Below are 110,485 nucleotides of genomic sequence, written 5' to 3'. Positions count from 1 at the left end.
TGAGGCGGAAGGAGTCCAGGACGAGAGGCATCACCACCAGCAGCAGCGCGCCGAGCAGCAGCAGGTTGACCAGATCGCGGCGGCCGCCGGCGAATTGGAAGAGTCGTTCCAGCATGTCACTTCCTCACTTTCAGGCTGAGGAGTCCTTCCGGGCGGAAGAACAGGATCACCACGATGCCGAGCAGGGTGAGGACCTTGGCCATGGAGCCGCTGAGGAAGAACTCCATGGTCGACTGGGCCTCGGCGATGGTGAAGGCGGATACGATGGTGCCGATGAGGCTCTGCACGCCGCCGAACACCACCACCATGAAGGTATCCACGATGTAGAGCTGGCCGGTGCCGGGCCCGGTGGATCCGAGCAGGGTGAAGGCCGCGCCGGCGATGCCGGCCACCCCGGAGCCGATGGAGAAGGTGACGCGGTCCACCCGCTTGGTGTCGATGCCCACCGCGCCGCTCATCACCCGGTTCTGGGTCACGGCGCGGATGCGCAGGCCCCAGCGGCTGCGGAAGATGAACACGAACACCGCCAGGGTCACCAGCAGCGACAGGGCCATGACGAACAGGCCGTTGAGGGGGATCTCGATGGCGTCGGTGACTTGCCAGGCGCCCAGCAGCCAGTCGGGCATGGGCACCCCCACCTCGGGCGCGCCGAAGATGGTGCGGAAGCCCTGCTGCAGGATGAGGCTCAGACCCCAGGTGGCGAGCAGGGTGTCCAGCGGCCGCCGGTAGAGGTGCTGGATCATGAACCGTTCCATCAGGTTGCCGAAGGCGAAGGTCACCAGGAAGGCGAACACGATGGCGAAGATCAGGTAGGCCCCCATGAGGCCCGGGAGGTACTTCTCGAACACCACCGAGGTCAGGTAGGTGGTGTAGGCGCCCATGGCCATCAACTCGCCATGGGCCATGTTGATGACTCCCATGAGGCCGAAGATGATGGCCAGACCCAGGGCCATGAGCAGCAGCACCGAGAAGAGGCTCAGCCCGCTGAAGGCCTGCATGATGAGGATGTCACCCATGGTGAGACTCCCTCCGGAATGAATGTTCCTGAATGACGGTGGGGTGGCCGGCGCCCCGCCCGGGCGGGGCGCCGGTCAGGTTTTACAGCTCGGGGTAGGGGTTCGGCTCGATGAGGCCGGTCTCGTGGACGATGTCCATCAGGCCGTCGGCGCGGATCTGCCCGATGCGGGTGTACTTGTAGAGGTGGTGGTTGCTGTCGTGCAGCTTCACCATCCCCTCGGGCGCGTCGAGTTCCAGGCCCGCGGAGGCGGCGGCCACCTTCTCCACGTCGAAGCTGCCGGCCTTCTCCACGGCGGCCTTCCACAGGTAGGGGGCGATGTAGCCGGCCTCCATGGTGTCGCCGATGACGCGGTCCTCGCCGTACCGGGCCTTGAAGGCGGCCACGAATTTCCTGTTCGCCTCGTTGTCGACGGTCTGGAAGTAGCCCATGGGCACGTAGACGCCGGTGACGTTCTCGGCGCCGATGCCGCGCACCTCCTCCTCGGTGATGGCGAAGGCCATCAGCGTCTTGTTGCCGCCGTCGAGGCCGGCGGCCTTGAGCTGCTTGTAGAGGGCCACGTTGCTGCCGCCCACGATGGTGCTCAGGACCACGTCGGGCTTGCGCAGCTTGATCTTGTTGATGATGGAGCCGAACTGGGTGTGGCCCAGCGGGGCGTACTCCTCGGCCACCACCTTGCCGCCCAGGCGCTCGATCACCTTCTTGGCGATCTTGTTGGTGGTGCGCGGCCAGATGTAGTCGGAGCCGAGCAGGTAGAAGGTCTTGGCGCCCTTCTCCTTGATCAGCCACTCCACCGCGGCGATGTTCTGCTGGGTGGCCTCCTGGCCGGTGTAGATGATGTTGGGCGACTGCTCCAGCCCCTCGTAGTAGGTGGGGTAGTAGAGCAGCCCCTTGCCGCGCTCGAACACCGGCAGCACCGCCTTGCGCGAGGCGGAGGTGTAGCAGCCGAACACGGCGGCGGCCTTGTCGCTGCCGAGCAGCTTGTTGGCCTTCTCGGCGAAGGTGGGCCAGTCGCTGGCTCCGTCCTCCACCACCACCTTGATCTGGCGGCCGAGCACGCCGCCGGCGGCGTTGATCTCGTCGATGGCCAGCTTCTCGGCGTCCACCACCGAGGACTCGGTGATGGCGATGGTGCCGCTCAGGGAGTGGAGGATGCCGACGGTGACGCTGGCGTCGTCCACGGCCAGGCCGGTGGTGTTCACCGCGGCGGTGGCCGGCGCGGCCTGGGCGCCCTGGGCAAGGGAGAGGGCCATCGCCGCGGCGAGGCCGGTTTTCGCGATGCGTGACAGGAATCGTCGGGTGGGTGTGTGCATTGTCGCCTCCAGTGGGGTTTCGAAGTGCCGCTCCGGTGTGTCACCGATGGCGGCGTTCCCGGCTCGAAGTGCAAGCGGTGTGCCAGCCCCGCTCGGGTGCCGGGCACGGGGCGCCAGGGGAATTTCCCGTCTTCGGCGAGCGTCCGGGAAGGGATTCAATGGCTTAGTGACGCGAGGGGTGGGGGTTGCGAATGTCTGGAAACGGGGTGACAACCGCCAACAGGAGGGGGGAGAAGATGTTTCGGTTCGGATTGAAAGCGGGAACAAGCGGTAATCCGCACCGGTTTGGGGAGGCGTGCACGGCAGGCCGTTTGTCAATCGGCCGGGCGCTGGCGTGGGTATCAGGATGGCGAATGTCAGGGTGGCATGGTCGACTACAGGCGGTCGGGCCCGGCCGGTACCGGCCGCCGTTCGTAAGAACGGGCCGCGGGACGGGCCGCCCCATCGTGGTGCGGGGTCCGGACATTGGCTCCGATGGGGTAACCGACCGGCGAACCGGGTTATGATCCCGTGGCCCAGGAACCCCGAAGGACCGCCATGCGACCCACGACCCGCTTCTCCGCCCTCCTCTACCGCCTCAGCGGCTGGCTGCGCTGCCGGATCATCAACGGCCACCACGGCGAGCCCTACCTGGAGCGCTACCATCTGCTGCGCCTGCCCGGCGGCGGCGGGGTCTATCTCCACCGCTTCGTGGCCAGCGATCCCGACCGCGGCCTGCACGACCACCCCTGGCCGTGGGCGCTGAGCTGGGTGCTGGCGGGCGGCTACCGCGAGCTGCTGCTGGCCCCGGCGGAGGCGGGCGAGCGGGTGGTGGAGCGGCCGGTGCGGCCGGGGCGCTTCAACCGCATCGGCGGCGGCGACTTCCACCGGGTGGTACTGCCCGAGGGGGGCGAGGCCTGGACCCTGTTCATGCATGGCGGCAAGTGCAGGGACTGGGGCTTCCTGCGACTCGACGGGGAGGGCCGGCGCCGCTACCGGCCCCACGAGTCGGTCTCCGCCGAGGGTAGCCACTACCACTGGTGGAAGCGCGCCCCGCGCGGGCGGGCGCTGCGCCGGTCCACGGCCGCGGCCCGCGCCTGATTCCCGCCGCCGACACCCATCCTCCCTGTGAACAGCCATGGCCGATGACTGCATCCGGGTGGTGGGCGCCCGGCAGAACAACCTCAAGGACCTGACCCTCGAGCTGCCCCTCAACGAGTTCATCGTGGTGACCGGGCCGAGCGGATCGGGCAAGTCCTCGCTCGCCTTCGACACCGTCTACGCCGAGGGCCAGCGCCGCTACGTGGAGACCTTCTCCCCCTACGCGCGGCAGTTCCTCGACCGCATGGACAAGCCCGGCGTGGACCGCATCGACGGCATTCCCCCGGCCATCGCCATCGACCAGACCAACCCGGTGCGCACCTCCCGCTCCACCGTGGGCACCATGACCGAGCTCAACGATCACCTGAAGCTGCTCTTCGCCCGGGCGGCGCGGCTCTACTGCGGCGGCTGCGGGCGCCCGGTGGTGCGCGACGATCCCGACAGCGTCTACCGCCAGCTCATGGAGGGGGCGGAGGCGGACGCCGGGGGCCGCGGCCCGGCGGTGGCGGTCACCTTCCCCCTCACCGTGCCGGAGAACTTCACCACGGAGGAGGTGGAGCGGCTGCTGGCGGCCCAGGGCTACACCCGCATCCAGCGCTGCGAGGGCAGCCGGCTCACGGTGGTGCAGGACCGGGTGCGGCTGGAGCCGGGGCGCCGGGACCGCATCGTCGAGGCCCTGGAGCAGGCCTTCGCCCACGGCCACGGCCGCCTGGCGGTGGAGTCCATCGGGGCGGAGGGGGACGGCGTCCGGCGCTTCTCCACCGATCTCCACTGCCCCGACTGCGACCGCCACTACCACGATCCCCTCCCCAGCCACTTCTCCTTCAACTCGCCGGTGGGCGCCTGCGAGACCTGCCGCGGCTTCGGCCGCACCATGGGCATCGACTACGCCCTGGTGGTGCCGGACGGGGAGAAGAGCCTGGCCGGGGGGGCGGTGAAGCCCTGGCAGACCGACAGCTACTACGAGTGCCAGGCGGACCTGGAGCGCTTCGCGCGCCGGTGCGGCGTCCCCCTGGACGTGCCCTGGCGGGCGCTGGAGGAGGCCCAGCGGCAGTGGGTGCTGGAGGGCGAGGGGGACTGGGACGACGGCGTCTGGTACGGGGTGCGGCGCTTCTTCGACTGGCTCGAGACCAAGAGCTACCGGATGCACATCCGCGTGCTGCTGTCCAAGTACCGCAGCTACGACACCTGCCCCGCCTGCCACGGCGCGCGGCTCAAGCCCGACGCCCTGCTCTGGCGGCTGGGCAGCCGCGCCGAGGCCGACGCGGTGCTCGACCCCGGCCGGCGCTTCCGCCCGGCCGGCCTGCCGCTGCCGGCGGCGACGCTGGAGCGGCTGCCGGGGCTCAACCTCCACGACGTGATGGGGCTGCCCCTGGAGCGTTGCCTGGCCCTGTTCGAGGGGCTGCGGCTGCCGGCGCCGCTGGACCAGGCCGCCGAGCAGCTGCTGGGCGAGATCCGCGCCCGGCTGCGCTACCTGGCAGAGGTGGGGCTCGGCTACCTGACCCTGGACCGCCAGTCGCGCACCCTCTCCGGCGGCGAGGTGCAGCGCATCAACCTCACCACCGCGCTCGGCACCTCCCTGGTGAACACCCTGTTCGTCCTCGACGAGCCCTCCATCGGCCTGCATCCCCGGGACGTGCACCGGGTGGTGGAGGTGATGCGGCGCCTGCGCGACGCCGGCAACACCCTGCTGGTGGTGGAGCACGATCCCCAGGTGATGCTGGCCGCCGACCGCATCCTCGACCTCGGCCCCGGCCCCGGCGAGCGCGGCGGCGAGGCGGTCTACTACGGTCCCGCCGCCGGGCTGCCCGCGGCCCGCGGCTCGCTCACCGCCGACTACCTGGCCGGCCGCCGCAGCGTCTCGACGCCGGGCGCGGCCCGGCCGCCGGGGCCGGAGACGCCTCGCCTGGAGGTGCTCGGGGCCGCCGAGCACAACCTGCGCGGCATCGACGTGTCGATCCCCCTCGGCCGGCTGGTGTGCGTCACCGGCGTCTCCGGCTCGGGCAAGTCGACCCTGGTGCAGGACGTGCTCTACCAGGCGCTGACCAAGCTCAAGGGCCACCCGAAGGAAGTCCCGGGCCGCCACCGCGGACTGCGCGGCCACGAGGGGGTGGACGGGGTCGTGCTGGTGGACCAGTCGCCCATCGGCAAGACCACCCGCTCCAACCCGGCCAGCTACGTGGGCGCGCTGGACGCCATCCGCAAGCTTTTCGCCGCCGTGCCGGAGGCGCGCGAGCGCGGCTACACCGCCGGCACCTTCAGCTTCAACTCCGGCACCGGGCGCTGTCCCGCCTGTGGCGGCAACGGCTTCGAGCACGTGGAGATGCAGTTCCTCTCCGACGTCTACCTGCGCTGCCCCGACTGCAACGGCCGCCGCTTCCGCGACGAGGTGCTGGAGGTGCGCCTGCGGCCGCCGGGCAGCGATCGCGCCCTGTCCATCGCCGGGGTGCTGGAGCTCACCGTCACCGAGGCGGTGGCGGCCTTCGCGGCGGTGCCGGCGGTGCTCGCCGCCCTGGAGCCGCTGGCGGCGGTGGGGCTTGGCTACCTGCGCCTGGGCCAGCCGGTACCCACCCTGTCCGGGGGCGAGGCCCAGCGGCTGAAGCTGGCGGGGCACCTGGCCAGGGCGGGCAAGTCCGCCGGCACCACCCTGTTCCTGTTCGATGAGCCCACCACCGGGCTGCACTTCGACGACATCGCCCGGCTGCTGGGCGCCTTCCGCCGCCTGCTCGCGGAGGGCCACTCGCTGCTGGTGATCGAGCACAACCTGGATGTCATCCGCGCCGCGGACTGGATCATCGACCTCGGCCCGGAGGGGGGCGAGGGCGGCGGCGCGCTGGTCTGCACCGGCACCCCGGCCCAGGTGGCGGCCCACCCCGGCAGCCATACCGGGGCGGCTCTGCGCGACTACGAGGCCGCGCTGGCGCGGGGCGCCGCGGCGGCGACTGCCCTGGCCGAGCCGGCGGCCCCGGCGCCGCCCGCCAGGGAGGCGGAGCCGAGCATCCGCATCGTCAACGCCCGCGAGCACAACCTGCGCGGGGTGGATCTCGACATCCCCCGCGGGCGCTTCACCGTCATCACCGGCATCTCCGGCTCGGGCAAGAGCACGGTGGCCTTCGACATCCTCTTCAACGAGGGCCAGCGCCGCTACCTGGAGTCGTTGAACGCCTACGCCCGCCAGTTCGTGCAGCCGGCGGGGCGGCCCGACGTGGACGCCATCACCGGCATCCCGCCCACCGTGGCCATCGAGCAGCGCACCAGCCGCGGCGGGCGCAAGAGCACCGTCTCCACGCTGACCGAGGTGCACCACTTCCTGCGCCTGCTGTTCGTGAAGCTGGGCACCCAGTACTGCCCCGACTGCGACCTGCCCATCGAGCCCCAGGCGCCCGAGGCGATCCTGGCCCGCATCCAGCGCCAGTGGCGCGGCCGGACCGTGGCGCTGCTGGCGCCGCTGGTGAGCGCCCGCAAGGGCTACTACACCGATCTCGCCAAGTGGGCCGTCGGGCGCGGCCACGGCCACCTGCGGGTGGACGGCGAGCTGGTTCCCACCGCGCCGTGGCCGCGGCTGGACCGCTACCGGGAGCACGACATCGACCTGCCGCTGGGCGAGCTGACGGTGGCGCCCGGCGCCGGGGCGGCGCTGCGCGCGCTGCTGGAGCAGGCCCTGGAGCACGGCAAGGGGCTGGTGCGGGTGCGCGTCGGTCCCCGCGGCGCGAAGCGGGCGCTCACGGCGGCCCGCGCCGAGGAGGTGCTCATCTCCACCCGCCGCGCCTGTCCCGGCTGCGGCCGCAGCTTCCCGGAGCTGGATCCGCGGCTGTTCTCCTACAACTCCCGCCACGGCTGGTGCGGCCACTGCTACGGCACCGGGGTAGAGCTGCCGGGCTTCGACGCCGACCAGAGCGGCGAGGAGGCGGCCTGGACCGAGGCGTTCGCGGGCGAGGCGCACGCCTGCCCCGCCTGCCGGGGCGGGCGGCTGCGCCCCGAGGCGCTGGCGGTGCGTTTCCGCGGCCAGTCCATCGCCGGGTACTCCGCCCTCCCGGCGAGCGAGGCGGAGCGGGCGCTGGGGAAGCTGCGGCTGCAGGGGCGCGAGGCGGCCATCGCCCGCGACCTGCTGGCGGAGATCGGGGCCCGGCTCGGCTTCCTGCGCGAGGTGGGGCTGGGCTACCTGTCCCTGGACCGCGCCGCGCCCACCCTGTCCGGGGGCGAGGCGCAGCGCATCCGCCTTGCCGCCCAGCTCGGCTCCAACCTGCGCGGGGTCTGCTACATCCTCGACGAGCCCACCATCGGCCTGCACCCGCGGGACAACCGCATGCTGCTCGACACCCTCGGCCGGCTGGAGGGCAAGGGCAACACCGTGGTGGTGGTGGAGCACGACGAGGAGACCATCCGCCGGGCCGAACATGTCATCGATCTCGGCCCCGGCGCCGGCGTGCGCGGCGGCCGGGTGGTGGCCCAGGGCAGCGTGGCGGAGCTGATGGCGAGCCCCGAGTCGCTGACCGGGCGCTTCCTGGCCCGGCCGCTCGCCCACCCGCTGCTGCCGCGCCGACCGGCGGGCCGCGACTCCGGTCCCGCGCTCATTCTGCGCGGCGCCCGCCTGCACAACCTGCGCGGCATCGACCTGTCCCTGCCGCTGGAGCGGCTGGTGTGCGTCACCGGGGTCTCCGGCAGCGGCAAGAGCACCCTGGTGCGCGAGGTGCTGCAGCCGAGCCTGCAGGGGCTGCTGGCGCGCCGGGGCCGGCGCGGGCGCAGGGACGGCGCGCTGCACGGCTGCGCCGCCCTGGAGGGCTGGGAGAGCCTGGGGCGGGTGCTGGAGGTGGACCAGACCCCCATCGGCAAGACGCCGCGCTCCTGCCCGGCCACCTACGTGGGCTTCTGGGACCCCATCCGCCGGCTCTTCGCCGGGCTGCCCGAGGCGCGCCTGCGCGGCTACGGCCCCTCGCGCTTCTCCTTCAACGTGGCCGGCGGCCGCTGCCCCGCCTGCGAGGGCCAGGGCGTGCAGACCGTGGAGATGAGCTTCCTGCCTGACGTGAAGGTGCCCTGCGAGGCCTGCGCCGGCGCGCGCTTCAACCCGGAGACCCTGGACGTGCGCTACAAGGGGCGCAGCATCGGCGAGGTGCTGGCCATGAGCGTGGACGAGGCGGTGGAGTTCTTCGCCGCCCACCCCGCCGTCCACCACGCCCTGACCCTGCTGCAGGACGTGGGGCTCGGCTACCTGAGCCTGGGCCAGCCGAGCCCGACCCTCTCCGGCGGCGAGGCCCAGCGCATCAAGCTGGTCACCGAGCTGGCCCGCGCCCGGCCCGCGCCGGCGGCGTCCGGCGGCCGCCGCACCCGGGGCGCCGCGCCGCCCCACACCCTCTACCTTCTCGACGAGCCCACCATCGGGCTGCACATGGCCGACGTGGAGCGCCTCATCCGGGTGCTGCACCGGCTGGTGGACGCCGGCCACTCGGTGGTGGTGATCGAGCACAACCTCGACGTCATCGCCGAGGCCGACTGGATCCTGGACCTCGGCCCCGAGGGCGGCGACGGGGGCGGCCGCATCGTGGCCCGCGGCACCCCCGAGACCGTGGCCCGGCGCCGCTCCCACACCGCCCGCGCCCTGGCGGAGTTCATGCACAGAAAGTGACCCGTCTCCAGTAAGCCGTTTCCATCAACTGGCAACTGATCACTGGCATCTGCCCCCTTTACATAACTTTACCTTCCGCACAAACGGCGGAAACGGCCCGCCGCTAGTCTGGGCACCGTGGGCGACGCGGTGCCACTCCCTATCCAGGTCAAGTGCCGCCGGGAGCCTGTCGGACCCGGGTGATCGCGGCGGGCTTCACTCTCCCTCCGGCGCGATGGTGCAGCCCGGGTCCGACAGGCTCCCGACCCACACCACCGAGCGGATTGATCGAGCCGTGTTTCCGAGCAGAGCACTGGAGCGAGCCATGACCAACGAGACTTCCAACGGCGGCAACAGCCGCGACGCACCGACCCGCCGGCCCCGCCGCTGGCGCGGCCCCATCATCGCCGGCGTGGTGGGCGCCCTGCTGGGCGGCACCGCGGTCGGCACCCTGAGCCACGCCGGCCCCGGCTGGTGCGGCCACGGCCCCTGGACACATGCCCGCCAGGGCATGCAGGATCCCACCCGGGTGCACGAGCGGGCCGAGTTCGGGGCCGAGTGGGTGCTGAGCCGGATCGATGCCGACGAGACCCAGAAGGCGCAGGTGAAGGCGGTCGTACGGGCCGCCATCGACGACCTGCGGCCCCTGCGCGAACGCCACGAGGCCAACCGTGCCGCCTGGCTGGAGCTGCTGACCGCGCCCGCCGTGGATCGCGGCGCCGTGGAGGCGCTGCGGGCCGAGGAGCTGGAACTGGCGGAGCAGGCCTCGACGCGCCTGACCCGGGCCCTGGCCGACGTGGCCGATGTGTTGACCCCGGAGCAGCGCGCGGCGCTGGCCGAACGCATCCGGCGCTTCCGCGGCTGAGCCGCCGCGGGTAGTCTGAAGACAGTGATGGAGAGCCGGGCGGCCGCCCTGACGGCCGCCCGGCGTCTGGCGTGGGAGCGGGAATGGGCGAACGGATCCTGATGATCGAGGACGACGAGCGGCTGGCCGGAATGGTGGCCGAGTACCTCGGCGCCGCCGGCTTCCGGGTCACCCACCGTCCCGAGGCCCTGCCCGGCCTCGACCTGCTCCGGCGCGAACCCTTCGCCGCCCTCATTCTCGACGTGATGCTGCCGGACCTGGACGGGTTCGAGGTGTGCCGGCGGGTGCGCGCCGGGTCGGACATGCCCATCCTCATGCTCACCGCCCGCGGTGACGCCATGGACCGGGTGGTGGGGCTGGAACTGGGCGCCGACGACTACCTGCCCAAGCCCTTCGAGCCGCGGGAGCTGCTGGCCCGGCTGCGGGCGGTGCTGCGCCGGCGCGCGCCCGGCGGCCGCGGCGACCCGCTGCTGCGCTTCGGACGCCTGGAGATCGACCCCGGCGCCCGCGAGGCGCGCCTGGACGGCGAGCCGCGCCCGCTCACCGGCTACCAGTTCGAGCTGCTCCTGGCGCTGGCCCGCAATGCCGGGCGGGTGCTGAGCCGCGAGGCGCTGATGGAACTGGTGAAGGGCGAGGCCCTGGAGGCGTTCGACCGCAGCATCGACGTGCACGTCTCCCGCATCCGCGCCGCCATCGAGGACGACCCGAAGCATCCGCGCCGCATCATCACCGTGCGCGGCGCCGGCTACGTCTTCGCCCGGGCGCAGGACGGGGAGTGATGCGCCGGCTCTATCTGCACGTCTACCTCACCGTGGTGGGCAGCCTGCTGCTGTTCAGCCTGCTGGCGGGCAGCGCCTGGCTGCTGGTGGCCGACACGGTGCAGGACCGCCGGGTGCTGGACGGTGTGGGCGCGGTGGCGGCCGAGCTGCTGCCGCCCCCGGCGGCATCCGCCGCCGACCAGCAGGCGGCCCTGGAACGGCTGGGGGCGCGGTTCCCGGCGGAGCTGACCCTCTACGGCGCCGATGGCGTACGCCTCGCCGTGGTGGGCGCGGCGCTGCCGCCCCCGGCGCCGGGGCGCAGCGCGCCCGGCTGGGTCCGCAACCGCGGCACCGGCCCCACCTGGGCGGTGGCCCTGCCCGACGGGCGCTGGCTGATGGTGCACTACCTGCGCGGGACGCAGGGGCGGGCCTTCGGCGCGCTGCTGATGCTGGCCCTGCTGGCCCTGGCGGTGGCGGTGGCGGCCTATCCCGTGGTCCGCCGCATCACCCGGCGGCTGGAGCGGCTGCAGCGGCGGGTGGACGCGCTCGGCGCCGGCGATCTCGGCGCGCGGGTGAAGGTGGAGGGGCGCGACGAGGTGGCCGCGCTGGCGCGCAGCTTCAACCGCGCCGCGGAGCGCATCGAGCGGCTGGTGGGCGCCCACAAGGGCCTGCTGGCCAACGCCTCCCACGAGTTGCGCTCGCCCCTGGCGCGCATCCGCATGGCGCTGGAGCTGCCGGGCGGCGGCGATCCGGCCGCCCTGCGGGCGCGGGTGGCGGGCGATATCGCCGAGCTCGACACCCTTATCGACGAGATCCTCCTGGCCAGCCGGCTCGATGCGCCCGACCGGCAGCGGCACGACGAGGCGGTGGACCTGCTGGGGCTGCTGGCGGAGGAGTGCGCCCGGGTGGACGCGGGCCTGGAGGGCGAGCCGGTCACCGTCACGGGCGACGGGCGGCTGCTGCGGCGGCTGGTCCGCAACCTGCTGGAGAATGCCCGCCGCCACGGCGGCGGCACGCCGGTGGAGGCGTTCCTGGCCCGGGTGGAGGCGGGCGGTGCCGACCTGCGGATCTGCGATCGCGGCCCCGGCGTGCCCGAGACGGAGCGGGAGCGCATCTTCGAGCCCTTCTACCGGCCAGCCGGGCGGCGCGAGGGGCAGGGCGGCGGCGCGGGGCTCGGCCTGGCCCTGGTGCGCCAGATCGCCCGCCGCCATGGCGGCGACGTGACCTGCCTCCCCCGCCAAGGCGGCGGCACCTGCTTCCGCGCGACCCTCGCCGCCGAGCCGGAGTGAGCAAGCCCGCGGTCGGTCCGGATTCACCACGGAGGCGCGGAGCAAGGCGGGAGATTATGATTGCGGACCGCGCCGCCCGGAGCGATGAGCCGGGTGCGGTTCCCGACAGAAAGCCCCGCCTCTGTGGCCTCCGTGTCTCCGTGGCGGTTGAAAGGAAAAAAACCGGCCGGGGATTACGCCTCGCCGCGGGCGGGGTAGTCGTTCTTCTTCACGAAATCCAGGGCGGCGAGCATTTCGCGGAAGTGGGGGCGGGCGAAGGGCATGGTCTGCACCGCGGCCCAGTAGAGCGTGCCGTCGGGCCGCACCAGGAACACCCCGGGCTCGCTGAACCGTTCCGGCTCCTCGATGCCGAGCGAGGTCTTCCCGCGGCTGCCGGAGACGTACAGGCCCCACTCGCGGGCCTGGTCCAGCCCGAGGCCGTAGCCGATCTCCAGCTTCTCCAGCCCCCACTCCTCCCGGGTCCGGCGCGCGCGCCCGGCCGTGTCGCTGCTGACGGCGATGACCGTCACGCCGCGCTCGCGGAAATCGTCAACCAGCCGGTCCAGCTCGCCGATGTAGCCCTTGCAGATGGGGCAGTGGAGGCCGCGGTAGAAGACCACCAGGGTGAAGCTGGCGGGCTGCGAGCCGGCGAGCTCCCAGCGCGTTCCGGACAGGGTGTCGACAGCCAGTTCCGGGACCGGCTGGCGGGGCATCAGCTTGCTCATGGGTAATCCTCCATTGTGGAATGTACGTTCTGTTATAAGACAAAAAAATTACCGCAGCGGCTGCAGGGCGCTCTCCACGGCGTCCATGAGCAGTTGTCGCCCGGCGCCGACGCGGGCCATGACCCGGAGCCCCTGGATCAGCACCACCAGCTGGCGGGCATAGGCGGCGGGCTCCACGCCGGCGGCCAGCTGTCCGTCCTGCCGGGCCTCCGTGAGCCGCTCGGCCAGGACCCGTTCCATCCGCGTGAAGGCGCGGCGCACGAGCCTGGAGATTTCCGGGTCGCCGTTGCCGAACTCCACCGCGGAGTTGGTGAGCAGGCAGCCCTTGCCGGCGCGCCGCGGCGGAGCGCCGGCCAGATCGAGGAAAAACCCGCGCACGGCCTCCGCCGCGGGCTGCACGCTGCGGAGCCGTTCCACGTTCTCCCGGCTCACCTGCTCCAGGTAGTGCTGCACCGAGGCCAGGAACAGCGCGCGCTTGTCGGGATAGGCGGCATAGAGGCTGGCGCGGTTCACGCCCGTCTCGGCCACCAGCTCGCTGATGGAGGTCTGCTCGAAGCCGCGGGACCAGAACATCTGCATCGCGGTGTCCAGCAGGGTGGTTTCGTCGTAGCTGCGGGGTCTCGGCATCATTCTGCTCCCTGGTTCCCGATCAAACTAGAACGCACGTTCCGAATAGTCAAGGGCGCGCCGGCCGGACGCGGAGTCCGGCCCGCTTGAAAAGGGCTGGCGGGGCCGGAACGGCGGCACTATAGTATTCCCCTCCTTGCAGCTCCGGGTCATTGTCGAGCCATGGCCGTGCCTTCACTTGTACCAGTCCTCCTGGCCGCCGCGCTGCTGCTGGGCGCCTGCGGCGGTGCGCCGAGCGTCTACCGCGGCGAGCGGTTCGATCTCGACTCCTACTTCAGCAAGCGCTACGAGGCGGGCGAGGAGCTCGCCTGCGAGTCGGTGCGGCGGGCGCTGCTCGGCGCCGGCTACACCCTGCGCGAGCCCGATCACGGCGAGGAGGTGCGGGCGATCAAGGAGTACCAGCCCGACGACGAGAACAATGTGGTGCTGGAGCTGCGCGCCAGCTGCATCGCCAACCCCGACGGCAGCGCGACGGTCTATGCCAGCGCCCAGCAGACGGTGAACGAGCTGCAGACCCAGCGCCAGACCTCGAACCTGGGCATCCCGAGCGTCGGTTCGCTGGGCATTCCCATCGGTTCCACCCGCAGCCCGGTGAAGGTGAAGTCGGAGACCGTGCAGGACCGGGCCTTCTACCGCCGCTTCTTCGACGCCGTGGGGAACCAGATCGTGCTCCACCTGCGCGACAGCCTGCGGCAGGGCGATGGCGCTCCGGCGCCCGCCCCGGCACCCTTCGCGGACCCGCCGCTGGACCTGTACTAGGAACCTGCCGGATCCGAGGCCGATCTACTGCGCCCGGCTCGCCACGATCGCTCGAGTCCGGCAGGCTACCGGCGCGGCCGGCGGGTGACGGCGACGGGGTTCCCCTCGCGATCCAGCGGCCGGACCGTGTTGGGCAGGTTGGCGAGTATGGCCTCCATGACCACCTCCAGCGCCGCCGCCCGCGGGAAGGTGCGGCGCCAGACCAGCGATACGCGCCGGTAGGCGTCGGGCAGGTCCAGCTTCCGCACCACCACCCCGGCGTCGGTCATCCAGGTGCCGCGCATCGCCAGGGCCGGCACCAGGGTGCAGCCGAACCCGGCTCCCACCAGCTGCAGCAGCGTCTCCAGGCTGGCCGCGCGCAGGTCGGCCATGGCGCCTTCGGACTTGCGCTCCGCGAGCCGGCACACCTCCCGCACCTGGTCGGCCAGGCAGTGGCCGCCGGCCAGCATCAGCACGTCCAGCGACTCCAGGTCCGCCCGGGTGATGCTCTCCTTCGTGTAGAGAGGATGGTTGCTGGGGTGGGCGAGCCAGAAGGGCTCGTCGAACAGGGGGCGCGCCACCAGGTCCGGGTCGTCCACGGGCGTGGCGATGAGGGCGGCATCGAGCTCGTGCTTGTCCAGCCGCTCCAGGAGCTGTTGGGTCAGCTCCTCGGAGAGCACCAGTCGCAGTTGCGGGTGGCGTTCGCGCAGGGGCCTCAGGATGAGGGGCATCAGGTAGGGACTGATGGTGGGCAGGGCCCCGAGGCGCAGGGGATCGGCGAGGGGATCGCGGTGGGTACGCGCGGCCTCCGTGAGGGCGTCGGCCTCCTCCAGGGTGCGGCGGGCGTGGGCGAGGAGAGAGGTGCCGATGGGGGTGATGGTCACCGACTTGCTGGTGCGCTCGAACAGCGTGACGCCGAGCGACTCCTCCAGCTTGCGGAGCTGGCCGGAGAGGGTCGGCTGGCTCACGAAGCAGCGCTCGGCCGCCTTGCCGAAGTGGAGCGTTTCGGCAATGGCCACGAAATAGCGGAGATCACGCAGATTCATGGCGGGAATAGGTGGTGACGATTATCAAATGTATAACCGTCGATTTTCCCTATGTCCAGTTCTCGCCATCGAGCTCGAAGCGCCGGCCCACGGCCAGCTGGAAGAAACGCGACTTCATGGGCATATCCGGGCCTGGCGAAGGGGCGGGCCGGTTCCGCCCCCGCCGCTGCGGCTGTCGTCGTCCGCCTCAGTGCTGGCGGACGCGGTAGCCCTGCCGCTGCAGCCGCGCCACGATCCCGTCGCTGCCCACCAGGTGTCCGGCGCCCACCACCACGAAATAGCTGCCGCCCCGGCGCAGGAGCTCGGCCACCCGGCCGGCCATGGCGGCGTTGCGTTCCGTGAACAGGCGTTCCTGCAGCGCCTTCCCGCCGGGCTCGCGCGCCATCTGCTCCAGGGTCAGCAGCCGCAGGGCCTCCGCGTCGCCGCGGGTCCAGGCATCGGCCAGGGCGGTGAAGTAGGGCTGCACCGCGTCGAGGTCGGCTAGGGTCTGCTCCAGCATCCGCTCCTGGTCGGCTTCGGTGAGCGCCTGCAGCAGCCGGATCTGCCCGCGCACCGACTCCAGCTCGAGTATCGGCTTGGTGCTGCCGGCGCGATCGAGGAAGTGGCGGTCGATGCCCAGGCTCTCGTCCAGGCCGGAGCGTTTCAGCGCCAGGGCGGTCACGGTCAGGGACGCCAGCCAGGGCCGCTGGTGGAGGATGATCTCCGGCGGCAGGCCGAGCTCGCCGATGACCGCCTCCAGGCGGGTCCAGGTCTCCGGGGCGAGGTGGTCGCGCAGGGTGGAGCCGTCGTTGTAGACCCCCTGCTCGCTGAGCAGGGTCAGCATCTCGGCCGGATCGGCATCGCGCACGTTGGCCTCGACCACCAGCGCGCCGGAGGTGTCGAACGCCTCCTCCATGACCGGGGGCAGGGGGTAGAGATCGGGGTGGCCGTAGTGCAGGGAGCCCAGCAGCCAGGCCTGGCCGCCGTCGCCCTCCACCCGCCACAGGAAATGCCGCGGCTGGCGGCTGTCCGCCGTGGGCGCGGCGGCCGCCGCCGGCGCGGGCGCTGCGGGGGGCGCGCCGGCGCAGGGACGATCCTGGAACAGGGGGCGTCCCCCGGTGTCGAGGCAGCGGTAGATCTCGGCCTGCACGGGGGCGACCGCCCAGGCGAGGGTCACCAGCACGAACAGTCGGGTGAGCAGGCGAAGCATGGCGGCGCTCCGGTTGCGGGCCAGGGTTCGACCTTACGGCGGCCGGCGGGACGGGGCAAGGACGCCGGTCACGTCCCGCAGGCCGCCGCCACCTCCGCGCTCCAGCCCAGGGCGTCGGTCACGGCGCGGAAATCGGCCCCGGGTCCGGCGGCCAGATCCATGCGCATGCCGGTGTGGGGGTGGTCGAATGCCAGCCGGGTGGCCGCGAGCAGCAGGCGGGCGCAGCCGAGGCGGGCGCGGAAGAACCGGTTGTGGCGTCCGTCGCCGTAGGTGGTGTCGCCGATGATGGGGTGGAAAATGTGCTTCAGGTGACGCCGCAGCTGGTGCTTGCGGCCGGTCAGCGGGGTGAGCTCCAGCAGGGCGTAGCGGGCGGTGGCGTAGCGACCCACCGGCTCGGGCAGCTCCACGGCGGCCAGCCGGCGGTAGTCGGTGACCGCCGGCTGGGGCGGCCGATCCGGGCTGACCAGCCGATCGCCGAAGCGGTCGAGCACCTCGGCCAGGGGATAGTCGATGCGTCCGCCCCCGTCCGGGTGGCCGCGGACCACGGCCAGGTAGCGCTTCTCCACCGCGCGGGCGGTGAAGGCGGCGGTGAGCCGGCGGGCCGTCTCCACGTCCAGCGCCAGCAGCAGGAGGCCGGAGGTGGGGCGGTCCAGGCGGTGCACGGGCCAGACCCGCCGGCCGAGCTGATCGCGGACCAGCTGCAGGGCGAAACGGGTTTCGCGGCGATCGATCTCGCTGCGGTGGACCAGCAGCCCGGCGGGCTTCTCCACCGCCACCAGGTGCTCGTCGCGGTAGACGATGGGGAGGGTGTCGCCGCCCGCCACCGTCAGTGCTGCTCCACCACGTAGCCGCGCCGGCGCAGGCGCTCCACCACCCCGTCCGCGCCCACCAGGTGGGCCGCGCCCACCACCATGAAGGCCTCTCCGGGTTGCTCCAGCAGCGCCACCACCCCATCGGCCATGGCCGCGTTGCGCTGGGCGAACAGCGCCGCGTAGAGGGTCTCGCCGCCCTCGTCCCGCCGCAGCGAACCCAGGCTGAGGCGCTCGATGGCGGCGCTGTCGCCGCCGCGCCACGCCCGCACCAGCTCCGGGTAGAGGGTTTCGGCCTGCTCCACGCTGTCCAGCGCCTGCTCCAGCAGCCGCAGCTGGGCCGGCTCCGGCAGTCCCGCCAGCATCTCCACCTGCCAGCGCAGCGACTCCAGCTGCACCAGCTCCCGGGAGCCGCGCCGGTTGAGGAAGTAGCGGTCCACCCCCGCCTCTTCCCGGAACCCCTCCCGCCGGGCCGCGGCCGTTTCCAGCACCATGGCGGCCAGCCACGGCCGCTGCCGTTCGATGAGCCCGCGGTAGACGCCGACCTTGTCCACCGCCGCGTCGAGGCGCTCCCGGGTGGCGGGGGAGAGGTGATCCTGCAGCCGCTCGCCGGGCGGGTAGCGGCCGCGCGTATCCAGCAGCTCCCGCAACCCGCCGATGTCCGCGTTGGTGATGTCCGCTTCCACCGCCAGGGTCGTGGCGGCGGCGAAGGCGCGGCGCATGGCGGCCGGGAGGGGGTACATGGCCGCCGAGCCGTAGTGGATGGACCCGACCAGCCAGACCGTGGCCCCCTCCGCGCGCACCGCCCAGAGGAAGTGCCGCTGCTCCCGGTCGGCGGCCGGCGCGTCGACGGACTCCTCGCGGAAGTCGTCGCAGGGGTAGGCCTGGACCCGGCTGCTGCCGCGGCCGTCCTCGCAGACCCAGGCGGCCGCCACCGCCTGGGCGGGCTGGATGGCGAGCAGGAGGAGTATCAACAGTCGTGCGGCTCGGAAGATTCGCTTCATTGCGGTAAGGCTCCCTGTGGCTTGCGGCGCATAGTGTACTGCTTCACTCCTGGAGGCACATTCAGCGAGTCGCCGGCCGGTCAGATGCAAGGCGCGCTTGCGCAGGAAGGGCAGGCCCCCATTCAAGCGAGCGCAACGCCGCAGATGGCCGGCCGGCGGCGCGCCCGCAGGGAGCCCCCCGAAAGCGCCATGACCGCGTTGCAGCGCTGGACAAGGGAACAACCATTGCCTGCGCGCTGCGCCTTGTCCTGACGCTTTCGGGGCGACTCTGAAAGTACCTCCAGGAGTGAAGCAGTACACCAGGTACTGCCTCGCCCTCCCCGGAGGCAGTGCGCGGACCGTGCCCGTTTCCCGTGCAGGGCACGAAAATATCGAAAAATCAGTCATTTCTAATTCATGCGCTGCACCACGTCATCTTTTGACAAGGGAAAAAGCTCATGCCTATTGTGGAATTGAACGGGCCGCCGGCCCGGCACGAGACTGAGAGTGGGGAGACACCCCATCCGGATGGAGGACAGCCACATGAACGCGGTTGATGAACTGCACCACGGCCAGGAGCGGATCTGCGAACTGATCCGGGTTCTCTCGACGCTGAGCCGGGAGGAGTCGCTGATCGGCACACGAACCTATTTCGAACTGCTCAAGCGCCTCGCCAGCGAGGTGGAGCACCAGTTCACCCTGGAGGAGATGAACATCTACAGCCGGATGCTGGTGCACGAGGACGCCCGGGTGAAGGCGACCGCCAGCCGCTTCCTCAGTGGCGAGCGGGAGATCAAGCGCCTGTTCGGCGACTACGCGGCCAAGTGGTGCCAGCAGCACGCGGCCCGGCAGGACACGGCGGCCTTCGTGCGCGATACGGAGTCCATGTTCCGCCTGCTGCTGGACCGCATGAAGAACGCCGACCGGGATCTCTACCCCGTCGCCGCACAGGCGGCGCACTCCCCCGGAATGGCGGCCGGCTACTGACACGGCGTCCCCGCGGCAGGCCGCGGGGAGCGCCAGGCAGGTTTGTTCGCGCTATGCGATCCGCGGTGCCGGGCCGACTTTCGGGTCGCCCGGTTTTTTTTGCCTGCATCCGCCGTGGCTTGGCGCGGTTTTCCCTCTCTTCCTGTCCAGTGGGCCGGCTTCATGTCCGGGCGCCCGGCCGGAACCGGTTGCCGGCTCGCCGCGTATGCGCCCCGTTCCCGCGCCCGCAAGGAACCCGTGCCGGCCTGATGGGGGCAGTCCGCCGCCATGCCTTCACTCCGCGGTTCCCCCATGGCTGGACAGGTGCGCGGCGCGGGGGTAAGTTCGGCGGCCTGATCGATTGCCATCGGGAGTTCCGACCATGTCCAGCTGTCCCTGCGGTTCCGGCGAGCCCTTCGAGGCCTGCTGCGGGCCGATCATCGCCGGCGAGCGGCCCGCGCCCACGGCCGAGGCGCTGATGCGCTCCCGCTACAGCGCCTACGCCACCGGCGCCATCGACTACCTGCACGAGAGCCTGCATCCGGACCATCGTCACGATCACGATCTGGAGGCCACCCGCCGCTGGGCGGCGGATTCGGAGTGGCTGGGCCTGGAGGTGGTGAAGGTGGAGGGAGGCGGCGAAGGCGACACGGAGGGGCGGGTGGAGTTCCGGGCCGCCTACCGCGAGCATGATGCGCGCCGGGTCCACCAGGAGGTGGGGCTGTTCCGGCGCCATGAAGGCCGCTGGTTCTACGTGGACGGACGCCTGGTGGCGCCGGAGACGGTGCGCCGGGATGCGCCGAAGGTGGGCCGCAACGATCCCTGCCCCTGCGGCAGCGGGAAAAAGTACAAGAAGTGCTGCGGCGCCTGAGCCTCGGCCGGGCGGGAAAATCCCGGGCATAAAAAAAGAGACCCCGCCGGTGGCGGGGTCTCCCTGGTTCTGCAGGTGAAGCGCGGGTTACGCGGCGTTCACGTTGCTCGCCTGCAGGCCCTTCGCGCCCTGCTGGACGTCGAAGGTCACCCGCTGGCCTTCGGCCAGACTGCGGAAGCCGTTACCCTGGATCGCGCTGAAATGCACGAACACGTCGGCGCCGCCGTCGTCCTGGGTAAGAAAGCCGAAGCCCTTGGAATCATTGAACCACTTCACGGTACCAGTTGCCATTTCATTTACCTATGTAACATTGAATCAGGATTGTGGCGCAGGCAGGTTGAGAAAAGGGATGTACAGGGGGGACCGGAAGGGTGCTACCAGGACAACCAAGACTGCAAGTCTGCTGCGTGAGGTTGAATATACGGGATTCACGATTCCGACGCCAGTAAAATTTTCATCCCGAAATCAGCAACCTCCGGCCGGGCAGCGGCGGCAGGCATGATTTTTCGCGCAGCCGTCGCGCCGTAGCGGTTAGGCACCGCGACAACCGCTGTGGTAGTCTGATGCAACTTGTTTTCGCGGCGCCCCCGTGGCGCCCGGTCCGACACCCCGTGCCCGGCTGCGCCGCATGGGGGCGTTCTCAAGAGCCGTCGCGGCGTGCCCTCCCCGAGGTCATACCCCGTAGCGATGATCCCGAACACCGGCATGGTTGCGCCGCCGCAACCCAGCGTGCCCGGTGCTCCCTTCCCTGACCTCCAGGAGGTACAAAGATGAAGACCCTGTTCGTGGGCAACCTCGCACCGGAAACCACGGAAAACGACCTGCAGGAGATCTTCTCCCGCTACGGTACGGTGCGCGGTATCAAGCTGCCCATCGACGTGTTCACCCGCAAGTGCCGCGGTTTCGGGCTGGTGGACATGGAGGGTCACGAGGCCCGCGCGGCCATGGCTGCCCTGAACGGCTTCCTGCTCAAGGGGCGCAACATCCGCGTCGGTGAAGAGCAGGTGAAGGGCAAGCGCCGGGGCGGTGGCCGCGGACGCCGCTGATCCCGCTCCCGCCCACGCAACATGCCTCGACGGTCGCTGCAATTGCGCTATCATCGCCTCCCGGGCCCTGACACGGAGTCTCCTGGCGGCAGATGAAGTACGACAACATCCTCCAGACCATCGGCGGCACGCCGGTGGTCCGCCTCAACAAGTTCACCGATCTCCTGGCCGCCGAACTGTGGGTGAAGCTCGAGAGCTTCAACCCCGGCGGTTCGGTGAAGGATCGCCCGGCGCTCAACATGATCGAGGAGGCCGAGCGGCGCGGGCTCATCCGTCCCGGCGACACGCTGGTGGAGCCCACCTCGGGCAATACCGGCATCGGCCTGGCGATGGTGGCGGCGGTGAAGGGGTACCGGGCGGTGCTGGTGATGGCCGCCGACATGAGCGAGGAGCGCAAGGCGCTGATGCGCGCCTTCGGCGCGGAGCTGATCCTGACCCCGGCCCCCCTGGGCACCAAGGGGGCGCTGGAGGAGGCGCGGCGGCTGGAGCGGGAACGGGGCTGGTTCTTCGTGGGCCAGCACTTCAATCCCGCCAATCCGGCCGCCCACCGGAGCACGGCGGAGGAGATCTGGACCGATTTCGGCGCCGACCTGCACGGGCTGGTCTGCACCACCGGGACCGGCGGCACCATCTCCGGTCTCGGCCGCTTCCTCAAGGAGCGCAATCCCGCCCTGCGGGTCATCGCCACCGAGCCCGCCGACTCGCCCATCCTCTCCCAGGGCATCGCCCGCAAGCACAAGATCATGGGCACCGCGCCGGGCTTCATCCCGGAAACCCTGGATACCTCCATCTACGACGAGATCGTGCCCGTCACCACCGACGAGGCCTACGGCACGGCGCGCCGGCTGGCGCGGGAGGAGGGCATCCTGGTCGGGATCTCCTCGGGCGCGGCCGTGGCCGGGATGCTCAAACTGGCGCGGCGGGAGGCATGGCGCGGCAAGGTGCTGCTGGCTGTCCTGCCCGACAGCGGCGAGCGCTACCTCAGCACCGACCTCTGGACACAGCCGGACTGAGCGCCCCGGGCGTCCGCCGCCGGGCGCGTGGCCGGGTCACTCTCCCAGCAGCGCGACGAGTCGCGCCAGGGCGGGCGCGTCCAGCGCCGCCTCCACCGCCGGGAACAGAACCCCCTCCTCGTAGCGCACGTGGGCGCGCAGTCCCTCGCCCAGGGCGCGCAGGGTCTCCAGCGCCGGCGCGGTTCCAGCGGCCCGGGCCGCGGCGACGGCATCGGCCAGCCCGCGCAGCTCCACGTGCTGGCACAGGGTCTCGATGATTTCGGGATGGCGGGCGCCGGCGTGGCGCCCGAACACGGGCAGCAGGCACTCCTCCTCGGCGGCGAAATGGGGCCCCACCTCGGCGCGCCAGCGCTCCAGGACGTGCGCGCCCGCCGCCTCCAGCGTCTCCGCGTCGGCGTCAGCGGGCAGCTCCAGCAACCGCTTGGCGAGCACCAGCGCGTGGTGGTGGTCGCGGGAGAGTCGCTGCAGGCTCGGATGGCGTTTCATGGTCACTCCCGGTTTCCGGTGTCCGGCCGATGGTAGCCCGGGGGGCGGCGGACTGCAGCATCCGATCCGCCGGCCGCACCCGTCACGCGTGAATGCGTGAATGTCGATCCACCGCGCGTCGCGCCCCGGCGGGCATCACCCGTACAGGCACAGGTAGGCGGAGTCCACCGCCACCCGGATGCCGAAGCGGCTCTCACCGGGGACGGTGAAGCTCTCCCCCGCGCCCACGTCGACCCACTCGCTCCCGCCCGGCAGCAGCACCGACACCCGGCCGCTGACGATGCGCATGACTTCCCGCTCCGCGGTGCCGAACTCATATTCGCCCGCGGCCAGCACCCCGATGGTGGCCGGGCCGGCGTCGGCCTGGAACGCGATGGACTTGACCTTGCCGTCGAAATACTCGTTGACCTTGAACACGTGACACGTTCCTCTGCGGGTTGAAAGAGGCGCATCGTACTCCCGTGCGCGCCGGGACGCATCATTGCCGGTTGCCGGCCCCGTCATTGTCCCATCCCACTGATTCGCCTATAAGTGGGGCATGGACGATCCCGACACGCCGAGCGTCACGCTGCGCTTCTACGAGGAGCTCAACGACTTTCTGCCGGCCCACAAGCGCAAGCGCTCCTACCGGCGGCCCCTGTTCCTCTCGCCCACGGTGAAGGACGTCATCGAGGCGGAGGGCGTGCCTCATGGCGAGGTGGACCTGATCCTGGTGAACGGGGCGTCGGTGGCGTTCGGCCATCGCCTGCGGGATGGCGACCGGGTCGCGGTCTACCCGATGTTCGAGGCGCTGGACATCAGCCCGCTGCTCAGGCTGCGGCCCCGGCCCCTGCGGGTCCCGCGCTTCATCCTCGACGTGCACCTCGGCAAGCTCGCCCGGCGTCTGCGCATGCTCGGTTTCGACACCCTCTACCGCAACGATTTCGGCGATCACGAGATTGTCGAAATCGCCGCCCGCGAGCACCGCATCATCCTCACCCGCGACATCGGCCTGCTCAAGCACGGGGCGGTCACCCACGGCTACTGGCTGCGTTCCACCCGTGCCGCCCGGCAGGTCGAGGAGGTGCTGGAGCGTTTCGATCTCCACCGCCTGGTGGACCCCTTCGCCCGCTGCACCGTCTGCAACGGGGAGGTGCGGGGCGTGGAGAAGGACACGATCCTCCACCACCTGCACCCGGGCACCGCCCGGACCTTCGACGTTTTCTACCAGTGCAACGACTGCGGGAAGGTCTACTGGGAGGGAGCCCACTACGACGACATGTGCGCCAGCCTCAGCCGCTGGCTGGAGGCGCCGGTGAAGGGGGAGTGAGGCGGCGGGCGGCCGGGCCGGGCGAAAAAAAACCCCGCCGGAGGCGGGGTTCTTTTTTGCAGCGGCGTGTCGGTTCCGTAATTACTGGGGAACGACGTTGCTCGCCTGCGCGCCCTTCGGGCCCTGGGTCACGTCGAAAGTGACGCGCTGGCCTTCGGTCAGGGTCTTGAAGCCGCTGCCCTGAATGGCGCTGAAGTGCACGAACACGTCGTCGCCGCCGTCATCCTGGGAAATGAAGCCGAAGCCCTTGGACTCGTTGAACCACTTCACGGAACCTGTTGCCATGTCTGTTCTACCTCTGAATCAATAATTTGTACCGGGTGTGCTTGCAGGCCATGAAATGGATTTGTTCGGGAGGTGTCGCAGATGGGACCAACCAAAGCTACCACTGCACAATCTGCAGGTAACTCAAACTATACGCGACTTTTCCGGAAGTGCCAGTTTTTATTTGTGTCGGTTTTGATGCGGTCCCGGGCGGGCGCGCCGCGGTTTCCCGTTTCCGCCGGCAAGCGCGGGCGGACGTCGGGGACGGGGCGGCGCGCCCCGGGCGCCTATGCCGGGGCGGTGGCCGCCGCCAGCTCCTTCACCAGGGCCTGCCGCGCGGCGGTGGCGGCGCCGGTGAGGGCGAAGCCGGCCAGCACGCCATCGCCGCGGAACTCCGCCCGCACGCCGTCGGGCCCGGCCTCCACCGACCAGGTTCCGGCGACACCCGGTGCCGGCGGCACCACCACCACCGGATGGGCGGGCGTCTTCACCACCACCGGCATCACCGGGTAGGCGAGGCGCTGCGGTCCCCCGTTGAGCACCGCCGCGAGCACCTTCGCCTGCTCCATCAGCGGCAGCACGTAGGGCAGTACCTGTCCGTCCACCTCGGCGCAGTCCCCCAGGGCATGGACATGGGGATCGCTGGTCCGCAGCGCGGCGTCCACCCGGATGCCCCGCTCCACGGCCAGGCCGGCGGCCCGCGCCAGGCCCGTCTCCGGCTGCAGGCCCACGGCGGAGAGCACGCGGTCGGCGGTGATCGTGCCGCCGTCGGCCAGGCTCACCCGGTAGCCGGCGTCTTCGCGCTCGACCCGTTCGGCCACGGTGCCGAGGCGCCACTCCACGCCCGCCGAGCCCAGGGCCGTCTGCAGGGCCTCGCCCGCCGCCGGCGGCAGCAGGCGGCCGAGCGGCCGGGGATCGGGGCCGATGACGGTCACCCGGCGGCCGCTGGCGAGCAGGTCGTTGGCGAACTCGCAGCCGATGAGGCCGGGGCCGATGATCGCCACGTGCGCGGCTCCCTGCAGCACGGCGTGGAAGCGGGCGTAGTCATCGAGGCTGTTCACCGCGAGCACCTCCCCGGCGCCGTCGCCGGCCAGGGGCGGGCGGATGGGCCGGGCGCCCAGCGCCAGCACCAGCCGGGAGTAGGCGACCTCGCCCCGCGCCGTGCGCAGCCGGCGGGCGGCGGTGTCGATGGCCTCCACCGGCGTGCGGGCCATGAGGGTGGCGCCGAGCTCGGCGGCCATCAGCTCGCCGGGCGTGGTCACCAGCTCCGCCGGCGCCTTGCCCCGCGCCAGGGCGTTGGAGAGCATGGGCTTGGAATAGAAGTGTCCGTCGTCCGCCGTGACCAGCACCAGGGGGGTGGTGCGGTCGAGCTTGCGGAACGCGCGGGCCAGGGTGTAACCGGCAAGGCCGGTGCCGACGATGACGAGCGGCTCCATGGTCTGCTCCTCGGTCAGGAATGGCGGCGGCCCCGGCCGGGGCCGCCGTCTGGTTTCAGATCTCGACCATCTCGAAGTCGGCCTTGGCCACGCCGCAGTCGGGACAGGCCCAGTCCTCCGGGATGTCCTCCCAGCGGGTGCCCGCGCTGATGCCTTCCTCGGGCATGCCCTCGGCCTCGTTGTAGATGAATCCGCACACGATGCACTGCCAGCTTTTCATGGTTGTCTCCCTGGTATCCGAATCGTTGTCTCTGAATGGTTGTGGGGCCGGGCTCAGCCGGTGACCCGGGCCAGCGCCGCGCGGTAGTGGTTGGCGTGGCGCTCCTCCACCTTGGCCAGGGCGGCGAAACGCTTGGCCGCCTTCTCCAGCACCGCCCTGAACTGTTGCGCGTGCTCGATGGACTCGGCGATCTGCTCGTCGAACTCGCGCACGGCGTCGGCCTGCTGCTCCTGCACGGCCGTGTGGCGGAAGGCGGGGTACATCTCGGTGTACTCGTGGGTTTCGCCCTCGATGGCCAGCTCCAGGCACTTCGCCGGGTCCAGGGTCTCCTTCGGGAACAGCAGGTCCATGTGGCCGAGGGCGTGCTGCACTTCCTGGGCGGCGGTGGCCTCGAAGGCCTGCGCCGTCTCCTCGTCGCCCCGGGCGCGGCAGATGCGGGCGAAGTAGAGGTACTTGATGTGGGCCATGGACTCGCCGGCGAAGGCGGCCTCGAGGTTCTGGATGGTCTTCAGTTCGTGGGGGTTGCTGCTGGCCATGGGTCTGTCCTCCGTCGGTTTCACTGGGCCGCTGTGGCGCGGTACGGGGACAGAATAGGGGGGCGGGAAAAATCTGTCTAAATGATTGTTATGATTATATCGATAGGTAAAGACAATAGTAAGAAGTGTAAAAAGCCGGGCCGGCGGAACACCGGCCCGGCGCAGTCAGTGCTCCCGCGCCTCCGCGCAGCGGATGCAGAGCTCCGCGGCGGGGTCGGCCTCCAAGCGGGCCGGTGCGATGGGTTCCCCGCAGTCGACGCAGAAGCCGTAGTCACCGCTGTCGCAGCGGGCCAGGGCCGTGGCGATGCGGCGCAGCTCCTGGTCGGCGCGGCGCTCCTGTTCCTGGGCCATGGCCTGGCCCAGGAGGGCGTCCATGCGCGACAGGCGCCCGGTGCGGCTCTGGTCGAGCTCGACGGTGGCCGCCTCCTCGTGCTGGGTGGCCTTGGTTTCCGACAGTTGCTCGCGTTCGGCCAGCAGCCGCCGGCGGTAGTGTTCGATGTCCAGTTCGCTCATGGTCTCGCTGCCGAGTCGGGTGGATACGGTGCTGTCCCGGTCATCACGGGACCAGTCTGGCATCCGGGACCGGGTGACGTCGAGGCCCCGGTGTCGGGAGGTCAGGCGGAGGGGTGCTGTCGGGCGGGCAGATGGAACACCATGAACACCGCGCCGGCGATGACGGCCATGCCCGCCAGGGCCTGCGGACCGAGGCGCTCGTCGAACAGCCACCACGCCTCGAGCGCGGTCACCGGCGGGACCAGGTAGAAGAGACTGGCGACCCGGGAGGCCGCGCCGTGGCGGATGAGCAGCAGCAGGAGTCCGATGGCGGCGATGGAGAGCACCAGGATCAGCCAGGCCAGCGCCAGCAGCAGCGGCAGGCCCCAGTCGGCGCGCAGCGACTCCAGCCACACCGCCAGCACGCCGAGAGCCGCGCCGCTGGCGGCGTACTGGATCACCGCCCCGCTCACCAGGTCCATGCCGGCGCAGAAGCGTTTCTGGTAGAGCGTTCCCCCGGTGATGGCGAACAGGGCCAGGAGGGCGAAGAGCAGGGCGTCGCCGCCGAAGCCAGCGAGGGTCTGCGCCGCCGTCCCCGGTGCCAGCCGGCCGGCCACCACCAGCGCCACCCCGCCGAAACCCGCCGCCAGCCCCAGCCACTGCAGCGGGCGCACCTGCTCCCCCAGCAGCGGCCCGGCGGCCGCGGCCGTCACCAGCGGCTGCAGTCCGACGATGAGCGCCACCATCCCGGCGGGCATGCCCGCGGCGATGGCGGCGAAGACCCCGCCCAGGTAGCCGGCGTGCAGGAGCAGGCCGGCCACGGCGATGTGTCCCGCCAGGGCCGGCCGCTGCGGCCACCGCGACCCGAGCATGCGGGCCAGCGGCAGCAGCAGCGCCACGGCCAGGACGAAGCGGTAGAAGAGCAGGGTGAAGGGGCCCGCGTGGGCCACCCCCGCCTTGGCGGCGATGAAGCCCGTGCTCCACAGGAGCACGAAGGCCACGGGGGCGAGGCGGATCCAGCGGGAGGTGGTGGTGCTGTCGGCTGTCACGGAGCGGCCCGGCGGAGGAACGGATGAAGTCTGGTCCGTGGAGCCGGCGTGTCAAGGCGATCAGGCCGCCCTGCTCTCAACGGCCGACGGTGCGAGGCGTCGGGCCAGGACCGAGACGCCGAAGTAGATGGCGGCGCTGAGCGTCCCGACGAGGGGAAATCCCCCCTCGCCGAGCAGCCGTGCCGCCAGGCCGCTGGCGAGGCTCATGCCGAGGTACATGGCCGTGCTGTTCAGGGCCAGCACGGTGGCGCGCTCGGTGCTCCGCAGGCCGGTCACCAGCGCCATCAGCGGTGCCGAGCCCAGGCCCACCAGGAAGGCCCAGACCGTATGCCCGAGGGCTGCCTGCAGCAGCCGTTCGTCCAGGTGGGCGAGGAGCAGTACGGCACCCCCGGCGCAGAGGGCGGCTAGTCCCAGGATCGGCCAGGGATTGAACTGGTCGGCAAGACGGCCGCCGAGGAGGTTGCCCACCACGCTGGCGCTGCCCGCCACCAGGATAACGAGGCCGATCCGGGTGGTGTCCAGCCCGAAGCGCAGGCTGTAGAGGACGCCCACGTTGGCGAACATTCCGTAGAGGGCGGCATACCACAGCAGGGTGGTGAGCAGGGCCCACCGTACCCTGCGGTCCGACAGCGTGACGGTCACGGTGTCGGTGAAGTGCCCGGAGGCGTCGGCGGCCGGAACTGCCGGCTCCAGGCGACCCGCCCGGCGTCCAACCAGAAACAGGGCCGTCAGTCCGGCCACGGCCACGCCGGCGAAGGTCCAGGGCCAGCGGGCCATGTCGGCCACCAGGCTGCCCACGGGCACGCCGAGGACCGTGGCGCTGATCATCGCACCGTAGACCACTCCGGTGGCACGCCCACGCCGCTCGGGCGGGACACTGTCACCGAGCAGTGCGAAAAGGGTCGGCGTGATGGCCGCCGCGCCGAGGCCGGCGAATCCGCGCAGCAGCAAGGCGGAGACGGCGTCGGGGGCGAATGCGAGGGCGGCGGTGGCGAGAGTGAACAGCACCAGCCCCGCCTGGAGGATCGGCACACGGCCGTGGCGATCGGAGAGGGGGCCGAAGAGGGGGGCGCCAAGGGCATAGGCGAGGCTGTAGGCGGTGACCAGCCAGCCGGCGTGGACGGGGAGCAGGCCGAGGTCGCCGGCCATGGCCGGCGCGAGCGGCACCACCACCAGGGCGTCGAGGCCGACGAGGAAGGCGCAGAGGGCGAAAAGAGGCAGCGGGTTCATGGCATTCTCCGGACTGATGAAATCCGGGAGCGATGCTGCATTTGTCTGTTGCGCATAAAAATAGGATGATCTGCAGTTCACCTTTGTTAATGTCGCAAAGATCATGGATCTCCTTTACGCCATGGGCTGTTTTGTCGCCACAGTGGACAGCGGCAGCTTCTCAGCCGCCGCACGGCGGCTCGACATGGCGCCATCCTCGGTGGCGCGGCAGGTGGATCAGCTCGAGTCGCGCCTGGGGGTGCGCCTGCTGGTGCGCAGCACCCGTCGCCTGCGGCTGACGGAGGCGGGGGAGCGTTACGTGGAGCGCGCGCGGCGCATCCTGGGGGAGGTGGATGAGGCGGGACAACTGGTGTCCGGACTCCAGGATGAGCCACGTGGAACGCTGCGCCTGGACGTGGTCTCCCCTTTCGGCCGCCGTTACGTCGCCCCGATGCTGGCGGCGTACCACCGCCGCTGCCCGGGCGTGCGGGTGGTGCTCAGTCTCAGCGATCGTCTCGTCGACCTGCACGCCGAACAGGTGGACCTGGCCATCCGGGTGGGGGTGCTGGAGGACTCCCGCCTGGTGGCGCGGCGAATCGCACCGAGCCGCCTGTGGGCGTGTGCCAGTCCCGCCTACCTCCAGGAGCGCGGCAGGCCGCGGTCGCCGGCGGAATTGGCGGGGCATGACTGTCTGGGATACGGGGATCTTCCCGGGCCTGTGAACTGGCGGGTGGGCGGGGAGCGGCTGGTGCTGGACGGGCCGCTGCTGAGCAACGACGTGGAGAGTCTTCTCGGTGCCGCCCGTGGCGGCCTGGGGCTGGTGAACCTGCCCGACTGGGTGGTGGCCGAGGATGTGCAGGCGGGGCGCCTGGAGGTGCTGTTCGAGGGAGAGGAAGAGGGGGCGGCGCTTTATGCACTCTATCCCGAGCGCCGCTTCCTGCCCGCCAAGGTGCGCAGCTTCATCGACTTCCTGGTCGAGCTTATCGGCGACCCGCCGGTGTGGCGCCGGGCTACTCCACCCTCACCGTCACCCGGCGCGGACGCCCGTTCGCCAGCAGCAGTCCGGCGGCGATGAGGCCGGTGGCGGCGAATACCGGGGCCGGGTAGCGCTCGCCGAGCAGCAGGGCACCGAGCAGCAGGGTGGCGGCGGTGATGACGTAGCCGAGCTGGCTGAGGTAGACCGGCCCGCCGATCCGCTGCAGGGTGAAGGTGCCGAGGATGGTGAGGGCGGACAGCAGCGCGATGCCGGGCAGGGCCCAGGCGGTCGCGGCGTGCTCCGCGGCGGGCCAGGCGATGGCGCCGGCGAGCAGGCCGGCCGCGCCCACCCCCAGCGCCTGGACCAGCAGGGTGCCCGCCGCCAGCGACAGCGCCGAGCTGCCCGCCGGCCAGGCCCGGGTGCGGTAGATGTTCGCCAGCGCCAGGGAGAGGGGGACCAGCAGCGCCAGCACCGCCCAGCCGAGGGCCCCCGCCCCGGGCAGCGCCAGGCGCGGCAGCAGGATGGCGGCCACGCCGGCCAGCCCCAGCAGCAACCCCGCCACCCGGGCCGGGCGCAGGGGCTCCATCCCCAGCAGCCGGGCCAGGACGAGGGTGAACAGCGTGGACAATGCCGTGAGCAGCGCCAGCAGTCCCGCCTGCAGGTGCAGCAGCACCCAGTAGGTCAGGGCGTAGGGGAGGGTCACCCCCAGCAGGCCGCTGAGCGCGTAGTAGCGCAGGTGGCGGCGGTCCGTCCGCGGGATGTCGCCGCGCAGGGCCGCCAGGGCGAGGATCAGCGCACCGCCGCCCGCCACCTGCCACAGCAGCGGCGTCAGGGGCGGCAGCCCCGCGGCGGCCGCCGCCTTGCCCAGCAGGAGCACGGCGGAGATCAGGATGCCGGTAACCAGCAGCAGGGAGAGGCGCTCCATGGCGATCACCCCCCGCCCAGCGCGTCGCGTCCGTGGGGCGCGCCGAAATCGGGGTCCGGGCCGACGGGCATCGCCCCGCCGGGGTTGAGCTCCGGGTGGCCCAGGTAGTAGTGCCGCTTCACCTGCGCCAGGTCCAGGGTGGCGGCGATGCCCGGCTGCTGGTAGAGCTCCCGGGTGTAGGCCCACAGCGCCGGGTAGTCGGTGAGCCGCCGCAGGTCGCAGCGGAAGAGCCCGTGGTAGACGGTGTCGAAGCGCGCCAGGGTGGTGAACAGGCGCCAGTCCGCCTCCGTGGGCCGTTCGCCCACCAGCCAGCGCTGCCGCGACAGCCGCTCCTCCAGCGCATCGAGGGCGCCGAACAGTCGCCGCACCGCCTCGTCACGGGCACCGCGGCTGCGGGCGAAGCCCGCCTGGTAGACGCCGTTGTTGATGTGCGCGTAGACGAAGCCGTTGACCGCGTCGATTTCACGGCGCAGGGGCGCGGGGTAGAGATCCGTGCCGGGCCGGGCCCAGGCCTCGAAGGCGCCGTTCAGCTGGCGCAGGATCTCGGCCGACTCGTTGTTGACCGGCCGCCCCGCCACCGTGTCCCAGAGCAGGGGCACGCTCACCACGCCGTCGTAGCCCGGTGCGGCGCGCTCGTAGAGATCGCGCAGGTGGCGCGCTCCGGTGACGGGATCGCCCGCGCCGGGAAAGCGCCAGCCGCGCGTGCCGGGGATCGGATCGGTCACCCCGACGCTCACTACCCGCTCCAGCCCCTTGATCACCCTGGCGATGAGGGTGCGGTGGGCCCAGGGGCAGGCCATCGAGACGTAGAGCCGGTAGCGGCCGGGTACCGCCGGAAAGCCGCTTGCGCCGTCGGCGCTCACCGCGTTGCGGAAGGCGCTCTCGGGGCGCACGAAGCGGCCGCTGTCGATGCTGGATGCCGTGTTGTCCATGGGTCTCTCCCGGTTTCAGGCCGCGGTGGCCAGCGGGTCCCTGGCGAGTCGCGCGGTGATCTCCGCCAGCCGCGCACCCAGCGCCTCCGCCTCCGCCTGCCGGCGGCCGTCCCGCAGCCGCCCGGTCGCGTCGAAGGCTTCGTGGGCGGCGGGCAGGGCCAGCTGCTCCGGCAGCACCAGCAGCCCCAGGTTGCCGAGGATGGCGCGGGCGTGGACCAGGCCCCGCAGCCCGCCGAGCCCGCCGGGGGAGGCGCTCAGCAGGGCGGCGGACTTGCCCCGGAACAGGCTCAGCGGGGCGGCGCCGCCGTGGCCCCGGGAGAGCCAGTCGAGGGTGTTCTTCAGCACCGCGGTCACCGAGCCGTTGTACTCGGGCGAGGCCAGCAGCAGCCCGTCGTGGGCCGCGAACAGCGCCCGCAGCCGGCGGCCGGGCTCGGGCAGCCCGCCGGCCGCTTCCAGGTCCTCGTCGAACAGCGGCAGGGGATAGTCCCGCAGCCGCACGACGGTCACCTCGGCGCCGGCCTGGCGCGCGCCGGCGGCGGCGTTCTCGAGCAGCAGGTGGTTCCAGGAACCGGCGCGGGTGCTGCCGGCGAGGGCGAGGATACGGGTCCGGGTTTTCATGCTGTCACCTCCGATGCGTGGTGTGTTCATCGACCTGGGTGACAGCGTAGTAGCAGCCGCGAATTAAATAATCTGGGATCTATCGAATAGACTGTTCATGAATGTTAACCAATAGACGGGGCGGTCCATGGACAAGCTGAACGATGTGGCGGTCTTCGTGCAGGTGGTCGGGTCCGGCAGCTTCACCGCCGCCGCCGAGGCGCTGGGGCTCTCCAAGGCGGTGGTGAGCAAGTACGTCTCCCGGCTGGAGGACCGGCTCGGGGCGCGGCTGCTCCACCGCACCACCCGGCGGCTGTCCCTCACGGAGGTGGGCGTGGCGTTCCACGACCGGGCCCGGCAGGCCCTGGAGGCCATCGACGAGGCGGAGCAGGAGGTGTCGCGGCTGCAGGGCGAACCGCGCGGCACCCTGCGTCTCAACGCGCCCATGTCCTTCGGCATCCTGCACATCGCCCCGGCACTGCCGGGATTGCTGGCGCGGCATCCCGGGCTGGAGGTGGAACTGAACCTGGACGACCGGCAGGTGGACCTGGTGGCGGGGGGGTATGACCTGGCGGTGCGCATCGCCGAGCTGCCCGACTCGACGCTGGTGGCGCGGCGCCTGGCGCCCTGCCGGCACGTGGTCTGCGCCGCGCCCGCCTACCTCGCGCGTCACGGCACGCCCGCCGTCCCGGAGGATCTGGCCGGTCACAACTGCCTGGCCTACCGCTACCAGGACAGCCCGCGGGAGTGGCGCTTCCGCACCCCCGACGGCCGCTACCTGGCGGTGCCGGTGCGGGGCGACCTGAACGCCAACAGCGGCCTGGCGCTGCGCGAGGCGGCCCTGGCGGGGCTGGGCGTCATCCTCACCCCCACTTTCACCGTGGGCGACGCACTGCGCGAGGGACGCCTGCGGGCGCTGCTGCCGGGCCATGCCACCCTGGAGACGGCCGTCTACGCCGTCTACCCGGAGCGGCGCCACCTCTCGCCCAAGGTGCACGCCTTCGTGGCCTACTTCGCCGAGCGGTTCGGGGCGGTCCCGCCCTGGGACCGCCCCGCCTGACGCGGGGCCGGGTGGCCCGGCCCTGATTCCCCGGTGCGGACTCCGGCCTCCTCCGCCACGTTCCGGGGGCCTTGCGGTGGCCTGGCCGCGACGGCCGCGCTTGCCGTCGCGGCCGCCTCGCTCGTTCCCGCCCCGGGATTCAGGCCGCGGCGAGCAGTCGTTCCAGCGCCGCCTGGTCCGGGCCGGCGAAGGCGGGCGCCGCGCGGGCGGCGTCGAGGTTTTCCAGCAGGGTCTCCGTCATGCCCTCCGCCGGCGGCAGGTGGCTGCCGAGGATCCGCGCCGGCTCCAGTGCCCGGACCGCCGCCAGGGTGCGTCCGAAGGCGCCGGCCTCGACCCGGTCCAGCCACGGCGCGTCCACCCGCGCCCAGCTCGCCATCCCGGTCCGCAGCGCCTGCGGCTCGATGGCGGCGGCGTTCTCCGCCGGGGCCTCCAGCAGCGCCCCGAAGCAGTCGGCGCTGAACAGGGTGCGGTTGCGGGTTTCGAGCAGCCCGGTGGTCTCCGGGGCGTCGAAGCAGGGGGGGCTGACCGCCTGCAGCATCCGATCCCCGATGTCCAGGGACTGGCCCGGGTTGAGCAGGTAGACCCGGTCCACAGGCAGGCCGGCCAGGTTCATCTTCGCCATGCCCAGGTAGGTGGTGACGATCCGGGCCGCGGGCGCCAGCTCGAGCACCGCCGCGAGGTTGCCGATGTGGTCCAGGTCGGTGTGGGTGATCCAGATCCAGCGCAGTGCGGCGGGGTCGATGCGCGCGCGCAGGTGCTCCAGGAACTCCGTGCGCTGGCTGGCCAGGCCGGTATCCACCAGCACCGGCTGCGGGGCATGGATGAGGAAGGCGTTGATCGCCAGCAGGCCGAAGCCGGGTATCGGCAGCCAGGTGCCGAGGCCGTCGATGTCGGGGGCCACGGCGCGTGGCGCGGTCATGCGGGGAGCGTTCATGGGGTGGTTCCTCTCTGGCGGTGGGTCCCGTTTTCACGGCGGTTATATGAGTGAACATGTGTGTTCATCGAAAAGGCTAGACGGGCGCCGGCCCGCTTGTCAAGAATTCGGTGAACATATATGCTCACCGAAATGAAGAGGCGCAAATACACCCTCCGCCAGCGGGCGGCGAAGCAGGACGAGACCCGGGCCCGGATCGTGGCGGCCGCCATGGCCCTGCACGAGGAGCTCGGCCCCGGCGCCACCACGGTGAGCGCCGTCGCCGGGCGGGCCGGCGTGCAGCGGCTGACCGTCTACCGCCACTTCCCCGACGATGCGAGCCTGTTCGAGGCCTGCACCAGCCACTGGCTGTCGCTCCATCCGCCGCCGGTCCCGGCGCAGTGGGAAGGCATTGCGGATGCGGATGCCCGTTGCCGGGCCGCGCTGGCGGACTTCTACTCCTATTACCGCCGTACCGCCGGCATGTGGCGGGCCGCCTACCGCGACCTGGCGCAGGTGCCGGCGCTGGCCGGACCCATGGACCGGGTCGAGGCCCACCTGGCCGGCGTGCGCGACGACCTGGTGGCGGCCTGGAAGCCGGCGCCCGCTGATCGGCAGGCGCTGGAGGCCACCACGGCGCTCGCCCTGCGCTTCACCACCTGGGACGAACTGCAGCGGCTGGGGCTGGACACCGACGCCATGGCGGCGCTCGCCGCCCGCTGGATGGCCTGCATCGGCGGCGGCTGATGCCGGACCGGCGAGGCATGGCGTGTTCCGGCCGCGACCCCCCGATCCCGGGGCGGGATTGATTTCCATCGGCGAACTTGGGCGCCGGTTGGCCTATGCTTCGTGCTGGGCATTCTCTGTGCAAGGAAAGAACCGGAATGAATTCCGACTCCAGTTCGGCGCGCGCGCTCTCCGTGGCCATCACCGGCTCCGGCGGCAGCGGCGCTGTCACCGCCGGCCTCATCCTCCTGGAGGCGGCGGCCCGGGCGGGCTGCTACGGACTCCTGACCCGCTCCTCCGGTCCCCAGATTCGCGGCGGCGAGTCGGCCGCCATGGTCCGCTTCGGCGGGCAGCCGCTGGGCTGCATGGGGGACCGGTTCGACCTCCTGGTGGGGCTCGACTGGCTCAACGTGAACCGTTTCGCCGACGAAATCCCCCTCGACGGGGAGGGCGTGATCCTCTTCGATCCCGGGGTGGGCGCGGTGCCCCCGGCGCTTGCCGGGAGCGGCGCGCGGCAGGTCCCGCTGCCGCTCAAGGAGCAGGCCGCGGCGATTGACGGCGGGCGGCTCAACATGGTCGCCCTCGGCGCGGTGGGCGCCATCTGCGGCCTGCCGCGGGAGGCGCTGGCGGCGGGGGTGGAGCGGGTGCTGGCCGACAAGGGCGGCAGCGTGCTGGAGGCCTCGCTGGCCTGTGTGGCGGCGGGCTACGCCCTGGCGCCGGAGCCGTTCGTGGCCCTGCCGGCGCCGGGCGGCGGCACGGAGGGGCGCTGGAACATCGGCGGCAACGAGGCCTGCGGGGTGGGCGCCCTGCGCGGCGGGGTGCGGTTCGTGGCCGCCTATCCCATCACCCCGGCCAGCGAGATGCTGGAGTGGCTGGCCCCGCGCCTGGAGCAGGTGGGCGGCTCGCTGCTGCAGGCGGAGGACGAGCTGGCCTCCGTCAACATGATCATCGGCGCCTCCTTCGGCGGGGTGCCGTCGCTGACCGCCACCTCGGGCCCCGGCCTCAGCCTGATGCTGGAGGGCCTGGGGCTGGCGGTGGCGAGCGAGATTCCGGCGGTGGTGGTGAACGTGATGCGCGGCGGTCCCTCCACCGGCATCCCCACCAAGTCCGAGCAGTCGGATCTCAACATCGCCCTCCACGGCATGCACGGCGATGCCCCGCACCTGGTGCTGGCGCCGCTGTCCATCCGCGACTGCGTCTTCACCACCCAGTGGGCGGTGGAGCTGGCCGAGCACCTGCAGACCGTGGCGCTGGTGCTCTCGGACCAGTCCCTGGGACAGTCGCGGGTGATTACCGAGGCGCCCGTGCGCACCCCCGCGCCCCTGGCGCGGCGGGTGGAGGAGGAGCCGGAGGAGGACTACCGGCGCTATGCCCTGACCGCCGACGGCGTCTCGCCCATGACCCTGCCGGGGGTGCCGGGCGGGATCTATACCGCCGACGGGCTGGAGCACAACGAGCGCGGCACCCCCTCGAGCCAGGCGGCCGATCACCAGGCGCAGCTGGACAAGCGCCTGCGCAAGCTGGAGGGATTCGACTACGGCCCGGCCTGGGCCGAGCTGCACGGCGCCGGTCCGCTGGCCATCGTCACCTGGGGCTCGACCGCCGGGGCCGTGCTGGAGGCCGCCGGGCGGCTGGAGGCCGGCGGAACGCCGGTGCGGATCATCGCCCTGCGCCTGCTGGCCCCGCTGCGAAGGGCGGCGCTGGCGGAGGCGCTGGCGGGCGCGGAAAGGGTGTGGGTGGTGGAGCAGAACCACGGCGCGCAGCTGTTCCGCTACCTGCACGCCGAGCAGGCGCTGCCGGCCGGCGCCCGTTCCCTCGCCCGCCCCGGACCGCTGCCCCTGCGGCCGGGCGAGATCGTCGCCGCCGTCACCGCCACGGCCTGAGGAGGAGAACATGATGACCGTTGCCGCCCTCAGGGCGAAGGACTACAAGTCGGACATCAAGCCGGTCTGGTGCCCGGGCTGCGGCGATTTCGCCGTGCTCTCGGCCCTGACCAAGGCGCTGGCCCACCTGGGGCTGCCCAAGGAGCGCGCCGCCCTCATCTCCGGCATCGGCTGCTCCTCGCGCCTGCCCGCCTACATCAATGCCTACGGGTTCCACGGCGTCCACGGCCGCGCCCTGGCCGCCGCCTCCGGGCTGAAGGCGGCCCGCCCCGACCTGGCCGTGCTGGCGGTGGGAGGCGACGGCGACGGCTTCTCCATCGGCGGCAACCACTTCCTCCACGCCTGCCGCCGCAACATGGACATGACCTACATCGTGATGGACAACGAGGTCTACGGCATGACCAAGGGCCAGGCCTCGCCCACCACCGGGCCCGACTGGATGGACAGCAAGATGACGCCCCACGGCCCCGGGGTGCGCCGCTTCCAGCCGGCCGCCATCGCCCTGGCCGCGGGGGCGGGCTTCATCGCCCGCGGCTTCTCCGGCGACCCCAGCGGCCTGACCCGCATCCTGGCGGCGGCCATCGAGTACCCGGGCTTCGCCTTCGTCCAGGTCCTGAGCCCGTGCCCCACCTTCCGTCCCGATCACCGCGACTGGAAGGAACAGGTGCACGGGCTCGAGGCGGAGCCCACCGGCAACGCCGTGGAGGCGGCCCGCATCCTCCAGGCCGACGATGGCATGACCACCGGCATTCTCTATGCCGAGGAGCTGCCCGTGTGGCAGCCGCGCAACCAAGCCAGCGCCTCGATCGCGGAGATCGAGGAGGAGTTCCGCCTATGAACGCAGAAACGGACCAGACCATCGCCACGGTGGGCGAACTGCTGGCCCACGCCCTGGAGCTGGAGCTGGAGTCGGCGGAGCGCTACCGCGAACTGGCCGACACCATGCAGGTGCACAACAACCCCGACGTGGCCAGCCTGTTCCACCGGCTGGCCAGCTACGGCGACGCCCATGCCCGCGAGGTGAAGCAGCGGGCGGCGGGGCTGGAGCTGCCCACCATCGCCCCGTGGGACTTCAAGTGGACCTGTCCCGACGCACCCGAATCGGCCTGCGCGGAGGACACCCACTACCTGATGAACCGCTGCCAGGCCCTGCAGCTGGCGCTGCACAACGAGACCCGCGGCCAGCTTTTCTACGCTGGGGTCGCCGAGAGCGCCCCGGATCCCGACGTGCGCTTCATCGCCGCCGAGATGGCCGCGGAGGAGGAGCAGCACGTGGCCATGCTGCAGGAGTGGCTGGCGCGGGAGCAGTGCCGGGCGGAGGAGCCGCCGGAGGATCTGGACCCGCCCAACGTGTCGGAGTAGGGGCGGGCGATGGCGGGCATCGGACAGGTCGAGCACGTGGTGGCCGTCGCCAGCGGCAAGGGCGGAGTGGGCAAGACCACCGTCGCCATCAACCTGGCCCTGGGTCTCGCGGCGCGGGGTTTCAGCGTCGGCCTGCTCGACGCCGACGTCTACGGCCCCAGCATCCCCCTTATGCTCGGCATCAGCACCGAGCCGGTGCGGGAGGGGGACGCCCTCGTTCCCGTCGAGAAGTTCGGCCTGCTGATCATGTCCATCGGGTTCCTGGTGGACGAGGCGCAGCCGGTCATCTGGCGCGGCCCCATGGTGTCACGGGCGGTGAAGGAGTTCCTGGACCAGGTGGCGTGGGGGCGGCTCGACTGCCTGGTGGTGGACCTGCCCCCGGGTACTGGGGATCCCTCCATCACCATCGCCAGGTCCATTCCCGCCGCGGAGGTGGTGATGGTGACCACGCCGCAGGCGGTGGCGGTGGCGGATGTGCGGCGCGCCATCCACCTGTTCCAGCGCCTGGGCAACCCGGTGACGGGCATCGTGGAGAACATGGCCGGCTTCCGCGCCGCCCCCGGGGCGGCGCCCATCGACATCTTCGGCGCCGGCGGCGGCGAGGCCCTGAGCCGGGAAACGGGTATCCCGCTGCTCGGCTCCATCCCCATCGAGCCCGAACTGCGGGCGGCGGGTGACGCGGGCGCGCCGATCCTGATCCGATCCCCGGACAATCCCGCCAGCCTCGCGTTCGGGCGCATCGCCGAGCAGGTGAAGCGCGGCTGGCATATCCGCCTCCAGTAGGGCGCGGACGTACGGCGCGAAGCCCCGGCCGGCCCGGTGGAAAATTGATAAATATCTGTCAGCCCAGGATATTTTGTTGAATAAACTTGTCCGGGCTCAATGATCCCTCCGGACTGTCGACCTTATCCTTTCCTACCGGCGGGCTGGCCATTGCCCCGGTTCGGCCCTGGGTTCTCCTCACCGGGTAGTGAACGTGAGACATTCCTGGTTACCTCTGCTGGCGCTGTGGTCCCTGCTCTTTGCCGGTCCCGCCCGTGCGCTGCCGCCGCTGCAGATCTACGTGGCGATCACGCCCCCGGGCGGCGTGCTGCGGCTCGATCCCGGAACCTATGGCGGGCCGGCGGTGATCGACAAGCCCATCACCATCGACGGCGGCGGCGAGGTTACCCTCGACGGCCAGGGCGAAGGCACGGTCCTCACCATCCGCTCCGACGGCGTCACCGTGAAGGGGATGCGCATCACCCACTCCGGCAACGGCTACGATGCGGTGGATGGCGGGGTGTGGGTGGAGGATTCCGACGGCGTGGTGCTCGAGGATCTCGTCATCGACGATGTGCTGCACGGCATCAGCCTGCAGCAGTCCGACAACGCGACGGTGCGCGGCAACCGCATCACCTCCAGGGACGTCGGCCTGAGCCTGCGGGGCGACGGCATCCGCCTCTGGAACAGCCACGACAACCTCATCGAGAACAACGAGGTGGTCCGGGTCCGTGACATCGTGCTGACCAACTCCTCCGGCAACCGCCTGATCGGCAACACCATCCGCGACGGGCGCATCGCCATCGAGTTCATCTATTCCCCGGAGAACAGCGCCGAGCACAACCTCATCAGCGGCAACATCACCGGCATCTTCTCGCTCTACTCCGACGATCTCTCCATCCGCGGCAACCGCATCCAGAATGTGCGCAAGGTGCCCGGCATCGCCCTGGCCTTCAAGGAGAGCTCCCAGGTGGTGGTGGAGGAAAACGAGATCCTGCACTGCGCCGTGGGCCTGGAGGCGAATTCGCCGGTGTATCCGGAGAATCTGCTCTACATCCGCCACAACCACTTCGCCTACAACGACATCGCCATGTACTTCTACGGCGAGAAGGGTGGCCATCTCATCCACGACAACCGTTTCGAGGAGAACTTTCTTCCCGTGGCGGTCACCGTCTTCAGCACGGTGCTCGACAACGATTGGCGCGGCAACTACTGGGACGACTACGAGGGGTTCGACCGGGATGATGACGGGATCGGCGACAAGCCCTACGAGGTCTATCTCTATGCCGACCGCATCTGGCTCGATCGGCCCATGATCCGCTTCTTCCGCCGCTCCCCGGTGCTGGAACTGGTCGACTTCATGGAACGGCTGGCGCCCTTTTCCGACCCGCCCATGATCCTGCGTGATCCGGCCCCGCGGGTCCGGTGATTTCCCCGCGGTCCGGACTCCCCCGCCGCCCGACCCGCGGGGTTCGTGGCCACCGGGTGCCCATGGATTCCCGCCGTTTAAGAAATATTTAGGGTTTTGTTAGCCATCATTTAGCAGTGCCCCGCCCCGTTTCCCCCTAAGCTCAAAGACTGCACATGGACGGTATCTGCCGGCTGCGGGAGCCTCACCGCCGGCCCAACGGTTGCATCCATAACAATATGCGGAGAGGAAGGATTGCCATGAGGATTCGGAATGTTGCCTGGGGCGGCCTGGTCACGGCCGCCCTGCTTTCGGGTGGGTGGGCGCAGGCCGCCGGAGACTCCGCCGCCGCGGTGGAGCGGGGCCGCTACGTGGTGTCCACCAGCGGCTGCAACGACTGTCACACCCGGGGTTACCCGGAATCGGGCGGCAAGGTGCCGCTGGAGGAGTGGCTCCGGGGCAATCCGGTGGGCTTCAGCGGCCCCTGGGGCACCACCTATCCGGCCAACCTGCGCCTCGTCGCCCAGTCCCTGGACGAGGCTCAGTGGCTGCAGGCGGCGCGGCGGGAGATGCGCCCCCCCATGCCCTGGTTCAGCCTGCGGGACATGAGCGATGAGGACCTGCGCGCCGTGTACGCCTTCATCCGCTCCCTGGGCGAGCCGGGCGAGGCCGCGCCGGAGTATGTCCCGCCGGGCGTGGCGGTCAACACCCCCTACATCGACTTCGTGCCCCGGAACCTGCCGAACCGGCAGGCGGCGCGCTGAGACCGGGGGCGGCCGGCAGGGAAAGCCAACCCCGCCGGAGCGGGGTTGGCCTGGTGACGCGGACGGGGTTCAGAGGGGGATGGTGGCGCCGATGTAGGCCGACTTGCTGGTCGTGCCCTCGCTGCCGTGGGCGAGACCGAAGCCCAGCAGCAGGCTGTAGGCCCGGCTGCGCTGCAGTTCCAGGCGGGCGCTGAGGCCCGCGCCCCGCTCGTCGAAGTCCAGCACGGAGGCGCTGGAGGGGTTCGATGAAGCGTCCAGGTAGTCCAGGTCGTCGTTGCCGCCGGTCAGGCGCTTGCTGAAGGTCGCATCCAGCGACGGCCTGAGCACCCAGCCGCCGCTGGCGTGGCTGCCGAAGTCGAGCCGGACGCCGAACAGGCCGTAGGCGGCCTCGCTGTCATGGTCGTCGTAGGTGTAGCCCCCGGCGCCGCGCTCGCGGTAGCCGTCGATGCCGTTCCAGGTGTAGCGCAACCCGGCGTAGGGCGAGGCCGTCACCCCGAACTCCAGGTCGCGGTGGGTGCCCACCCGCAGCTCGGCGAAGAGCTGATCGCTGTTGGTGCCGCCCCGGTGGCCGTCGCGGTTGGTGTCGAAGTCGCCGTAGGCGTAGCCGAGCGCCCCGTCGGCATACCAGCCCCCGGGGGCGTAGCGGCCGTAGACGGAGAGGCTGTAGATGTCCCCCTCGGCGCTGTTGCCGGCGAGGAGGGAGTCGCCCTGGAGGTTGTCGTAACCCAGGGCCACCCCGGCCATGAGGCTGTCCCCGAGGTGCTGGTCGTAGCCGGCGGTGAACTGCCAGCCGGAGCCGTCCAGGCCGTTGCCGTCGCCATCGGCGGAGCGCTGGAAATCGGCGTAGCGGGACTCCAGGAAGAAACCGGTGCCGGCCGGCGCCATGGTGCCGGCCGTGTCGCCGGCGTCGGTCCGGGTGCCGGTGTCCGCCGCCGCCAGCCGGATGGGTCCGTCCGCCAGGGCCAGGCGATCCGTCCCGCCGCCGGTGCTCTCGCGGCGCTGGTAGAGGGTGTCGAGCCGGTTGCGGGCACTGCCCTCCAGCAGCAGCGGCATGAAGGTCATGGGCATCCCGCCGCGGATGATGAGGAAGGCGTAGTTGATGAAGGCGTCGGTGCACACCGCGTTCGGATCGCTGTAGCGATCCATGCAGCTGTGGTCGAGCACATAGGCGGAGTAGGCGGTGCCGCTGCCGCCGGGATCGTCGTAGCCCGGGTTGCCGACGTCGAGCTTCCAGTCCTGGGGCTGGGGATTGTAGAGGTACTGGCTGTCGCCCCAGCCGTCGAGGTAGGCCAGGTAGTTGATGTCGGCGGGATCGGCGGAGACGGTGGAGATGGCGTAGTCCTCCGGGTTGCCGCCGTAGAGGAGGGCGGCGGCCTCCTGGGCCGAGTAGACCGGGGGATTGGTGCTCCATTGCGGGCCCTCGCCCACGTTCCAGGAACCCACGTACTCGTAGGAGGCCGCGTGGGCGTTCTGCAGCGCCCCGAAGGCCAGGGCGGCCGCGGATGCGGCGAAAGTCAGCTTGTTCATGTTGTTCCCTATTATTGTTGGCACACGGACGCAGGCGGGTGGCGCCGGCCCCGGCTCGTCATCCTTTTGCGGCACCCTCCTGGACGGTCGCCCTCCGGATTTGCCGCAACAACCGTGATTTTATTCCGGTCGGGTTCCGATTGACAGCAGGTCGGGACGGAAAGATGCCCGGCGAGGGTCCCGTCTGGGTGAAGCCGTCGCCGTGGCGGCTCAGCCGCTCTCCTCCAGCCGGATGGGCCGGTCCACCCGCAGCCGGAAGCGGCCGCGGCCGGTCTTTTCGATGCGCAGGAAGTCGCAGTGCTCCCGCAGGCGCTTCTGCAGCAGCACCAGCCGCGCCTCCAGGTTGTCGCTGATGTCGGGCAGGCCGATGGCGGGATCGAGGCGCAGCTCGCGGTTGCTGAACTCGGTGCGGTGCTCGCCGGTGAAATGGGTCAGCAGGCGCCAGAAGATGGCGCCGGCCACCCCCTTGATGAGGTAGTCGGCGTCGATGAAGACGCTGTGGTTGGCCGGGTAGTGGCGGATGACCACCGCCTGCCCCCGTCGGTCGGCCCCGGCGGGGGCGGCGGGGCCGGGCGCAGCGGGCTCCTCGGTGGTCTCCTGCAGCAGCCGCAAGGCCAGCGCCAGGTGATCGGCCAGGGTGGCCAGGGCATCCTCGTCCTCGTAGCTGAAGCGCCGCTCCCGCCCGCTCTCCACGTAGAGCACGCCGAGCACCGCCCCGCCCAGCAGGATGGGCACCGCCAGCTGGCTCTGGGGCGCGGGCAGGCCCGGGAAGGGTATCTCCGTTTCGAAGTCGGCTTCCGGCTCCTGCTGCAGCAGGGTCTCCCGCAGCGCCCGGCTGTAGGTGTAGGGGCCGGCGGGGTACATGATGCGGATGGGTGTGCGCTCCCGCGCCGCCACCCCGATGATGCCCGCGCCCAGGGGGATCTCCGAGCCGATGCCGGAGGCCGGGTAGCCCCGGCTGGCCACGGTGTAGAGCCGCCCGCGGACCGGGTCGGCCATGAGCACCATGGCGTGGCGGATCTCGAACTCGCGCTCCAGCCCGGCGAGCAGCGCCTCCAGCAGTCCGTCCAGGTCGGTGCAGGCGGCCAGCTCCCGTGAACAGGTGCGCAGCGACGGCAGGCGGCTGCGTACCGGCTGCGCGCAGGACGGCTGTCCCCCACCCACCGCCTCGATGGATTCGACCCGGTAGATGTCCGCCCCCAGCAGCCGGAACACCTTGCCCATGCCCGTGTGGGAGGCGATGCCGGCGAGCTTCGCCTTCATGTGCTCGAACAGCGGTCCGGCCGTCTCCGTGCGCAGGTAGTGCAGGGTGAGGCGGTAGTGCGCGGCAGTGTCCGGATCCACCACCTGCACCACGGCCCGGGGATTGGCGAGGATGTTCTCGCGGGTCTTGCTGAAGAACTGGAACGAAAGCGCCACGTGGCCGCCGTCCACGTAGTGAACCTGGGAGAGATAGGCGACATTCGGCTCGCCGCCGGGTGCGCTGGTGGCGATGACGGCGGGTATCACCCCCTCCAGGCAGCCGCGGATGGCGTCCAGGGTCAGGCTCATTCCCGGCGCTCCATCCGCCGGCCGGCATGGGGCCCGGGGGTCTGGTCGTAGAGGGTCTCGGGTGCGAAGCCGACCGCCACCCACTCCGTGTCCGCCGGCGGCACCATCGCCCGGGCGAACCCGGGCGGGTAGCCGAGGGAGGCCAGCTCCTCGATGAACGAGATCCGGTAGGCGTCCACCACCGCCCGGTCCGCGGCGGAAGCAGGCGCCGACCCCGTGCAGCGACCCTTGAGCTGGATGGTCACATGGGTGCTGGGCCGGCTGAAGACCACCGCCAGCGTCCCGGTTTCAGCCAGGCAGGCGAGCAGGGCCGGGCAGTGCCCGGCCGGGAACAGCAGGGTCAGTTCGCGCCGATCCGGCGCCACGCGGCAACCGTAGGCGCGCGCCACCGTGGGCCGGTTGTCCCGGTCCCGGGCGGCCGCGTTCATGGAGACGTGGTGCTGGATGAAGTCCGCCAGCCCGGCGTCCAGCACCGGTCCGGGCGCGGCGTCAGCGGACATGACCGCCCCCCGGGAGTGCCGGACCGGTGGCGCCGTTGCGCTGGAGCGGGGAGTGCCTGGTTTCCATCACTGTCCGTGTTGCCGTGTTGCCGGGATTCCGGGCGGTTGCGCCGGGTGTCATGGTACTAGCCTAGTGTACTGCTGCACCCTTGGAGGTACTTTCAGAGCCGCCCCGGAAGCGCCAGGATGCCGCGTCCCGGCTTGCCCGCATGGGCTACCCCCGTCATGCTTGACTAATATGGTAGGGAACAATGGACGTCCGGGGAACTCCGATAGGGATGAGGCTACGCAAGGGCCGGCCTGCCGCCGGCGCCCACCGATCCGACAGCCAGAGGAGGGGGCCGTGATGAATGACGACCCGAACACGACCATCCGCATCACCCTCGCCGCCATCGCCCTGGGCCTCGCGCTGGCGTTCGCCGGCGCCCTGGTCTCGGTGGCGGGCGACTACTACCGGCTCGACGTCCCGGTACTGCTGGCGGGGGTGCTGCCCTACGCCGTGCTGGGCATGCTGGCCGGGCTCATGGCCGGGCGCGCCCTGGGCGCCGTCGCCGCCGGGGTGTTTTTCATCCACCTGGCCGCCGTACTCATGACGGACCCCGGGACCGGCGCCCGTGCCGCCGTCCCCCTGCTGCTGGTGCTGGTTCCCCTCGTTCTCCTTCCCGGCGTCATTCAGAGCATCCGCGCCGGCGCGTCCCCGTCCGCCGGAGGTGAGTCATGAGCGCCGAGACCCTGAACGCGCGCAAACCGCTCTCCGGAGGGAACGCCGACCAGCCCCGGGTGGACCTGAGCGAGCCGCTGGACTGGCTGACCGCGGGCTTCGGCACCTTCCGGGCCGCCCCCGGCGCGAGCCTGTTCTACGGAGTCCTGTTCTCCCTGGCCTGCCTGGCGGTGCTCGGACTGGCGCGGGAACTGCCAGGTTTCGCGGTCGCCTTCCTCAGCGGGCTGCTCCTGGTGGGGCAGTTCCTGGCGGCCGGCCTCTACACCGCCGCCCGGCAGCTGGAGCGGGGGAATACGGTATCCATCGCCGCGGGGGTGGGCCTGCTGCTGCGGCGCCGGGTTCACCTGGGGCTGTTCGCGGTGGTGCTGGCCCTGATCATGCTGGCCTGGCTGCGCCTCTCGGCGCTGCTGTACGACTTGCAGACCGGCGCGGCGCCGCCCTCCATGGAGAGCTACCTGGGCCTGTTCCACGGCGGCGGCGATCCCTGGGTGGTGCTCTACTTCACCGGTATCGGCTTCCTGCTGGCGGTGACCGTATTCTGCATCAGCGCGGTGGCCATCCCCCTGATCGTCGACCGCGACGCGAGCCCCCTGGCCGCCGTGCGCGCCAGTGCCCGCGTGGTGGCCCGGAACCTGCCCGCCATGACCATCTGGGCGGCCTTCATCGTCGCCCTCACGGGTATCGGCATCCTCACCTTCTTCGTCGCCATGGTGGTGCTGTTCCCCGTGCTCGGCTACGCCACCTGGCACAGCTACCGCGGCCTGGTGGAGCGGGAGTGACGCCTGACCCCGCGCCCGCTCCGCGGACTGGCCCATATGCCGGCGGCGCTCCACCTATACTCAGGGTGTACGGTCTGAAAAGCGGCGCCGGTGGCTGAAACGCCGGAACCCGTCGAGGGTGCCCGGATCAGCCGGGGGAGTCCGTTACCAGCATCGCATCTGACCTGCCCATCCTGCGGGCCCTCACGTTGCCCCGGGTTCGCGCGCCGGGCAGGAAGGCGGGAGGGAAGTGTCCGAGCACAATTGCCCGTTCAGGGTGGTCTGTCCGCTGCGCCGGCCGTGCGCCCATTTCCCGCACCTGTGCCCGTTGCTGCTCTATCTCGCCCTGGCATTGGCCGTCGCCATCCCCGGCTGGATGATCTGGAAGATCTGGCCGGTGGTGTTCCGATGACGGGGCAGAGGCGGCCGCCTGCTCCCGGCGGGGCAAAGACCCCGCTTGCGCGGGGTCCGTGATCGGCCTGTCCCGTACCGGTTATCCGGGCGGTGTCCCGTGCTTGAACTCCCGGCGGATCTGTTCCCGGAACTCGGTGTTGTCGGCATGGCCGTGGACCTGGATTGCGTGCTGGACGGCGGCTTCGAGGAGCTCCTCCTCGGAATCGGCGCTCAGGGCCACGGTGCAGTGGATATCGGGGCTCGGATAGTCCCGGCAGTCGATGTAGTAACGGGCCACGACAGACTCCTTATCGGTCGAACCGATGGTTGGGGTCGACGTCCTGTCAGCCGCGTACTGTCAACCGCCCCATGGGGTTGCGGGGATCGGGGCGGGAGATAAAGTATAGTTCATTAGTCTGGAATTGAGGCCGGCGGACGGGGCCCGGGGGCGATGGCCCGGACATGCGCTCCCGCGCGGGATTGAACCGGGGATGCCGGGCCGGAAGCTGCCGCTCCCGGCCCGGCAGGGTGGGGATCAGTTGCCGGCGGTCGGGCCGACGGCCGGGGCGTCGGTCACCACCTTGCCGTCCTTCACCGGCAGGGTTTCGCCGGGGTGGTGATCCATGCGCACCGTGGCGACCTGCTCGCCCAGGCGGTACTCCACGTCGTAGCCGACGAGTTCCTCGTGGGAATCGGTGACCGTGTCGCATTCACGCTGCGTCTCGGTGTAGGTATCCCGCTGCTGCAGGTTCTTCTGCACCTGGTTGCCGGCGTAGCCACCGGCCGCCGCGCCGGCGATGGTGGCGAGCGTCTTGCCGCTGCCGCCGCCGATCTTGCTGCCCACCACGCCGCCCACGACCGCGCCGATGGCCGTGCCGGCAATGCGCTTCTCGTCCTGCACCGGGCGCTGGCGGGTGACGGCCACGTCCCGGCACTCCTCCCGCGGCGTGCTGACGGTCCGGGTCACTTCCTGCACCGATAGCACCTGGGCCTCGGTCGGCCCTTTCCTGAGCAGGTTGTAGCCGGCGATGGTGCCGCCGGCGGTGGCGACCGCAACACCGACGACCACCCCGACGATCATGGATCTGTCCATGGAACCCTCCTTGATGGAACAATCTTCATTCTGGTTATGGCCGCGATTGCCAAGCATGTTTCATGCCTGCAGGCGGCGTGGCGGACATCGTGCCGGGAAATCCCCCGCATCCGTTGTCGCAGTCGAAAAAAACATTCCCCCCGCGTTCCCAAGTCTGGCAGGTCCGGGTGGAGATTCCGTGAACTGACGTAACTTATTGGACCGCGCAGAGTTGCGGATGTCACCGAAGGGAGGTGGGTGATTCATCGCCGGGCGGGCGGGTGCTGTCCGCGAGCGGTTCCGCCCCGGCCTCCGCCAGGCCGCTGCAGTGGCTGAGCACCAGTTGCGGCGGTTCGACCGGGAAGATGAAGGGGGCGGCCCGGTTCAGGGCGCTGAGACCGAGGATCTGGCGGATGCGGCCGGGGAATACCGCCGCTTCCACGTCGTGCAGGGTGCACTTGCCGCCGATGCGCAGCTCCCGGATGGCGTACACGGACACCACCAGGCGGTTGCCGTCGGCGAGGATGCAGGCCAGCAGCAGGCAGTGTCTCCCCGTGCGCTTCACTCCGGCGTATCCCTGGCGTGGGTGTCGTCGTATCGCGACACCCTGGTTCGTGTACTTTCAGGCGCTTGCGGCATGCCGCGCCAGGGCCTGTCGCCGTCCGGCGACGGTTGCGGGTGCCCGGCGCCCGGCCCCGGCCGGTCCTCTCCCGCCTGCCGCTCCCTATCCCGTTAATCCGGCGAGGAAAAAGCCGGATTGGCACGAGGGTTGCCATGGGTCCTGGCGAGGATTCCCGCAACCCGGGGTCAAGGAACAACGCGATATCTCACTCGCAGCCACTATCGGACCCAGCCAAGGAGAAAGCCATGACCAACATCAAGTTCGCATCCGCCGCCCTGATCCTCGCCCTCGCCACTGGCGCCGCGTTCGCCGCCGGCATGGAGGAGAAGGCCCAGGCTCCGGCCACGGGCTTCGAGCAGATGGATACCAACCATGATGGCCTGATCAGCAAGGAAGAGGGTGCGCTGCGCGAGGATGTCGCCACCCTGTGGGAGGCGGCCGACGCCAACAAGGACGGCAGCCTGGATGCCGCCGAGTTCAGCGCCTTCGAGACCACCGAGCCCGCGCAGCAGTAAGGGCCGGAGTCGGGCCGCGGACTCGCCACCCTCCAGCCCGGGTCCGGTCGGCAGTCATGGGGAGCCCCCCGTGCCCGCCGGTGCCCGACTCTCGGGGGGGTGAAGGCCGGGCCGGGGTTCTCCGTGCCCGCTGAAACAGAGGAGCCACCCGGGGGCTGGCGCAGTGCGACGTGACTTCGCGGGCGTACCCCCTCCCAATCGTCGGCGGGTCGCTGCCCGCCGCCCCGGCGGCTCCCGATGCCGGCCACAGTGACGTTGCCGCGAGAGCGACAGGGATGTCCCCACAGGGATGTTCAGGGAAATGCGGACAGGCCGGCCACAGGGAGGGTCGGAGCACACGGCGGGCCGCAGCGAGAGATGGACCGGAAGGGGGCCGGCAATGCCGGCCCCCTTCTTTTTTCATGACTCCCGTGAACCGGTTCCGGTGCGGCATCAGCCGCCCGGCCCGGTGTCCCGGGTGGGCATCAGGACATGCCGCCGTAGAGCAGGTCGGTGTCGATCTGCTGGCGGTCCACCACGTGCGGGCCGGGCGCCTGCCAGGCGTTCGGGCGGGTCAGCGCCGCCGGTCCGCCGTAGAGCATGCTGGTGTCAATCTGCCCACGGTCCACCCGGTGGGGTCCGGGGGCCTGGTAGGGGGCCTCCTGCAGGTGGGCGAGGCCGCCGCCGTAGATCAGGTCGGTGCTGATGCTGCCGCGCTGGCCGGCGAAGGCCGCGCCGCTGGTCAGTGCGAGAAGAAAAATCGCCAGGGTCATGGTTTTCATGCTGTCTGCTCCTCTGTGGGCATGGGTTCGGGTGTCGTTCCGGCAGCGCTAACGCTGTTGCACCTACTTCAGCAGAGAGCGTGCCAAGTGGGGCGCAACGGTTTTATCTCTTGTGAAACAACGGGATGTGACTCATGGAGGCGGCCTCCATGGAGCGCCGGCCGGCGCCCATGGTGGTGGCGGGGGTGGATATGCACCGGGACATGGTCGCCGGACCGCCGCTCACCGCCCGGTGCGGGATGCTGCCGCCGTGCCGAATCGTGCCCCTGCCGGGGGTTCCGGCAGGCGTAGCGGACGCCTCCCGCTCTCCTCCACCCCGGCGGGCCGGAAACCCGCGCGATCGACCGGTGTGCCAGATGACGACATCGGCGCGTTTCGTTGTGCGAAATAACGCACGTCGCTCCAGTCCTGGAGTGCTTGTCCCTACAACTATCAGTGGCTTGCGAACTGGCGTGGTCCTTGCTGAACCACCGTGTTGAGGCGGTCGGCCGCAGCAGCGGTGCCGCCGCCCGGTTCATTGACCCCTGGAGTCATCGCCCATGCCCGGATTCCGCGGCGCCCTGCTGCTGGTGCCCCTGCTGCTGATGCCCGCCCTCGCGGCGGCCACCGAACCGCTCTGGTTCTCCGATCTCCCGCCCACCGCCGAATGGGCCGGGAAGACCCGCAGGGCCCATGGCGGGCTGGTGGAGCGGGGCCGGGGCGGTGTCACCGCCAAGCGGCTGTGGCTGCGTGCCGGTGACGATCCGGCCCGCGCGGCCTACGTGCCCGTGCCGGCCGGCGCGGTGGTGGCGGAGGGCCCGGGGCCGGACCCGGTGACGCCGAAGCCCTTCGGCGCGGACGCCGGCGGCGGCATCCGCTTCGAGATGCCGGAGGAGGGCTTCTACAACGCCTATCTCCTGAGCCGCGAGGTCCGCGATGGAACCCTGGAGGCCCGGGTGGTGAAGGCGGAAGTGCTCATGCACAGCTGCGCCAACGGCCATGACCGGCGCTTCACCGAGGCGCGGATGCCGCCCCGGATCACCGCCGGGGTGCCCTTCGAGCTGATCCGCGAGCGCAGGCCGGACGAGGATTTCCACAGCCGCGCCGTCTCGGGCGAAGCCATCGCCTTCCTGGCCCTGCGCCAGGGCGAGCCGGTGGCCGGGGCCGAGGTGCGGCTGGTTTCCAACACCGGCTGGAGCAAGACCGTGACCACGGGGGCGGACGGACGCGCCGAGTTCCGGATGGTCCGCGACTACTACACCGACTGGTCGGAGTTCGACAAGCGCCGGCGCCAGGACTACCTGGTCCTGGCCGAGTACCGCCAGCCCCAGGCGGGCGAGCTCGACGGCCGCGCCTATACGCAGGTGCACTACAGCGCCTCGCTCGCCGGCACCTACTACCCCGCCGGGCGGGAGTACCAGTCCTATCTCTACGGGCTCGGGGTGATGCTCTTCGCCGCCTCCCTCTCCGTGGGCGGGGTCTACCACTACCGCCTGCGGCAGCGGCGCCCGGAGCGGCGGGAGGCGTTCGATGAAAAGGCTTAGGGCGTTCGTGAACGGCGCGGACATCCAGCGCTTCCGGACCTGGTTCCAGCTCTTCGCCTTCGTGCTGCTGGTCTACGGCGGCTACCTCTACATCGATCTGGGCAATTCGCTGCCGGTGTTCGCCTGCGGCTTCAACGACGCCGGCCGGGGCGGGGTCTGCTTCCTGCTGCCGCTGCAGCACCAGACCCACATCCCCTGGGAGAGCCTGTTCAGCTGGCGGGTGCTGGGGCTGGTGTTCGGCTTCCTCACCTTCTTCGCCTGGCTGCTGGTGCTGAACAAGGCCTGGTGCGGCTATGTCTGTCCCCTGGGCACCATCCAGGACTGGATGACCGCCCTGCGCCGGCGGCTGCGGCTGCGCTACTCGGTCTACAGCCTGGAGAGCTTCACCCGGCTGAAGAAGGTGAAGTACGTCCTGCTGGTGCTGCTGATCCTGATCCCCTTCGCCATCGGCAACCCGGTGGAGGGGCTGCCCCACGTCCCCGAGGACATGGCCACCCCCTTCTGCACCATCTGCCCGGCGCGCATGGTCATCCCCGCCTTCACCGGCGACTTCTCCCAGTGGACGCTCGACTTCTCCACCCGGACCGCCCTGGTCATGACCAGCCTGGGCATGGCGATCCTGGGCATCTTCTTCGTCGGGGCGTTCGTCAACAAGCGCTTCTTCTGCTTCTTCTGCCCCATGAGCGCCCTGCAGGCGCTGTTCTCCAACATCGCCCTGCTGAAGCTGCGCAAGGACGGGGACAAGTGCACCCGCTGCGGCGACTGCTACCGGGTCTGCGACATGCAGATCAAGGCCATCGCCGACGACGTGGAACGGAAAACCCTGATCGAGGACGACTGCATGATGTGCCTGAAGTGTGTCGCCGCCTGTCCGGAGGAGGGCTGTCTCAAGGCCACCTTCATGGGCATCCCCGTCTACGAGGCCACCGAGGCGGGCTTCTTCCGGCGGCTGCAGCAGCGGGGTGGCCAATGAGCGCGGCGCCCCAGGGCGGGCGGCGCGCCGCCGTCCTCGCCCAGCAGATCCGCGAGTCCGCCCAGGCGCTGGCCACCCTGGAGCGGGAGTTTCCCGACAACCCGGCGGCGATGGACTACTTCTACAAGCTGTTCCACCGGGTCTACTGCGAGGGCGGGCGGGCCCAGCCGGAGGGGACGCTCGTCGGCACCACCTGCGTGCAGGTGCCCGACGAGATCGTGCGCGCGGCGGGCGGCGTCCCGGTGCGGCTGTGCAGCGGCTCCCACGCCTTCGACCTGGCCGGCGCCGACTTCATGCCGGCCAAGTCCTGCTCGCTGGTGAAGGCGACCCTCGGCCTGCTGCAGGACGAGCGGCCGGCCTGGCTCGACAGCCTGGACCGGGTGGTCAACCTCACCACCTGCGACCAGAAGAAGAAGGCCGGCCAGATGATGGAGGAGCTCGGCTGCCAGGTGCACCACCTGGAGTTCCCGCCCTCCAAGGACAGCGAGCACGCCCGCGCCTTCTGGCGCGCCTCGGTGCGCGATTTCGTGCGCGCCGCCGAGCGCATGACCGGCGGCCGGGTGACCCGCGCCTCCCTGCGCGAGTCGATTCTCGCCGTCAGCCGCGCCCAGGCCGCCTATCGCCGGCTCCAGCGCCTGCGCGCCGAGTCGCCGGCACTGCTCCTGGGCAAGGACGCGTTCCTGGTGACCAACGCCTATTTCTTCGACGACCTGGAGCGCTGGACCGGGGCGGTCGACGCCCTCGTGGCGGAGCTCGAGGCCCGCCGCGAGGCGGGCATCTCCGCCGCCCTGCGACGGGCGCCGCGAATCCTGTTCACCGGCTCGCCGCCCGTGTTCCCCAACCTCAAGATCCCGGTGCTCGTGGAGCAGGCGGGCGGGGTCATCGTGGCCGACGAGACCTGCTCGGCCAACCGCATGCTCAACGACGCGGTCAGCGTGGACGAGTGGAACCTCTACGACATGGTGGACGCGGTGGCGGACCGCTACCTCAAGCCCTGCACCTGCCCCATCTTCACCAGCAACGGGGATCGCCTGCGCCGGCTGCTGGACCTGGCCCGCACCCACGCCGTGGACGGCGTCGTCTACCAGGCCTTCGCCGGCTGCCAGGTCTACGAGATGGAGCACCACTCCGTCAGCCGCGCCCTGGCCGAGGCCGGCCTGCCCTGCCTCTACGTGGAGACCGACTACAGTCCCGACGACGTGGGCCAGCTCTCCACCCGGGTGGAGGCGTTCATCGAGTCGCTGCGCTCGCGGAGGAGGCGGCGCCAATGAACCATTTCGCCGGCATCGACATCGGCTCCACCGCCATCAAGATCGCCCTCGTCGACAGGGACGAGAAGCTGGTGGCCTCCACCACCTGTCCCAGCGGCGGGCAGTTCCACCGCAACGCCCAGGAGGCCTTCCAGCGGCTGCTGCAGGAGAGCGGCATGGAGCGCGGGCAGATCGCCTTCGTGACCGCCACCGGCTACGGCCGCAAGCTCTACCGCGACGCCGACGAGGCCATCAGCGAGATCACCGCCAACGCCGTGGGCGCCCTCAGGGCCGGCGCCCCCTACGGCACGGTGCGCACCATCATCAACATCGGCGGCCAGGACTCCAAGGCCATCCGCATCGACGGCGACGGCAACGTGGTGCAGTTCGCCATGAACGACAAGTGCGCCGCGGGCACCGGCCGCTTCCTGGAGATGGTGGCCCGCAACCTGGAGATCGATCTCGAGGAGCTGGGTGAGTACCACGTCCGCCTGGACGGCGCGCCGCCCACCATCAACAGCACCTGCGCGGTGTTCGCCGAATCGGAGATCATCGGCCTGCTGGCCCGCGGCTACAGCAAGGAGGAGGTGGTGGCGGGGGTGCACTACTCCATCGCCCGCCGCACCGTCCGCCTGGCCCGGCGCGTCGGCATCGAGGAGCAGGTCTACTTCGACGGGGGGCCGGCCCTCAACCATGGCCTGGCGACCGCGATGCGGGAGGAGCTGATGCGGGATCTGATCATTCCCGACATCGCCCAGATCACCACCGCCTACGGCGCGGCCATCCTCTCCCGCGAGGTCTGGGCCGCGGAGTCGGAGGGGGCCTGAGGGGGAGGAGTGGGGGCGCGGGGACGCTGCAATCGCCGCCCCAGGGTCTATAGTTCAGTAGTCAGTACCTATCCGTGCCAGTCACGGGGGAGGTGAACATGGCCATCTCCGCACGACTCCGGGACTATCTCGAGCTCAAGGGCATCCCCTACGAGGTAATCCCCCACCCCCACACCGAGGACAGCCGCGCCACCGCGGCGGCCTCCCGCGTACCTGCCGGGCAGCTCGCCAAGGCGGTGCTGCTGGAGGACGACGAGGGCTACCTGCTGGCGGCGGTGCCCGCCAGCGAGCGGCTGCACCTCTCTCGCATCCACAACCTGCTGCGGCGCCCCCTGGGGCTCGCCACCGAGGCGGAAATCGCACGCATGTTTCCCGATTGCGCTGTCGGCGCCGTGCCGCCGGTGGCCGCTGCCTTCGATCTGCCGGCGGTGGTGGACGAACGGCTCCTCGCCGCCCCCGAAATCTGGTTCGAGGCCGGTGACCACGAGGATCTCGTCCACCTCGACGGCGAGGCTTTCCGGCGCCTGATGGGGGACGCCCCCCACGGCGACATCGGTACCCACTGAAGCGGTAGGTCATGACCGCCCCGCACCGCCTTCCCGGCGCCGCGACGGGAGGGCGGTGCGGACCATGTCCGGGCGCCGTTCCGGGGATGTCGCCCGCCACGGCCCGGCAGCGGTCGGACAGCCCCCCCCACACCCATCAAGTCATGGAGCCCACCCGATGAAACCTCTCCTCCACAGCGCCCTTGCCCTGTTGCTCTGCGCCGGCATCACCCCGCTGCACGCCGCCGATCCCGCCCCGCTTCCGGCCAGCGGCCCGATACCCTTCGCGGCCTATGACCTCGACGGGGACGGCAGTGTCACCGAGCAGGAGTTCAGCAGTGTCCGCGACCGGCGCCTGGCGGAGCGGGCCCAGGCGGGCCGCCCCATGGGCGGCATGGCCGGCAGCCCCGAATTCAGTGACTTCGACGCCGACGGCGACGGCCGGTTGACGCCCGCGGAGCTGGAGCTGGGCCGGCAGCAGCGCCAGCAGGGAATGGGACAGGGCATGGGGCAGGGCATGGGGCAGGGCATGGGGCCGGGCATGGGACAGGGCATGGGACAGGGCATGGGACAGGGCATGGGACAGGGCATGGGACAGGGCGCCAACATGCCCAGCTTCGCCGAGTTCGATGCCGACGGGGACGGAAGGATCTCGGAACAGGAGTACGTGGACGGCCGCAACCGGCGCATCGCCGAGCGTGCGGCGGCCGGGTATCCCATGCGCGGCCTGGGCCAGGCGGTGGATTTCAGCGCCGCGGACACCGACGGCGACGGTTCCCTGACTCCGGAGGAGTTCGCCGCCCTCCAGGCCGGACACGTGCCCGGCCGATGATTTGTCGGTGCCGGAAGGAGCCGTTCCGTGCGCGGTAATCCGCCGAGTGCATTGGGCTTTTCAGGCGCCGATTGCGAATTCGCATTCATGCGTGGACGGGTTTGTTGTTTCATATAGGTACATGTGGGCTTTGGCCAGGCAGGCTCCGGCCGGTCCCGATAATAGTTTCCGGGCGCATGCCGATCCGGGAAGCGTGAGAGAGATCAATATGTTCCACTGGCTGAACCTTACCCGAGGGCCCGTCGGGATTGCCCTCGCGGCGCTGTTGGCGCTGAGCGCCGGCCCCGTCGGCGCGGAGACGCAATCCTCGTCCGCCGGCACGGCTGCCGGGCACCCCGATGTCGACATGCACTTCCGGCTCAATCCGACCACGGTGCCCACCGAAAGCCGCGGCCCCTCCACCGCCGATCACAGCCGCTTCGAGGAGCTCCAGGGCCCCTTCACCGGCGGCCCCGACGTGACCCGCGCCTGCCTCTCCTGCCACAACGAGGCCGGCCACCAGGTCATGAAGACCATCCACTGGACCTGGGAGTACACCAACCCGGAGACCGGCCAGAAGCTGGGCAAGAAGACGCTGGTCAACAACTTCTGCACCAACGCCCGGGGCAACGAGGGCATGTGCGCCCAGTGCCACGCCGGCTACGGCTGGAAGGACGAGAGCTTCGATTTCGGCAACGCGGACAACATCGACTGCCTGGTCTGCCATGACCGCACCGGCACCTACTACCGCATGCCCAACTCCCGCGGCAACGACGCCTGCGCCGTCATGTTCGAGGACAAGGGCCCCATCGACTGGCCGGCGGTGGCCCAGAGCGTCGGCCTGCCCGGGCGCGAGAACTGCGGCAGCTGCCACTTCTACGGCGGCGGCGGCGACGGGGTGAAGCACGGCGATCTCGACTCCTCCCTCATTCACGCCGACCGCTCGCTCGATGTGCACATGGACGACAAGGGCGCCGATTTCGCCTGTACCGTCTGTCACGTCAGCAGCGAGCACCAGCTGGCCGGCAGCCGCTACCAGATGCATGCCCGCGACACCGGCGGCACCGGCCGTCCCGGGCTGCGCCGCGGCGTGGCCACCTGCGAGTCCTGCCACGGCGACGCGCCCCACCCCATGGACAGCCTGCGGGGCATGAAGCTCAACGGCCACGTGGACCGGGTGGCCTGCCAGACCTGCCACATCCCCGCCATCGCCCGCGGCGGCGTGGCCACCATCGTGGGCTGGGACTGGCGCACCGCCGGGCGGCTGCGCAACGGCGAGGGCTACAAGGAGCACGACTACATCCAGGGTAACGGCGAGGAGCGCGCCACCTACAAGTCCATCAAGGGCGACTTCACCTACACCGAGAACAGCGCGCCGGAATACGCCTGGTTCGACGGCCGGATGCGCTACACCACCATCGACACCCACTTCGATCCGGCCGCCCAGCCCATCCCCATCAACAGCTTCTCCGGCGCCTCCGACGACCCCGCCGCGCGCATCTGGCCGTTCAAGCGCGTGCATACCTTCCAGCCCTACGACAAGGGCAACAACACCCTGGTCTACATGCACCTGTGGGGTGACGACGAGGACGCCTACTGGGGCAACTACGACTTCGGGCGGGCCATCGCCACCGGCATGGAGAGCAACGGCAAGCCCTACAGCGGCAAGTACGGCTTCATCGAGACCGAATCCTGGTGGCCCATCACCCACATGGTGGCGCCCGCCGAAAACGCGCTGGGCTGCGGCGAGTGCCATGCCCGCGAGGGGCGGCTGGCGTCGCTGGCCGGTTTCTACATGCCCGGCCGGGGCGATACGCCCACGCTCGATCGCATCGGCCTGCTGGCCCTGGCGCTCGCCGCGCTCGGCATGGCCGGCCACGTACTGCTGCGGCTGCTGGCGGCGCGGCGGAGGAGATGATCATGATTACGCGCGCGGTCCGCATCTTCAGCCGCTTCGAGCGGTTCTGGCACTGGTCCCAGATGGCGCTCATCGCCACCCTGGCCTTCACCGGCTTCGCCATCCACGGGCTGCACGGCCTGGTGGCCTTCGACACCGCGGTCTATCTCCACACCGGCGCGGCGCTCGGGCTGGTGGTGCTGTGGCTGTTCGCCATCTTCTGGCACCTCACCACCGGCACCTGGCGCCACTACCTGCCCACCACGAAGGGAATCTGGCGCATCGCCCGCTACTACGCCTGGGGCAATCTCCGGGGCGAGCCCCACCCCTACCGCAAGGCCTGGCGGCGCAAGCACAACCCGCTTCAGGCGCTCGCCTACCTGGCGCTGAAGCTGTTCCTGTTCCCGCTCATCTGGGTGACCGGCATCGCCTACCTCACCTATGACCTCTGGGCCGCAACGGGCGGCGGCAACGGGGCGCTGACGCTGGTGGCGGTGCTGCACACCGCCGCGGCCTTCGCCATCGTTCTGTTCGTCATGCTCCACGTCTACCTGCTCACCGTCGGCGGCCACTTCCTGGGGCATGTCGCCCCCATGGTGACCGGCTTCGAGGAGGTGGAGCTGACCCCCGTCGAGGCGGCCTACCTCGAGGAGAGCGAAGGCGGGGCCATCCGCCGCGAGGGCGGCTGACGCCGCGCCAATCCGCGCGGCGCGGACTACTCTTTGGTTGAGCATCGCCGAAACGGCGATGCCGCGGGCACGCGTCCGCCACAGAACCGGAAGAGGAGTCTGCATGATGGCCGAACCGAACGTCAGTCTGCTGAAATCCGTCACCCTGGCCGGGCTCATCGTGGCGGGGATCCTGGTCCTGCTGTCGCTGCTGCTGTTGACCCGGTCCGCCGCGCTCGGAATCATCGCGCTGGCCATCAATGGCGCCATCGCGGCGTTCGTCTACTTCGCGCGCGACGCGCTGGTGAAGGGGGACGCCGCCAAGGCCAGGCAGCCGGCCTTCCTGGCCGCCATCATCGCGGGTGTCGCCGCGGTGATCTCCCTGGGGTTCGGCGACGTGATCGGCCTGCTGCTCGACGGCGCCGTCGCGGGCGCGCTGGGCTACACCTGGTACCAGTTGAAGTAGTGGCGGCCCCCTCGCGTCGACAACGGGGTGTTGTTCGACAATACTGGGGAGGATTCGCTGCGGTCCACGGTACCTTCACGGCCACGGAACGGGTCCGCTGGCCGGGGTGGGCGAATCCATGGGCCCGGGGGCCCCGGGCACGTCTTGATGGAAGCCGGGCCTTGCCGGTTTCGAGGGGGGGATTCATGCACAAGAAATGGCCTGTGATGGCGTCGGCGGTCGTACTGGCCTCCGCATCGCTGATGGTGGCGGACGCCATGTCCACCGAAACCGTTCCCATGCTGTCGGTGAACATCCCGCTCGACGGCGTCACCGCGGCCCAGCGGGCGCCGGTCTTCTCCGCCTCGATCCTGCGGATGGGGGAGGGTGCCGACGGGCAGCGGACCAGCCTGCTTGACACCTCGCGTCCGCCCATCCTCGACCTGAACTTCAAGCAGGGCGGGGTCGAGTCGCTCAATCTCCAGGGGGTGACCCTGCTCAAGCGGGTGATCACCTACAACGCCGACGGCTCCACCTCCGAGGGCATGGCCATGCCCGAGCTCACCCCGGTCCAGTGGGCCATGATCGGCCTTGGCGTCGCGGGCGTCCTGTGCGTGACCGAAGTCATCTGCGACGATGACGACGGCGGCAGGAAGCCGCCGGCGGATGATGTCATCGCCGACGACGTGCTGGTCGAATAATTCCCGTCACAGCCGGCGGCGCCTCCCGGCGCCCGCCTCCGGGCCGGGCCCCGCCCGCCGCTTCCCGTGGCATCCCGTGGCATCCCGTCACGGGGCGCGGGTGAGGTTCGCGTAGGCCAGCATCGCCCCCAGCGCGTGCTGGACGTAGTCGATGCGAATCTCCGTGGCGTAGCGGTTGAAGGCGCGGTTCGCGCCGCCCTCCCCGTCATCGGGCAGGGGCCGGATGGCGAACGGGATGCCGCCGTCGAAGGGGCCCGAGCGGATCTGGGCGCGGAGCAGAAAGTCGATCCCGTCCGCCGCGAAGTCCATGATCCCTTTCCGCAGCCCGCGCTCGCTCTCCGGCAGGAACTCCATGGCCGCCAGCAGCCCCTCGAGGGTGGTCGCGGTGGAAGTGGTGGCGCCGTCCGCCCGGATGCTCCCGCGCAGGACCGGGTCCTCCGGCTCGCGGTAGCGCGCCAGCAGGGCCCGGGCGATTGCCATGGAATGCCGGACCAGGCGCTCGCGCGGCAGCGGCGGTTCACCGGCCGGCTCCGCGGCCAGCAGCCGGGCCGTGGCGATCAGGGTCCAGTGGTCGGGGGGCCAGCCCTCCGACTCCACCGGCTGCTCCGCCAGCCACGCGGTGGCCCGGGCGGCCGCGGCGTACCAGCGGGGATCCGGGTCCAGGCGGTGCAGCGCCAGCAGCCCCAGGATGGCCTCTCCCGGGTAGTAGAGCGCGTGGCGGGTATCCCGCCGCCCCCCCTGGTCGGGGGTGAACTTGGCGTAGAAGCTCCCGTCCTCCTTCTGCATGAACAGGAGGAACTCCCCCAGCCGGCGCAGCCCCGCGACCGAGACCGCCCCGGGCCGGAGCCGCTCCAGCTCCGCCAGCCCCACCAGCGCCAGTCCCGTGCCGCCCAGGTTCGCCTCCAGGGGCGCCCGGGTGCGATCCAGCTCCGGCTGGGACCAGACGGCCAGCAGGTCCGGGCGCTCCGGCGGCGTGGCGATGCAGCAGTCGCTGAGGAAGCGGCCCGCCCGCTGCAGCGCCGCCAGGGCCGATGCGTCATCGGCCCGCCGCAGGTAGAGTCCCAGCACGTACAGGGCCGCGGCGTGGCGGACGGCGTTGTACTGCAGCGGCGAGGGATGGCGGGGATCGCTGTTGGCCAGGTAGATGAACTCGCCGTTCGGCAGGTTGGCGCGGGTGAGGTAGCCCAGGCTCCTGTGGATGGCCTCGTCCAGCGCCGGCGCCTCGACGACGGCGCCCGCGGGGGCCGTCGGGGCCTGGGTCTGCGCCTGGAGTGGAAGCCAGCAGCCGGCCAGGGTGGCCAGGGCGGGCAGCAGCAGTCGTTTGACCGGGTTCATCGGCATTCCTGCGGGTGTCGGCGGAAGGGACAAGCTACCAGAAACCGCACTCCCTGTGCTGCCGGCCACCCCGTGTTGGGCAGTCCCGGAAGCGGCTGCCGCCACGCCAGGGTGCCGGCGGATCCAGGCCCCCCGGCCACGGCGCCCGGGCGACGGAACCGGGCGCCGCGCACGGATTCTCAGCCGTCCGGAGTTCGGGCGGTGCCGCCGCCCTCATGTCCGGCCTGGCGGCGATCACGAGATCTGTTGTTGCAAAAATACACAATTGTCAAAATTGTGTATTTGTGAATAATCTCACACAGGAGTTGTGGTTTCGCAATCGTGGAGAGTGAAGATGAACGTGCGTTTATTCAGGGCCTTGGCGGCTGTCGCGGCGGTTTCCCTGGCTGGAGTGGGTAGTGCCGTGGCGGCACCGGTGAGTGGTCTCTACCTGGGGGTGGACGGGGGGATCAACATCGCCGACGAGGCGGATTACGACTCCGACTACAGCGGCAGTCACTGGGCCGACTTCAACACTGGCTGGGGTCTATTCTTCAAGGGCGGCTACGGCTTCGGCAACAATTGGCGCGCCGAGCTCGAACTGGGGCACCGCCGCAACAACGTCGAGGGATTCGGTCCCTCCTGGTGGACCACGGCCGAGGGTACGGGAGAGCTGACGTCCACCACCGCCTTCATCAATGCCCTGTACGATTTCGACATGGGCTGGAGCTGGACGCCCTACGTGGGCGCCGGATTGGGCGTGGCCCGGATCGATGCGGAGAATATCCGCCGGGCCATTCCCGGCTACTCCTGCTGTACCGGTATCGTCTCCGGGGACGATACGGTCGCGGCATTCCAGTTCCTGGCCGGCGCCGCCTACCCGATTTCCGGGGGCTTGCTGCTGACTCTGGATTACCGTTACCTGACTACCCGTGATCCGGAGTTCGATTTCGGTGGCGCGTGTTACGGAGACGGCTCCTACTGTTCCTCCAGCGAGAAGCTGGACAGCAGCTACTCGGACAACACCTTCACCATCGGGCTGCGCTGGCAGTTCTGATCTCCGGCGCCGCCGCACAGGTGGCTACAGGGCGGGTCCGGTCAGCCAGACGGGCCCGCCCTGTTTCGTTCGGAGCGGCATGTTGTGAGGGCGGCTGTTCCCGGATCGGGAGGGATCGCTGCCCCGTTGCAGGGAACGGGTTCGCTCCCCGCCTCCCCCGGGTGGCAGAGCGCACGGCGGGGATGCGGGCACTCCTTGCCGGGCGTGGAGCCGGCCTGGAACCCCCGTCTTCGCCCCGGATCGATGATCGGGCATCGCTACACCCGCGCGTGAATGCGCCGGGGCTGTACCGTTGCGCCGCCACCCAGGCCATTGGGGCCAGGGCGGGCCGCGAACCGCTTCACCAGGCCATGCTGAACCGTGCGCCCCAGAAATGGCCGGGCCGTCGGAGCCCCTCCGGGGCGCGCCGGAGTCCGGCCGGGCCGGCCGCCTCCGATCGGCCCGGCAGAAGCCCCACCTCGAGTTCGGCCTCTCGTCCCAGCAGCCGATCCGTCTGCCGGTTCAGCGCGCCCAGGGGGTCGGTCAGCGCCAGCAGCACCCGGTCGCCGAGGTCCCACGACGCCTTCGCCTCGATATCCCGCCGCAGCTCCACGAAATAGAGTCCCAGCAGCGATCCGGCCACCGGGGTGCTGATGAGGTCCTGGTAGGAGGGCTTCTCGAACATGGCCTCCACGCCGAACTCGAACATCGCCGAGAGCGCGGCCGAGTACCAGAAGGCGCCCGTGTTGCCGAGGCCCCGTTCCCGGCCGCGGACGAAATAGGCCGCGCCCCAGTAGGGGTGGAGGATGTAGTTGATGTACCAGAGATCCTTGTCCCAGACCGGTTCGCTGGCATTGTCCCGCCACTGGGTCAGCCGGAAGTCGCTCTTCTCCTCATCGCTCCAGCGGCTGATCCGCTCGGGCATCAGGTAGAGCAGGCCCACGGTGGCGGCCTGGTAGCCCAGCAGGTAGCCCGCGTCGCGCCGCAGGCCGGCGTAGTCGGGGCCGGGCGGGGTGCCGCTGCCGGCGGCCGTGGAGGAGCCGGACGGGGAGAGCCACAGGCCCGTCGCGGCCTGGAAGGGGAGCGGTGTCGGCCGGGGCTGCCCGAAAATCTCGGCGCCCGCAAGCTCCGGGGCCAAGACCAACAGCAGGAACAGGGGTATGTGCAGGCGCATGATTGCGGCTCCTGTTGTGTGCCCCTTGTTTTCATCGCGGGGAGAACCGGGGCCCTCCTCCGCGACTGCAGCTTACCCCAGCGTCGCGCCGGTTTCACCCCGGGAAGCTCCCCCGTCCGCCTGCCCGGGACACTGTCGGGCTTTCCGTGGTGGCGGATCGCAGACGGAGTGGCGGGGCCTGGCGGGCGCCCGTCCGCCCCGGTGTCTCTAAGCTTCCCTTAAGCAATTGCGGCTAACCTTCCGGCCACTGTTCAAACCCACTGGAAGGCGAAGGAAAATGGAAGAGAAAAACACGCAGACACTCAGGGAAGTGACCGTCTGGGACCGCTCCACGCGCTGGTTCCACTGGATCAACGTTCTGTCCATCATCGGCCTCATGTTCGTCGGGATCGCGCTCCTCAACGGCAAGTCGCTGGGCGTGAGCCCCGAGGGCAAGGTGCTGCTGAAGACCGTGCACGTCTACATCGGCTACGCCTTCGCGCTGAACCTGGCGTGGCGCATCGTGTGGGGCTTCCTCGGCAACCACTACGCCCGCTGGACCACCACCTTCGCCTTCGGTCGCCGCTACATCCTCCGGGTGCGCGACTACCTGGCCGGCGTGCGCGGCGGACGCCCGCCCGCCTACGCGGGCCACAATCCCCTCGGGCAGCTCATGGTGGCGGCGCTGTTCATCCTGCTCTCGGTGCAGCTGGTCACCGGCCTGGTCCTGGCGGGCACCGATGTCTACATGCCCCCCTTCGGCGGCTATTTCGCCGAGTGGGTCACCGGGGGCGACGCGGAGCGCATGGCCGCGCTGACGCCGCTGAACAAGGAGGCGGTGGTGGCGGGCGCCTACGCGGAGATGCGCGAGTTCCGCTCCCCCTTCATCGAGACCCACGAAGCGGCCTTTTACCTGCTGCTGGCGGCGATCCTGCTGCACGTGGCGGCGGTGGTGGTGACCGAGCTGCGCGAGCGCAGCGGGCTCATCTCGGCCATGATCAACGGCCGCAAGGTGCTCGCTGAACGGCCGGTGGACGAGCGCGCCTGAGACTCCGACACCTGCGATCGGCAGCGGGGCGGCGGAGGCCGCCCCGCTGCGTCAGGCCCGCCGCGGGGCGCATTCCGCCGGCCCGATCCCCTGCCGCCCGCCGGCACCCGCGGGCCCAGCGCAGCCGCCGCACCGGGCACCAACGACGCCCGCGGTCTGTGTAGCCTTTGTTACAGATCCGCGCCCCCAGGGTGATTACCTTCCGTCCCGTGGTTCCAATCAACCGATGACGGAGGCAACCCATGCAACGGATGAAGTTCTTCATCGATACCCATGACCGGTCCAGCGAAACCTTCCCCGCCGGCCTGACGCCCGCGCAGTTCGAGCTCTTCTTCGCCCAGTACGAGCAGGCCTGCTACGCGGAGGGCGTCGTGCCGCTGCGCGTCCATGTCGGCTATGAAGAGGGGAAGGCCTTCTGCTTCACCATGGCGCCCGACGCGGAGGCGGTGCGCCGGGCGCACGAACGGGTCGGTCTGCCCTTCGAGTGCATTACCGAGGTCACCACGGCGACCCCGGGGGACACCTTCTTCCGGCGGGCGGCGGCGTAGGGGGGCGGAGAACCGGCCGCGCCGGCACCGGTGCGGCCGGTTCTCCGGGTGGAACGACGTGATGAACATCGGAAACATGGGCGTGATCGGGGTGGGCGCCACGGCGCTGCTGGCGGGTGTCGCCGTGCTGCTGGCCATGGTGCGCTACGATCTCGGCCCGCGGGCGCGGCTGGAGCGGGGCGGCTGGTGGCTGCTGGCCACGGCGCTGGGCACGGGGATGGCGGCCTTCGCAGTGAAGCTCGGCATCATCCTCGCGGTGGCGAATCTGCCCGGGGTGCTGGTCGATCCGCTGATCACCCGGGTGCAGACGGCGCACCCCGCGCGCGCGGCCGGGCCGTCCGTCGCGACCCCGGGGCCGCGGCGCTATGTCTGGCAGCGGCTTCCCTCCGCGGCGCCGGCGCCGGCCCCCGCGCCGGTGGCGGGAGCGGCGGACTACCCGTGGCGCGCCCTGCCGGAGGCGGCGCCCGCGCCGGCCGGGAATCCGACCACGCCGGCCCGGGTGGCGCTGGGCGAGCGGCTGTTCTTCGACCGGCGGCTGTCCCGCGACGGCACCGTCGCCTGCGCCTCCTGTCACGAGGTGCCCGGCGGCGGCGCCGACGGGCGCCCGACCTCCGTCGGCATCGACGGGCGGACGGGCGGCCGCAACGCCCCGACGGTGTGGAACGCCGCGTTCCAGGCGGTGCTGTTCTGGGACGGCCGCGCCGCCTCCCTGGAGGAGCAGGCCCGGGGGCCGCTGGTCAACCCGCTGGAGATGGGCATGCCGTCCCTGGCGGCGGTGGAAGAGCGGGTGCGGCAGGATGGGGACTACCGCGAGGCCTTCACGGCGGCGTTCGGTCCCGGGGAGCCGATCACGATCGACCGGATCACGGCGGCCATCGCCGCCTACGAGCGGACGCTGATCACCCCCGACGCGCCCTACGATCGGTTCGTGCGCGGCGAGCTCGACGCCCTCACGCCCGCCCAGCTGCGGGGCATGGCCCTGTTCCAGGCCGTGGGCTGCGTGCTGTGCCACTCGGGGCCCAACTTCAGCGCCGCCAGCGTCTTCGAGCCGCAGGCGCCCCTGCGCATCTTTCCCGCCTTTCCCACCCCCTACGAGACCCGTTACGGGCTGACCGAGGACAGCGGCGCGGCACCGCCCGGAAGCCCGCGCGGCAGCTGGCGCGTCCCCTCGCTGCGCAACGTGGCGCTCACCGGCCCCTGGTTCCACAACGGCTCGGTCACGGAGCTGGAGGAGGCGGTGCGGCTGATGGCCAACGTCCAACTCGGGCGCACGGGACACCTGCTGATCTGGTCCGCGGGCGACCGGGTGCTGAGGGAGGTGGATCGGCCGGAGCTGGGCGAGCGGGAAATCGGCGACCTGGTGGCCTTCCTCCATGCCCTGAGCAGTGACCGGCTGGCGGAGCGCACGGAAGGGGCGGGTAAAACCCCGCCCGGGGCGGTAAGCTATCCGTCCGCCGGCGCCGCGCCGCGGGCGCGGTGAGCGGCGCACGCCGCGTGGTCCGGTTGCATTCGGCAGGGGAGTCGGGAATGGGGTATCTGAGCGCCGTCCAGTCCTACCTCGGCCTCTCCTCCCCGGGCATGACGCTGCTCGGGGAGGGGCTGCGGGGGGTGCGCTTCGAGCGGCCCACGGCGGTGATCCACAAGGGTCAGCGCGTCTCCGGCGCCTACCTCGTCACCCGCGGGCGGCTGCGGGTGTTCACCTACACCCCGCACAGCACCGAGGCGACGCTCTATTTCATCGGCGCCGGCGAGACCTGCGTGCTGGCCCTCAACTGCCTGTTCAACGATCTGCGCTACCCGGCCTGGGTCGAATCCGACGCGGACACCGAGGTGGCGATCATCCCCGGTCCGATCTATCGCCGGTTGTTCGAGCGCGAGCCCGCGGTGCAGGACCTGACCGTGAAGACCCTCTCCACCCTGGTGTTCCGCCTGATGGGGGAGATCGAGCAGATCCACGCCTGTACCCTCGACCAGCGCCTGGCCGGCTTCATCCTCGGCCACGCCTCGGCCGACGGGGTGCTGCCCATGACCCAGCAGGCGCTCGCCGGCCACCTGGGCACCAGCCGCGAGGTGATTGCCCGGCTGATGCAGGGTTTCACCGCCCGGGGGCTGGTGAAGACGGGGCGCGGGATGATTACACTGATCGACGCCGCCGGCCTGGCGGAGGTCGCCCGGCCCGGCTGACCAGGCGATGGCGGCATCGTGACCGGAATGGCAGGAATGGAACGGCGGCGCCCGCGCCGGGCAGGCCCGCCGCACGACACGCACGGGAGATGAAGATGCAGCAGCTCGACGCCAGGAACCTGCAGTGCCCCTTCCCCGTGCTGCGGGCCAACCGCGTGCTCGCGGCCCTGCCCGCCGGCAGCCGGCTGGAGGTGCTGGCCACGGGGGCGTGCATCGAGGAGCACTTCCGGGTCTACTGCGAGCGCAACGGCCATCTCCTGCTGGAGTACAGCGAGACATCCGGCGTTCACCGGCTGCTCATCGAGCGGGGCGAGGGTCCGCCGAAGCGGCCGCGCTGACCCGGTCGGCGCACGGCAGCGGGTCCGGCCCCGTTCGCGCGGGGGCCGGGAGCCCGAACTGCCGCTCAGGCGGCGCTGGGCTGGAGGTCGCCCGAGGCGGAGGCCATGTCGCCGTACAGCGAGGCGAGCAGGTCCAGCCGGGTGAGGATGCCCACCAGCGCGCCATCCCCGTTCACCACCGGCAGGTGGTTGATGTGGTTCTGCGCGAACAGCAGGAAGGCGTCGGTCAGGTGGGTCTCTTCGCGGGCGAGGATGAGCGGGCGGGTCATGATGCGCTCGGCGGTGTTGCGCGCCCGCCCCGCCACCGCCAGCCGGACATGGCGCACCAGCGTGTCGCACAGGCGCCAGTTGGCGCTCTTGAGGAAGTCCGCCACCGTGACCATCCCCAGCAGCCGCCGCTGCCCGTCCACCACCGGCGCGCCGCGGATGCCGCGGGTGCGCAGCAGCTTCCAGATCGCCTCCAGCGAGTCGTCGGGAGCCACCGTCACCACCTCGCGGGTCATGATGTCGCCCACGGTGATGTCCCCCAGGCGCCGGCGCTTGGCGTGCAGGATCGCCAGGGAGTAGATGCGCTCGAGGTCCTCGCCGGTCACGTCGATGTAGCCGTCCATGGAGCGCAGGGCCGCGGTCAGGTCGTCCTCGGTGAATCCGAGCCGCACCGGCGGCTGCCCGCCGTGGGGCGAGGGGGCCTTGGCGGGCATGGAGAGGTTGTAGGGGTAGTGGCGCAGCAGCACCACCCGGTTGATGAGCAGCGCCGCCACCAGCAGCACGCCCACGTTGGCCAGCACGGGCATGAGGACGAAGCCGTAGCCCATGCCGTGGATCGCCTGGTCGCCGATCACCGCCAGCAGCGCGGTGGCGCCGCCGGGCGGGTGCAGGCAGCGCAGGTAGTACATGGCGGTGATGGACAGCCCAACCGCCAGTCCCGCGGCGATGTGGAAGTTCGGCACCTCCATGGCGCAGAACACGCCGATGAGCGCGGAGACCAGGTGCCCGCCCGCGAACGACCAGGGCTGGGAGAAGGGGCTGTGGGGTGCGCCCAGCAGCAGCACCGTGGAGGCGCCCATGGAGGCGATCATGAACGGCGTGACCACCGGGCCGAGGGTGTGGCTCGCGATCCAGGCGGTCAGGAAGATGGCGATGAACCCGCCGAGGCCGGAGATGATCCGCTCCCGGTGGGTGGTCGTCACCTGGCGTGGAAACAGGTAGGAAACGAGGTTGTCGGGTCTCATTGCGCGCCGTGGCCGCTGACGCCGGTTCACCGGCGGACAAAAAAACCCAGTGTACGGGTGGGTAAAAGCCTGGATACCCCCAAATGGGGATAGGCGCTGCCCGGAAGGGGTAGGAGCGTTGGCGGCGCGACGCCGGCGCCGCGGCTCTGCTATTGTTCCGCGACCGGGCGCCGAGGGGCCCCGGGCACCCCCGCCACCCGAGGTTGCGGCATGACCATGAAGCGCAATGTCTTCCTGCTGGCCTTCTGCCAGGCGATGATGATGACGGGCAACTCTCTCATCGTCGCCACCGCCTCGCTGGTGGGCTACCTGCTGGCGGAGGACAAGTCGCTCGCCACCATCCCGCTGGCGCTGCAGTTCCTCGCCACCATGCTCACCACCGTCCCGGCCTCCTTCACCATGCAGCGCCTCGGGCGGCGCAACGGCTTCCTCATCGGCGTGGCGCTGGGCGGCGCCGGCGCGGCGACCGCGGTCGCCGCCATCCTGGCGCAGGACTTCCGGCTCTTCTGCGCCGCCACCATGCTGGTGGGCATGTTCAACGGCTTCGGCATCTACTACCGCTTCGCCGCCGTGGACGTGGCCACCGAGCACTACAAGCCCAAGGCCATCTCCTACGTCATGGCCGGCGGCGTGGTGGCGGCCTTCGCCGGGCCCAACCTGGCCAACTGGACCAACGGCTGGCTGGGCACGCCGGAGTTCGCCGGCAGCTACGCCGCCCTGCTCGGTATCTACGCCCTCTCGCTGGCCGCGCTCGGCTTCCTGCGGGTGCCGAAACCGGCGCCCGCCTCCGACCGCGAGCCGGGCCGCCCCCTGGGCGCCATCCTGCGCCAGCCCGCCTTCGTCGTCGCCGTGCTCTCCGGCATGCTCGGCTACGGCATCATGGTGCTGGTCATGACCGCCACCCCGCTGGCCATGAAGGGCCACGCCCACAGCTTCGGCGACACCGCCTTCGTCATCCAGTGGCACGTCTTCGGCATGTTCGCGCCGTCCTTCTTCACCGGCGCGCTGATCCAGCGCTTCGGCGTGCTGAACATCCTGATCACGGGGGCGCTGCTGACCCTGGGGTGCGTCGGCGTCAATTTCCTCGGCACCGACATGTCGCACTTCTGGCTGGCGCTGTTCCTGCTCGGGGTGGGCTGGAACTTCCTCTTCGTCGGCGCCACCGACCTGCTGACCGAGACCTACGCCGAGAGCGAAAAGGCCAAGGCCCAGGCCTTCAACGACTTCATGGTCTTCACCACGGTCACCGTCTCCTCCCTCTCGGCGGGGATGCTCCAGTACAACTACGGCTGGCAGACGGTCAATGCCGGGGTGCTGCCCTCCATCCTGGTCATCCTGGCGGCGGTGACGTGGCTCAAGGCGCGGCGGGCGCGGGCGATCGCCGCGGGGTAGGGCGGGGCGGGACGGTCGGCCCGCACGGGCCGGGGAGCCGTGCCGCTCACCCGCGGGCCGCCATCTGCGGCGATTCGAAGGTGAGGGTGGGCAGCAGGAGCCACTGCTCGGGCGCGCGCCGTATCAGCGACTCCAGGAGTTCGGCCACGACCTGGGCGATCTCCGGCAGCGCCGCCCGGCGCGCCTCCGGGCCGCGGCCGTCGAGCTCGATCCGGATCGGCTCCTCGAGCCGGGCGACGATCCCCTCGCGCTCGCGGAGCAGCACGCAGGGCAGCAGCATGGTGCCGGAGGCCGCGCCCAGCGACAGGAAGCCCGAGGAGATGGGCCGGGGCGCGCCGAACAGCGAGGCCGGCTGGGCCGGGTGTCCCCGGTAGACGAAATCCGGGTAGGTGCACAGCACGCCGTTCCGGCCCAGCGTGGCGCGGATGGCGCGCACCGCCTTCAGCCCCCCGCCCGCGATCCGGTCCTCCGGCAGCCCGCCGCCGTCGATGGCCTCGATGCCTTCGCCGTAGATGGTGAACGGGCGCTCGCGCAGCAGCCGCCGGATGCACATCACCGCGTCCGACAGGGTGACGGTCATCGGCGCGACGATGATCGTGGGCGCCCCGGCGGTCTCGTCGAGCCACTCCCGGCCGGCGACCCGGAAGCGGCCGGGCTCCGCCGCCATCGCCCCCGACTGCCAGCGGGCCTCGCGCCAGGCGCACCAGAGCTGGTGTTCGAAGAACCGCTCCACGCCGGCCCCGTCCGTGGCGCCGACCCGGGACAGGGCGCGCCGCACGAAGTCCGCCTCGCCGTAGGGATCGGCGCCGGCGAGGTAGCCGGCCAGCGCGCCCAGCCGTTCGAACGGCAGGTCCGCGGCCAGGGTGCGCAGCAGCGGATCGAAGGCGATCTCGTTCAGTGTGTCGTGCAGGCTGCGTTGCCTGGTCATCGCAGGCTCCCGGCGTAATCGATCAGGGCGTCGCTACCGGCCAGCGACAGGGAGATGCGGTCGAAGGCGAGCTGCGCCATGGCGCACGCCTCCGGCCACAGGGCGTCGATATCCCCCGCGTGGGCGAGGCAGGTGCCGCCGCAGAGGGCGAACCAGATGCAGTCGGCGCAGGGGTCGTTCCGGTCCATGTCCCGCGAGCGGATGCGCTCCGCCAGCGGCGCCGCCCGCGCCGAGGCCAGCGAGCCGCCGGCCATGTGGCCCAGCCCGCCCAGCGGGCCCACGGGGTCGATGCAGTCGCAGGCCTCGATGGTCCCGTCGGCGGAGACGGACAGCAGGTCGCGCCCGGCGCCGCACCGGGCGCGCATGCACATGTTGTGACCGGGGCCGCGCAGGAAGTTGTCCAGGTACTTGGTCACGGGCTTCACCGGGAAGCCGCTGAACTCGCCGCCTTCCACCGCGGCGAACAGCGCTTCCCAGCCCCGGCCGAGGGCCCGGGCGTCGAGCTGCAGCCGGCCGGCGAGGTCGCGGCCCCGGCCGATGGGCTGGAACAGGCTCCAGTCCCAGGACGCCATGCCCAGGTCGCGGAAGTGGCGCGCCGTGGCCAGCAGCGACTCCTGGTTCAGGGCGGTGATCGTGCTCAGTACCCCGCAGCTGCGCACGAAGCGGGGAAAGCGCCGCAGGCACTCGGCGAACAGGGCATGGCTGCCGCCCCCGCCGTGACCGACGCGCAGGGCGTCGTTCACCGGCGCCGGGCCGTCGATGGACAGCCCCCAGAGGATGTCGTGATCCAGGGAGAACCCGGCGATGCGCCCGTCCAGGCGGGTCATGTTCGTCTGGCCGGAGAAGCTGATCGCCTTGCCCTGGGCGCGCGCCTCCGCCTCGCCCCGCAGCACGATCCGCTCCACCAGCTCCCACACCAGCATCGGCTCGCCGCCGTGGAGGATGACCCACAGCCGCTCGGGGCACAGCTCCAGCGCCTGGGCGATCGCCCGCTGGGCGGTCTCCTCGTCGATCACCCGGGCGTGCTCGACCTTCTCGAAGTCGTAGCAGTAGCTGCAGGCCAGGTTGCAGGCGTTGGTCAGCTTGAGGATCAGGGTATTGAGGCGGTCGAATGCCGGGCCGGGTTCGTCGACCCCCACCTTCCCGTCGACCAGCAGGCGGCGCAGCCGCTCAACGCGCGCCCGGACCTCCGCCGGAACCGGGGCCAGCCCGTCCGCCGCGAGCAGCCGGAGAAAGGGCTCCTCTTCCGCCGCCAGCGAGAGCCAGCGCCCGGACCGGCGGTCGACCACGAGCAGGTAGCGGCCGCGGGGCAGCAGCCGGAGACGGGTGGGATCGAGTCTCATCGCATGCCGCGGGGCAGGTGAACGAACCTGCCCCGCGCGGCGCCGGAACGGATCAGCGTTTCTTCCGGGGAGTCTTCGCCTTGCCGTGCATGCTGGGATAGGACAGGGTCTGCACCCGCATCTGCGACTCGACGTGTTCGTTGGCGAGCTCGGGGCGGGTCAGGGACACTTCCTGGTCGAACTCCTGCATGACCGGGTCGACGAAGTCCTCGATGCGGTCCCGCTTGTCGCAGCAGGCGCGGGTCCACTGGGCCCACACGCCGGCATCCGCGGCGGTGCCCTTGACCAGGGAGTCGATGGCGACCTTGTTGACGCCCACGGGACGGAGCTCCTTGGGCATGGCGTCGAGCATCCGGCTCGCTTCCTCCGCGATGTACTTCTCGACCTCCCTTTCCGACATCGCATGCAGCTTCATCGATTTCGGTGCACGAATACGCAGCGTCTTGCTCATGGTTTCCCTCCTTGGGCGGCACTGTCAGTTCGAATCCGCGTCCACTCTTCCGACGCTTAGTGAATACTAGGCGAAGACCGGGCGGATGCAAGGCGGCCGGCCATTCAGCGGCGTGGCTGAAGGCGGGAGAGTCGTTGCCGGTTACAAGTCAAGCGGAGATTCAAGGGTAATGGCGCCCGCGCCGGAGGCGCGACAACTCGGACAACAACACAGGGGTACAAACCCCGTTTCAGGGAGCATGGACGATGAAACGAACCCTCAGTGTGGCGACCGTCGCCACATTCACCCTCCTTCTTGGCTGTGCCACCAGCCCGGACAAGCCGCCCACGGCATCGGTCTCCAGCCTGGAGTGCCGGGACTACAACTGTGAGCAGGTCGCCATGGAGATGGAGCGGGTCACCGACCGCGCCAACGAACTCCACGGAACCCTGAAGAAGAAGGCGGACAATGACACCGCGCAGATGGCGGTGGGGATGCTGCTCTTCTGGCCCACCCTCTTCTTCCTGGAGGGCGGCGACGGGCCGGAGGCCACGGAATACTCCCACCTGAAGGGGGAGCGGGATGCCCTCGAGAAGGTGGCCGTGGAGAAGCAGTGCGGCGCCACCGTGCCCACCATCCAGGAGGTGCCGGCCGGGTGACCGCCAACCCCCCGCTGCAGGAGGCTTCAACCCCAGCAGAAGCGGGTTGATGCGTCCTTCAGGGCCAAGCAGGAACCGCCTTCGGGCGGTTTTTGCTTTTCAGTGATCGTCGTTTCCCGGGTGGGCTGAAAGGGAGCGGAGGGAATGAAGAATATCCCTCCGTCTCCTTTTAACCGTTTGCGATGAAGTACGCCAATGGCGTATAGTCTGCATGATGCTGACGATCATCGAGTCTCCACTGTTCACGAAACTGTGGCCGGATTACTGGTCGGAAAGCGAGCGTGGAGAATTCGCGGCGTTCATCGCAGGCAATCCGGAGGCCGGTGATCTGGTGCCCGGTTCGGGCGGATGCCGAAAAGTCCGGTGGGCTCGGGCGGGTTCCGGGAAGCGGAGTGGGGTGCGGGTCATCTACACCACGCGGCTCGCCAACGGCGCGATTGTCCTGCTGAACATCTATGCCAAGAGCGCACGGGAGAACATCCCACCGGATGTGTTGCGAAAGATTGCGGAGGAGATGGGCCATGCCACGTCCTGAGAAAGAGCTGCTGGAGCGGGACGCACAGCGCAACCTCGGTGAGGAGCTGCTGCAGGCCATCCGGGACGTGAAGGCCGGGCGGTACGGGGCGAGCTACGGGGTCGAGGCGAACGATATCGTGGAGACGCGCCTGAAAAGCGGTCTGTCCCAGGCCCAGTTTGCCGCGGCGTTGAACATTTCGCCCCGGACCCTGCAGCAGTGGGAACAGGGTCGGCGCCGCCCCTCGGGCGCCGCCGAAACGCTGCTGAAAATCGTTGCCCGACATCCCGAAATTCTTCGCGAGGTCATGGCGGCCTAGACGCACGGCCAAGGCGCGTCATTCAGGCAGTGCCCAGGCCCGAGGCAAGGGTCGGGAAGTGGGGCTAGAGTGGAACGCGGGCGGGCAAAGGATCGTCGGCAGTCAACCTGTTCCCGTTGTCTACGTTAAGGTCGAGACAGTGATACCGTGGTTCTGTCAGAGCTGCAGCATGGCAGATGCCGGGCTTCTTCATGAGTGAGAGCCGGGGGGACTCCGGGAAGCCTGTGAAGTCGAGGCAGGCAAGGGCGGCTGGTGTGCTGTACTTGGCGTGTTGTCTATGTGAGTTGATCCCCGCTGGGTACGGCATCCTTGACGGAACGGGATAAGGCGAGGGGGTGCGAATGGAACGCATTTGTCACCGACCCCATTTCGACTGAAATGAGTGAAGAATGCATTTGCAATGAGTATGGCGATCTCCCGCTGGAGATGACTGCCATCGAACAGCGTGAAAAGGCGTATTCTAGAATGCGGCCTAAATTGCGCCAGTTATCCCAGAAAGTGATCGAACGTTGGTACGAACACTATCGGCTATACAAGTGCGATGTATGCGGTCAGTATTGGCAATCAAGCATTTCCCCAGGCATTGAAGAAGGTTGGTATCTCTTCAAAGTCCCGAAGATTTCAGTAAAGGCCTGGAAAGAACAGCCATATGTGGCCCCTGGCTTCATCGTGCAATTCCTCGAACAACAGAAAGAGTATCTTTCAAAAAAGTTTGAAACGCAGGAAAAAACGTGTAACGAGGTTGGGTGCGATGCACGCGCCATGACAGGGGCGTTGAAATGCCAGTATCACCAGTTCGTTCAGCTCAGCAGACACGGAACTATGCGAGAATCGCCCTCCGGGCGTTGGTTTTCGCCATATCAACCGGACCTATTGAAACCAAAATTACCCTAATAAAAATCTCTAAGCAAAGAGTGAGTAATGACAACAGGTAATTATAAAAACTCTCGTTTGTCACTACCCATTATTTTGCCTTTTTATGCATTTACTATTGCTGTGCAGGGTGCAAAACGACGGCGTTCTTTAGTCAAGCGTTGAGTGTGGGGAAAAATGAAGCACGTTGAAATAGAAACGGATGGATCGTGCTACAGGGCCGCTATCAGGATTGAAAGCGGGCCAACTGAGCATGTGACATTCAGAACCATTGAGTCTGCATCAAAAGCGGAAATCGAAGCGGTGCTAATGGAACTTGGGTTTCATGGGCGTGATATCCTCGATGCTTTCGCCCTTGCTGAAGGGAGAGGCGTAAATACCCCCCATCCCTTTTTTGAAAAAGCATTGGAAATTGCGAAAAAATCAGAAAAATAGTCAATACCAATTGGTAATTATAATGATTCTGGTTTGTCACTGACCCTCTTTATCGATTCACTCTGCCAGTTGAAGATGGCGCTGTAAAGTGATTTCAATCTATCTACAGATTAAACGTGAATCACACATACTATCATTTCACATTTCAATAATTATCCCAAATAATGCAAGTGTACATAAAACAAACAAATGTGCTGACGAGGTCAAGTCTTGTAATCAAGCAGTTGGAGAAGTGTGAGAAGAGTACGTCACGCGTTCATCCGGGGCCGTGTCTTGCAAAGCGCCATCAGGTGAGAACGATGTCCTCGTCATCGAACACGCACCGCTCCCCCGCATCCAGGTGATGCTGGTCGAAGCGGTCGATTTCGGTGACTGGCAGGGTGATGAGGGTGCCGTCTTCTAGTTCCATCCCTACACTTCCGGGGTGACGTGACGACAGGGGCCCGTTCGGTAGGAAGAGAGGTCCCGGGTGGTGGACTGGAAGGAGAGTCCCACGATGGCCCAGAGCGGGCCGCCTCCGCCGCCGTAGCTCGCTTCAGAGCGAAAAACGGTGCGCCGTCCACCGATGAGCGCCATCGTTCCGGGCTTGATGGTGTCGTAGAGGTCGTCCATGTCCTGTCACCTCCAGGCAGATAGACAGCCTTCTATGGGGTATACCCCAGATTCGGCGCCAACCACCGCTCCGCCTCCTCCACGGTCATCCCCTTCCGCTCGGAGTAGCTCTCCACCTGGTCCTTCGCGATTTTGGCCACGGAGAAGTACTTCGACTCGGGGTGGGCGAAGTAGATGCCGGAGACCGCCGCGGTGGGGACCATGGCGTAGCTTTCCGTCAAGCTTAGACCAATCCTGGTTTCCACATCGAGGACCCGCCAGAGCAGCCCCTTCTCCGTGTGCTCGGGGCAGGCGGGGTAGCCGGGGGCGGGGCGGATGCCGGTGTACTTTTCGTGGATGAGGGCGTCGTTGTCGAGCGTCTCGTCGGGGGCGTAGCCCCAGTACTCCTTGCGCACCCGCTCGTGGAGCCACTCGGCCAGGGCCTCGGCGAGGCGGTCGGCCAGGGCCTTGAGCATGATGGCGTCGTAGTCGTCGTGGGCGGCCTCGAACTCGGCCACCTTGATGTCGATGCCGATGCCGGCGGTGCAGGCGAACAGCCCCACGTAGTCGGTCGCTCCCCGCTCCTCCGGGGCCACGAAGTCGGCCAGGCACTGGTTGGCCCGGCCCTTGGGCTGGGCCTTCTGCTGGCGCAGGAAGTGGAGGGTGGCGAGGGTCTCCGCGCGGTCCTCGCCGGCGTAGAGGGCCACGTCGTCCAGGTCGACGCTGTTGGCGGGGTAGAGGCCCACCGCGGCGCGGGCGGTTAGCCAGCGCTCACTCACGATCACCTTCAGCATCTCCTGCCCGTCGCGGAAGAGCTGGCGGGCGTGCTCGCCCTTGTCGGCGTCGTCGAGGATGGCGGGGTAGCTGCCGCGCATCTCCCAGGCGTGGAAGAAGGGGGTCCAGTCGATGTAGGGGACCAGGGTGGCCAGGGGGATGTCGGTCAGGGTGAGGGTGACCGTGCCGCCGGCGCGCTCCACCCGGAGGGGGCCGGTTTCGTGGAGGTGCCGCGCCAGGAGGGACGCCGCGCCTTCCGCCTCGGCACGCTCCTGGAGGGCAATGGTGCCCTCCGGCAGGTCGAGGAGCCTCGGGCGGGGCGGGGTGTAGGCGTCCCAGTCGACGGGGGCCCGGTTGGCGCGGGCCTCGGCCAGGGAGACGAAGCGGGTGGCGCTCTGGCGGGCGGCGAAGTCGTCCCGCACCCGCTCGTACTCGGCGACGATCTCCTCCACGTAGCCGGCCTTGAGGTCGTCGCTGATGAGCTTCTGGGCCACGCCCACGGCGCGGGAGGCGTCCTTCACCCACACCACCGGCTGCTCGTAGCCGGGGGCGATCTTCACCGCCGTGTGGGCCTTGGAGGTGGTGGCCCCGCCGATGAGCAGCGGCGTGGCGTAGCCCTCCCGCTGGAGTTCCTTGGCCACGTGGGCCATCTCCTCCAGCGACGGGGTGATGAGGCCGGACAGGCCGATGAGGTCCACCTCGCGGCTCTTCGCCTCGTCGAGGATCTTCTGCGCCGGCACCATGACGCCGAGGTCGATGACCTCGAAGTTGTTGCACTGGAGCACCACGCCGACGATGTTCTTGCCGATGTCGTGGACGTCGCCCTTGACCGTGGCCATGAGGATGCGGCCCTGGGCCTTGGCGCCCTCCTGCTTCTCCGCCTCGATGTAGGGGATGAGGTGGGCCACCGCCTTCTTCATGACGCGGGCGGACTTCACCACCTGGGGCAGGAACATCTTGCCCTCGCCGAACAGGTCCCCCACCACGTTCATGCCGTCCATGAGCGGGCCCTCGATCACCTGGATGGGGCGATCGAAGGTCAGCCGCGCCTCCTCGGTGTCCTCCTCCACGAAGGCGTCGATGCCCTTCACCAGGGCGTGCTCCAGGCGCTTCGCCACCGGCCACTCGCGCCAGGCGAGATCCTCCTTCTTCGCCTCCACGCCGCCGCCCTTGTACTGGTCGGCGATCTCCAGCAACCGCTCGGTGGCGTCGGGGCGGCGGTTGAGCACCACGTCCTCCACCCGCTCGCGCAGCTCGGGCGGCAGCTCGTCGTAGACCGCGAGCTGGCCGGCGTTGACGATGCCCATGGTCATGCCCGCCTCGATGGCGTGGTAGAGGAAGACCGAGTGGATGGCCTCGCGCACGGCGTTGTTGCCGCGGAAGGAGAAGGAGACGTTGGAGACCCCGCCCGAGATCATGGCGTGGGGGAGGTGCTCCCGGATCCAGCGGGTGGCGTCGATGAAGTCCACCGCGTAGTTGTCGTGCTCCTCGATGCCGGTGGCGATGGCGAAGATGTTGGGATCGAAGATGATGTCCTCGGCCGGGTAGCCCACCGTCCCGGTGAGCAGCCGGTAGGAGCGCCTGCAGATCTCCCGCTTGCGCTCCAGGGTGTCGGCCTGGCCCTGCTCGTCGAAGGCCATGACGATCACCGCCGCGCCGTAGCGGCGCAGCAGCCGGGCGTGCTCCAGGAACTGCTCCTCGCCCTCCTTGAGGCTGATGGAGTTGACGATGCCCTTGCCCTGCAGGCACTTCAGCCCGGCCTCGATGATGGACCACTTGGAGGAGTCGAGCATCACCGGCACTCGGGAGATGTCGGGCTCGGAGGCCAGCAGGTTGAGGTAGGTGACCATGGCCCGTTCGCCGTCGAGCATGGCCTCGTCCATGTTGATGTCGATGACCTGGGCGCCGTTCTCCACCTGCTCCCGGCACACCTCCAGGGCCTCGCTGTAGTTGCCCTCCAGGACGAGGCGCTTGAACTTCGCGCTGCCGGTGACGTTGGCCCGCTCGCCCACGTTCACGAACAGCGAGCCGGTGGTGATGTTCAGCGGCTCCAGCCCCGAGAGGCGGCAGGCGGGCACGGTCTCCGGCACCCGGCGCGGCGGGTGTTCGGACACCGCCGCGGCGATGGCGCGGATGTGGTCCGGGGTGGTGCCGCAGCAGCCGCCGACGATGTTGAGGAAGCCCGCGGCGGCCCACTCGCCGATCTCGGCGGCCATGGCCTCGGGGGACTCGTCGTACTCGCCGAAGGCGTTGGGCAGCCCCGCGTTGGGGTGGGCGGAGACGGGCACGTCGCAGATGCGGGAGAGCTCCTCCACGTGCTGGCGCAGCTCCCGGGCCCCCAGCGCGCAGTTCAGCCCGAAGGAGACCGGCCGGGCGTGGCGCAGCGAGTTCCAGAACGCCTCGGCGGTCTGGCCGGAGAGGGTGCGCCCGGAGGCGTCGGTGATGGTGCCGGAGATCATCACCGGGACGCGCGGCGTGCCGGCCTCGAACAGCCCCTCCAGGGCGAACACCGCCGCCTTGGCGTTGAGGGTGTCGAAGATGGTCTCGATGAGGATGAGGTCCGCGCCGCCCTCCAGCAGCCCGAGGGCGGCCTCGGTGTAGGCGGCCACCAGCTCGTCGAAGTGGATGTTGCGCTTGCCCGGGTCGTTCACGTCCGGCGACAGGGAGGCGGTGCGGTTGGTGGGGCCGAGCACGCCGGCCACGAAGCGCGGCCGCTCCGGGGTGCCGAAGCGGTCCGCCGCCTCCCGCGCCAGCCGCGCGGCCGCCAAGTTCAGCTCGTGCACCAGCGCCTCCATGCCGTAGTCGGCCATGGAGACGGCGTTGGCGTTGAAGGTGTTGGTCTCGATGATGTCCGCGCCGGCTTCCAGGTAGCCCTCGTGGATGCCGGTGATGACGTCCGGGCGGGTGAGCACCAGCAGGTCGTTGTTGCCCTTCAGGTCCGACGGCCAGTCGGCGAAGCGCTCGCCGCGGTAGTCCGCCTCCTCCAGCTTGTGGCGCTGGATCATGGTGCCGGTGGCGCCGTCGAGGACGAGGATGCGCTCGCGCAGGAGGGCTTCGATGGGGTGGGGCTGCTGGGTCATTGCTCTGGGGCTTCTTCGGGCTGCAAAGGGATCGTGAAGTTTAACACGCGGATCGGGGTCGTTGCCGCTGCCTCCGCGGAGGGAGGACAGGATGATTTATCCGCAGATTACGCCGATTACGCAGATTCATTTTTGTTGTCGGGGAGGTCGGGGCTGAAGGTTGTTCGGCGTTCTGTGCAAGACAGCGGGATAGGGTTCCGGCCCGCCCGTTCCTGGGCGTTGGTGGGGCAGCGATGGGCACGGGCCTGTCAGCCGGCATGGACAATCGGCGCAATCTGCGGATAGATCCTGATCTTTTTGAAATCCTGTCCATCCTGTAAATCCTGTCTATTCCCTCTTTTCCTGCACTACACTGGGCGTATGTCGAAGCCAAGCTCCGCCCGCGCGCGTCTCCCGCGCGCCATCATGGACGCCCTCGTCGGGCATGCCCTGCGCTCGCCGCGCCTGGAGGTGTGCGGCCTCATCGGCGGCGTCGGCGAGGTGGCGGTGAGCCGCTACCCCGTGGCCAACGTGGCGCGGGATCCGGCCCGCCGCTTCGAGATGGACCCGCGCGCGCAGATCGATGTCTTCCGCGCCCTGCGCGAGGAGAACCAGGAGCTCTACGCCATCTACCACTCCCACCCCGACGGCCCGGCCGAGCCCTCGGCCACCGATCTCGAACAGGCCGCCTATCCCGACGCCTTCTACCTCATCGTCTCGCTGGCCGGCACCGCGGCGCCCGAAGTGCGGGCGTTCCGGCTGGTGGACAACGCCTTCGCGGCGGTGGATCTGGTGGTGGAGGGGTAGGGAGGAGTCCCGGCGGCTGCGATGGGCCGCGGGGCTGTGCGGATGAATCCGCACCTGCAATATCGTGTTCCGTGTTCCGTGTTCCGTGTTCCGTGACCGGTGACCGCACCGTATTCCGGACGTATGGCCGGATTCATCCGGCCATGAACGGCGCCAGGGCGCGGAAGCGTGGGGGCGGAGACCTGGGCTCCGCCCCCGGGGTCTGTCCGTCGCTGCGTTATCCCGCTAGCGCTGCAGGCGGATGGTCAGGACGGTGCGGCGGTTGGGGCGCAGATCCACCTCCTGGCGGTGGGTCCGGTAGCCGTCGGCCCGCACCTCCACGGTGTGGTTGCCCACCAGCAGCCCCACCTGGTAGGTGAGGTCGCGGCGCGGGCTGAGCTTGCGCCCGTCCACGTAGACGTCGGCGCTGACGGGGTCCACCATCAGCAGCAGCCGCCCGGCGGGGATGACCTGGTCGCCCCCGAAATCCCCCTGGCTGGGGCCGTAGATGCCCGGCGGCGGGGCCCAGGGGTAGTAGTAGGGGTAGGGGCTGTAGTAGTAGGGCGCGTAGGGGGCGTCATAGACATAGCCCGGGTCGGCGCTCGCCGTCGTCGGGGCGAAGCCCGCCAGGGCCGCGGCCACTATCCAAAGCACTCTGCGCATCTGTCGGCTCCTTCCGTCCCCGCGGTCCCGGGACGGCCTCACTGGTAGCGGTAGTACTGCTGCGGGGTCCGTTCGACGATGAAGTCCACCGCCTTCTGGATGGCGGCGCGGATGGCCGACTCCATGGGGGTCTTGGCGAAGCCGGCGAGCCCGCCGCCCAGGTCGCCGCCGATGCCGCCGATGCCGCCGGCGAAGCTCGAGGCGGTGGCCTCGGTGCTGGTGGCGGAGACGATGCGGCCGGTGTTCACGTCCACCACCCGCAGGTCCATGGCCACGCGGGCGGTCTTCACGCCGCCCATCAGCCCGCCCAGGGTGCCGCCGAACAGGCCGCCCAGCCCCACGCCGACGCCCGAGGTGCCCGGATCGAAGCCGGTGATGGCGCCCATCACCAGCAGCTCGGCGCCCTCCACCTCGCCGATCTGGGCGGCGGTCTCCTGCTTGATGCGCCCGGTGGCGCCGAGGTTCTGCTCGGCCATCACGGCGCGCAGCTTCTGCCGCTCCAGGACGATGTAGCGGTTGGACTGGAACAGGGCGGTGGTGAGCATGTCGCTCATGCCGCGGCCGTACTCCTCGCGATAGGCGCCGCTGCTGGACATCTTGTCCTCGAAGTCGGCCACGGCGATGCGGGCCTTGGGCCCGTCGTAGGCCTCGGCCCGGGCCGATTCGATGTCCGGCCCGCCGCCGCTGGTGACCCGCGCCTGCGGCTGCGGGCCGGTCACGCAGGCCGTCACCAGGGAGGACAGCAGGAGCGCCGCCAGTGTCTTCAACAGGTACGAAGCTTTCATCTCTTCTCCTCCCTCCCTAAGGGTATTTCCTCTCAGAAAAAGCATAGCACCGTGACCGCCGCAGCGGTCGCATGTCTGCACCGGCCCTCAGCGGACCTCGCCCGAGCCGCCGGTTTCGAACTCCTTCAGGATCTGGTCCAGATCCATGCCCACGCCGCCCGGCGGCGGGCGCTGCTGTTGCTGCTGGGGCGGCGGCTGCCGGGACCGCTGCTGCGTCGGCGGGGTGGTGGTCGTGGTCCGCGACGGGGGCGGCTGCTGGGCCTGCTGGCGGCTCCGGTAGAGCTCGTTCAGGCGGGTGCGGGTCTGCACCAGCCAGGGGTCGTCGGCCGGCACCAGCCGCTCCACGGCGGCCAGCTCGCCGCGTACCTGCTGCTCCCACTGGGGGCTGAAGGTGGGCTTGGCGAGCAGGGCGTCCACGGCCCGCTGATGCTGGTTCACCTGGGCGGCGAGCTGGCGCTGCCGTTCCGCCTCCGCCTGGCGCTGGCGCTCCCGTTCGGCGGCCGTGGCCTGCTCCCGGGCCTGCTCGAGGGTGTCGCGGGCCGCGCCGAGGCGCTCCGATTCGGGCAGCAGGCGCAGGGACTCGGCCAGCAGCGACTCGCCGGCGTCCCACTGCCCTTCGGCGGCCAGGGCCTCCACCGCGCCGGCCAGCCGCTCGGCCACCTGCCGCCGCCCCTCCACCAGCAGGGGGTCGGTGGGGGCGACCTGTCCCAGTTCCCGCAGCAGGTCGAGCAGCGGGGCGGCGCCCTCCGCGGTGGGGGGCATCGCCTCCATCCCGGCGGCGAACTGTTCCCGCAGCCCGGCGGCCCGGGCCTCGCGGGCGCGCTGCTCGGCGAACCGGTCGGCGTTGCTCTCGCCGGCCTCGATGAGGGCCAGCTCGGCGTCCAGCGCGTCGTTCACCGCCGCGCCGGCGCCCGCCTCCCGGCCCGCCTCCACCTGCGCCCGGGCCGCGGCCCACTCTCCCTCGGCGCGGGCCGCGCGGGCATGGCGCAGGTAGGCCAGGGCCAGGTTGGCGCGGGCCTGCTCCAGGCGCGGATCACCGGCGGCGTCCGCCGCCAGCGCCGCCAGCAGCGCGGCGGCGTTGTCCTCCGCCGGGGGCGCCAGCCGGTCGGCCCCGATGGCCGCCTCCAGGGCGGCGAAGCGGGCGTCGAGCCGCTCGCCCTGCATCCGGTTCCAGAGGTAGCCGCCGCCGCCGGCCAGGGCCGCGATGACGATGACCGCCGCCAGCGCCGCCAGCAGCCGGCGCCCCTTGGGCGGGCGCAGCTCGGCCATGAACTGCTCCACGCTGGGGGTGCGCTCGCCGCGCTTGAAGGCCAGGGCGTGCTGCAGGGCCCGCCACTGGCCGCGGCCGAGGCGCTTCGGGGTCTGGGGGGTGATGCGGTTGTCCCGCGCCTGGACGGCGGTGAGCCGGTTGAAGGGGTGGCGGCCGGCCACCAGCTCGTAGGCCACGCAGGCCAGCCCGTAGATGTCGTCGCGGGGATCGGGCTCCTCGCCCTCGAACATCTCGCAGCTGGCGTAGCCGGGGGTCAGCGCCCCGAGGCTGCCGGGGTCGAACAGGGTCACGTCCTGCTCGTGGCCGGGGCGCTTCACCGCCCGGGCGATGCCGAAGTCGAGCACCTTCACCACGCCCTCGCGGGTGATGAAGACGTTGCCGGGCTTGAAGTCGGAGTGGACGATGCCCTTGCGGTGGGCGTAGGCCAGCGCCTCGGCCATGCCGTCCACCAGCTCGATGGCCTTTTTCGGCTCCATGCCGCCCGGCGGCAGCTGCTTCAGCACCTGGGAGAGGGACTCGCCCTCCAGCAGCTCCATGGTCATGAAGACGGTGCGGCCGTCGCGGTCGAAGTCGTAGACCGTCACCACGTTGGGGTGGGCCAGGCTCTGGGCCTTCTTGGCCTCCCGCTGCAGGGCGATGAAGGCGTCGGGGTGGCGGCGGAAGTCCTCGGTGAGCACCTTCACCGCCAGGTAGGGGTTGCGGTCGTGAGCCTCCTCCTTGCGCAGGTCGCGGGCCTTGTAGACCACCCCCATGCCGCCGCGGGCGATGATGGACTCCAGCACGAAACGGTCCTTGAGCACGCTGCCGGGGCGCGCCGGCCCGCCCGGCGACTCCTCCCAGTCGGCGGGATTGGTCCAGCCGGAGGAGGCGCCGCCGGTGGTGTTCCCGGCGCCGGTCGCGCCCGGTCCGGCGCCGCTGGCCGGACCCGCTCCCGGCGCCAGCCGGGTGGGCTCGTGCGTCTCCGCCGGCGGGGCGGCGGCGGGGGGGGACTGGAGCCGGGTCTCGCCACCGTCGCCGGTCGCCGGCGGCATGGCCGGGGCCGGCGCGGAAGTCTCCGGTGCGGCGTCGATGCGCTCGCGCAGGGCGGCGTGGACGGCCGGGTCCAGCCCCTCGCTCCGTGCCGCGTCCGCCATCGCGCGCAGCTCGTCCACGGGCAGGTCGCCGGCGGCGAGGGCGGCGTCGCAGGAGTCGAGCAGGGTCGCCTCGGGGAGCCGGCCCTGGAGGTGTTCGTTGAGTGCCGTCTGGAACGGATGCATGGTCGTCGATCGTCAGGGGCGGTGTCGGGGCGGCGGCGTGCCGGACTCGGCCGGCTCCACCCGCACCACCAGCGCCGTCACGTTGTCCCGGGCCCCGCGCTCGAGCGCCGTGTCCACCAGCTGCCGGGCGGCGCGGGGCGAGGGGGTGCGGGCGAGGATGCCGGCAATATCGGCCTCGCTCAGCTCTTTATACAGCCCGTCGCTGCAGAGGAGAAAGAGATCCCGCGGGGCGAGCTCCACGATTTCCGCGTCCACCTCGAGCTTCTCCTCGCCCCCCACCGCCCGGGTGATGACGTTGGCGGCGGGGTGGCTCTCGGCCTCCTCGGGCGCCAGCAGGCCCCCCTCCACCAGCTCCTCCACCTGGCTGTGGTCGCGGGTGAGGCGGCGCAGGCGGCCCTGGCGGAAGCGGTAGACGCGGCTGTCGCCGGCCCAGAGGTAGACGCCGTGGCCCCCGAAGGCCACCAGCGCGGCCACGGTGGTGCCGATGACGGACTTGCCCCGCCGCCCGGCCTCCTCGCGCAGGCGCCGGTTCACCGCCCGCAGCCGCTCGCGGGCCGCCTCCACCTGGTCGCCGAGGTTGTGGGGGGCGGGCAGGGCGCCCAGGGTCTCCACCACCCAGCGGCTGGCCAGGTCGCCGGCATCGTGGCCGCCCATGCCGTCGGCCACCACCCACAGGCCGCGCTCGGGCAGGGAGAGGCAGGCGTCCTCGTTGAGCTTGCGCACGCGGCCCACGTCGGTGACGCAGGCGGAGCTCCAGCGCAGGGGAACGCTCATGGGGCCGTGGCCGTGTCCGCCGCGAGGTTGCGGGTCTGCCAGCCCCAGCGGCTCCAGTCGCCCCCCAGCAGGGCGGAGAAGCCCTCCACCGGCGGCAGTCCCTGGCAGATGAGGAGCGAGCTGTCCACCCGGTCCGACCCCGATGTCCACCACAGGCTGTAGGCGAAGAAGAAGGACTGCAGCAGCTGGCGCGCCAGGTCCGGGGTGCCGCCCCGGATCGCCTCCGGCTGGGGCAGCGGTATGTGCCACGCCGGGTGGCGGGCGGACTGGGCGGGCGGGTTCGGCGGCGCCTCGGCGCCGGCGCCGGCCGGCAGGCCCAGGGCCTCCACCTCGCGGTCGAACGCCGCCAGGTCGAAGCCGTCCTCCAGGGCGGAGAGCAGCAGGGACTCGGCGCGGGCGAACCAGTGGCCGCCGTTGTCGATCAGCTGCAGGGGGTTGCCGTTGGCCGGCAGGGGCGCGGCCAGGGTGAGGGGGAAGTAGCGCCCCACCCGGTCCACGCTGGGCATCAGCAGCCCCGCCCAGCCCTGCTCGCCGCAGATGCCGGGCGAGAGCACGAAGCGCCACAGGGGGCTGGTGAGGTAGATGTCGAGCCAGCCCGGGACGAGCTGTTCGCGGCTGCGGGTGATGCCGTCCTGCAGCCAGCCGTCCCACGGGTCGATGAAGCAGCGCGGCAGGCGCCGGGTGACGAAGTCCCCGTGGCTGGGAACCTTGCCGTGGAAGCCGGTCGCGGCGGGGGTCACAGTCGTTCCGGGCACCGGAAGGCCTCCAGGGCGTCGAGCTTGAACGGATTGCGCACGCTGCTGGCCTGCAGCTCGTAGCTGGCGCTGTGGCCGCCGAGGCTGAAGGTGACCTTGAACCGGTCGCGCACGGCGGTGGGCTCGACGGTGGCCTTGTCCAGCACCCGGAACCAGGCCCAGGGGCCGGTTTCGGTGACGCCCGGGCGGTTGCCGGCGGTGTCCTCGAACACCAGCCGCACCTGGCCGGTGCTGTTGGCCGCCGGCCAGGTCAGGCGCACCTGGCGGGTCGGGCCGTGGCGGTAGTCGGCCAGCTGCCCCTCCAGGTCGAGCAGGAACCGGCTCACCCCGGCGTCCAGGCCCTGGGGCACCAGGGTGAAGCTCACCGCGGGGGTCTGCCCGCCGGCGGGGAAGAAGGCGTCGCGGATGGCGGCGGCGTTCTGGAACTGCTGCAGCACGGCGTTGGAGATGCCGAGCCGGGAGCCGCCGGCGGCGGCGCGCCAGCTCCACTGCGACCCGGAGGTGTCCACGAACGACTCCAGGTATTTCTTGAAGAAGTCGTCCATCAGCCCGCCGGGGCCGAAGAAGCGGCCGAAGTCCTCCAGCGTCGCCTCCCGATCGCTGGAGCGCACCAGCGGGTAGCGGCCGCTGATGGCCTGGCGGTAGAAGGGCAGCACCGTGGAGGTCCAGACGTTGTTGAGGTGGGCGCTGACCCCGCCGATGGTCATGCCGGCGCTGTCGGCGGCCACCCCCTTCACCCAGCCCTGCAGCGGCAGGGGCAGGCGGTCGGCCTCGGTGCGCACCTTGCCCACCACGTCGCCGCCCATGCCGGCCTGGCTGCGGGCCGCCTCCAGGGCCGCGCCGCCGCGGTCCGCCGCGCTGGCGATGGCGTTCACGTAGAGGTAGAGCTCGTTGAGGCTGGCGATGAGGCCGTCGATGGGCGGCGCGCCGTCCTCGGGGGCCACCACCAGCCGGTTGAGGGGCTCGAAGCGCTGGCTCACCTGCCGCTCGGGGGTGTCGGGCGCGGCGGCGGTGGCGGCGCGCTCGCTGAACAGCCGTCCGAAACGATCGCGCAGGGCGCTCACCCGGTCGGTGGCGCGCTCCACCAGCCCCGTCTCGGCCTCCGTCTGGCGGTCGAGCATGGTCTCCCGGGCCACCGCCACCAGCAGGCGCTTGAGCGGGGAGTCGGGTCCGGAGAGCACGCGCAGGATCTCCACCCCCTGGCGCAGGCTGGTGAAGGGGGCGATGTCCAGATCGTCGAGCAGGTCCGACCAGCGGGCGATGTAGTCCTGCAGGTAGAGCCGGCGCACCGAGGCCACCAGCTCCTGGAGCTTCGCCGGGTCGGCAGTGGGGGCCTGGGGGCCGAGGATCCAGCTCTCGCTGGCCAGCTCGCGCACCAGGTCCGGCGCCTGCCGGGCGAACACCTGGTGGTAGCCGTCGTAGGTGTAGAGCCCCGGCACACCCTGGTTCAGCGGTAGCCCGCTCTTGCGCACGAACACCAGCGGCGCGTCGGGTCCCGCCGCGCCGCTGATGGTGAAGTCGGGGATCTCGTTGGCGATCTTCTCCTGCCTGATGCGGGCGTAGATGCGCTGGTCCAGCGGCACCCGCAGCAGCACTTCGCGGGCCCGGGACACCAGCTCGCCGTCCAGCGGGATGGGGGCGGTGCCGGCCTCCCGCTCCAGCGCCGCGGCCAGGTGCGCCTCCAGCTGCTGGCGCTGCTCCTTGCTCACGTCGCGGGGCAGGTTCTGCTCCCAGTCGAAGGCCATCCAGGTGCGCACGGTGGCGGCGTCGAAGTGGTCCGGGTCGTCGAGCATCAGGTAGACCCGCAGCGCCTCGTAGAGGTAGTCGGGCTTGCCCATGCCGCTGCGCAGCTGGTCCTCGAGGCGCAGGATGACCCGCGGCAGGAAGGCGCGCCGCAGCACCCGCTGGTAGACCGACTTCGCCTCGGTGCCGAGCTTGTCGCCCTGGTAGAGCCCCAGGCCCATGAGCAGGGGCACGCCCTCGTCCTTCGCGGCATAGCCCCCCGGCAGGTTGCGCAGCGCGTCCATCAGCGGCAGCACGCTGATGAGGTCGCGCTGATCCGGGTCCATGGCGTCGATCTGCGCCTGGATGGCCTGGACCTGGCTGTCCACCTCGCTGACGTAGGCCTTGTTGGTGGTGTAGCTGGTGGTCCAGGCGGCGGCCGCCAGCAGGGTCACGCCGGCGGCGGCGGCGTAGACGACCCGCTCCAGCCAGCGCCGCTGGCGCTCCAGGCGCAGGTTGGTGCCGGCCAGGTCCGCCTCCGGGAAGGCCAGGTCGCGGAACAGGCGGGTGATGAAGTAGCTCTGGCCGTGGCCCACGAAGGCGGGCAGGGACTGGCGGTCGAGGCGGAAGCTGGCCGCCACCGAGCCCATCACCCGGTCGATGGGGCTGCCCTCCTGGGTGCCGCTGGTGAAGTAGACGCCGCGCAGCTGGGGCGGGGTCTCGAAGCGGCTGGGCTGGAAGATTTCGCCCAGGAACGGTTCCAGCAGCGTCTTGAGGGTGCCGAACTGCTGCGGGAAGGTGTAGATGAGGTTGCGCCGCTGGGGGTCGCGCTCCGCCTGCAGCCGCTCCACCAGGCGGGCGTTGAGGCGCTGCAGGAGGGCGTCGAACTCGGGGCCGAAGTGGCGCACCAGCCCCGCTTCCGTCTCCGTCTCCTCGGCGGGGAAGGTCATGCCCCACACCTGCGCCCGCTCCTCGCGGCCCAGGTCGGCGAAGAACTCCATGAACCCCGCCACCAGGTCGCACTTGGTGAAGGTGAAGTAGATGGGGAAGCGGATGCCGAACTCCTGGTGCAGCTCGTGGATGCGCTGCTTGATGGCGCGGGCGTGGGCGGCGCGCTCGCCCTCGCTCTGCTGCAGCAGGTCGGCCACGCTCACCGCCACCAGCACGCCGTTGATGGGGCGCCGCCGCCGGTGCCGCTTGAGCAGCTTGAGGAAGCCCATCCAGGCGGCGCGGTCCACCGACTCGAAGCTGTCCTGGGTGGTGTAGCGCCCGGCGGTGTCCAGCAGCACCGCCTCGTCGGTGAACCACCAGTCGCAGTTGCGAGTGCCGCCCACGCCGCGGATGGCGTCCTGGCCGAAGCGCTCGGCCAGCGGGAAGTGCAGCCCGGAGTTGAGCAGCGCCGTGGTCTTGCCCGAGCCGGGCGGGCCGATGATCACGTACCAGGGCAGCTCGTAGATGTAGTGGCGGCCGAAGCGGTGCTTCAGGCGCGACTGCTTCAGCACCGCCAGCGCCTCCTCGAAGCGCTTGCGGATGGTCGCCAGCTCCTCGGCCGACTCCACTTCGCCGGGGGCGGGGCCGGCGGGGGCCTCCGCGGCGCCGCTGGTCAGCCCGTCGAGGATGGCCTGGTTGGTGCGCTTGGCCTGCCAGGCCCGGCGCAGCCGGTTGAGGCCCCAGAGGGCGGCCAGCACGGCGATGGCCACCAGCCGCCCGGTGGCGCTCACCAGCGGCTCCCAGCCGGCGAAGCTCAGCAGGGGGCCGAGGAACCAGACGATCACCGCCAGGGCGATGAGCCCCAGCAGGGAGAGCAGCCAGGGCCGGCGCAGGAGGTTCAGCAGGCGTTTCATACGCGGTCTCTCTCGGACAGGCTCATGGGCTCATCCACGCCCCGGTCAGCCCCGTCCATGGGCTTCCACCAGGGTGATCTCCACCCGCCGGTTGCGGGCGCGGTTGTCGCGCGTGTCGTTCGGCACCAGCGGCTCGGTCTCGGCGCGGCCCTCGGCGGTGAAGCGCCCGGGGGTGCCCGTCTCCCGGCCGAGGTACTCCACCACCGACTCCGCCCGGCGCTGGGAGAGGTGCCAGTTGGAGGGGAAGCGCAGCGTGTGGATGGGCACGTTGTCGGTGTGGCCGGTGACCAGCACGTCGCCGGGCACCTGGGCCAGCGCCTCGGCCACCCGCCGCAGCACCGGCAGGTAGTCGGGCCGGATCTCCACGCTGCCGGATGCGAACAGGCCGTCGCCGTGGAGGATGACCGTGCTGCGGCCGTCGCTCTCGGTCACGTCGAGCTGGCCGGCCAGGATCTCGGGGTTGAGCAGCTCGCGCAGGGTCGGCGGGCGGGGCGCGTCCGGGGCCGGGGTCGGCTCGGCGACCGCCACCGGCCGGTTGAACAGGGCCGCGGCCTGGTTGCCCGCCGCGTGCAGCGAGGCGAACACCGGGTCCGAGGCGCGGTTGAGCATGAAGCTGAAGCCGACGTAGAGCACCAGCAGCAATGCGGCGGCCACCGCCCCCAGCACCCACAGGGGGACGCTGCGGGAGAGCGGCGTGCGCCGGTCCACCACCCCCCGCCAGTGGGGCGAGAGCTCGCGCTCGTACTCGCCGCGCTGCTGGCGCAGCACCCGGTAGAGCTTCTCGCGCAGATCCGCCAGGGCGGCCTGGCCGCCGGCCATCACCCGGTAGCGGCCCTCGAAGCCCAGGGTCAGGCACAGGTACATGAGCTCCAGCAGGTGCAGGTGGGCCAGCGGGTCGCGCAGCAGGTGGTCGAGCAGGGCGAAGAACTTCTCCCCGCCCCAGGCCTCCTTGTGGAAGGTGATGAGCATGCCCTGGTTGCCCCAGCTGCTCTCGGCCCCCCAGGGGGTGCCGAGGATGGTCTCGTCCACCAGGGAGCAGAGCACGTAGCGGGCCGAGAGGGTCACCTCGGAGCTGACGCCCTGGCTTCGGGCCCGGTTCTCGAACGCCTTCACCTCCTCGATGACCTGCCGGCGCAGGGCCTCCGGATCGGGGTGGCGCAGGGTGTGGCGCAGCTGGGTGACCAGGGTGAGCAGCGGCGCCGCCGCGCTCACCAGGGGGTTGAGCCCGGTGTGGCCCAGCTCCGCGGTGGACAGCGGCGCGGCCGCCCGCCCGGCCGGGGGCGGCTGGCGCGGAGGCGGCGCACCGGCGGCCGGAGGCGCTCCGGCCGGGGGCGGGGCGGACGGCCCGGATTCCGCGCCGTCCTGCGTGCGTCGCCCGCCCGGGGTGGGACGGATGACGGTGCGGTCCTCGTCACCGGGTTGATTGAAGAAAGGATCGTCGTGGTCCACGGCTCAGTCTCGGATGGCCCAGAACTCCAGTTTCAGACCGGGGAACTCGCCGCCGATGTGCAGGGCGAATCCGCCGGACTGCTCCAGCCCCTTCCAGTATTCGCTGTTGCGATCCAGCTCGAAGTAGTTGTAGCCGGCATGGTAGGGAATCTGCCGCGGCGCGACCGGGAGGGGATGGAGGCCGATGCCGGGCAGGGCGAGTTTGACGAACTGCTGGATCTGTTCCACCGGGCCCACTTTCACCTGGGCCGGGAACTGCCGCCGCAGCGCCTCGGCGCTGATGTCCGCCTTGGCGGCCAGCACGAAGCTGGCGCTGCCGAGCAGCGTCCGGTCGCTGATGGGCGCGACCCGGAAGCCGTACTTGCGATCCTGCAGCGGGATGGGGATGGCCCGCTCCAGCATCACCTTGCTCAATGCGTCGCGGATCTCGTCGAGGAGCGGGTCGTAGGCGGCCTGCGGGTCCTCGTGGGTGTAGACCGGGAACTGGGGCGGGCGCCGCTCGGCGCGGGTGAAGGAGGCCAGCTCCCCGGCCAGCTCCAGCAGCCGGCGGTAGAGGAGCTCGCCGTGCAGGCCGGGCAGGGCGGCGAGGTGGGCCGCCAGCGGCTCGTAGCGGTTGATGACCTGCAGCAGCATGAAGTCGGAAACCTCCGCCACCCCGCCCTGGCCGGCGCCGGAGATGCGCCCCGCCAGGGCCTCGCCCCGGTGGCGCAGAAGCCCCTGCAGCTCGTTGAGGAAGCCCGCCAGGCGCGGGCTCGCCCGCACGTCCAGGCACGGGGGGATCCAGGCCTCGTCCAGCACCACGCCCTTGTCCGGGCGCAGGTCGAGGATGCGCGCCACGCCCAGGCAGGCGAAGCCGTCGCGGTTCTGCTTCTCCAGCAGCAGCCGCGGGAGCAGCCGGCCCACCTGCAGGGCGGCCGGCTCCTGGGTGCCGGCGTTGTTGTCCTTCACCTCCTCCTCGCCCGGCGTGAAGCGCTGCAGCCCCTCGTCCCCGTCGCCGGTCTCGATGCCGCCGGGGCGCCGCACCGGCAGGGCGAGGTACACCACCTGGCCGCGGGCCTCGTCGGGCAGCTCCAGCGGCGCCGGAGCCGGGTCGTCGGCGGGCAGGCCGAAGGGGGTGCCGTCGGGCAGGACGCCGCGGGCGGCGGTCAGCCCCAGCTGCCCCATTCCCAGCAGCCCGGTGTCGATCTCCAGCTCGCGGAAGCCCCAGGGGTAGGGCGCCAGGGCGCCGCTGCGGGCGTCCACCAGGGACTCCAGCCAGCGGTCGTGCTGCTGGAAGTGCTGGGGACGCAGGAACAGCCCCTCGGACCAGATGACTCGATTGTTCCAGGACATGGCGGACCGGTTCCGGTTACTTGGCGCGGATGCTGACGCTGCGCTCGCCGAGCTCGATGGTGACGCTGTTCTTGCTCTCCTTCTTGAGCGGCGTCACCGCCCGCCAGCGCGCCTGGTCGATGTCGCGGAACGCCGCCGCCACGCCCAGGAACTGGGTCTCGGGCGGGAAGTCGCGGCTGATTTCCAGGCTGCCGCCGGGCACGATCTCCATCTCCTCGCGGCCGAGGAGCGAGTCCTTGAGGGCGGCCACCTCGTTGTCGTACAGGGTGAAGAAGTCGGCGTTCTCGAAGGCGCTGGCGGCGCGCAGGGCGTAGAGGCGGACCACCACCGGCGAGGGCCTTCCGCTCACGTCCGGGTTGATGGTGGCGGCGGCCGCCAGCCGGGCCTGCAGCTGGGTGGGCGAGGGCTTCATGCAGCCGGCCAGGGGGAGGGCGAGCAGCAGGAGAAGCAGGAGGGGCAGCGGGTACGGGACTGGCAGTCTGCGCATGGCTCGATTCCTGTTCACAAGGGTCGCCGGGCGTCGCCGGCCCGGCGCGGATTGGCAACCGTCACGGCCGGCGCGACCGTGATGACTTCAATTTTAGTATCTGTTCCTCGTAGGCCTTGATGAACTCGTCGCCGAACAGGCGCAGGAACCCCTCCTCGGCGTCCCGGGCCACCTCGCCGTAGATGTCGGTGAAGAGATCCCAGTACTTGGCCTTGCGGGCCATGGGCAGCAGGTTGTCCAGCATCGACTCCGCGCCGAAGCGCGCCTCCAGCGCCGCCGGATCGAAGCGCCCCAGCAGCGACTGCAGGGCCGCCTTCAGGCCGGCGATGATGGCCAGCTCGTGGGCGAGGATGTCGTCCAGCGCCTCCTGGGTGGCCTCCACCGGCGGCAGGTAGCCCCGGGTCTGGCCGAACAGCATGTGGCTGAGGGCGTCCTGGCTGTCCACCGAGAACTTCAGGGGATTGTTCTCCACCGGCTGGATGGTGGTCATCTCGATGCGCAGCTCGCGCTTGAAGCTGGTGCGGGCGGCGAGCACCTTCATCAGCCCGTCGGTGGTGACCCGCACCAGCCGCCCGACGGTGTTGAGCAGTTCGGGCAGCGCATCGGGCGGCAGCGCCGCCCCGGGCGTGTCCAGCCCGGCCAGCAGCTGCCGCACCAGCGCCGCGCTGTCCGCTCCCGCGACGCCGCCCGCCGCGGCGGGCGGCGCCGGGGCGTGGCCGGGGGTGGGACGGCGCGGCGGAGTCTCCGGCGGCGCGGGGGGGGCGGGTTCCGGGGCCGTCACGGGCTCCCCGGGCGCGGCGGGCGGCTCCGGCGCAACGGGGGGCTCGGGCGCGGCGGGGGGCGGCTCCGGCGGCGGCGTGCCCAGCAGGTCGAAATCCTCCGGGATGGCCTGTGGCGGCGTGAAGGCCGCCTGGTCGCTGGGGACGTGGTCGGGGTGGCTCTCCGGGCTCTCCGGCTCGGCCGCGGGCGAGAGCAGGTCGAAACCCTCGGGGATGCCGATGGGCGGACCGGTGGGCGCGGTGTCCTCCTCCGGCGGTGGCGCCGGTGTGGGCGGCACCAGGTCGAAATCCTCGGGAATGCCGGACGGCCCGGGGCCGCCGCGGCCTGACTTCGCCATCAGCGCGAGGGGATCGAGGGTCTGGTCGGGCTCGGCCAGGTCCGGCCCGGCCGCGGCTGGCGCGGCGGGTTCCACGGCGGGCGGCGCGGCGGGCTCCGCGACGGGTTCCGCCGGGTGCTCGCCGGGGAGCATGGACAGCCACACCTGTATCTCGTACTCCCCCAGCGACAGCACGTCGCCGTCCTGCAGCTCCACGCTGGCGCCGCGGCCCACCGGGCTGGGGGCGTGGTTGACATAGGTGCCGTTGGTGCTGGCGTCGAGGAGGTGATAGCGGCCGTCGCGGAACTGGATGCGGGCGTGGGTGCCGGAGACATAGCGGTCCGGATCCGGCAGGACCATGTCGTTGTCGGGGTCGCGGCCGAGCGTCGCGTCCCGCGAGCTCACCATCAGCTCGGTGGGCCGTGTGGGGGGAAGGCCGCGGTAGGTGAGGACGCTGAGAGTCAGTTCCATGGCCGACGTGCTGCCTGTCTCCGTTCAGGTCAGGGTCGGGTTTGCCGACCTCGTCACGGCTCGCGCCACGGTGTCGCGAAGGGCGGCGGCCGGGCGGTTGCCTCTCCGAAATGGTGGCCCATCCACCGTACCCTTGCAAGGTAATGGCCCAAACCCGGGTCCGGCCGCTCCCGGCGGCTGGCCCAGAGGGGGGGCGGCACGCCGTTGCTCCGGTTGTCCCCGGCTCAGGGGAGGAGGACCAGGTGGTCCCGATCGCGCGGATCGATGCGCACCTCGACCTCGGAGCCCGGTTCATAGCGCGGCAGGTCCATGACGTGGATGCCCTGCTCGATTTCCACCACATAGGTCGAGCCCCGGGGCGGGCTCACTTCCAGCTTGAGCCGGACCAGGGGCATGTTGGGGCCCCGGTTGACCCCGGTCCTGGCGAGCGCGAGCACCTTCGCCCGGGCCGCGACGCCCGACTGTTCCAGCGCCTTCTCGCCGCCGGCGCGGGCGAAGATGAATACCGCCACGGCCACGGCCGCCAGCAGGACGAGGCCGACGACGATCAACAGGGGAGAACGCAGTTCCATGGCGGCTCCTGGGGTTCCGCTGGCCGATGGGCCTCAGGGCGCCAGCAGCAGCACCTTGACCTGGCTCGGCACGATGCGGCAGCCGGGGCAGTTGGTGGAGTTCTGCAGCGACACGCTGGTAAGCCGGGTCGCGGGCGCGCCCTTGAGGATGACGGTGAAGGCCGCCGTGACATGCCGTGAGGGGCCCATCACCGTGCCGGAGGCGACCCCGGTGGCCACGCCGGCGTTGTCGCCGTTGGTCATGGGGATCGAGGTGGCCATGTTGTGGGCGGGCGTTCCGCCGTACAGCACCGTCGGCACGTTGGGAATGGCGGTGGGCCCCATGGCGATGTTGGGATAGGGGATCGGCACCGGGCCGGCCGGCGACGGGGTGAGGCATACGTCGGGGAAACCCGTGTCCATGCCCATCATCTGCGAATTGGCAAACATCGTCGAGACCTCCTAGCCGAGGTGAATCTGGCCGCCATCGACCTTGACCAGCTCCTCGGCGGTGGCGAGCAGCTCCCGTCCGCGCAGGCTCATGGTCTGCTCCGCCTGGTAGTCCACCACGCCGCTGCGCACCTGGTCCATGCCCTCCACCGAGCGCAGGCTCTCCTTGGCGAACCGGGTGAGGCGGTCGACGAAGGTTTCGAGCAGGTTGCCCGTCAGCCGCAGCCGCCCCACCAGGGCGGTGCATTCCCGGCCGATCCAGTGGCAGCAGTCAATCAGCGCGACGCCTTCCCGCGCGCGCAGCCTGAGGGTGTCGGACTCCAGGCCCAGCGCCTGCTCGGCCCGCAGGCTCAGGCTGCCGCCCGTGACGGCCAGCTCGGCGTCGCCCTCGAAGGCCAGCCGCGTCGGGCCCGGCTCGCGGCGCTCGAGCACGGCGATGATCCAGGCCGACTCCAGGGTCGGTCCGCACACCAGCACCCGATCGCCGGTCCTGGGCTCGAGCAGGCAGCTGGCGGCCTTGCGGGCGGGGAATTCGCCGAATTCGGTGCGCACCGTCGCGCTCCCCGCGGTATCGAGTCCGGTCAGCTCGCCGATGGCCTGTACCGGCACGGATACGATGCTGGTTGCGAGTTCCCGGGGTAGCGTTTCCATGGCGTGGGTCTCCGAAGGTTACGGGATCTTGACCTCGACCGGCTTCCAGCGCTCGGCTTCGAGGAGTTCGGGATCGCTCTCCAGGGCGCGGCTCCGGTCGGTGAAGCGCGCATCCTGGTCGAGCACGCCGTGCAGGCGCGTGCGGTGCATCGAGGCGCCGCTGAAATCGGCGGCCGTGAGGTCGGCGTGGGTCAGGTCGGCCTCGCCCAGGGCCGCGTTGCGGAAGTCCGCCCGGGCGCAGCGGGCGCGGTGCAGGATGCATTGCCGCATATCGGCGCCGCCGAAGCGGGCCTGCTCCAGGTTGGCGTCGGCGAAGACCGCCTGGGCCAGCCGGGTTTCCCTGAAATCGGCCCGGGTGAGCCCGGCATTGCAGAAGATGGCGTTCTCGGCCCGGGCCCGGGCGAAGTTGGCGCCGGTTCCCTGGGCGCCCTGGAAGTTGCACTGGCGCAGGGTGGCGCCGCTGAAATCGCACTCCCGCACGTCGGCATCGATGAACTGGGTCAGCGTCAGGTCCATGCCGGCGAAGGACAGCCCGCCGAGCACCGCCTTCATGGCCACCACGTTCTGCAGCGTGGCCCCGGCCAGGCGCGCCTGGCGCAGGTCGGCCTTCACGAAGATGGTCCGGTCCAGCACGGTGTTGCGGAAATCCAGCGCCCCGAGCTCGCACTCGGCGAAGGTCGTCCGGTCGTTGCGGACCTGGACGAACGCCACGCTGTCCATGACGCAGCGCGCGAAGGTCACCAGCGCGAGGTCGGCCGCGGCGAAATCGCAGCTGGAGAAGTGGCATTCGGCGAAATTGGTCCGGCCCAGCTGCGCCCGCTGCAGGGCGGCGCGGTGGAACCGGCAGCGGGAGAAGGAGGCCAGCGCCGTGACCGTCTCCGGCCACCGGCTCCGGTCGAAGCGGCAGTCCAGGAACACCGACTGGCGCAGGTCCGCCCCGCCCAGATCGGCGCCGGTGAAGTCCACCGCGCGGAAGATGGCCCCGGCCAGGTTCGCGCCGGCGAGATCCAGGCCGCGGGCGTCTACCTCGACCGCCTCATGGCCGGACTGCACCCATGCGATCAGCTCGTCCCGGGTCATGCCGCGCCGCCTCCGGTGGTGGGGCGCGGGCGCCGGGGCCAGGTGCGCGCCCGGTGGGTCAGCGCCCGGCTGAAATCGGTGGCGCCGTCCACCCACACGCGGGCGAGATCCACCCCGTAGAGGTTGGCATGGCGGAAATCGGCGCCTTCCAGGCGGGCTTTCTGCAGGCTCGAGTTCATCAGGTTGGCGGAGGTGAAGCGCGCCTTTGCCAGGTCGGCCTTCATGAACCGCGAGTCGGTGGCGGTCGCCATGATGAAGGAGGCGCCCTGCAGCTGGCACTCGGAGAGATCCGCCTCCTTGAGGGTGGCCCGATCGAAGCGCGCGCCGGTGAGGTCCGCCGGGCGGAACAGGGTGGTCACGATGCTCGCGCCGCTGAAATCCGCCCCCTGGAGCGCGCTGCCGCCGACGAAGACCGCGCCGGAGAAGTCCGCGCCGCGGAACAGGGCCCCGGCCCCCTGCGGCTTGACGAACACCGCCCGGGCCAGGTGCGCGCCGGAGAAATCCACGCCTTCGAACCGGCAGCGCACGAATACCCCGCGCTCGAGATGGGCGCCGCGCAGGATCAGCCCCTCCAGGGAGACGTCGATGAAGTTGAGGTCCTGGGCGTCGGCCTCCGACCAGTCGGTCTCGCCGAACAGGGCGCCGCCGCCCAGGTCGGCCCGGGTCAGGCCCGCACGGACGAAGGACGACCGCTCCAGGCGGGCGCCGCTCAGGATGGCGCCCTCGAGCCGGGCCTCGTCGAACCGGGTCCCGGCGCAGAGGGCGCCGCCCAGGTTGGCGCCCGGGAGCCGGGCCCCGACCAGCCGGGCATCGGTCAGGTTGGCCCGGGCCAGCACGGCCTGGCTGAAATCGGCGCCCTCCAGCCGGCAGCCGCGGAGGTTGGCCCCTTCCAGGAAGGCGCCGGAGAAGTCCGCGCCCTGGAGGTCGAGTCCGGACAGGTCGGCGCCGGTGAGATCGATGCCGGCGAAGGATGCGCCGCTGTGGAAGCGCTCCTGCGCCCACTGCCGTACCCAGGCCGCCCGGTCGGGGTCCATCGGGTCCGCCGCCGTCTGCCGGTGGGCGGTGCGCTGGTAGCTCTCGCGGCCCTGGCGCTCCGCATCCGCCAGCCGCTGGCGGAAGGCGGGGTCCTCCAGGTAGAGATCGATCTCCTCCGCCGAGCCCTTGTCTGCCTTCATCGACGAGCGCAGTCGGCGCAGGCTCGCCAGCTCGGCGTTGGCGCTGAACCTCGGCGGGCCCTTGGGGGTCTCGTTCATCTCCGCCTCGATCACCGCATAGTCGATCCCGGCGCGGGCGGTGGCGGCGCGCCGATCGGCATCCAGCTGCACCTCACGCGCCTCGAACTCCGCCTTCATCTCCTCGCGTCGGCGCTGCATCCCGGCCAGGTAGGCGGGCAGCTCCTCCAGCTTCTGCGGGGGGGCGGCGACCGGGGCCGGTGGCGGCGGGGCGTGGCCTTGGTCCGGATCGAGTCCGTACTCCGCCACCTTGGCGCGTGCCGCCTCGATCTCGGCGGCCTGGCGCTTGCGCAGGTTCTCGCTGAGCAGGGTTGGCGACTCGATCGGCCCGCCGGCCAGCCGCTCCACCCCGTAGCGCTGGCCGATGCCCTCGGGCAGCAGGTCATCCTCCTGCAGCAGGTAGTAGTGGCCGGTCTCGGGGTCCAGCCGGCGGCGTACCGCCTCCGCGTAGTGGTCCTCGCCGCGGGGTGCGTCCGCCCATTCGACGGCGGCGACCAGGAGGCTGATGTCGGCGGCGTCGTCCTCCGTGACCTCCATGAGGCCGCGCCCCACCAGGATCGCGCACTCCTGTTCGGGGAAGAACCAGACGGTGTCGAGCCGGGTCGCGATCTCGCCGAACTGCTCGCCGTCGGGGGTCGTATGCCTGACGAAACAGCGCGTGGCGAAACCGGGCAGCCGGCCGCGCAGCAGGCGCTGGTCCGGGTGCAGGTTCTCGAACTCCCACTCCTCGCTCCCGCTCAGCGCGCCTTCGAGCCACTGGTCGGGCGATGCGACGTTGAAGTGCTTCCAGTCGAGATCCCGCGCGAGACCGGGAAAATCGTTCTTGAGCCAGGCGTCGTCATAGGTGCCGGCCAGGGCCGCGCGCTCGGGATGGGTGACCTCCCGCGGGCCGAACCCGGCCGGGCGTCCCGGCTGGTCCGGGCGCGTGAGGCGGGCGTCCGGGTATTCGATGTTGGGCAGCGGGAGCGGCGCCTCGGCCTTCGGGTCGGCCCCGCGCCCCGCCGGGTTGGGCGCGAATCCGGGCCCGCCGTAGGCGCGGGACCAGTCGATGGGCATGCGGGTGAACGGGACCGGCTCGCTCGCCGTGCGCCCCTCCCAGTAGCGGTCGCCGAAGGCGAACAGGGTCTTCTCCCGCCCGGCGACGCGGGCGCGCACCGCGCAGGCCGGGCAGGGCCTGCCGCCGGGGGCGAAGGCCTGGGCGTGGATCAGGAACTCCGGCACCGCCTTGGGCTGGCCGGCGTCGATGGCGGCATCCTTGCCCAGCGTCGCGGCGGCGAACTTCCACAGGGCCACTTCACTCTTGAGCCGCACCTCGCCGGTGAGGGAGACGAACAGCAGGGGGGAGACCACGAAGATGCAGCGCCCGCGGTGCTCGATGGTCCGGGTCAGGAGGCTCAGTGCGCCGGGCTTGATGGTTTTCATCGAGGCTGGGGTGAGCGGCGCACTAGGCGATCACCTTGGCGTCGACCGTCTCGATCTCGAATGACACCTTGTCGCAGGTCAGGCCGACATAGGACATGTTGATGCCCTTGGTCTCCATGTTGGTCGCGGTGGCGCAGAAGGCCTGGCCGGTGGTTTCGATCTTCTCGGCGGTCTGGCCGATGGCCACGCCGGTGGCATTGTAGCTGGAGGCGCAGACCGTGCTCTGGGTGCCGAACTTGCGGGACATGAGCCCGCCGATACTGTCGAATATGTTGTCGACGGTCCGGTTGCCCGCCGCCGAGACGATGGTGAGCCCCGCCGGGGCCGTGATGGTGACGGGGCCGCCGGCGGTCATGTTCCAGGCGGCGCCAACCTTCTGGGTCAGGGACGCGCCGACGTTCTGCACCGCGTTGCTGCCCACGTTCTCGATACGGTTGGCCTTGACGTTGAGCATGTCGTTGGCGCCGATATTGGTGGTGCGGCTGGCGCCGATGGTGATCTGCTCGCTGGCCCCGACGCTCTCGGTGCGGTTGGCGCCGATGGTGATCTTCTCCTCGGAGCCCACCTTCTCGGTCCGGTTGACGCCGATGGTGATGGACTCGTTGTTGTCCACCGTCTCGGTGCGGTCGTTCTTGATGTGGGTGGTCTCGTCGTTGTCCACCGTCTTGGTGCGGTCGTGGCCCACCCAGTGGCTCTCGTCGGCCTCCACCTCGATGGTCTGGTTCTTCTCGGCGTGGATGAGCAACTCCTCCTCGCCCATCTTGTCCTCGAAGCGGATCTCGTTGCAGTTGTCCACGTTGCCGTTCTTGCTGCTGCGACTGCGGATTCCGCTCTGGGTCTGGTTGCCGGGCAGGGCGTAGGGAGGCATGTTGTCGCCGTTGTAGACCCGCCCGGTGATGATGGGCAGGTCGGGGTCGCCCTCGAGGAAGGAGACGATCACCTCCTGGCCGATGCGCGGGATGTGGATGGCGCCCCAGTTGTCGCCGGCCCACACCTGAGCCACCCGCACCCAGCAGGAGCTGTTCTCGTCGCTCTGCCCCTGGCGGTCCCAGTGGAACTGCACCTTCACCCGGCCGTACTCGTCGGTCCAGATCTCCTCGCCCGACTGGCCCACCACCACCGCCGTCTGCGGGCCCTGCACCACCGGCTTGGGGGTCAGGCGCGGGGGGCGGAAGGGGATCTGGGCGTCGGTGGCGGTGAAGGCGATGCTGGCGCCGGTCACCCCCGCGCCGCCGCCCGCTTGCGCGGACTCGAAGGCGTCGCTCTGCAGCGTCAGGGCGGTGCCGACGAGGAGGTACTCGATGTTCTGGTCCTCGCGGGGAAAATTGGTGAGGGTGAACAGGGCGCCGCAGGCCAGCCCCATGGCGTCGCCCTCGCCGCGCCGCCACTGGTGCTGGGCGTGGAGCTCCTCGATGCGGGTGCGCACGTAGTGGTCGCCGTCGCCGCTCTCGGTGTACTCGCCCGGGTAGTCGTAGATCTCGTAGTCGGCATGGGCGCCGTCGCCGGGGTTGGAGCGCGCCGCGCGCAGGTTCTTGGTGGGCACCTCGAAATCGAAGTCGTTGAGCGCGTAGGCGCCGGGCTGGACCTGCCCGGAGAGGCTCCAGCGGCTGACGTTGTCGCGCTCGCGCCGGGCCGAGGGGTCGGGGGGGTAGTAGGGCACCTCGCCGTAGCCGGCGGCCGGCTCGTGGGCGCTGTAGGCGTCGGCCAGCACCAGGGTGTGGCGGCCCTCCTCGTGGCGGAAGTGGAAGTAGATGCCCTCCTGCTCCAGCAGCCGGCAGATGAAGTTGAAGTCCGTCTCCCGGTACTGCACGCAGTACTCCCAGGCGGGGTAGCTGCCGCTGAGGCGCTCGTCGAAGTCGGTGAAGCCGCGGTCCCGGAACACCTGCTTGACGATGTCCGGGACGTTCATCTCCTGGAAGATGCGGCAGTCGGCGGTGCGGGTGAGGAACCACAGCCAGGGGCGCAGGCTGGCCCGGTAGAGGGCGTGGCGGCCGTGGCTGCCGAGGTAGGTGAAGCGGGTGACGAAGCCGTTGAACCAGCGGGTTCCCTCCTCGTGGAGGCCGGCCAGGCGGATGGAGACGTTCTGGCCGAGGATGTCCCCCAGGGCGATGTCGTGGTCCTCGCTGAGCAGCTCCAGCTCGTACTCGAACAGCCGTCCGAGCCGCTCCGTGCCGCTCATGCTGCGCAGCACCAGCACGTCCCTGCCCAGTGGTGAAGTGAACTCGATCGTTCGCTGTTCCTGTGTTGCTGGCATGACGATATCTCCGATCCCGGCGTCTTGGAGTGTAGTTGATTTCACCGCCATCCTTCCAAGGCGTTGCCGCCCTGGCGGGGCCGGTCTGTTGCAACCCTTTGGATGGATGGGCTTTCCCGGTTCCGCTTGTCAGGAGCCGAGGAGGCGGTAAATCCAGAGCCCGCTGGAGACCAGCCCGAAGAGCAGGGCGAGGCGGAGCCAAGTGCGGACGGTCACGTCGGCACGCCGCCCGTGGCGCAGGTAGCGCCGGCCGGAGAGGGCCAGGAAGGCCGCCGCAATGACCGGAAACAGAAGCCCGGGGTCGAAGAGGGACATGGCTCAGTCGCTTCCGGTGAGGCGCCGCTGCTGCCGCGGGGCGGGGGCGGCGGTGTTGAACAGCGGCTTGCCGGGCCGCAGCAGGCACAGGTACAGGCCGGCGGCGAGGCGCTGCCGTTGGTAGCCCTCCCCGAGTGTGCGGGTGCAGCGTTCCGGGTTGGCCGGCTCCCCCATGAAGTGGCGCACGCCCGCCTGGAAGCGCCGGGCGTTGGCCGCCCACCAGGTGCCGATTCCGGCCGGGTCGGGCCAGGGCAGTCCATCGTCCGGGTCCATGGTCGCCTCGTCGTCTCCGGTGTCGTCGCCGGGGCCGGGTTCCGCCGCCGCCGGCGGCGGCTGCTCCAGGTCGAGATAGGCGAGATCGATCCCGGTGATGAGGGAGAAGGACTCGCCCGCCAGCCGCGCGAGCCCGGGGTCCGCCATGCGCTCGATCAGCCAGGGCACGTGGTGGGGATCGCCCATGATGCCTACCGCCCGGATCAGTGTGCGTGTCTCGCCGCCAGCGCGGGCGAGGTCCCGGATCAGCTGGTGCGCCCGCGGCAGATCGACGGCCCGGAGCGCCAGCTGCAGTGAGCGCTCCCGGAACGGCCCGGGTCTCCGGGCGTATTCCACCAGCCAGTCCAGGGCGAAGCTGCGGTTGCCGAGCATCACCGCCGACCAGGCGCCCCAGAAGCGGCAGGGCTCGCTTCTGTCATGCAGGGCGGTGCGTGTCGCAGCGAAGGACTCCCGCCGGCCGAGCACGCCCAGGGTGCGCAGCGCCCGGGCGCGCAGTCCCGGATGCGGGTCCTCGAGGGCGCGCTCCAGGTCCGCACCCGCATCGACGCGGTGCATGGCGCAGGCGGTGAGGCCGACCCAGCGGTGGAAGGGCGTGGCCGAGGAGAGGAGGCCGCGGACCGTGCCCCGCAGCACGCCGGAGGCGACCCAGCCGAAGGCGGAGCCCAGGCCACCCTGTGTCTCCGGCAATGCCTCGGCCAGCGCCAGCAGCTGCTCCAGGCGCGCCGCGTCCCCGTTCTCGAGGGCGAGCACCGTCGCCACGAACAGCTCGCTGGCGCCCGGGTTCTCCAGGGCCGTGCCGCAGAGCCTCGATCCGAATTCGCCGGCCACCAGCAGGCCGTCCAGGTGCGCCGCCAGCCGCTCATCGAGGCGTCCGAGGTGGTGGAGCCTGACGTGGGGGGCCCGCACCTGGGCCATGCGCATGTTGTGCAGCACCACCGCGTCCTCGGCGTGCTGGCGGATGACGGCTTCGATGGGGGGGCGGTCAGCCGGGTTCGGCTGGAGAGTGCATCCGTGTTGACTGCGGCTTGAGCTGTGCATGGTCGGGAAGGGCTACCTGATTGTCATGGTTATCCCGGTGAGCCGGCGAGGGCATCCGTTCCGCGCATGGGGACCGGTGCGCCATGCGGTTGGTTCAGCGCCGCCATGGGCCGCGGTGATCATGCGTTGTCCGGACAGACGATTTCCTCGGCGGAGCGCCCATCGTAGGAAAATATCTGATGTGTGCCGATCGACAGCAGGTGCTCCGGGGCAGTCGCCAGCTTGTACCCGACATGCCTTGGCAGTGGCGCGGGGGTGAAGTCGAAGGCCGGTGCGGGGCCGATTTCGAAGACACCCGCCGATGCGGAGACGAATATGCGTCCCCGGTACACTGCAACGTCCCAGAAATTGAGTTCCGCGGTGGCAGGGCCGATGGATGCGAATCCGTTGTGATTGCCGAGGAGCACGACGCCGTCACGTCCGGCCACGACGACCGAATCCCCCAGGCAGGCAACGCCTTCGAGGTGGACGTTGGTGCCGCTGTCGCACTCGCTCCAGCGCTTTCCATCGAAATGGAAGATCTCGCCCCGATTTCCAACGGCGTAGATATCGGACTCCGAGCTGCCGTCGATGTCGTTGAAGCAATAGCCCACCTCTGAACGTGATGCGGCAATCTCGCCGGCCATGGCCACCCAGCGGTCGTTTCTGCGCTGGTAGACCTGGCGCCGGTATCCGCAGGCGGTGATCAATCCCCCGATGACGCGAATCTTCTTGACGTAGCCAGGCCTGCCCGGTCCGGTTCCCGCTTCCGGTATCCGTTCCGAAAGGCGCCCTGCGCTCGTGAGGCTGTGTACGTCACCACGTTTTCCCAGCAGCCACCAGCCGCGTTCGCGGCCTTCCGGGGCGTAGCAGACCGAGACGATGTCGGAGTCGAATTCCTGCTGGACCCATTGACGGTTGTGGCGCATGTAGAAGCGGGTGAATTCGCGGTCGGTACCGTCGAGCGCCACCGGGTACGCAATGGCGCCGAGAAGTTCGGTTCGTGGCATGGCTCCGCCCAGAAAGCGAACCCTGGTATTGCCCGTGTCTGTCATGGCGGTGCCTATATGGAGATTCCGGGGGCGACGGTTGTCGATGGAACGGTCGGTACATTGGGGCCCAGGTTGCGGTTTCCCGAGCTGTCCGCACGCAGGCGCGTATCGTTTGCCACGTTCGGACTTCCGCCTTCCTGCTGGTGGTACGCATCGACCTGTGCCCGAAGGCAGTCCTCGTCGCAATGGGTGATTTCGCCAACCGCCATGACGCCCGCGGTTGCCGCATCATCATAGTCCCAGCTTCCCGCCTGGCCACCGTCGAGATTCGAGTCCTCGAGGTCATCGACGAGGTCATGGATCTTTCCGTGATCCTTTTCCTTCCCCGCGCCCTCGACACAGATGCATGGGGCATCGGCGACGCTGTAACCGTCGCATCCCGCGTAGCGGGCGCTGCCTCCGCTGGACCGTTCTCCCGGGGGCATGAAGCAGTGCGCCGGAATCACGTGATGTGGAGTCATGGTCTTGCCATCGGAACCCTGGCAGCAATTGTTCGGGGTTTCGGGAGACAGAACGCATTTCCGCGCCTGAGCGCACCCGGGGTCTCCGCACATGGCGTCGATGGACTGTGAACGCTTGACCGAGCCCGGGTTCTTCCCGGATTTCGTCTTCTTTACATGCTTTCCGCACTTTTCCTGGACTTCCCGGGCCACATCCGCGCAGGGGTTTGAATCACTTTTCGGGCTCGTGAAGGCAACCTCGTCCAGGTAGGGCCAGGTCGGAGAGTTGCCGGGAAGAGAAGCATGGTTGTGGGTCGTCAGGTCCAGGTTGCGAACGACATTCTCCCCCTCCACCTTCACATCCATCGACCAGGCGTTGAAATAGACCTTGCCCATGTTCTTGCTGGTCACCACCCCCTTCTTGGCGGCGCACCCGGCCTCGTCGCCCGTGCTCCGCTTGAAGTGGCTCTTGTTCTTCAGCATCACCTCCTGGCGGGAGATCCTGACGCTGCGGGAGCCGTCGGTGGTGTCGGATGCCATTCCGGTGTTGGGGTAGGGCACCGGCACGCCGGGCGGCGTGGTGGGGTTCTCCGGGGGGGTCATGCAGACATCGGGAAAGGCGGCGATGGATTTTCCGCTCGCCGCCTTGCAGGCGATCTCCATGCCGTTGGCGTAGACCTGGTTCGCCATCAGGCAACCCGGAACTGCAGCACGGCCGCACCGCGGTGGCCGTGGTCGTTGGCCATGTGGGCAAGGATGGCGGGGCCCGGGGTGTAGCCCTTGCGGCAGGCGGCGTCGGCGACGGCGATCACCGCCGCGCCGGCCGTCGCGCCGGTTTCGCCGATGCACTCGGCCGGGTGCCAGAGGTCGAAAGCCTCCTTGCGCCGGCGCAGGGTGCGGGAGAGGGCCAGCGCCGCCTCCTTGAAGTAGTACTGCTCCCCGGAGAGGTCGGTGATGCGGTAGTCGAGATCATGCATCCGGCAGGGAGCGTCGGCGAGGGCGTTCTGGATGGCCTGGGTCAGGCCGTCGGCGCGCAGCGGCTCCTCCGAGTCGATGTGGGCCGCCTCGGTGCCGAGGCCGAGGCCGGTGCAGACCAACTCGGGTCCGCCGCGGGGCCGCCCCACCAGCAGCGCCCCGCCGGCCTCGCCGGGCATGAAGCCGTTGGAGTTGCGCGGGGTGAGCAGGCGCTCGCCGGCATCGTAGACCCCGAGCGTGGGCCAGGTGACCAGGCTGTCCGTGGCGGCCACCAGGACCTGCCGGTGGCCTTTCTCGTAGATCAGCCGGCGGGCATGCATCAGGGCGATGACCGCGCCGACGCGGCCGTGGGCGATGATGCCCGAGTCGGGCGCGAAGCGTGCGCCGAGCACCTGCCCGATGTCGGCGAAGAGTCGGTCGTCAAGGCCGTCGAGCCGTCCGGGACGCTCCCGCTCGGCCACGCACAGCAGCAAGGGGACCTCCCGCCACTGTTCGGTCGGGATCCGGTCCAGGCACTCGGCGATGGCCAGCGCGGCCATGCGGGCGAGCTTCGCCAGCCCGCGCCACGCCTTTTCCAGGGGCACCTGGTGGGCCATGACCCATTCGCCGCCGGAGTCGATGAAGCGGGTCTCGGTCGGGTTGCTGATCCGCGCCCGGATGGCCGCACAGGCGGCGGGCGCCGACAGCCCCACGCTGGTGACCAGCCCGGTGCCCCGGATTGCGATGGGCTTTGCCGACATGGGCGCCTACTCCACCGGCTCCGCCACGACGGGAAGCGGGAAGGCGACCTCCTCCCGCTGCTGCCACCACTCCCGGCCTTTGCGGCCCACCAGCACCTGGGCGATCTCGAACAGGCTCTTTCTGATTGGCCGGGCCACGCGCCAGGTCATGGTCAGGCGCTCCTCGTCCGGCTCGATGACCAGGGTGTCGAGTGGGGCGGTGAGATCCTCGCGCGGGCCCCGTTTCGGAAACACGTGCACCGGCGCCTCGAAGTGGGGGAGGGTGAAGGAGCGGCGCCCGTCCGGGGTGAGGTTCAGCAGGGTCACCGGCTGATCACCGAGCGGGAGGGGCAGCTGCTGGTCGGCCGGGGCGCACTGGTAGTAGCGCTCGTCGAAGTCTTTCGGCAGGAAGGGGAACACTTCGTCGAGCCAGCGCTGATCGTAGGTGCCGGCCAATCGGTGGCGGGGCTCCCAGCCGCGTCCGACGGGGCCGAAGGACATGGGCCGGTAGTCGCCGTGCGGATGGGTGACGGGGCGGCCCGGCTCCTCGGTGTTCGGCAGCGGCGCGCCCTCCAGCCACCGGTCCCGCAGGTGCCTGTGGAAGCCGCAACCGACCGGGTTGCGCATGAACGCCGCGTGCTGCCCCGGGTCCTCGTGCCGGTTGTCCACGCCGCCGAAGGCGCGGTCGTAGGTGATGGGCATGGCGGTGAAGGGCACCGGCGGAGTGGCCCGCACGCCGGCCAGGCCAGCCTCCCATACCCGGACCCCCACCACGGCGAACCCCTTCACCCAGTCGCCGATCCGCACGCCCACCCGCGTGCGCTCCACCGGCCGGCCGCCCGGGGCATGGGCCGAGGCGTTCAGGATGACGTCACAGCGCCGCTTGACGGGCGCGAAGTCCATCTCATACTTTGGCGCGGAGAACCCGGGATCGCCGTGGAAGAGATCCGCCGTCACCAGGGGCAGCTGCGCTTCGTGCAGGCGCACGGCGGCGCCAGCCTCCGCGGGGATGCGGAAGGTGCCCTTGATGACGATCACCAGCAGCTCCCGGCCGCTGGGCTCCATGCCCAGGGTGTAGCCGGTGACCATGCGGGTGGCGTTGATGAGCTCCACGGCGTTCCCTCGCTGTGGCCCTCCGGGGCGGGAGGGCATGAATGGCTCAGTTGATCTGCACCGAGCCGCCCTTGATGCGGTTCACGCCGGCGGAGCGGCTGAGGAGATACTCCCCCCGGATGATCACCTTTCCCGCCCGGGTCAGGGTGATGCTGGCCTTGCCGCAGCGGAGCACCAGCTGCTCCCGGGCGCTCACCACCAGGCGCTCGCCGTCGGCCTCCACCTCCACCTGGCCGGGGGGTCGCTCCAGAGGCCAGCCGTCTCCCTCCCGGATTACGCCCATGACGAGGGGCCGGGCGGCATCGCCCCCCTCGAACATCAGCACTACCGGGCGGCCGATGTGGGCGCCGTGGAGATCGACGGTGGTGCGCGCGGGGACGGCCGCCGTGCCTTGCTGTCCGGGGAAGCGCACCAGCGGGGTCTGGCCCCCGTCCTTCAGGGCGACGAGATCACCCACCGTGATCCCGGAGCGATCGGGGCCGGGAGCCGCCCGGCTCCGCCGTACCTCCTGCAGGGTGCACGGGGGATCCCCGGCCGCCGTTTCCTCCGTGCCGCCGCCCACCGCCGCTTCCGCCGCGTCGCCAACTTTCATGGGAAATCTCCGTGGCTGTCAGTTCTGGAGGATTTTCGAGCCTTTCATCACGATGTCCCTGGACGCCTTGATGTTGATCTTGCCCGACCCCTCCACCGTGATGTCCTTGCCCTTGATGACGATGGTGCCGTCCTTCTTCATGGAGATGCTGGCGCTCCCCGTGGCGAGGGTGATGGAGTCGCCCGCGTCCACCTTCAGGTGCTTGCCGACGCTGAGGGCGTCGTCCTTGCCGATGCTGGTGCTGCGCCCCTCGCCCACGCTGCGGGACTCGTCCCGGCCCACGCCGGTGGAGAGGCTGGCGCCCACGTGCACCGAGCGGGCCGCGCCCACGCTGATGTCCTGGTTCGCCCCCACGTTGACTGTCTGGTAGGCGCCGATGGCGACCTCCTGGGCGGCGCCGACGGCGATGGTCTCGTTCACGCCGACGCTGTGGGTGCGCTGCAGCGCGACCGTCGCGGTCTCATTGGCGCCGACGGTGATGGAGCGGTTCGAGCCGATGGTGATCTGCTCGTTGGCCCCGACGGTCTCGGTGCGGTTGGCGCCGATGGTGATGTCCTCGTTGACGGCAACGTTCTCGGTGCGGTTGTTGCCGATGGTGATGGACTCGTTGTTGTCCACCGTCTCGGTGCGGTCGTTCTTGATGTGGGTGGTCTCGTCGTTGTCCACCGTCTTGGTGCGGTCGTGGCCCACCCAGTGGCTCTCGTCGGCCTCCACCTCGATGGTCTGGTTCTTCTCGGCGTGGATGAGCAGTTCCTCCTCGCCCATCTTGTCCTCGAAGCGGATCTCGTTGCAGTTGTCCACGTTGCCGTTCTTGCTGCTGCGACTGCGGATTCCGCTCTGGGTCTGGTTGCCGGGCAGGGCGTAGGGAGGCATGTTGTCGCCGTTGTAGACCCGCCCGGTGATGATGGGCAGGTCGGGGTCGCCCTCGAGGAAGGAGACGATCACCTCCTGGCCGATGCGCGGGATGTGGATGGCGCCCCAGTTGTCGCCGGCCCACACCTGAGCCACCCGCACCCAGCAGGAGCTGTTCTCGTCGCTCTGCCCCTGGCGGTCCCAGTGGAACTGCACCTTCACCCGGCCGTACTCGTCGGTCCAGATCTCCTCGCCCGACTGGCCCACCACCACCGCCGTCTGCGGGCCCTGCACCACCGGCTTGGGGGTCAGGCGCGGGGGGCGGAAGGGGATCTGGGCGTCGGTGGCGGTGAAGGCGATGCTGGCGCCGGTCACCCCCGCGCCGCCGCCCGCTTGCGCGGACTCGAAGGCGTCGCTCTGCAGCGTCAGGGCGGTGCCGACGAGGAGGTACTCGATGTTCTGGTCCTCGCGGGGAAAATTGGTGAGGGTGAACAGGGCGCCGCAGGCCAGCCCCATGGCGTCGCCCTCGCCGCGCCGCCACTGGTGCTGGGCGTGGAGCTCCTCGATGCGGGTGCGCACGTAGTGGTCGCCGTCGCCGCTCTCGGTGTACTCGCCCGGGTAGTCGTAGATCTCGTAGTCGGCATGGGCGCCGTCGCCGGGGTTGGAGCGCGCCGCGCGCAGGTTCTTGGTGGGCACCTCGAAATCGAAGTCGTTGAGCGCGTAGGCGCCGGGCTGGACCTGCCCGGAGAGGCTCCAGCGGCTGACGTTGTCGCGCTCGCGCCGGGCCGAGGGGTCGGGGGGGTAGTAGGGCACCTCGCCGTAGCCGGCGGCCGGCTCGTGGGCGCTGTAGGCGTCGGCCAGCACCAGGGTGTGGCGGCCCTCCTCGTGGCGGAAGTGGAAGTAGATGCCCTCCTGCTCCAGCAGCCGGCAGATGAAGTTGAAGTCCGTCTCCCGGTACTGCACGCAGTACTCCCAGGTGGGGTAGCTGCCGCTGAGGCGCTCGTCGAAGTCGGTGAAGCCGCGGTCCCGGAACACCTGCTTGACGATGTCCGGGACGTTCATCTCCTGGAAGATGCGGCAGTCGGCGGTGCGGGTGAGGAACCACAGCCAGGGGCGCAGGCTGGCCCGGTAGAGGGCGTGGCGGCCGTGGCTGCCGAGGTAGGTGAAGCGGGTGACGAAGCCGTTGAACCAGCGGGTTCCCTCCTCGTGGAGGCCGGCCAGGCGGATGGAGACGTTCTGGCCGAGGATGTCCCCCAGGGCGATGTCGTGGTCCTCGCTGAGCAGCTCCAGCTCGTACTCGAACAGCCGTCCGAGCCGCTCCGTGCCGCTCATGCTGCGCAGCACCAGCACGTCC

Annotated in this window: 110 protein-coding genes (1 of these 110 cut by a window edge); 47 read left to right on the top strand and 63 right to left on the bottom strand. The window is 70.4% G+C overall.

The window, feature by feature from the left end; all coding sequences use genetic code 11:
* The 3 genes from urtC to urtA form a co-directional block, all read right to left on the bottom strand.
* A protein-coding gene (urtC, locus tag DFQ59_RS09230) for an urea ABC transporter permease subunit UrtC (RefSeq protein WP_114279407.1) crosses the window boundary here: on the bottom strand, positions 1-115 show its beginning. Its footprint begins 983 nt before the window's first position; 115 of the gene's 1,098 nt are visible here — the first part of the coding sequence; it begins with the start codon at positions 113-115; the stop codon falls past the left edge of the window.
* Between the two features lies 1 nt (position 116).
* Complete coding sequence (gene urtB, locus DFQ59_RS09225) at positions 117-1,016, bottom strand: urea ABC transporter permease subunit UrtB (protein WP_114279406.1); 900 nt, start codon at positions 1,014-1,016, stop codon at positions 117-119.
* An 82-nt stretch (positions 1,017-1,098) separates the two neighbouring features.
* Positions 1,099-2,328: an urea ABC transporter substrate-binding protein gene (gene urtA / locus DFQ59_RS09220; RefSeq protein ID WP_114279405.1), complete on the bottom strand. Its 1,230-nt coding sequence runs from the start codon at positions 2,326-2,328 to the stop codon at positions 1,099-1,101.
* A gap of 537 nt (positions 2,329-2,865) precedes the next feature.
* Here urtA and DFQ59_RS09215 point away from each other — a divergent pair.
* The 5 genes from DFQ59_RS09215 to DFQ59_RS09195 all read left to right on the top strand — a co-directional run bounded on the left by DFQ59_RS09215 (position 2,866) and on the right by DFQ59_RS09195 (position 11,922).
* Positions 2,866-3,408: a hypothetical protein gene (locus DFQ59_RS09215; protein ID WP_114279404.1), complete on the top strand. Its 543-nt coding sequence runs from the start codon at positions 2,866-2,868 to the stop codon at positions 3,406-3,408.
* Positions 3,409-3,445: 37 nt separating this feature from the next.
* On the top strand, positions 3,446-9,031 hold the full coding sequence (gene uvrA / locus DFQ59_RS09210; RefSeq protein WP_114279403.1) for an excinuclease ABC subunit UvrA: 5,586 nt from the start codon (positions 3,446-3,448) through the stop codon (positions 9,029-9,031).
* A 304-nt stretch (positions 9,032-9,335) separates the two neighbouring features.
* Positions 9,336-9,875: a Spy/CpxP family protein refolding chaperone gene (locus tag DFQ59_RS09205; protein WP_170142105.1), complete on the top strand. Its 540-nt coding sequence runs from the start codon at positions 9,336-9,338 to the stop codon at positions 9,873-9,875.
* An 83-nt stretch (positions 9,876-9,958) separates the two neighbouring features.
* A complete protein-coding gene (locus DFQ59_RS09200; protein WP_114279401.1) occupies positions 9,959-10,654 on the top strand; it encodes a winged helix-turn-helix domain-containing protein in 696 nt (231 codons plus the stop codon).
* Complete coding sequence (locus tag DFQ59_RS09195; protein ID WP_114279400.1) at positions 10,654-11,922, top strand: HAMP domain-containing sensor histidine kinase; 1,269 nt, start codon at positions 10,654-10,656, stop codon at positions 11,920-11,922. The genes DFQ59_RS09200 and DFQ59_RS09195 overlap by 1 nt, the downstream gene beginning before the upstream one ends.
* Before the next feature lie 173 nt (positions 11,923-12,095).
* Here DFQ59_RS09195 and DFQ59_RS09190 read toward each other — a convergent pair whose 3' ends face one another.
* Positions 12,096-12,626, bottom strand: a complete 531-nt coding sequence (locus tag DFQ59_RS09190) for a peroxiredoxin-like family protein (RefSeq protein ID WP_114279399.1) — start codon at positions 12,624-12,626, stop codon at positions 12,096-12,098.
* A gap of 48 nt (positions 12,627-12,674) precedes the next feature.
* Positions 12,675-13,253 carry a TetR/AcrR family transcriptional regulator gene (locus tag DFQ59_RS09185; protein ID WP_170142104.1) on the bottom strand — a complete coding sequence of 193 codons (579 nt, stop codon included), beginning with the start codon at positions 13,251-13,253 and terminating at the stop codon, positions 12,675-12,677.
* A gap of 168 nt (positions 13,254-13,421) precedes the next feature.
* Between DFQ59_RS09185 and DFQ59_RS09180 the strand changes: the two genes are divergently transcribed.
* Positions 13,422-14,012, top strand: coding sequence for a DUF2242 domain-containing protein (locus DFQ59_RS09180; protein WP_170142103.1), 591 nt, complete (start codon positions 13,422-13,424; stop codon positions 14,010-14,012).
* Between the two features lie 65 nt (positions 14,013-14,077).
* Here DFQ59_RS09180 and DFQ59_RS09175 read toward each other — a convergent pair whose 3' ends face one another.
* From DFQ59_RS09175 to DFQ59_RS09160, 4 genes are all read right to left on the bottom strand, one after another.
* The gene (locus DFQ59_RS09175; protein WP_114279396.1) at positions 14,078-15,037 is read right to left on the bottom strand and encodes a LysR substrate-binding domain-containing protein; all 960 of its coding nucleotides are present in this window, start codon (positions 15,035-15,037) and stop codon (positions 14,078-14,080) included.
* A gap of 187 nt (positions 15,038-15,224) precedes the next feature.
* A complete protein-coding gene (locus DFQ59_RS09170) occupies positions 15,225-16,226 on the bottom strand; it encodes a TraB/GumN family protein (RefSeq protein WP_114279395.1) in 1,002 nt (333 codons plus the stop codon).
* A gap of 68 nt (positions 16,227-16,294) precedes the next feature.
* Positions 16,295-17,050 carry a tRNA pseudouridine(65) synthase TruC gene (locus DFQ59_RS09165; RefSeq protein WP_114279394.1) on the bottom strand — a complete coding sequence of 252 codons (756 nt, stop codon included), beginning with the start codon at positions 17,048-17,050 and terminating at the stop codon, positions 16,295-16,297.
* Positions 17,051-17,052: 2 nt separating this feature from the next.
* The gene (locus DFQ59_RS09160; protein WP_114279393.1) at positions 17,053-18,039 is read right to left on the bottom strand and encodes a TraB/GumN family protein; all 987 of its coding nucleotides are present in this window, start codon (positions 18,037-18,039) and stop codon (positions 17,053-17,055) included.
* Positions 18,040-18,561: 522 nt separating this feature from the next.
* On the opposite strand from DFQ59_RS09160, the gene DFQ59_RS09155 reads away from it, so the two are divergent.
* Both DFQ59_RS09155 and DFQ59_RS09150 read left to right on the top strand, forming a co-directional pair.
* Positions 18,562-19,005 carry a hemerythrin domain-containing protein gene (locus tag DFQ59_RS09155; RefSeq protein WP_147275210.1) on the top strand — a complete coding sequence of 148 codons (444 nt, stop codon included), beginning with the start codon at positions 18,562-18,564 and terminating at the stop codon, positions 19,003-19,005.
* Between the two features lie 361 nt (positions 19,006-19,366).
* On the top strand, positions 19,367-19,855 hold the full coding sequence (locus tag DFQ59_RS09150; RefSeq protein WP_114279391.1) for a YchJ family protein: 489 nt from the start codon (positions 19,367-19,369) through the stop codon (positions 19,853-19,855).
* Between the two features lie 87 nt (positions 19,856-19,942).
* Here DFQ59_RS09150 and cspE read toward each other — a convergent pair whose 3' ends face one another.
* The gene (cspE, locus tag DFQ59_RS09145) at positions 19,943-20,146 is read right to left on the bottom strand and encodes a transcription antiterminator/RNA stability regulator CspE (RefSeq protein WP_114279390.1); all 204 of its coding nucleotides are present in this window, start codon (positions 20,144-20,146) and stop codon (positions 19,943-19,945) included.
* Positions 20,147-20,625: 479 nt separating this feature from the next.
* Between cspE and DFQ59_RS09140 the strand changes: the two genes are divergently transcribed.
* Together DFQ59_RS09140 and cysK are read left to right on the top strand one after the other, a co-directional pair.
* Positions 20,626-20,901 carry an RNA recognition motif domain-containing protein gene (locus DFQ59_RS09140; protein ID WP_114279389.1) on the top strand — a complete coding sequence of 92 codons (276 nt, stop codon included), beginning with the start codon at positions 20,626-20,628 and terminating at the stop codon, positions 20,899-20,901.
* 92 nt (positions 20,902-20,993) lie between these two features.
* Positions 20,994-21,914 (top strand): cysteine synthase A, encoded by a 921-nt coding sequence (gene cysK / locus DFQ59_RS09135; RefSeq protein WP_114279388.1) that lies wholly within the window; start codon positions 20,994-20,996, stop codon positions 21,912-21,914.
* Between the two features lie 36 nt (positions 21,915-21,950).
* Here cysK and DFQ59_RS09130 read toward each other — a convergent pair whose 3' ends face one another.
* Positions 21,951-22,400 carry a hemerythrin domain-containing protein gene (locus DFQ59_RS09130; RefSeq protein ID WP_147275209.1) on the bottom strand — a complete coding sequence of 150 codons (450 nt, stop codon included), beginning with the start codon at positions 22,398-22,400 and terminating at the stop codon, positions 21,951-21,953.
* Positions 22,401-22,535: 135 nt separating this feature from the next.
* Positions 22,536-22,817, bottom strand: a complete 282-nt coding sequence (gene ppnP, locus DFQ59_RS09125; protein WP_114279386.1) for a pyrimidine/purine nucleoside phosphorylase — start codon at positions 22,815-22,817, stop codon at positions 22,536-22,538.
* A 121-nt stretch (positions 22,818-22,938) separates the two neighbouring features.
* Between ppnP and DFQ59_RS09120 the strand changes: the two genes are divergently transcribed.
* Positions 22,939-23,709, top strand: a complete 771-nt coding sequence (locus DFQ59_RS09120) for a Mut7-C RNAse domain-containing protein (RefSeq protein WP_114279385.1) — start codon at positions 22,939-22,941, stop codon at positions 23,707-23,709.
* A gap of 81 nt (positions 23,710-23,790) precedes the next feature.
* On the opposite strand, the gene DFQ59_RS09115 is transcribed toward DFQ59_RS09120, so the two are convergent.
* From DFQ59_RS09115 to DFQ59_RS09085, 7 genes are all read right to left on the bottom strand, one after another.
* Entirely contained in the window at positions 23,791-23,994 is a 204-nt protein-coding gene (locus DFQ59_RS09115) for a cold-shock protein (RefSeq protein WP_114279384.1), read from the bottom strand.
* Positions 23,995-24,260: 266 nt separating this feature from the next.
* Positions 24,261-25,409: an NAD(P)/FAD-dependent oxidoreductase gene (locus DFQ59_RS09110; RefSeq protein ID WP_114279383.1), complete on the bottom strand. Its 1,149-nt coding sequence runs from the start codon at positions 25,407-25,409 to the stop codon at positions 24,261-24,263.
* A 55-nt stretch (positions 25,410-25,464) separates the two neighbouring features.
* Positions 25,465-25,629 carry a rubredoxin gene (locus DFQ59_RS09105; protein ID WP_114279382.1) on the bottom strand — a complete coding sequence of 55 codons (165 nt, stop codon included), beginning with the start codon at positions 25,627-25,629 and terminating at the stop codon, positions 25,465-25,467.
* Between the two features lie 53 nt (positions 25,630-25,682).
* Positions 25,683-26,165 (bottom strand): rubrerythrin family protein, encoded by a 483-nt coding sequence (locus tag DFQ59_RS09100; RefSeq protein WP_114279381.1) that lies wholly within the window; start codon positions 26,163-26,165, stop codon positions 25,683-25,685.
* Positions 26,166-26,330: 165 nt separating this feature from the next.
* Complete coding sequence (locus DFQ59_RS09095; RefSeq protein ID WP_114279380.1) at positions 26,331-26,678, bottom strand: TraR/DksA family transcriptional regulator; 348 nt, start codon at positions 26,676-26,678, stop codon at positions 26,331-26,333.
* Positions 26,679-26,779: 101 nt separating this feature from the next.
* Positions 26,780-27,706: a DMT family transporter gene (locus DFQ59_RS09090; protein WP_114279379.1), complete on the bottom strand. Its 927-nt coding sequence runs from the start codon at positions 27,704-27,706 to the stop codon at positions 26,780-26,782.
* A 60-nt stretch (positions 27,707-27,766) separates the two neighbouring features.
* Entirely contained in the window at positions 27,767-28,936 is a 1,170-nt protein-coding gene (locus DFQ59_RS09085) for an MFS transporter (protein ID WP_170142102.1), read from the bottom strand.
* A gap of 103 nt (positions 28,937-29,039) precedes the next feature.
* On the opposite strand from DFQ59_RS09085, the gene DFQ59_RS09080 reads away from it, so the two are divergent.
* Positions 29,040-29,990, top strand: coding sequence for a LysR family transcriptional regulator (locus tag DFQ59_RS09080; RefSeq protein WP_114279377.1), 951 nt, complete (start codon positions 29,040-29,042; stop codon positions 29,988-29,990).
* On the opposite strand, the gene DFQ59_RS20500 is transcribed toward DFQ59_RS09080, so the two are convergent.
* From DFQ59_RS20500 to DFQ59_RS09065, 3 genes are read right to left on the bottom strand one after another with little or no spacing between them, the layout of a single operon-like run.
* Positions 29,926-30,816: an EamA family transporter gene (locus DFQ59_RS20500; RefSeq protein ID WP_147275208.1), complete on the bottom strand. Its 891-nt coding sequence runs from the start codon at positions 30,814-30,816 to the stop codon at positions 29,926-29,928. The genes DFQ59_RS09080 and DFQ59_RS20500 overlap by 65 nt on opposite strands.
* A gap of 5 nt (positions 30,817-30,821) precedes the next feature.
* Positions 30,822-31,748 (bottom strand): glutathione S-transferase family protein, encoded by a 927-nt coding sequence (locus DFQ59_RS09070; RefSeq protein ID WP_114279375.1) that lies wholly within the window; start codon positions 31,746-31,748, stop codon positions 30,822-30,824.
* 15 nt (positions 31,749-31,763) lie between these two features.
* Positions 31,764-32,366, bottom strand: coding sequence for an NADPH-dependent FMN reductase (locus DFQ59_RS09065; protein WP_114279374.1), 603 nt, complete (start codon positions 32,364-32,366; stop codon positions 31,764-31,766).
* A 127-nt stretch (positions 32,367-32,493) separates the two neighbouring features.
* Here DFQ59_RS09065 and DFQ59_RS09060 point away from each other — a divergent pair, with 127 nt between their 5' ends.
* Positions 32,494-33,405, top strand: coding sequence for a LysR family transcriptional regulator (locus DFQ59_RS09060; protein ID WP_114279373.1), 912 nt, complete (start codon positions 32,494-32,496; stop codon positions 33,403-33,405).
* 139 nt (positions 33,406-33,544) lie between these two features.
* On the opposite strand, the gene DFQ59_RS09055 is transcribed toward DFQ59_RS09060, so the two are convergent.
* Positions 33,545-34,339: an MBL fold metallo-hydrolase gene (locus tag DFQ59_RS09055; protein ID WP_114279372.1), complete on the bottom strand. Its 795-nt coding sequence runs from the start codon at positions 34,337-34,339 to the stop codon at positions 33,545-33,547.
* 120 nt (positions 34,340-34,459) lie between these two features.
* On the opposite strand from DFQ59_RS09055, the gene DFQ59_RS09050 reads away from it, so the two are divergent.
* The 7 genes from DFQ59_RS09050 (at position 34,460) to DFQ59_RS09020 (ending at position 41,223) form a co-directional block, all read left to right on the top strand.
* Positions 34,460-35,065, top strand: a complete 606-nt coding sequence (locus DFQ59_RS09050; RefSeq protein ID WP_114279371.1) for a TetR/AcrR family transcriptional regulator — start codon at positions 34,460-34,462, stop codon at positions 35,063-35,065.
* Between the two features lie 137 nt (positions 35,066-35,202).
* Positions 35,203-36,927 (top strand): 2-oxoacid:acceptor oxidoreductase subunit alpha, encoded by a 1,725-nt coding sequence (locus DFQ59_RS09045; RefSeq protein ID WP_114279370.1) that lies wholly within the window; start codon positions 35,203-35,205, stop codon positions 36,925-36,927.
* A 13-nt stretch (positions 36,928-36,940) separates the two neighbouring features.
* On the top strand, positions 36,941-37,765 hold the full coding sequence (locus tag DFQ59_RS09040; protein WP_114279549.1) for a 2-oxoacid:ferredoxin oxidoreductase subunit beta: 825 nt from the start codon (positions 36,941-36,943) through the stop codon (positions 37,763-37,765).
* Positions 37,762-38,289 (top strand): ferritin-like domain-containing protein, encoded by a 528-nt coding sequence (locus DFQ59_RS09035; RefSeq protein ID WP_114279369.1) that lies wholly within the window; start codon positions 37,762-37,764, stop codon positions 38,287-38,289. Before DFQ59_RS09040 ends, DFQ59_RS09035 begins: the two co-directional genes overlap by 4 nt.
* A gap of 9 nt (positions 38,290-38,298) precedes the next feature.
* A complete protein-coding gene (locus DFQ59_RS09030; RefSeq protein ID WP_114279368.1) occupies positions 38,299-39,072 on the top strand; it encodes an Mrp/NBP35 family ATP-binding protein in 774 nt (257 codons plus the stop codon).
* 193 nt (positions 39,073-39,265) lie between these two features.
* On the top strand, positions 39,266-40,480 hold the full coding sequence (nosD, locus tag DFQ59_RS09025) for a nitrous oxide reductase family maturation protein NosD (protein ID WP_114279367.1): 1,215 nt from the start codon (positions 39,266-39,268) through the stop codon (positions 40,478-40,480).
* 239 nt (positions 40,481-40,719) lie between these two features.
* Entirely contained in the window at positions 40,720-41,223 is a 504-nt protein-coding gene (locus tag DFQ59_RS09020) for a c-type cytochrome (RefSeq protein WP_114279366.1), read from the top strand.
* Positions 41,224-41,292: 69 nt separating this feature from the next.
* Here the strand turns inward: DFQ59_RS09020 and DFQ59_RS09015 are convergent, their stop codons facing one another.
* From DFQ59_RS09015 to DFQ59_RS09005, 3 genes are all read right to left on the bottom strand, one after another.
* Complete coding sequence (locus DFQ59_RS09015; RefSeq protein ID WP_114279365.1) at positions 41,293-42,750, bottom strand: autotransporter outer membrane beta-barrel domain-containing protein; 1,458 nt, start codon at positions 42,748-42,750, stop codon at positions 41,293-41,295.
* 210 nt (positions 42,751-42,960) lie between these two features.
* Positions 42,961-44,301, bottom strand: coding sequence for a GAF domain-containing protein (locus DFQ59_RS09010; RefSeq protein WP_114279364.1), 1,341 nt, complete (start codon positions 44,299-44,301; stop codon positions 42,961-42,963).
* On the bottom strand, positions 44,298-44,801 hold the full coding sequence (locus DFQ59_RS09005; RefSeq protein WP_114279363.1) for a hypothetical protein: 504 nt from the start codon (positions 44,799-44,801) through the stop codon (positions 44,298-44,300). Before DFQ59_RS09005 ends, DFQ59_RS09010 begins: the two co-directional genes overlap by 4 nt.
* Positions 44,802-45,147: 346 nt before the next feature.
* On the opposite strand from DFQ59_RS09005, the gene DFQ59_RS09000 reads away from it, so the two are divergent.
* The 3 genes from DFQ59_RS09000 to DFQ59_RS19820 all read left to right on the top strand — a co-directional run bounded on the left by DFQ59_RS09000 (position 45,148) and on the right by DFQ59_RS19820 (position 46,692).
* Positions 45,148-45,522, top strand: coding sequence for a hypothetical protein (locus DFQ59_RS09000; RefSeq protein ID WP_114279362.1), 375 nt, complete (start codon positions 45,148-45,150; stop codon positions 45,520-45,522).
* Positions 45,519-46,301, top strand: coding sequence for a DUF2189 domain-containing protein (locus DFQ59_RS08995; protein ID WP_114279361.1), 783 nt, complete (start codon positions 45,519-45,521; stop codon positions 46,299-46,301). Before DFQ59_RS09000 ends, DFQ59_RS08995 begins: the two co-directional genes overlap by 4 nt.
* A 229-nt stretch (positions 46,302-46,530) precedes the next feature.
* Entirely contained in the window at positions 46,531-46,692 is a 162-nt protein-coding gene (locus tag DFQ59_RS19820; RefSeq protein WP_170142101.1) for a hypothetical protein, read from the top strand.
* 81 nt (positions 46,693-46,773) lie between these two features.
* Here the strand turns inward: DFQ59_RS19820 and DFQ59_RS08990 are convergent, their stop codons facing one another.
* The 3 genes from DFQ59_RS08990 to DFQ59_RS20055 all read right to left on the bottom strand — a co-directional run bounded on the left by DFQ59_RS08990 (position 46,774) and on the right by DFQ59_RS20055 (position 48,310).
* On the bottom strand, positions 46,774-46,971 hold the full coding sequence (locus tag DFQ59_RS08990) for a DUF1059 domain-containing protein (protein WP_114279360.1): 198 nt from the start codon (positions 46,969-46,971) through the stop codon (positions 46,774-46,776).
* 237 nt (positions 46,972-47,208) lie between these two features.
* The gene (locus DFQ59_RS08985) at positions 47,209-47,766 is read right to left on the bottom strand and encodes a glycine zipper 2TM domain-containing protein (protein WP_114279359.1); all 558 of its coding nucleotides are present in this window, start codon (positions 47,764-47,766) and stop codon (positions 47,209-47,211) included.
* A 220-nt stretch (positions 47,767-47,986) separates the two neighbouring features.
* Positions 47,987-48,310 carry a pepsin/retropepsin-like aspartic protease family protein gene (locus DFQ59_RS20055; protein WP_211314854.1) on the bottom strand — a complete coding sequence of 108 codons (324 nt, stop codon included), beginning with the start codon at positions 48,308-48,310 and terminating at the stop codon, positions 47,987-47,989.
* A 302-nt stretch (positions 48,311-48,612) separates the two neighbouring features.
* Between DFQ59_RS20055 and DFQ59_RS08975 the strand changes: the two genes are divergently transcribed.
* Positions 48,613-48,882 (top strand): EF-hand domain-containing protein, encoded by a 270-nt coding sequence (locus DFQ59_RS08975; protein WP_170142100.1) that lies wholly within the window; start codon positions 48,613-48,615, stop codon positions 48,880-48,882.
* Positions 48,883-49,346: 464 nt separating this feature from the next.
* Here DFQ59_RS08975 and DFQ59_RS08970 read toward each other — a convergent pair whose 3' ends face one another.
* Positions 49,347-49,643 (bottom strand): hypothetical protein, encoded by a 297-nt coding sequence (locus DFQ59_RS08970; protein WP_114279358.1) that lies wholly within the window; start codon positions 49,641-49,643, stop codon positions 49,347-49,349.
* 539 nt (positions 49,644-50,182) lie between these two features.
* Between DFQ59_RS08970 and DFQ59_RS08965 the strand changes: the two genes are divergently transcribed.
* The 10 genes from DFQ59_RS08965 (at position 50,183) to DFQ59_RS08920 (ending at position 59,283) form a co-directional block, all read left to right on the top strand.
* On the top strand, positions 50,183-51,166 hold the full coding sequence (locus tag DFQ59_RS08965; RefSeq protein ID WP_114279357.1) for a hypothetical protein: 984 nt from the start codon (positions 50,183-50,185) through the stop codon (positions 51,164-51,166).
* Positions 51,153-52,139: a 4Fe-4S binding protein gene (locus DFQ59_RS08960; RefSeq protein ID WP_114279356.1), complete on the top strand. Its 987-nt coding sequence runs from the start codon at positions 51,153-51,155 to the stop codon at positions 52,137-52,139. The genes DFQ59_RS08965 and DFQ59_RS08960 overlap by 14 nt, the downstream gene beginning before the upstream one ends.
* Entirely contained in the window at positions 52,136-53,410 is a 1,275-nt protein-coding gene (locus tag DFQ59_RS08955) for a double-cubane-cluster-containing anaerobic reductase (RefSeq protein ID WP_114279355.1), read from the top strand. The genes DFQ59_RS08960 and DFQ59_RS08955 overlap by 4 nt, the downstream gene beginning before the upstream one ends.
* The gene (locus DFQ59_RS08950) at positions 53,407-54,216 is read left to right on the top strand and encodes an acyl-CoA dehydratase activase (RefSeq protein ID WP_114279354.1); all 810 of its coding nucleotides are present in this window, start codon (positions 53,407-53,409) and stop codon (positions 54,214-54,216) included. Before DFQ59_RS08955 ends, DFQ59_RS08950 begins: the two co-directional genes overlap by 4 nt.
* Positions 54,217-54,314: 98 nt before the next feature.
* Positions 54,315-54,782, top strand: coding sequence for an aminoacyl-tRNA deacylase (locus tag DFQ59_RS08945; RefSeq protein WP_114279353.1), 468 nt, complete (start codon positions 54,315-54,317; stop codon positions 54,780-54,782).
* A gap of 157 nt (positions 54,783-54,939) precedes the next feature.
* Complete coding sequence (locus tag DFQ59_RS08940; protein WP_114279352.1) at positions 54,940-55,593, top strand: EF-hand domain-containing protein; 654 nt, start codon at positions 54,940-54,942, stop codon at positions 55,591-55,593.
* 208 nt (positions 55,594-55,801) lie between these two features.
* Complete coding sequence (locus DFQ59_RS08935) at positions 55,802-57,490, top strand: tetrathionate reductase family octaheme c-type cytochrome (protein ID WP_245937237.1); 1,689 nt, start codon at positions 55,802-55,804, stop codon at positions 57,488-57,490.
* 2 nt (positions 57,491-57,492) lie between these two features.
* Positions 57,493-58,158 (top strand): cytochrome b/b6 domain-containing protein, encoded by a 666-nt coding sequence (locus DFQ59_RS08930; protein WP_114279351.1) that lies wholly within the window; start codon positions 57,493-57,495, stop codon positions 58,156-58,158.
* A 106-nt stretch (positions 58,159-58,264) separates the two neighbouring features.
* Positions 58,265-58,603, top strand: coding sequence for a hypothetical protein (locus DFQ59_RS08925; RefSeq protein WP_147275207.1), 339 nt, complete (start codon positions 58,265-58,267; stop codon positions 58,601-58,603).
* 185 nt (positions 58,604-58,788) lie between these two features.
* Entirely contained in the window at positions 58,789-59,283 is a 495-nt protein-coding gene (locus DFQ59_RS08920) for a hypothetical protein (protein ID WP_114279349.1), read from the top strand.
* Positions 59,284-59,370: 87 nt separating this feature from the next.
* Here DFQ59_RS08920 and DFQ59_RS08915 read toward each other — a convergent pair whose 3' ends face one another.
* The gene (locus DFQ59_RS08915) at positions 59,371-60,618 is read right to left on the bottom strand and encodes a prenyltransferase/squalene oxidase repeat-containing protein (protein WP_114279348.1); all 1,248 of its coding nucleotides are present in this window, start codon (positions 60,616-60,618) and stop codon (positions 59,371-59,373) included.
* A gap of 334 nt (positions 60,619-60,952) precedes the next feature.
* Between DFQ59_RS08915 and DFQ59_RS08910 the strand changes: the two genes are divergently transcribed.
* Positions 60,953-61,654 (top strand): outer membrane protein, encoded by a 702-nt coding sequence (locus DFQ59_RS08910; RefSeq protein WP_114279347.1) that lies wholly within the window; start codon positions 60,953-60,955, stop codon positions 61,652-61,654.
* Positions 61,655-61,994: 340 nt separating this feature from the next.
* Here the strand turns inward: DFQ59_RS08910 and DFQ59_RS08905 are convergent, their stop codons facing one another.
* On the bottom strand, positions 61,995-62,807 hold the full coding sequence (locus DFQ59_RS08905; protein ID WP_114279346.1) for a DUF3943 domain-containing protein: 813 nt from the start codon (positions 62,805-62,807) through the stop codon (positions 61,995-61,997).
* Between the two features lie 277 nt (positions 62,808-63,084).
* On the opposite strand from DFQ59_RS08905, the gene DFQ59_RS08900 reads away from it, so the two are divergent.
* The 5 genes from DFQ59_RS08900 to DFQ59_RS08880 all read left to right on the top strand — a co-directional run bounded on the left by DFQ59_RS08900 (position 63,085) and on the right by DFQ59_RS08880 (position 66,904).
* The gene (locus DFQ59_RS08900; RefSeq protein ID WP_114279345.1) at positions 63,085-63,834 is read left to right on the top strand and encodes a cytochrome b/b6 domain-containing protein; all 750 of its coding nucleotides are present in this window, start codon (positions 63,085-63,087) and stop codon (positions 63,832-63,834) included.
* Between the two features lie 242 nt (positions 63,835-64,076).
* Complete coding sequence (locus DFQ59_RS08895; RefSeq protein ID WP_114279344.1) at positions 64,077-64,382, top strand: DUF4242 domain-containing protein; 306 nt, start codon at positions 64,077-64,079, stop codon at positions 64,380-64,382.
* Positions 64,383-64,443: 61 nt separating this feature from the next.
* Positions 64,444-65,862, top strand: a complete 1,419-nt coding sequence (locus tag DFQ59_RS08890; protein ID WP_114279343.1) for a cytochrome-c peroxidase — start codon at positions 64,444-64,446, stop codon at positions 65,860-65,862.
* 47 nt (positions 65,863-65,909) lie between these two features.
* The gene (locus DFQ59_RS08885) at positions 65,910-66,566 is read left to right on the top strand and encodes a Crp/Fnr family transcriptional regulator (RefSeq protein WP_114279342.1); all 657 of its coding nucleotides are present in this window, start codon (positions 65,910-65,912) and stop codon (positions 66,564-66,566) included.
* Positions 66,567-66,661: 95 nt separating this feature from the next.
* Positions 66,662-66,904 (top strand): sulfurtransferase TusA family protein, encoded by a 243-nt coding sequence (locus tag DFQ59_RS08880; RefSeq protein ID WP_211314853.1) that lies wholly within the window; start codon positions 66,662-66,664, stop codon positions 66,902-66,904.
* A gap of 65 nt (positions 66,905-66,969) precedes the next feature.
* Here DFQ59_RS08880 and DFQ59_RS08875 read toward each other — a convergent pair whose 3' ends face one another.
* Positions 66,970-68,136: an HPP family protein gene (locus DFQ59_RS08875; RefSeq protein WP_114279340.1), complete on the bottom strand. Its 1,167-nt coding sequence runs from the start codon at positions 68,134-68,136 to the stop codon at positions 66,970-66,972.
* A 210-nt stretch (positions 68,137-68,346) separates the two neighbouring features.
* Here DFQ59_RS08875 and DFQ59_RS08870 point away from each other — a divergent pair, with 210 nt between their 5' ends.
* On the top strand, positions 68,347-69,528 hold the full coding sequence (locus DFQ59_RS08870) for an MFS transporter (RefSeq protein WP_114279339.1): 1,182 nt from the start codon (positions 68,347-68,349) through the stop codon (positions 69,526-69,528).
* Positions 69,529-69,574: 46 nt separating this feature from the next.
* On the opposite strand, the gene DFQ59_RS08865 is transcribed toward DFQ59_RS08870, so the two are convergent.
* From DFQ59_RS08865 to DFQ59_RS08855, 3 genes are read right to left on the bottom strand one after another with little or no spacing between them, the layout of a single operon-like run.
* A complete protein-coding gene (locus tag DFQ59_RS08865) occupies positions 69,575-70,456 on the bottom strand; it encodes a lysophospholipid acyltransferase family protein (protein WP_114279338.1) in 882 nt (293 codons plus the stop codon).
* Positions 70,453-71,799 (bottom strand): radical SAM/SPASM domain-containing protein, encoded by a 1,347-nt coding sequence (locus tag DFQ59_RS08860; protein WP_114279337.1) that lies wholly within the window; start codon positions 71,797-71,799, stop codon positions 70,453-70,455. Before DFQ59_RS08860 ends, DFQ59_RS08865 begins: the two co-directional genes overlap by 4 nt.
* A 52-nt stretch (positions 71,800-71,851) precedes the next feature.
* Complete coding sequence (locus tag DFQ59_RS08855) at positions 71,852-72,250, bottom strand: hypothetical protein (RefSeq protein WP_147275206.1); 399 nt, start codon at positions 72,248-72,250, stop codon at positions 71,852-71,854.
* Positions 72,251-72,495: 245 nt separating this feature from the next.
* On the opposite strand from DFQ59_RS08855, the gene DFQ59_RS08850 reads away from it, so the two are divergent.
* From DFQ59_RS08850 to DFQ59_RS19525, 5 genes are all read left to right on the top strand, one after another.
* Positions 72,496-72,888 carry a metal ABC transporter ATP-binding protein gene (locus tag DFQ59_RS08850; RefSeq protein ID WP_114279335.1) on the top strand — a complete coding sequence of 131 codons (393 nt, stop codon included), beginning with the start codon at positions 72,496-72,498 and terminating at the stop codon, positions 72,886-72,888.
* A gap of 211 nt (positions 72,889-73,099) precedes the next feature.
* Positions 73,100-73,423, top strand: coding sequence for a type II toxin-antitoxin system RelE/ParE family toxin (locus tag DFQ59_RS08845; protein ID WP_425451009.1), 324 nt, complete (start codon positions 73,100-73,102; stop codon positions 73,421-73,423).
* Positions 73,410-73,721, top strand: coding sequence for a helix-turn-helix domain-containing protein (locus DFQ59_RS08840; RefSeq protein ID WP_114279334.1), 312 nt, complete (start codon positions 73,410-73,412; stop codon positions 73,719-73,721). Before DFQ59_RS08845 ends, DFQ59_RS08840 begins: the two co-directional genes overlap by 14 nt.
* Positions 73,722-74,030: 309 nt before the next feature.
* A complete protein-coding gene (locus DFQ59_RS19530; protein WP_211314852.1) occupies positions 74,031-74,615 on the top strand; it encodes a hypothetical protein in 585 nt (194 codons plus the stop codon).
* Between the two features lie 156 nt (positions 74,616-74,771).
* Complete coding sequence (locus DFQ59_RS19525) at positions 74,772-75,029, top strand: hypothetical protein (RefSeq protein ID WP_147275204.1); 258 nt, start codon at positions 74,772-74,774, stop codon at positions 75,027-75,029.
* Between the two features lie 286 nt (positions 75,030-75,315).
* Here the strand turns inward: DFQ59_RS19525 and DFQ59_RS20495 are convergent, their stop codons facing one another.
* From DFQ59_RS20495 to metH, 3 genes are read right to left on the bottom strand one after another with little or no spacing between them, the layout of a single operon-like run.
* Positions 75,316-75,438, bottom strand: coding sequence for a hypothetical protein (locus tag DFQ59_RS20495; RefSeq protein WP_281268240.1), 123 nt, complete (start codon positions 75,436-75,438; stop codon positions 75,316-75,318).
* 2 nt (positions 75,439-75,440) lie between these two features.
* Positions 75,441-75,641, bottom strand: a complete 201-nt coding sequence (locus tag DFQ59_RS08835; RefSeq protein WP_114279333.1) for a hypothetical protein — start codon at positions 75,639-75,641, stop codon at positions 75,441-75,443.
* Positions 75,642-75,673: 32 nt separating this feature from the next.
* Entirely contained in the window at positions 75,674-79,474 is a 3,801-nt protein-coding gene (gene metH, locus DFQ59_RS08830; protein ID WP_114279332.1) for a methionine synthase, read from the bottom strand.
* A 405-nt stretch (positions 79,475-79,879) separates the two neighbouring features.
* On the opposite strand from metH, the gene DFQ59_RS08825 reads away from it, so the two are divergent.
* Entirely contained in the window at positions 79,880-80,260 is a 381-nt protein-coding gene (locus DFQ59_RS08825) for a M67 family metallopeptidase (protein WP_170142099.1), read from the top strand.
* Positions 80,261-80,485: 225 nt separating this feature from the next.
* On the opposite strand, the gene DFQ59_RS08815 is transcribed toward DFQ59_RS08825, so the two are convergent.
* The 24 genes from DFQ59_RS08815 to DFQ59_RS08700 form a co-directional block, all read right to left on the bottom strand.
* Positions 80,486-80,902: a PEGA domain-containing protein gene (locus tag DFQ59_RS08815; RefSeq protein ID WP_114279329.1), complete on the bottom strand. Its 417-nt coding sequence runs from the start codon at positions 80,900-80,902 to the stop codon at positions 80,486-80,488.
* A gap of 38 nt (positions 80,903-80,940) precedes the next feature.
* On the bottom strand, positions 80,941-81,687 hold the full coding sequence (locus tag DFQ59_RS08810; protein ID WP_170142098.1) for a CsgG/HfaB family protein: 747 nt from the start codon (positions 81,685-81,687) through the stop codon (positions 80,941-80,943).
* A gap of 87 nt (positions 81,688-81,774) precedes the next feature.
* The gene (locus DFQ59_RS20050) at positions 81,775-84,213 is read right to left on the bottom strand and encodes a serine/threonine protein kinase (protein ID WP_211314851.1); all 2,439 of its coding nucleotides are present in this window, start codon (positions 84,211-84,213) and stop codon (positions 81,775-81,777) included.
* A 12-nt stretch (positions 84,214-84,225) separates the two neighbouring features.
* Positions 84,226-84,987, bottom strand: coding sequence for a PP2C family protein-serine/threonine phosphatase (locus DFQ59_RS08800; RefSeq protein ID WP_114279327.1), 762 nt, complete (start codon positions 84,985-84,987; stop codon positions 84,226-84,228).
* Entirely contained in the window at positions 84,984-85,742 is a 759-nt protein-coding gene (gene tagF / locus DFQ59_RS08795) for a type VI secretion system-associated protein TagF (protein ID WP_245937236.1), read from the bottom strand. The genes DFQ59_RS08800 and tagF overlap by 4 nt, the downstream gene beginning before the upstream one ends.
* On the bottom strand, positions 85,724-89,308 hold the full coding sequence (gene tssM, locus DFQ59_RS08790; RefSeq protein WP_114279325.1) for a type VI secretion system membrane subunit TssM: 3,585 nt from the start codon (positions 89,306-89,308) through the stop codon (positions 85,724-85,726). Before tssM ends, tagF begins: the two co-directional genes overlap by 19 nt.
* A 45-nt stretch (positions 89,309-89,353) precedes the next feature.
* Positions 89,354-90,757, bottom strand: a complete 1,404-nt coding sequence (locus DFQ59_RS08785) for a DotU family type VI secretion system protein (protein WP_114279324.1) — start codon at positions 90,755-90,757, stop codon at positions 89,354-89,356.
* Between the two features lie 3 nt (positions 90,758-90,760).
* Entirely contained in the window at positions 90,761-92,089 is a 1,329-nt protein-coding gene (gene tssK, locus DFQ59_RS08780) for a type VI secretion system baseplate subunit TssK (RefSeq protein WP_114279323.1), read from the bottom strand.
* A 16-nt stretch (positions 92,090-92,105) separates the two neighbouring features.
* On the bottom strand, positions 92,106-92,576 hold the full coding sequence (tssJ, locus tag DFQ59_RS08775) for a type VI secretion system lipoprotein TssJ (RefSeq protein WP_114279322.1): 471 nt from the start codon (positions 92,574-92,576) through the stop codon (positions 92,106-92,108).
* Between the two features lie 61 nt (positions 92,577-92,637).
* Positions 92,638-94,143, bottom strand: a complete 1,506-nt coding sequence (gene tagH / locus DFQ59_RS08770; protein WP_114279321.1) for a type VI secretion system-associated FHA domain protein TagH — start codon at positions 94,141-94,143, stop codon at positions 92,638-92,640.
* Between the two features lie 224 nt (positions 94,144-94,367).
* Positions 94,368-94,715, bottom strand: coding sequence for a hypothetical protein (locus DFQ59_RS08765; RefSeq protein WP_114279320.1), 348 nt, complete (start codon positions 94,713-94,715; stop codon positions 94,368-94,370).
* A gap of 33 nt (positions 94,716-94,748) precedes the next feature.
* On the bottom strand, positions 94,749-95,144 hold the full coding sequence (locus DFQ59_RS08760) for a DUF4150 domain-containing protein (RefSeq protein ID WP_114279319.1): 396 nt from the start codon (positions 95,142-95,144) through the stop codon (positions 94,749-94,751).
* 12 nt (positions 95,145-95,156) lie between these two features.
* Complete coding sequence (locus tag DFQ59_RS08755; RefSeq protein ID WP_114279318.1) at positions 95,157-95,795, bottom strand: DUF3540 domain-containing protein; 639 nt, start codon at positions 95,793-95,795, stop codon at positions 95,157-95,159.
* 18 nt (positions 95,796-95,813) lie between these two features.
* A complete protein-coding gene (locus DFQ59_RS08750; protein WP_114279317.1) occupies positions 95,814-96,875 on the bottom strand; it encodes a pentapeptide repeat-containing protein in 1,062 nt (353 codons plus the stop codon).
* On the bottom strand, positions 96,872-99,529 hold the full coding sequence (locus DFQ59_RS08745; protein ID WP_114279316.1) for a DUF2169 family type VI secretion system accessory protein: 2,658 nt from the start codon (positions 99,527-99,529) through the stop codon (positions 96,872-96,874). The genes DFQ59_RS08750 and DFQ59_RS08745 overlap by 4 nt, the downstream gene beginning before the upstream one ends.
* A 22-nt stretch (positions 99,530-99,551) precedes the next feature.
* Positions 99,552-101,783 carry a type VI secretion system Vgr family protein gene (locus DFQ59_RS08740; RefSeq protein WP_114279315.1) on the bottom strand — a complete coding sequence of 744 codons (2,232 nt, stop codon included), beginning with the start codon at positions 101,781-101,783 and terminating at the stop codon, positions 99,552-99,554.
* Between the two features lie 129 nt (positions 101,784-101,912).
* A complete protein-coding gene (locus tag DFQ59_RS08735; protein ID WP_114279314.1) occupies positions 101,913-102,098 on the bottom strand; it encodes a hypothetical protein in 186 nt (61 codons plus the stop codon).
* Positions 102,099-102,101: 3 nt separating this feature from the next.
* The gene (locus DFQ59_RS08730) at positions 102,102-103,409 is read right to left on the bottom strand and encodes a TIGR02270 family protein (protein ID WP_245937235.1); all 1,308 of its coding nucleotides are present in this window, start codon (positions 103,407-103,409) and stop codon (positions 102,102-102,104) included.
* A 119-nt stretch (positions 103,410-103,528) separates the two neighbouring features.
* Positions 103,529-104,398, bottom strand: a complete 870-nt coding sequence (locus tag DFQ59_RS08725) for a beta propeller repeat protein (RefSeq protein ID WP_147275203.1) — start codon at positions 104,396-104,398, stop codon at positions 103,529-103,531.
* 53 nt (positions 104,399-104,451) lie between these two features.
* Complete coding sequence (locus DFQ59_RS08720; protein WP_114279312.1) at positions 104,452-105,570, bottom strand: PAAR-like domain-containing protein; 1,119 nt, start codon at positions 105,568-105,570, stop codon at positions 104,452-104,454.
* Positions 105,570-106,595, bottom strand: a complete 1,026-nt coding sequence (locus tag DFQ59_RS08715) for a hypothetical protein (RefSeq protein ID WP_114279311.1) — start codon at positions 106,593-106,595, stop codon at positions 105,570-105,572. Before DFQ59_RS08715 ends, DFQ59_RS08720 begins: the two co-directional genes overlap by 1 nt.
* 6 nt (positions 106,596-106,601) lie before the next feature.
* Positions 106,602-107,687, bottom strand: coding sequence for a DUF2169 family type VI secretion system accessory protein (locus tag DFQ59_RS08710; RefSeq protein WP_114279310.1), 1,086 nt, complete (start codon positions 107,685-107,687; stop codon positions 106,602-106,604).
* 46 nt (positions 107,688-107,733) lie between these two features.
* Complete coding sequence (locus DFQ59_RS08705) at positions 107,734-108,279, bottom strand: DUF6484 domain-containing protein (protein ID WP_211314850.1); 546 nt, start codon at positions 108,277-108,279, stop codon at positions 107,734-107,736.
* A gap of 18 nt (positions 108,280-108,297) precedes the next feature.
* A partial coding sequence (locus DFQ59_RS08700) for a type VI secretion system Vgr family protein (protein WP_147275219.1) occupies positions 108,298-110,485 on the bottom strand: 2,188 nt, incomplete at its 5' end.

Source organism: Thioalbus denitrificans, assembly GCF_003337735.1.
In the GTDB taxonomy this organism is placed as follows: domain Bacteria; phylum Pseudomonadota; class Gammaproteobacteria; order DSM-26407; family DSM-26407; genus Thioalbus; species Thioalbus denitrificans.
This window is presented reverse-complemented; position numbering and strand designations above follow the sequence as displayed.

Coding starts and splice junctions, on each gene's coding strand:
- urtB (WP_114279406.1), bottom strand. CDS start 1,016: ATGGGTGACATCCTCATCATGCAGGCCTTCAGCGGGCTGAGCCTCTTC.
- urtA (WP_114279405.1), bottom strand. CDS start 2,328: ATGCACACACCCACCCGACGATTCCTGTCACGCATCGCGAAAACCGGC.
- DFQ59_RS09215 (WP_114279404.1), top strand. CDS start 2,866: ATGCGACCCACGACCCGCTTCTCCGCCCTCCTCTACCGCCTCAGCGGC.
- uvrA (WP_114279403.1), top strand. CDS start 3,446: ATGGCCGATGACTGCATCCGGGTGGTGGGCGCCCGGCAGAACAACCTC.
- DFQ59_RS09205 (WP_170142105.1), top strand. CDS start 9,336: ATGACCAACGAGACTTCCAACGGCGGCAACAGCCGCGACGCACCGACC.
- DFQ59_RS09200 (WP_114279401.1), top strand. CDS start 9,959: ATGGGCGAACGGATCCTGATGATCGAGGACGACGAGCGGCTGGCCGGA.
- DFQ59_RS09195 (WP_114279400.1), top strand. CDS start 10,654: ATGCGCCGGCTCTATCTGCACGTCTACCTCACCGTGGTGGGCAGCCTG.
- DFQ59_RS09190 (WP_114279399.1), bottom strand. CDS start 12,626: ATGAGCAAGCTGATGCCCCGCCAGCCGGTCCCGGAACTGGCTGTCGAC.
- DFQ59_RS09185 (WP_170142104.1), bottom strand. CDS start 13,253: ATGCCGAGACCCCGCAGCTACGACGAAACCACCCTGCTGGACACCGCG.
- DFQ59_RS09175 (WP_114279396.1), bottom strand. CDS start 15,037: ATGAATCTGCGTGATCTCCGCTATTTCGTGGCCATTGCCGAAACGCTC.
- DFQ59_RS09170 (WP_114279395.1), bottom strand. CDS start 16,226: ATGCTTCGCCTGCTCACCCGACTGTTCGTGCTGGTGACCCTCGCCTGG.
- DFQ59_RS09160 (WP_114279393.1), bottom strand. CDS start 18,039: ATGAAGCGAATCTTCCGAGCCGCACGACTGTTGATACTCCTCCTGCTC.
- DFQ59_RS09155 (WP_147275210.1), top strand. CDS start 18,562: ATGAACGCGGTTGATGAACTGCACCACGGCCAGGAGCGGATCTGCGAA.
- DFQ59_RS09150 (WP_114279391.1), top strand. CDS start 19,367: ATGTCCAGCTGTCCCTGCGGTTCCGGCGAGCCCTTCGAGGCCTGCTGC.
- cspE (WP_114279390.1), bottom strand. CDS start 20,146: ATGGCAACTGGTACCGTGAAGTGGTTCAATGATTCCAAGGGCTTCGGC.
- DFQ59_RS09140 (WP_114279389.1), top strand. CDS start 20,626: ATGAAGACCCTGTTCGTGGGCAACCTCGCACCGGAAACCACGGAAAAC.
- cysK (WP_114279388.1), top strand. CDS start 20,994: ATGAAGTACGACAACATCCTCCAGACCATCGGCGGCACGCCGGTGGTC.
- DFQ59_RS09130 (WP_147275209.1), bottom strand. CDS start 22,400: ATGAAACGCCATCCGAGCCTGCAGCGACTCTCCCGCGACCACCACCAC.
- DFQ59_RS09120 (WP_114279385.1), top strand. CDS start 22,939: ATGGACGATCCCGACACGCCGAGCGTCACGCTGCGCTTCTACGAGGAG.
- DFQ59_RS09115 (WP_114279384.1), bottom strand. CDS start 23,994: ATGGCAACAGGTTCCGTGAAGTGGTTCAACGAGTCCAAGGGCTTCGGC.
- DFQ59_RS09110 (WP_114279383.1), bottom strand. CDS start 25,409: ATGGAGCCGCTCGTCATCGTCGGCACCGGCCTTGCCGGTTACACCCTG.
- DFQ59_RS09105 (WP_114279382.1), bottom strand. CDS start 25,629: ATGAAAAGCTGGCAGTGCATCGTGTGCGGATTCATCTACAACGAGGCC.
- DFQ59_RS09100 (WP_114279381.1), bottom strand. CDS start 26,165: ATGGCCAGCAGCAACCCCCACGAACTGAAGACCATCCAGAACCTCGAG.
- DFQ59_RS09095 (WP_114279380.1), bottom strand. CDS start 26,678: ATGAGCGAACTGGACATCGAACACTACCGCCGGCGGCTGCTGGCCGAA.
- DFQ59_RS09085 (WP_170142102.1), bottom strand. CDS start 28,936: ATGAACCCGCTGCCTCTTTTCGCCCTCTGCGCCTTCCTCGTCGGCCTC.
- DFQ59_RS09080 (WP_114279377.1), top strand. CDS start 29,040: ATGGATCTCCTTTACGCCATGGGCTGTTTTGTCGCCACAGTGGACAGC.
- DFQ59_RS20500 (WP_147275208.1), bottom strand. CDS start 30,816: ATGGAGCGCCTCTCCCTGCTGCTGGTTACCGGCATCCTGATCTCCGCC.
- DFQ59_RS09070 (WP_114279375.1), bottom strand. CDS start 31,748: ATGGACAACACGGCATCCAGCATCGACAGCGGCCGCTTCGTGCGCCCC.
- DFQ59_RS09065 (WP_114279374.1), bottom strand. CDS start 32,366: ATGAAAACCCGGACCCGTATCCTCGCCCTCGCCGGCAGCACCCGCGCC.
- DFQ59_RS09060 (WP_114279373.1), top strand. CDS start 32,494: ATGGACAAGCTGAACGATGTGGCGGTCTTCGTGCAGGTGGTCGGGTCC.
- DFQ59_RS09055 (WP_114279372.1), bottom strand. CDS start 34,339: ATGAACGCTCCCCGCATGACCGCGCCACGCGCCGTGGCCCCCGACATC.
- DFQ59_RS09050 (WP_114279371.1), top strand. CDS start 34,460: ATGCTCACCGAAATGAAGAGGCGCAAATACACCCTCCGCCAGCGGGCG.
- DFQ59_RS09045 (WP_114279370.1), top strand. CDS start 35,203: ATGAATTCCGACTCCAGTTCGGCGCGCGCGCTCTCCGTGGCCATCACC.
- DFQ59_RS09040 (WP_114279549.1), top strand. CDS start 36,941: ATGACCGTTGCCGCCCTCAGGGCGAAGGACTACAAGTCGGACATCAAG.
- DFQ59_RS09035 (WP_114279369.1), top strand. CDS start 37,762: ATGAACGCAGAAACGGACCAGACCATCGCCACGGTGGGCGAACTGCTG.
- DFQ59_RS09030 (WP_114279368.1), top strand. CDS start 38,299: ATGGCGGGCATCGGACAGGTCGAGCACGTGGTGGCCGTCGCCAGCGGC.
- DFQ59_RS09020 (WP_114279366.1), top strand. CDS start 40,720: ATGAGGATTCGGAATGTTGCCTGGGGCGGCCTGGTCACGGCCGCCCTG.
- DFQ59_RS09015 (WP_114279365.1), bottom strand. CDS start 42,750: ATGAACAAGCTGACTTTCGCCGCATCCGCGGCCGCCCTGGCCTTCGGG.
- DFQ59_RS09010 (WP_114279364.1), bottom strand. CDS start 44,301: ATGAGCCTGACCCTGGACGCCATCCGCGGCTGCCTGGAGGGGGTGATA.
- DFQ59_RS09005 (WP_114279363.1), bottom strand. CDS start 44,801: ATGTCCGCTGACGCCGCGCCCGGACCGGTGCTGGACGCCGGGCTGGCG.
- DFQ59_RS09000 (WP_114279362.1), top strand. CDS start 45,148: ATGAATGACGACCCGAACACGACCATCCGCATCACCCTCGCCGCCATC.
- DFQ59_RS08995 (WP_114279361.1), top strand. CDS start 45,519: ATGAGCGCCGAGACCCTGAACGCGCGCAAACCGCTCTCCGGAGGGAAC.
- DFQ59_RS08985 (WP_114279359.1), bottom strand. CDS start 47,766: ATGGACAGATCCATGATCGTCGGGGTGGTCGTCGGTGTTGCGGTCGCC.
- DFQ59_RS08975 (WP_170142100.1), top strand. CDS start 48,613: ATGACCAACATCAAGTTCGCATCCGCCGCCCTGATCCTCGCCCTCGCC.
- DFQ59_RS08970 (WP_114279358.1), bottom strand. CDS start 49,643: ATGAAAACCATGACCCTGGCGATTTTTCTTCTCGCACTGACCAGCGGC.
- DFQ59_RS08965 (WP_114279357.1), top strand. CDS start 50,183: ATGCCCGGATTCCGCGGCGCCCTGCTGCTGGTGCCCCTGCTGCTGATG.
- DFQ59_RS08960 (WP_114279356.1), top strand. CDS start 51,153: ATGAAAAGGCTTAGGGCGTTCGTGAACGGCGCGGACATCCAGCGCTTC.
- DFQ59_RS08955 (WP_114279355.1), top strand. CDS start 52,136: ATGAGCGCGGCGCCCCAGGGCGGGCGGCGCGCCGCCGTCCTCGCCCAG.
- DFQ59_RS08950 (WP_114279354.1), top strand. CDS start 53,407: ATGAACCATTTCGCCGGCATCGACATCGGCTCCACCGCCATCAAGATC.
- DFQ59_RS08945 (WP_114279353.1), top strand. CDS start 54,315: ATGGCCATCTCCGCACGACTCCGGGACTATCTCGAGCTCAAGGGCATC.
- DFQ59_RS08940 (WP_114279352.1), top strand. CDS start 54,940: ATGAAACCTCTCCTCCACAGCGCCCTTGCCCTGTTGCTCTGCGCCGGC.
- DFQ59_RS08935 (WP_245937237.1), top strand. CDS start 55,802: ATGTTCCACTGGCTGAACCTTACCCGAGGGCCCGTCGGGATTGCCCTC.
- DFQ59_RS08930 (WP_114279351.1), top strand. CDS start 57,493: ATGATTACGCGCGCGGTCCGCATCTTCAGCCGCTTCGAGCGGTTCTGG.
- DFQ59_RS08925 (WP_147275207.1), top strand. CDS start 58,265: ATGGCCGAACCGAACGTCAGTCTGCTGAAATCCGTCACCCTGGCCGGG.
- DFQ59_RS08920 (WP_114279349.1), top strand. CDS start 58,789: ATGCACAAGAAATGGCCTGTGATGGCGTCGGCGGTCGTACTGGCCTCC.
- DFQ59_RS08915 (WP_114279348.1), bottom strand. CDS start 60,618: ATGAACCCGGTCAAACGACTGCTGCTGCCCGCCCTGGCCACCCTGGCC.
- DFQ59_RS08910 (WP_114279347.1), top strand. CDS start 60,953: ATGAACGTGCGTTTATTCAGGGCCTTGGCGGCTGTCGCGGCGGTTTCC.
- DFQ59_RS08905 (WP_114279346.1), bottom strand. CDS start 62,807: ATGCGCCTGCACATACCCCTGTTCCTGCTGTTGGTCTTGGCCCCGGAG.
- DFQ59_RS08900 (WP_114279345.1), top strand. CDS start 63,085: ATGGAAGAGAAAAACACGCAGACACTCAGGGAAGTGACCGTCTGGGAC.
- DFQ59_RS08895 (WP_114279344.1), top strand. CDS start 64,077: ATGCAACGGATGAAGTTCTTCATCGATACCCATGACCGGTCCAGCGAA.
- DFQ59_RS08890 (WP_114279343.1), top strand. CDS start 64,444: ATGAACATCGGAAACATGGGCGTGATCGGGGTGGGCGCCACGGCGCTG.
- DFQ59_RS08885 (WP_114279342.1), top strand. CDS start 65,910: ATGGGGTATCTGAGCGCCGTCCAGTCCTACCTCGGCCTCTCCTCCCCG.
- DFQ59_RS08880 (WP_211314853.1), top strand. CDS start 66,662: ATGCAGCAGCTCGACGCCAGGAACCTGCAGTGCCCCTTCCCCGTGCTG.
- DFQ59_RS08875 (WP_114279340.1), bottom strand. CDS start 68,136: ATGAGACCCGACAACCTCGTTTCCTACCTGTTTCCACGCCAGGTGACG.
- DFQ59_RS08870 (WP_114279339.1), top strand. CDS start 68,347: ATGACCATGAAGCGCAATGTCTTCCTGCTGGCCTTCTGCCAGGCGATG.
- DFQ59_RS08865 (WP_114279338.1), bottom strand. CDS start 70,456: ATGACCAGGCAACGCAGCCTGCACGACACACTGAACGAGATCGCCTTC.
- DFQ59_RS08860 (WP_114279337.1), bottom strand. CDS start 71,799: ATGAGACTCGATCCCACCCGTCTCCGGCTGCTGCCCCGCGGCCGCTAC.
- DFQ59_RS08855 (WP_147275206.1), bottom strand. CDS start 72,250: ATGAGCAAGACGCTGCGTATTCGTGCACCGAAATCGATGAAGCTGCAT.
- DFQ59_RS08850 (WP_114279335.1), top strand. CDS start 72,496: ATGAAACGAACCCTCAGTGTGGCGACCGTCGCCACATTCACCCTCCTT.
- DFQ59_RS08845 (WP_425451009.1), top strand. CDS start 73,100: ATGATGCTGACGATCATCGAGTCTCCACTGTTCACGAAACTGTGGCCG.
- DFQ59_RS08840 (WP_114279334.1), top strand. CDS start 73,410: ATGCCACGTCCTGAGAAAGAGCTGCTGGAGCGGGACGCACAGCGCAAC.
- DFQ59_RS19525 (WP_147275204.1), top strand. CDS start 74,772: ATGAAGCACGTTGAAATAGAAACGGATGGATCGTGCTACAGGGCCGCT.
- DFQ59_RS20495 (WP_281268240.1), bottom strand. CDS start 75,438: ATGGAACTAGAAGACGGCACCCTCATCACCCTGCCAGTCACCGAAATC.
- DFQ59_RS08835 (WP_114279333.1), bottom strand. CDS start 75,641: ATGGACGACCTCTACGACACCATCAAGCCCGGAACGATGGCGCTCATC.
- metH (WP_114279332.1), bottom strand. CDS start 79,474: ATGACCCAGCAGCCCCACCCCATCGAAGCCCTCCTGCGCGAGCGCATC.
- DFQ59_RS08825 (WP_170142099.1), top strand. CDS start 79,880: ATGGACGCCCTCGTCGGGCATGCCCTGCGCTCGCCGCGCCTGGAGGTG.
- DFQ59_RS08815 (WP_114279329.1), bottom strand. CDS start 80,902: ATGCGCAGAGTGCTTTGGATAGTGGCCGCGGCCCTGGCGGGCTTCGCC.
- DFQ59_RS08810 (WP_170142098.1), bottom strand. CDS start 81,687: ATGAAAGCTTCGTACCTGTTGAAGACACTGGCGGCGCTCCTGCTGTCC.
- DFQ59_RS20050 (WP_211314851.1), bottom strand. CDS start 84,213: ATGCATCCGTTCCAGACGGCACTCAACGAACACCTCCAGGGCCGGCTC.
- DFQ59_RS08800 (WP_114279327.1), bottom strand. CDS start 84,987: ATGAGCGTTCCCCTGCGCTGGAGCTCCGCCTGCGTCACCGACGTGGGC.
- tssM (WP_114279325.1), bottom strand. CDS start 89,308: ATGAAACGCCTGCTGAACCTCCTGCGCCGGCCCTGGCTGCTCTCCCTG.
- tssK (WP_114279323.1), bottom strand. CDS start 92,089: ATGTCCTGGAACAATCGAGTCATCTGGTCCGAGGGGCTGTTCCTGCGT.
- tssJ (WP_114279322.1), bottom strand. CDS start 92,576: ATGCGCAGACTGCCAGTCCCGTACCCGCTGCCCCTCCTGCTTCTCCTG.
- tagH (WP_114279321.1), bottom strand. CDS start 94,143: ATGGAACTGACTCTCAGCGTCCTCACCTACCGCGGCCTTCCCCCCACA.
- DFQ59_RS08765 (WP_114279320.1), bottom strand. CDS start 94,715: ATGGAACTGCGTTCTCCCCTGTTGATCGTCGTCGGCCTCGTCCTGCTG.
- DFQ59_RS08760 (WP_114279319.1), bottom strand. CDS start 95,144: ATGTTTGCCAATTCGCAGATGATGGGCATGGACACGGGTTTCCCCGAC.
- DFQ59_RS08755 (WP_114279318.1), bottom strand. CDS start 95,795: ATGGAAACGCTACCCCGGGAACTCGCAACCAGCATCGTATCCGTGCCG.
- DFQ59_RS08750 (WP_114279317.1), bottom strand. CDS start 96,875: ATGACCCGGGACGAGCTGATCGCATGGGTGCAGTCCGGCCATGAGGCG.
- DFQ59_RS08745 (WP_114279316.1), bottom strand. CDS start 99,529: ATGAAAACCATCAAGCCCGGCGCACTGAGCCTCCTGACCCGGACCATC.
- DFQ59_RS08740 (WP_114279315.1), bottom strand. CDS start 101,783: ATGCCAGCAACACAGGAACAGCGAACGATCGAGTTCACTTCACCACTG.
- DFQ59_RS08735 (WP_114279314.1), bottom strand. CDS start 102,098: ATGTCCCTCTTCGACCCCGGGCTTCTGTTTCCGGTCATTGCGGCGGCC.
- DFQ59_RS08730 (WP_245937235.1), bottom strand. CDS start 103,409: ATGCACAGCTCAAGCCGCAGTCAACACGGATGCACTCTCCAGCCGAAC.
- DFQ59_RS08725 (WP_147275203.1), bottom strand. CDS start 104,398: ATGCCACGAACCGAACTTCTCGGCGCCATTGCGTACCCGGTGGCGCTC.
- DFQ59_RS08720 (WP_114279312.1), bottom strand. CDS start 105,570: ATGGCGAACCAGGTCTACGCCAACGGCATGGAGATCGCCTGCAAGGCG.
- DFQ59_RS08715 (WP_114279311.1), bottom strand. CDS start 106,595: ATGTCGGCAAAGCCCATCGCAATCCGGGGCACCGGGCTGGTCACCAGC.
- DFQ59_RS08705 (WP_211314850.1), bottom strand. CDS start 108,279: ATGAAAGTTGGCGACGCGGCGGAAGCGGCGGTGGGCGGCGGCACGGAG.